Source organism: Adhaeribacter pallidiroseus, from assembly GCF_003340495.1.
GTDB classification, from domain to species: Bacteria; Bacteroidota; Bacteroidia; order Cytophagales; family Hymenobacteraceae; genus Adhaeribacter; species Adhaeribacter pallidiroseus.
In genome coordinates this window covers 1-103,146 of sequence record NZ_QASA01000002.1, presented here as the reverse complement: position 1 = coordinate 103,146, position 103,146 = coordinate 1, and the positions used below count along the sequence as shown (strand labels likewise).

Genomic DNA, 103,146 nt, shown 5'->3' with positions numbered 1-103,146 from the left:
TAAAGGGCCTTGCAAGCTGCATTGGATTTCTTTGCCGAGAAGCTGCAAACATATAATTTGCTTCGAATTAAGCTGCCACCCATTTTAGTAATGCGCGTCTTTCCTCGGATGCTCGTGCCCGAAGTATATTCCCGGGAGAGAGGCCAGCTTTAACAATCAACTGGCGGTAATTATCCATTTTCTGAAAGCTGCCAGCAAATAAAAGCAACATGCCGGCTGTTTTTTTACCAATCCCTGGAATAGAAGAAAGTAATGGATCTCCTTTTTAAAAGTATCCTCCAGAGTGGCTAGTAGCTTTTCTTGGATTTGCTTCACTTGCTTATCGAGCATTTTTAAAGTTTGCTTCAGCTTTTTACGGCTAATGCGCTAACTATCGTTGCCGCTCTAGAGCCGCCAGGGAGTTGATGACCATGGTTCTTTGCCGGATGAGCTGCTCGGTAACCTGTTCTAGCTGCCGACATTCACGATCACTGGCTCTTCCGGTTGCCAGGAAGCTACCTGGTTCTGTTCCCCATAGCGCTTGATCCATTGCGCATCCTTCTTGTCACTTTTTCCTTTGCCCAAGTGCATTTGGATGTAACGCTTAATAACAACCGGGTTCACTACCCCTACTTGCGTGCCGTGTTCATATAAGAAGTAAGCTAGCTGCAAGTAATAAATTCCGGTCGCTTCCATCACATAAAGACTCTCGATACCACACTGTTTCACCAGCTTTTGAAAACAAAACCAGCTTTATTATTACCTACTTCCAGGTGCTGAAGCTTATCCACTAGGGAGAAGCATACCGTTAAGGTATCTTTACTTACATCAATACCAATTACTTTTTGGCGAATAGAATCATAGCTTAAAGTGTTAACCAAAGGTAGACTAAAAAGAAGAAGAGTAATGGTAGCTTTCTCTATCCTCTTGCAAGCTCTTTAGGCTTCATGGAACTGTTCAAAGTACCATAAAAAAGGAAGGGGATTATCATGTAAAACAGGTTCTTAAGACCTAATAAAATTGCGAATCTTACTCCTTCCTTTCTTCTCTTTTATCCCAATATAAGCATCAAAGCAAACATAGGATAAAAGTGGTTATAAGCCAATTTTGCTGAACAGGCTACAGATAATTATTATAAATTAGAGTTTATATATTTTTAATTTAGCTACAATAGTAATGCTTTCAAATTTGCTTTAAACAACATCACAATTGGTATGAAATGGTACGATTGGATTGCTGCTGGTATTTACCAATCTCCACCCGTTGATTTTTATCTTTGCTTCTCCACAATGAGCCCAATTAAATATAAGCAGGATAGATTTTGACCGGATCTTTCTAAAACGCAAAAGAGATTGACTGGTAGAGTCAATCTCTTTTAAAAAAACAAAATTCCGTCTTTATTTACTAAAAGCTTTCTTGAGATCTGCCACGGCTAAAGCCTGCGCTTCTTTAGCTTCCGGTAAGACGGTAGCCATACCGAAAAACTCGTGCGTTACACCGTTATACGTCTTTTGATTCACCGCAACCCCCGCTGCTTTTAACTTCTCGGCTAACATTTCGCCTTCGTTAGTAAAGGATCCAGCTGCGCATTGATAATGGTGGTAGGAGGTATACTTTTTAGGTCCGGTGCTTTAGCTAGAGTAATCAGAGGATTGTTGCCATCTGCGGCACTACGAAGATATTGTTTAAAAAACCATTCCATCATAGGCTTATCTAAGGGTTTAGCGCTGGCATATTGCTGATAGGACTTGGTATTGGTATCGTAGCCAGCGATTGGATAAACGAGCACTTGATAAATGGGAACCATGGCCCCTTTTGCTTGGCCATCATACTCACGCCGCGGCTAAATTGCCCCGGCACTTTCGCCTACCAGGGCCACCCGCTTGGGATCCCCTTTGAGGGAAGTCGCATTTCTAAGTACCCACTCATATGCCGCATAAGAATCATTGTGGGCTGTGGGGAATTTATGTTCGGGCCCCTGCCGGTAAGCTACCGATATTACTACTGCCCCGGCCTGCTCGGCCAATCCTTGAGCGGAAGCGTTGTAGGTATCTAAGTTGGCAATGACCCAGCCTCCCCCGTGGTAATAGACAATCACCGGGAAAGGTCCCGGCCCCGTTTGGGGTGTATACACCCGGGCGTGGATCGAACCTCCCGCTACCGGGATGCTTTTACCCGTAGTATCGACCTGCGCCGGCGGCACGGGATATTATTTTCTTGCATCACGTCCATTACCGCCGTCGTGGGACTCGGCTGCTGCCGGGCTGTGGGGCGGACAAGGTAGGCAGTGGCGGGGCTTTATAACTAGCTAATTTCTCCAGCACTACTTGCATCGGAGCCGTTATTTCGGGCGCCCAGGTCGGTTTCGGTCCTTTGGGCGTTAACGCACCAGTGCTGGCCAGACTATCCGTGGCGTTAGCTACCGAATCAGCTGTCGTGCTGGCTGCATTAGCCGTGGTTTCCTTCTGCGGGGAATTACAACCCGCAACAAATAGACCTATACTAAGCAACAAAATACGGTATCGGACAAAGGAAGTTTGCAGTTTAAGCGTCTGTTTTTGGTTCATCTTTTTATAAGTTAGAAGCGACTTTTATTTAGGAAGTACGTACGTATAAAAACGGGTAAGTTGTTTGCTTTTCTTGGCTGGAAAGAAAAACTTTTTTCACTACGTTGCCTATCCGCAACTCCTTTTGTTTATGGTCTAACTGGTTGTTAGCGTGCTCAAATCATTTAAATTGTTTGCTATAAAATGCTTTAACTGTACATTCCTTGCTACCAGATTCCCTAATCGTGCTACCTGATCTCGAAAAAGACCATTACACTACTGCAGTTGCAATAAAAGAAAGGACGGAACACCAACTTGTTCGAGCACTCCGGCGCAAGAGGAATCTGCCTGGAGGAATTTATATGAGGCGTATGCGCCTGCGCTGTACGGCGTTATTCTCCGGATCGTGAAAGGGGAAGCATTGGCAGAAGAGATTCTGCAGGAGTGTTTCCTGAAGATTTGGCAATCTTTTGGTCAGTATGATCCAGCCAGGGGCAAATTGTTTACTTGGCTAATTAACATTGCCCGGCATTTAGCCATTGATAAAATTCGTTCCCGGAGTTATTTAGAAGATTTAAGAACCCAAAAAATAGAAACAAGCCACTGGCCAGTGGGTACCCTGGTTTCCAGCCGGAACATATGGGGCTGCGGAAACTAGTGGATCAGTTAGCTCCATCCCAGCGGATTGTTATTGATTTGATGTATTTTGAAGGGTATACGCAAAGTGAGATTGCTCAAGAACTGGCGATTCCTTTGGGTACGGTGAAAACCAGGGCTCGGTCTGCTTTGCAACTTCTGCGAAAATTAATGTAGTTTAAGTTAAGGTCCTGATGGCTGAAAGTTTATACTTCCAACTAAGCGAAATATACAAGTTCACTTCTTTTTAGGTTTAAGCTGTAAGATTTCGAGCAGCTAAAGGGTGGTAAGAAAGTTGAGCTAACTCAATAGCTAATACAGGGGTTATTTTAATCTAATGCAAGAAGAGCGGGAAATTAGACTAGAGCTAGTTTGCTAAAAGAAAGCAGTTACTTTACAACGGTTATTATGAGTTTAGCTAACATTGATTTAAACCAATATAGTATTGTGCGCCACCGGGATACGGATAAAGTATATACGTGTACGAAACCGCTAAATACCCGCCTTTCAAAGCGGCAGCGGAGCATCAAGAATTGGGATGTTATGCGTTAGACCGGAATGGCCAAATCAATTTAGATACGCGGTTTACTTTTAAGAAAGAACAGCTTTTCTTGCAACCGATTCGCTGGTCCTAGAATTTAGAGGCAGGAGTAGATTTAATGTTGGGATCATTTTTCGATTAGTAAATAAGTGACCCCATCATAGGCTTCACCGCGACAGGTAAATGAGCCTAAGTGCTGGAGGCGATCTTCCAATTGCAGAATAACGGCATCCGGTATCGCTCTTTTTTTCATTTCCCGGGTATTGCGTACCAAAATATAGGTCTTGGTTTCGGTAACTTCTACTACCTGCTTTAAAAACAGCGGGAAGGAGTAATTAAATACTCGTAGATTGCTTGTTTGGTTCTTCTTAACTCCATGCTCCTGCTGTCCTTTCTTCCGGTTTAAGTAATCCGTATTTGTAACAACGTTGTTTTTTCTACAATGATACTTTACGGTTGCTAAAACTATGCTGTTATTGTGGCCTGTTTAGATAATAAAAGAAAGCCATGGCATTATGAGGTGAGTTAATTATTGTATGACGTAGTAAGCCAACCGTAGCAATCCACTTGATTGCTCGGCTCGTTTCTTTTTTGATATTTTAAGCCACTCTCTTAGTATTAGCCAAATTCTCGCCGATAATGTATACGTCTACTACCCGCCGCTTGTACGAAAATGAAGTTCTTACCATTTACCTGGAGCTGGATTTATCTTTACTACGCCTGGATTGGAAACAGCAACCTAGTAGTCCTGAATACCGAATGGGTTATCATCAGGCCATCCTGTTGGCTTTAGAATACAGAACCTTGTACTGGTTAACGGATTCCCGGCAAGTATTGTACCTGCACCAGGCGGATCAACACTGGATGTACGCTAAAATGCGGCCTTTGCTAAAAGGAGGTAAGTTGCAACGGATGGCGATTGTCTTACAACCTGAGACCTTAATCATGACCGACCAAAAACCCTGCATGACAATACAGGGAATCCTTTCCCCAGCAAGAAGCTTTTTCACCTGGACTTCTTTCTGGATGTAGACTCCGCTTTAGCTTGGCTGCAGGAAAATAATTAAAGTAACAATTCCCTTTTTGTTCTTATTCTTTGGTACCTCGATAAAGAAGGTAGAGCCTTGATTTTCCTGGCTTTCAAACCAAATCCTTCCCTGATGGAGTTCCACGATATTCTTGATGATGGACATACCTAAGCCCACGCTTTTTTCTCCCGAAGTCCCGGTCGGCGAGCCTTGGTGAACTTATCGAATAAGGTAGCTTGCAAGGACTCCGGTATGCCAATACCGTTATCGGCCACCGTAATGAGAATGTAAGGATCCCGGTCTTCTAAAACAAGGGAAATGGTGCCCTTATCGGGTGTAAACTTAATAGCGTTGGAAATAAGATTGTTTAATACCTGCATGAACTTGAGTTCATCCACCTGCATGAAAATGGGTATCTGAGAAGGAATAAACGCGAAGTTTTTGGGGATTAAAGTAGTTCCCGTTTTATAGTTGTTCATCATGTCGGCAATGGCCCGGGCAATATCAACCCGTTCCTTGTTGAGGTTGATTTGGGAGGATTCTAAAAATTCGTTATTAACAAAGTCCCGGATTAAATCAGATCCCCGTTTGGCGTCGGCTTTTAGCATACTCATAATTTGATCCACGTCCAGATTCCCGGCTTTAATTTGATCCTCTAAGGCCCGTACTAGGCCTTGAATATTAGCAAAGGGGCTGGCTAGATCGTGGGAAAGTATTTCTAGAGTCGAGTCCTTCTTGGCGTTAAATTTCTGCAACGTAGTAATATTGGCTTTGCTACTCGTGGTATCATAAGCCCAGCCGCTGATATAATCTTGTTCTTCGTGTTGGACGATGTGCGCGTTTAGGCTGAGCCACTTAATGGTTTGATTGGGAGCAATAATGCGGAATTCTAATTGTACTGGGGTGCGCAATTGTCTTAACTTTTGGTATTCCTGAGCCATATAGGTCTTATCTTCCGGATAGATCAAAGGCAAGAGTAAATCAGGCTCTACCAGAAACCGCTCGGGTGATTCTTGACAGAGCTCCCAAAAAGCGGGACTGATGTAAGAAAACTGGTCTTCGGCTAGGTTATAGGAAAAATAGAGTTGGCCGAATTGGGTGGTAGTCGCTTGAAAATTTGCAATTAAAAGGGCATCGTGGTTTATCTTCATGTTGGGAGGCGCTAGCAAAATAGGTTCGGGTAAATAAAGGGTCGTCTAGGCAAACTCCGTATACTGACTTTTTAGCCAACGGGAATGGCATAAAAACAAGAAGTTTCTCGCACTATAAGAAGTAAGTCGAAAGCCTTTTTTTGGTTTGATAATTACTCAGCAAAGATATGTTGCGACATAGGAACTAACCATCGCCGGTTTTGATTTACTAGAATAAGAAACTTTAAACCCGATGTTATTGCCCAAAAAAGTTCTCGTGATCGATGCCGATCACACGGCTTTTCTTAGCCCACTTAGCTATTAAGGGCATTACCAAGGAAGTTCAGGTGCAGATGGCTCAAAATGGTCAGGATGCTTTAAACCTAGTGCGAACGGATTGTTCCCAGGAGCAATGCCCTACTGTAATTTTTTTAGATATTCAGAGTTACCACCGTGACGAAATTAAGTTCTTAGAGGAACTCCAAAACGCACCTAATCTCAGACACCTGGCTTTGCGAATTGTTTTGTTTGCTTCGACAAAGGCTTGGAAGTGAATTCCTGAACGCCTAAGTCTTTGAATATTTCTATCTGCTGGGGAGTTGTGTTAATGGCTAAAAGCAAAAAGACGACATTATTATTCCTTAGAAGATCTATCTTATTTAAGGCTTCCATCAACTCCATCCCATCCATGACGGACATATGATGATCCAAAATCACAAAAGCCGGACAATTATTTGAGTTAGAACTGCAATTAGTTATCAGATAGTCAAAAGCTAATTTCCCGTTGGTAAGCACAGTTACTTCGTGCTTAATCTCCATTCTCTTTAAAATGTTTTCATTGATATAAATTGAGTGGGATCATCATCCACTAATAAAATTTTATTAAGTTTTTTCATATTAAATGGAGGTCGTTTTATTGGATTCTAATAATGTACAATAACTTAAAGGGATTGTACTTATAAGAAAAGAGCTTAACCTGGGGCTTATTATATTTACTTAAGAAGCTTTTTAATCTTCAAAGTGCTCGTCCAAAATTCTTCTTAAAGCGGCTTCCGTTAAAGGCTTATTCAATAATCCTGTAATCTGGGCGCGTTCTACTTTTTCAACATCATTGGGTTTAAAGAAGTAGTAAGCATGATAATCACCACGGATTGGCGCTGCGCCAGTTCTAGTTGCTCGTAGGCCTTCAGAAACTCAAAGCCATCCATCACGGGCATATTAATATCCAATAAAATGAGCTGGGGACATTCCGGTCCGGGGCAGTTGGCCTGAAGAAGTTGCAAGGCTTCTAAGCCATTCAGTGCCACCAATAGCTTTTCAGCTACGTCTAACTTTTGAAACAAACGTTTGTTCAGAAAGTTAGCAGTAGTGTCATCATCCACCAGCAAGGCGCAAGTAATTTTAGGCATGTTCTATTTTTCTATTAATCTTTATAGTTTCTATTAATCTTTATAGTATTAATAAGCAGCTTTACTAGCTGGCTGGTTGGTCTCGTTTAAAATAAGCCCGGAACGTGGATCCTTGATGGAGAATGCTTTCCACTTCAATTTTCCCACCGGCATTCTCCATGATCTTCTTGACCATGTACAAGCCAATACCGGTTCCTTCCACGTGATTATGCAATCGCTTAAACATGGTAAAAAGCTTGGTACTACCGGAAAGATCCAGGCCTAAGCCATTATCCTGCACCGAAAGTATTTGGTATTCTTCCGTTTCGGCACAATGGATACGAATTAACGGGGCACGTAAAGAGGAGTGGTATTTAATAGCGTTAGACAGTAGGTTATAAATAATGCTGCGTAAGTTCTTGGCGAAAACCGGATCGTGGGGCAGTGAGTTACATCGACTTCTATTTGCGCTTGCGAAGCTTGTATTTTAGTAGCCAAGTCTAACCGCACTTCCTGGATCAAGGCGGTTAAGTCGATGGGGGTGGCTTCGCGGCTATTTTCTTTTTGCAGTTTGGTGATTTCGGTTAAATGTTCAATCGTGCGTTTAAAACGCTGCACCGAATCTAAGATTAAATGCAGCGTGTACTGCACGTCTTCTTCTTGCAGACTAGCGGGAGAAAGCTGATCCTGCAGGGCCTCTATCAAACCTTCAATGTTGAGAATAGGGCTTTTAAGTCGTGCGAAGCAGTGTAGATGAAATTATCCAGGTCCACGTTCACGCGCCGGAGTTGCTCATTAGCCTTCAATAAACTATTTGCTAGAGCCGTTGCTTGTTGTTCACTTTTCTCAATAGCTTCCCGAGCTTCCACCTGATCGGTAATATCTTGTACCAAAGTGTAAAAACCGATTACTTCCCATTCTGACGATCCGGGATATAACTGGTACGAATGTGTTTCGTAAAGTCTTCCCGGAACGGCATGGTAGCTTCAAAATCTACGCGTTCGCCGGCTAAAGCCCGGTCGATATATCCTTGATGTTAGGATAAGCTTTTTCCCCCGCTATCTCGCGGATGGGTTGACCTAATAGATCTGCTGCTTTACGGTTGAACCAATTCTCGTAAGCCCGATTGGCAAACCGGTATTTCTCATCCAGATCCAAGTAGCCAATGAGTACCGGTAAAGCATCCGTAATAAGCGGAGCTGTCGGGCACTGGCTTCACTGGCTTGACGGGCTTTTACCTGCTCACTGACGTCCGTAGCAACGGCCGCTACGCTCATCACCCGCCCTTGATCATCATGTAAAGGTTGATAACAAAGTTGAGATACACCGTTTCCAATTGATCATTACGCTGGAATAAGGCGGCTACTTCATTAGCTACAAAAGGCTCTCCGGTGTGCATTACTTGATCGAGTAATTCTCGAAAACCTTGGTCGCGCACTTCCGGCAACGCTTCAAATATAGCTTTGCCTAATACCTGCTCCGGAGTCCGGCCCACAAGGCCGCTACCCGGGTATTGGCAACTTCAACCACGTATTCCACACCCCGGAAAATGGCTACCGCCACGGGAGCTTGTTCAAAAGGGCTTGCAGCTGTTTTTGCTGCACTTGCTGCTGCGTCGGGCTTGTACTTGCTCGGTAACGTCGTAAGCAAAAGTAGAAATCCCCGCAATCTGGTTGTTTTCGCGGTAAGCCTGGTAGGTAAAAGTAAAATACTTTCTACCGCGGGTTTTCCGTCCGGCTGATCTACCAGTAGGGGTAACTCATGACCAAGTAAGTTTCACCTGTTTGGTAGACCTGATCCAAAAGCGCCACGAAGCCGCCGGGCGCTGCTTCGGGTAAAGCTTGGGCGATGGGTAATCCGAGTAACGGCCGCCGGTGAAAATTTGTTGAAAGGCGGCGTTAAAGTATTCAAACCGGTGTTCCGGGCCGCGATTAATGCTAATAGCGGCGGGCGTGCTCGCAAATACTTGGTAAAACGTTTCGCGTTCCTGAACCATTCTTTGGGCGGTAGCCAGTAATTCGATTTGTAAAGCTTCCGCGCGTTGCCGGGCTAATACCTTCTCCGTAACGTCTACGACAAAGGCCAGAACCCCTTGTATTTGCCCAAACTCATTTTTTAGGGGTTGGTAGATAAAATCGACGTAAAGTAGCTCGGGTTTACCCGTTGCTTGGTCATAAAGCTGGGCCGGCGTTTCCGTTCCTCGAAAAGGAATACAGTGGCATACACCTGGTCTAACAAAGCAATAAAGCCTTGTTCCACTACTTCCGGAAACACTTCCGCCACAGTCCTTCCTAAATTTGTGCGATTACCCGAAAGGGCTTGGTAAGAATCATTGAAGAAATTATAGCGATGCTCCAAACCCACTAAAGTAGCAATAGAAGCAGGCACCTGCCCTAAATTTGCTGGAGTTGATCTTGCTGCTCGCGTAATTGTTCCCGTTGTTGTTGGGTTTCCCGTAAAGCCTGCTGCAAGGCTTCTGTACGAGCCGCAACAAGCGATTCTAAGGATTTATTAAGTTCTTGCAAGGCTTGTTGAGCTTGCTGTAACTCTAGGTTTGTACTTATTAATTCTTCATTGCTAGCCTGTAATTCCTCGTTTATTGCTTGAAGCTCTTCATTGAGTTCTCGGATTTGTTTACTGCTCACCTCTAGCTGCTGGCGGGCTTTTACCTGAAGAGTTACTTCATAGGCAAACACCATAATACCATCTACTTGGCCGGCTAAATTGCGCGTGGCCTGGTAGATAAAGTTATAATAATTGTGCCCTAGTTCGTTGCCGGAGTTCTCATGGTCTAGTTGCACCAACATTTCGTGCGCATAAAAGCTCTCTCCGGTGCGATACACTTTGTCTAATAAACCAAAGATGGGCTGGCCGGCTAGTTCCGGCATGGCTTGTGCAATGGATTTACCTAATAAAGGTCGTTTTCCCACTAACTGCTGATAAGGTGGATTAACCAGTTTAAAAACGTGGTTTGGTCCTTGAAAAATACAGATCAGAGCGGGTGCCTGCATCAAGATACTGTGTAGTTGCCGTTTTTGCAGATTGGCTTCGGCGTAGGCGGCTTGTTCCCGAGTTAGGCTCTGCTGCACTCGTGTTTCAGCCAGTACTTGTTCGGTTATATCCGTAACCGAATGGATAATCTGGGTAACCCGACCCTGTTCATCTACTACAGGCCGGCTATCCAACCGCCAATAGCGTTCTAAGAACTTCCCGGTATGCAGAGGATCTGCTACATCATATCGCTGTTGAAGTATTTGTTGACGTTTACCCGTTCTTAATACTTTTTCCAATAAGGCTCGCAAATTAGCCGTTCCTTTCACCCCCGCTAGCTGGGGATTATCCGGGAATACCTCCCAAATAGAATGACCGATTAATTGCTCCCGGTCAGAAAACGACACAACTAAAAAATCATCACTAACGGCTTCAATTAATAACTCGGCAGAGAGCAGCAAGAAGGCACAGGCAAGGCGTTAAAAATAGCATCATGGCTAGTAGCTGAAGAAAAAGCAGACATCAAATAGGAAAAGTAGTATCTAAAGAAATTCGTTAAGATAAGAAGTGCCACTAGGGCATTTATTACCCCAAATTAGCAAATTTATTCTATACTGTATTTGCTTGTTTTAGTTGATATTATGATTAGTAAAAGGGAAAACTTGCTTGTTTAATGTTTCAATAATTGTCCAGTAAACCTAAAGTTCACCTGATCCATTAGAAAACGGGGTAATAAGCAGAAGAATGCACAAAAAACAGGGAAGCTTTGGAGTTGATGAAAACATTCCATAAAGCCATTCTTTAAATTAATGTGCCTGTTTGATTTTAGAGATGCGTTTAATAGATTGAATGGATACAAGCCACCATCTTCCATAGGCAATCAAAGAGCTAGCTACTGGCTTTATTTTCTAATCGGATCAGTTTTGTTCACTTCTCAACAAATTTCAACTAGCTTTCACCTGCTCGTTGTCGCTTATATAATCTGTAACCCCCATGTATGAAGATTCTACCATGGCAAACGACCCAACGAAATTTATCATTAATTACAGAAGCCATTATAATTGAGAACGTGAGGAGGTGCCTGTTAACCACTCCAAAGCAGCTTCTTTGCTGGTAAAGTTTTAATCAAATAACTGGATGGTGGGGTAGTTAAGACTTGAGCTTGTATCCAGTGCGCCATGGCTTCTAGTTTTGGGATAGAACTCACCAAGCGCGCTACTTTTTTTAAATGCGTTTGCTTGAGTTGGAGGGACACGCGGTAAATAAGGTGATTGTACTGCGTATCTTCTACTTCCACCATTGCCCGGCTAGAATCCAAGAGTATGTTTTGCACCTGGTAATCGTTGACATAATTTACCATAATCCTAAAACATTCTTCGGCTTCACTTAATTTATGCATTCGCATATCAGGTAACGTGACAAATATCGTATCCGAAGCCGAATCATAATCCAGAAGAAAAGATCCATCGTCAAATAATATCATGGAACAAACAAAGGAATGAAGAGGAATATTTATAATAATTTAAAAACCAGTTAAATCAAATTTAGTAAATATAGGCATAAACGTATTTACTTGGTTCTGTGAAGTCTCCGCAAAATGTGAATTTACTTTTAGCTAACTTAAACTAAATTTTGAATAGCGGTTGATATAAGTAATATAGGATATCTAATCCGAAAATGAGCTGACCAAGTTCATCTCGCAAAAGGACGGAATAATGATACTAGAATAAGCTTGGTATCATTAGGTCTTTTCTGGTTTATAGCCATCTTAAAAAAGCATCTCTTAAAATAAAAACCCTGCTGTGTTTTGAGATGCATACTGGAGATAGTAATTATTATCTCTGATGAAAATATATAGACACGTTTTGAAAAAAGTACCCAGCAAGGTGCGCTCAATAAAATATTTAGCAGTACTTCAAAATAAGCGTTGGACTATTTCACAAAAGTTTCATTGACAGCCTAAAATTAAGAAATGCAATGAATTTTGCTTCTAACATAAAAAAGGTTCTTACCCAAACAAATATATAAATATTAATAAATATAACCTTTTATTTATATTGTTTATTAACGATATTGTTTTATATTTAAGGCAAATAATCATCCACTTATACTTATTGGTTTCATGAAAAAATCTATTTTTTTGCCAGGCCTTATGGCATGGTAACTGGAAAAATTATGCTTTTTCCAGCTTACTAGCTTTGGGGTTGTTATTCTTAAATGCCTGTAGCCTCCAACCGGAAAAAGGTTGGCAACCGGAAGTGAAAACTACTACCAGCGCTAATGTTATTAACCCCAATACTGAACAACCCACTGTTTTAGGTAGCCAGTTACCCAATCCTTATCTACTAGCTAATATGCGCCGGGCGTATACCAACGTAAAAGGCGGCACTTGGACCACGTTGGCCGCTACTAATTTGTACGTTCGGTTTAAGCCTACTACTAAAGAGCAATTAATTACCCTCGAAGAAACTCTGGATTTAGATTTATTTGATGAACCATTGGATTATCAGGTAATAACCGAAGGTGATTATTATCAGGACCCGGCTGTGCCTAGCGACCAAATAACTTGGCAATATGCAGTAGTGCCCACCAATTTTACTTTTCCAGCCGGAATCACGTATCAAACCTTAGCTTCGGTGCATATCCCTACTGACATAGCCGTAGAAGTTGAAGCCGAACGGCTAGCTGGTTTAAACGCTGATGGCGATGATTTAGCCGGCAACGCAGCCGCGATAACCCAACGGATACCTGATTGTAACCCAGGTTACCATTTTGACTACGATCTAAATAAGTGTGTGCCGGATGGTTGCCCTACTGGTTACGTCTGGGATGATGTATTAAAGAAATGCGTATCGGCTCCGGTTACTCCGCCATCACCCGCTGTTTCGACCATCGGTAAAATTAATGTGCAGGATACGCAATTAGGAGTGCAGGGACTACAAAAATTGCGGGTAGTGGCTAAGAGGTGGTTCAAGATAGAGCGCATGTATACTAATAGCACCGGTAATTTTACTTCTACTGCAAAATTCCGGAATAAAGTTAAAGTAATTCTCAAGTTTAAAAACGAAAACGCCAGTATCCGGAGCATCCGCGGTGTCCGTTTTTGGCAAGTAATTTCCTCAGTAAAGAAAGTGCTTGGTAAGTTTTCGGGCAGCCAGATTAATAACATACCGGCTTATACGTTCGTTAGAAATAATGATGTTAATTCTTTACAAACCCGGGATTGGGTAGCCGCTACTACGCACAATGCCGTACAACAATACCGATCTTTAATTATTGCGCAGGGAACTAGTGCGCCGCCAGCCGGTTTACGAATTTTAATCAGCAACTGGGGATCTTTAGGTGGAACGGGTGCTGCGCCTCTATTTGGTATTAGATTTTGGGATGGTTTAGAAACCGCTTTTGTCAATAACTTTATTGCTTCCGCTGTCAATCCTGTTGCGGGTGGATTTAACACGATGGTTGGCTACTTAAAACGGCAGATAGATGTAGTGTACAATTATAACGTAAGCGATTATACTAAGATTAACTCCGATTTAGTGGTAGAAACAATTTTTCATGAATTATCGCACACGGCTCTGTATACCCAAGCTGGTAATCTCTGGTACACCGCCGCCGTTGATGCTACGATTAATGAAATTATTAGCGCTACTGTTTCTTCCTCACCTAACCCTTATGGCCGGGGAAACACGAGTAGTTCGCCAATTATTGCTTTAAATGAAGGATGGGCCAGCCACTATGGACAATTTCTAGCTGATGCGAGATACGGTACTAACAGCTCTTGTGTACGGGTGCAAGACTATCAAACCAGTACTTGCTCTAATGGTACTATAAGGCCGCATATAGCCGCATTAGAAGCGTTTAATCCACTTTTACCTGATGATCCTTTCAAATGGATTCCAAGAGGACTTTTTCAGGATTTAATCGACAATACACCAGGTGAAATTACAGTTAATGATCAGGTTTCTTTATATACCAATCTACAATTAATAAATGCCATTGATTCGGAGATAAGATCGCCGCAATTATACCGGGAACGGCTTTTATCCGAAAACAGTAATAATCAAGCAACCCAAGTTAGAGATTTATTTAGACAATATGGTTATCAATAAGAGACATAAATTCATTCATCTAATTGGCTTTATTTGCTTAAGCGTAATGCTAAGCGGCTGCCCTGATCCCGGTTGTTTGAATCCAAACCCCAAGTACAGCTTCGGGGTGACTGCAGCTTTTACGCCAGATAAAGATAAAGTGCAAGTAGGTGATACTATTTATTTAGTATCCGAATTTCCTAGTACCCTAACTCCCATTGGTAGTCAAGCTCCTGTAGATTATACAAATGCAGCAACTATTGGCAGTGCTATTACCATTGTAGAATACTTGCCCAATAAAGAACGTAAGTGGTATGTGTATGACTTTGACTTTATAGCTATGAAGGGCGAAGCATTTAATTCCACAAATATACCCGTTCCGGAAGCAGCTGAAGGAGTTAGGTACGTGGAAACGAATGGTAAATACGAAATGAAGATTGCCATTGTACCGAAGAAGAAAGGTAATTATGCTTTTTTGTTGAGTAATGCATACAGCGATAGTCGTGCGATAAAAGGGAAAGATCGTTGCGACCGGGCTACTTTTAGCATCAGCTTACAAAATGATCATCAGGCAAGTGTTGCTTTAATGGAAAAGTGGTCGGATGGTCCAGTAGGAGAGCAAGGTAATGTTTATGCTTTTACAGTTAATTAGCTAATTTCAAAAAAGCTGTTTCAATATATGCTGAAACAGCTTTTTGAAGCTTATTGTATTGTAGTTTATTAAATATTTGATTGCTGCAATTTTACCGAGAACATCTGTTATAAAAAAAGCAGCAACAATCCAGGCAAGCTGGTTATTAGACAATATGGTTATTAATAAGAAATATAAACTTGCCATTAATATTGATTTCATTACGCAGTCATTGTCCTAATAACTAGTATTATGTTAAATAGAAAGCATATTATATTAATTATTATACAAATAATTGATCAATATTTTTGTTTCAACTGCAAAATCGCTGATAAAAATATAAGATTTTAATTTCTTACTTAATTTATCTCTATTTACATCCTTAGTTTTCGTTATTGTGTACAATAAACTTTGCTCTTTCGTAAAGCTCATCAAAAGTTATTATTTCTGGATTTGTAGTATTCTTTCTATATAGTTCAAAAGAACGATATTTGTCTTTGTTTATACCATGTTCGCTTGAAAATTCGCTTAAATTCCCTATTACTAGATATGATTTTGGTTGATAATTAAAAACTTCTTCTCCAGTTGGATTTCCTTCCTGATCTTCAGTAATTATTTTTTCTGATAAAGACTTTATTGCTGAAGCAACAGTACCTTAAATTTGAGCTACGGCTCCAGCTAATTCTCTTGAAGGAGCCCAACAGCCTGAACGATAAGGTTTGTTATCAAGTAAAGGTGTAGTATTTGTTTTAATTTCAACAAAACATAAATTTGATATAATACCATTTGTCTTCATTAAAGCATCGACACGTTTTCCATAATTATTAACATTATGGCCTTGAACAACTTGTTCTAATTTCTTATCATCAAGACTCGACAAGAATATATAACCTAACCCATATCCAAAAACCCATTGATTCTTCTCAAAGAATTTTTGCCAAAGAGATTCATCCGTTAAATTGTTTTTGGTCTTTGCATTTTCAAAAAAAATTCTATCTGATAATAAATTTTGGTAATTTCCAAGTTGCTTTTTACGATATCCTATTGCAACAATATCTTCTTTCGTAATTTCTGACCTTATTATTTGAGTAAAAATTTCTTGATTATCATGTAATAAGCTTCTAGCTTGATTATCTGAAATTATCAATTTTTTAAGCTCTTCATCACTTATATTGATTGGCTTACTATCTGCAAGCTTTACATGTTGAATATTCTTTAAAAATTCAAAAAGTTTATTTATTTCATCTCCGATAAAAGCAAAACTTGCATTACGCGGTTTGTCCGTTCCAACTGAATAGCCTTGAATATTCAAAACAAAAATTCTTCTGTCATCTTCAATGAATTTTGCACTTATATAGGATTGTGCATTTATTCCATGTCTAAGCACAACTTCATCTTTTATTATACCAAAAGCATACGTATCGGGTGAGTTAATCACCTTCGAAGCAATTCGTATTTTCCTATTTAAATTGCCAAAACTCTTTAAACTAGGACTTATATAGGTTTTACCTTCCTTTGGATTTTCGTAATTATCCATTTCTTAATTTTTTCTGTGAACGGTAGCTTAATTTATAATGTAAAATGAACCTCTTGCTAACAGTGGTATTTTTTATTGAACTCTAGTTTAATCTTGTTCAGTTCCACTCCAACTTCATCATTTTCTGGATATATAACTTCATTCGGCATAGGTAGAAAAAATGTATCCCAAAATTTTCCATCAGAATTATCAACAAAAAATTTTGCTACCATTCGGTTTGCCAAGTCGTCCCCTTGGGTCTTTATAGGTCTAAAAGGATATTTGCCAACTAAGTACCCTTCCTGATATCTTGGTCTAAGTGCTTTTATTGGCATTATGTTTTGAAGCTTTATCAAAACTATTTCTGAATCAGAATAATATGAAATACTTTAATTGGGGTTCACCCATAGCAGGTTGAAGTACCAGACCCCCATTTTATTAGGATCAATCTGTAAGTATTCACTAAATTGGATAGTTTCATTAATTTTGCTGCATTCTTTGGGTTAAAGCCTGAATCCAGTTATTAAACCGAATACAGCGTTGCATAATAATGGAAAGTGATATTTCAGTAGCGATAACTGGACCGTGTAAGGTCTTCTTGTACCCTGGGATAAGTTTTTCCAATCGTTTAGATGGGGCTGTTTCAGCTCCATCGTTCAACATTTCCGGATTATCATGTTCCTGTACAGCGCTGTACAATTGTTGCTTGTTTGCGTCCGATAAATCAGGCAAATAATCAAACCCAGCCGTATGGGAAAATAATAATCCTTCAAACTCATGCAATTGAATATAAGGCAAAAAACGGTGGCTATTAATATCGTTAGCTACAGCATTTTCCAAAAAATCAACTCGTTTATATTTGTCAATTATAGTTTGGGCTTGAGCATATTCCGGAAAATCTGTTCGTAATCGGAAATAATCAATTAAAGAAGTTACAATTATATCTTGTTCCCGTTTTAATAGGTTTTCGGCATTTAGCTTATAACGTTGGTAAGTAACATCTCCTCCTTTAAAACCAGGGCTAGTGCTCATTAAAATTGCCCTTACATCATATATGCCTTTATCATAAAAATAATGACTGAGCACTTCATTGATAAACTCTTCTTCGGTAGGTCCTTCGGCTAAAATGTATAGTCCTCTCATCTGGGCCGACCTCCCAATACATTCTTCTCCCAAAGCTCCCCTAAGGTGTAATCCTTAAGCCATTCACGAAGACTTTCCTCCGACTGACGGGTAAATACTGTTTGGTTGTCCCTTCGGTCTACTACAATAATATCATCAGCAGAGAATTCATCTACCAGGTTTACCGATTGAGTAGAAACGATTATTTGTGATTTAGAAGAAGCACTTTTTATCATAGCGGCTAGTTTCTGAATGGCAAAAGGGTGCAATCCTAATTCTGGCTCGTCTATTATAATGGTTTTTGGAATATCTGGTTGTAGTAATAAAGTAGTTAAAGCAATAAAGCGCAGAGTACCATCAGATAGATTATGTGCATTAAAATATTCGTCGGACCCTTTTTCTAACCAGTTTAAGAAAATTACGTTTTCGTTTTTAGCATCAGGCTTTAAATTAAACCGATCAAAAAACGGCGCCACTGAACGAATGGTGTGCTCAATCATTCTAAAATGTTTGGGATGAGTATCTTTGATTTTAAACAGATAGGCAGCTAAGTTACTGCCATCTTCTCGCAAATAAGCGTAATCCTGCGTTTTTGCTACTTGCTTCAAAGAGGAATTTGCACTCGTATCGTGAAAGTGAAATACTTTAAAGTCCTCAAAATAATTACTTAGGTAAAAACTGCGATCTGCCCCGTGGTCTTTTAAGTTGCTTTCAGGTTTACCAATAGTATCTAAATCCATGTAATGCCATTTTTCACCGTAATGATAAGCGAAGACATTATAACCAGCTGTTTCTTCCTCAAAATAGAATCCGCTGTCTTGAGCTTGTGGTACTAACTTAAAATCATATCGGTTATTAACATTATTATCATTTGGTTTAAAAACAATGCCCCCTGCTAGATATTCAGATACTTTACGGCCAAAATATAAAATACGATCTTCATACCCATTATCTGCTACATATTTACGAAGTCTTTGTTGGTAAATGCTGTTAAGTAATTTAAAAAAACTGATGAAATTACTTTTCCCCACTCCGTTAGGCCCAATTAAAATATTAATCGGCTTAATTGATATTCTCTCACTATCACGAATGGATTTAAAATTTTCTATGTAAACACTTTCTATTGGCATTCTTTTAACTCTTCTAGAGCTTTTACATAATTAGTAATAAATATCTTAGAATGGTAAAGACTTCTCACCTTGACTTTCAAAATCTTCAATAAGCTTTAAAAAAGCCTCACCTGAATTATTAAAAAAACGATTAAAGAATTCTTTTGTACCCATTCTTAAATAATATAAAGCTTCGGATGGAACTTGTTTGATGTTGAATTCAGGCAATTCTGAATAAAAAGCATTCCGTTGTATATCTTCTATGTAATTAGTTAGGATTTTCTTTGCTTCTGAGTTATTTTCATTAAGATGGCAACCATACAGATCATGATCTATAAAATGATCTACCTTTAAGGGTGGATTAAATGCAAAAGATGGATTTACTATGATGATCTTTTTGTTTTTATAACCACCATCTTTTACAGCTTGAATAAGTAAATTATTTATATATGGATCAAAAAAACTATAGCCAATAATAAAAAAGTAATTTCTTTCTTTTAATTTATTGCTAAAATTTTGAATTAGGCTGAAAAAAGGTTCTACAGAAAAAAACTTTGTGCCATGCCCAAATATTATAACTGGATCATGTTCAATTCTATTTTCTCCTTCGATATCTTCGTAATATTCATCAATATCAGATTTTTCTAAAACAGTTCCATCTATAAGCCTGGTCCAATCTAATGACCCATGTAATTTGTATAAATTAATAATATTAAATTCATCAATACTATCAGACACATTAAATCCTCTCCATTCGCCACTATAGAATCCTCTATATGGCTTCGCTTTTTGTTCAGAAAAATGTTGTTCAATTACCTTGTCATAATTCATAGAAAAAATATCAAAGGTTATTCTTTTATCTGTATTTCTTTGAAAGAAATCATCAAGTGGCTTTAAGAAATCTGTTTGTTTAACTTCAAGCCATTGGGGAATAAGCTTATTTTTAATTGTATCTTCAATTTTATGATAAAGGCCAAACTTATTTTGCTCTTTGAATTGAGCTTCTAATCTAAGAAGTTTATCAGCCCAATTACCAGTTACAGGATAAGGTAAAAAATTATCTCGGTTCTTTATTCTTCTGATTAAAAGTGCTAATTCTTCAATATTAGGCTGCAATGAATATTCTCTATTTACTTCCCAAGTTTTCCATTCTGAATGATAATTTAAACAAGTAAGTAAAAACTTTATGGTTTCTCTTTCGATTTCTGTAAAAGGATCCTCCTGATTCAAGCAGATAATTTCAGTCAACGCTTTCAGCATATCTCCTGACATTTTGCAACCAGCATCATAGGAAGCACCAGCTCCAAATATAAATAGGCTTTTATCTATAGCTTGTTTAATATCCATATTAAATAAACCAAGCTGTTTTTTGTGAAATTCGGTTTTCAGGAATCCTACCATTTTCAAAATGTACTGCAAACTCAGCAATCATCTTTGAATACTGAGTTGTCACAGGTTGACTTTTTTGTTTAAGTCCTTTCCAATACAATCTAGAAAACTCATAAACTTGACTCAGTAGCTCTTTATGGCTAAAACCCCCAGTTTCAGTATTATACAATTTAACTTTGATAGGATACTCCTCTGCACTAATTGGTTTAAGTGGATTTTTCCAGTATCTTTGATTATTGAATAACAGATACTCGTTACTAGTTTTTCTTAATCTAACAAAAGTTCCACTAATGGGCATCCCGTAATTAAACTTTACATCAAAACATATATCTGTACTTACTTTTGTATCATTTACTTCTATCAATGCAAAAGGAAGATTAAACCTGAATTCATCTCTAATCAACTTATCAATCCTATCTACATCTTCTTTGCGAGGTGGTTTATAGTAATGTATGACTAGTCGATCCGGAGGATTATTTTGGTTAGCTTCTAAAAAATTTTGAATCGAGTTCTTTAAAGCAATTATTAAGTCATTTCTATTATTGCCATTAAAGGATTTAACATGCCTAAGCTTTCCACTATTATCAAAATAGACAGCAGTTCCTAGAACAAGATTTTCTTCAAAATATTCTTCATTAAAACCAACAACTAATTCATTATATGGTTTTCTTTTAAGTTTCCAAGGTATGCCACCAACTTTAGCTAAAATGGCAACAGAAATATTAGGAAGATGATAATGAAAATTTGCTCCGTTTATTTTTGTACTATCTATTGATTGCGAAGCAATACTTTTTTTTAAAAGTTTTTCTTTTATTAAATAATATAATTTGTTATCTGATAAATCTGCAGATTCTTTTGAGAAAGGTAAAATTACCAATGCAAAGTAATCCGCATATGATTCATTTGTCAGTACGCCATTTATAAAATTATTGAATTCATTTAATAAAGATTCTTTGTTTGAATATTGCAATCTTTCATTAGCAATGTTCACAGAAATACCAGCATAGCTCAATAATCCTGGATAATGTTTATAACCTTGCTTTATATATGAAAAAAGATTGTTAGCTTGTTCTCTATTTTGATAAATAAATAAAATTTTTAAATTGTCTGCTATTCCATTTGGCACCTCGTAAGGCCCACCATCTCGCATTCCACTTGCCGCATTAACGTCAGTCAAGCCCTTACCAAATAGTATTTGGTTTTTATCAAAATCCACTTGATCAACATCAGCTGGATGCACTGTTTTGAATCCTCCACTCTCAAATCGTAATCCATTCTCATTATCAGATTCATTTAATAGTATAGAATAGATGTCATTAATAGTTTTAAAATGATTTTGATAAAAATATTTTTGAGGTTTATTTCTAATATTTAATTGTTTTCTTTTGTCTGCATTTGCTATAATTAATCCATTTTGATTTCCAATGTTGAATTTTGCTCTTTTTATGAATCCATCTTCTGAATCTACTATTTTTAAATGATCAACTTCACTATTAAAGTCATGTTTAATATTACTTATTAGAGTATCAGTACTTCCGATACTTAATGATATTTCATTTTCATATGGAAATATTACAACATCAAATCTAGTATAAATAGCCCATTCTGAGTTATAATTATTTGTTTTTTGAAAAATTGCAAGATCTACACCTGTAGGAAAAGGCTCTATTAAGAAATTTTTTAACGAAAAAATCTCTATTAATTTTTTTTAATGTAAGCTCTCCTTAAAAATGGTAATTCTAAATACTTTATGTCTAATTTTTTAAAGTAAGTATCAGGAGTATGTGAGTTATTGAAATCAAAATATACTTTAGACTTTGCATTATCATGAACTTCTGGTAGTTGTTGCTTTAAATGAAAGATAATGTTCTCAAAGTCATTATTGGCAATTTTACTGAACAGAAAATCTGCATTTTTAGAGAACAATAATGGTTGCTTAACACTTAGTGCCAAAATAAACTGTTCTATTGAAATCTTATATTTTAACCTATTTATGATTAAGCTACTCATGTCTTTTATTAATCGTTTAAATTCAACCTTCTATATTTGCATAATCGTGTTAGTCATGTAGTACTGGTCAACAATGATGAACTTTATTTAACCGCACAACGCTTTCAAGATTATTTCAATTGATTTCAGGTTTTTCCAATTCTATTAAAGATACTGTTTAAATCCTATTTAAATATATTTCCTTTTGATTCTTCAGGCCTTCTCCCCCTTCTGTAAACTAATTATTAAAACTTGGAACTGAAATCTTTTAAAAATATTCAACTATGCTTTTTCAAATATCTCTTTTTCACTTTTGGATTCAATTACAAAACTGAATAGATATGAATTATTGACTTTTTCTCTTTTTTACAAATCCCTTTACATCCACACCTGCAAATTCTAATATTTTATAAAGTGTAGGTTGGCTTTTAATATGGAACATGCTACGAATTTCCTCGGTACTCCTATTATTCTTCTCGTACACTTCTTTCACTTCTGGTGCTATTCTTTTATAACGTTCGTTTAAACCTGAAGGCCTCCCTCCTGTTCTTCCTCGTGCCCGAGCGGAGTTTAAACCAGCTTGGGTTCTTTCCCTAATGATGTTGCGTTCATGTTCTGCTAGAATGCACATAAATTGAAAGAACAAATTACCCATAGCAGTGGTTGTATCAATGGCTTCGCTCAAGGATTTTAGATTTACTTCTCTTTTCTTCAGCTCTTCAACTAATTGTATTAGTTGCACAGTATTTCGTCCCAAACGATCCAGCTTCCAAACTACTATCGTATCCCCCGGTCGGGCATAGTCGAGCAGCTTTTCAAATTGTGGCTTGCTGGCTTTCACACCCGAGATTTTATCGGTGAATATTTGTTTGCAGCCTTCGCTCTTTAATGCGTCAAGTTGTAAGTCTAAGTTTTGGTCAAGGGTGGAAACCCGGGCATAGCCAATCTTGGTCATCTATGTAAGAAACTCAATGGAAGAAAGTAAAATACATTTAGAAATAATACATAGCAATATAAACAAAATTTTAGTAAACGCTTCAGTTATTTGGCACTGTGTAGAAAAACCCTCGTTTTTTTACACAGTGCCAAAATCGTCTATTCTTCTCTTTTGGGTTATATCGGTTAAAAATTATAATTAATGTTTTGGATACTTACCCAAGTATAGCAATTGTTTTTATCTCACGAATACCGTCTAATAAATGCAAAAATGGTTTTGATTTGTGAGATGATCCTTTGAGATTGGATATACAGCAAAAAAGACCTAGTGTAACCAGGTCTTTTCAATATCTTTTTTCCGTCGTTTCGTGAGACGAGTTTGGTCAACGCATTTCTATACAACTCAATTTTAAGTAGCTAAAATAGAGGTCCTAGAGAAAAGCTTTTCAAGTTCATGCTGACTTACGTTTAAGCGCCATATTTCGTCTTTCCATCTGCCTTGTTGTCTTTCTTATTCAACGGGGCTTGCACCGTCAATTGATTTTCGGATGAGACATAAGTAAAATATATCTTTAATTCAGGATAAAACCAGTTCTGCAATCGGCCAAGTAAAATGAAAAACGGTGCCATTCCTACCCGTTGATTCGACCCAAATAGCGGTGCCCTTTAACTGCATAATTCTATTAACAATAGACAACCCTAATCCGGTGCTGGAATTGCGGTGCCGGCTACCTGTTTGGTAAGCTTCAAAGATCCTATTTTGATCCTCCAAAGGAATGCCTTGCCCATTATCAGCAACAGATATTTGCAGAAAGGAATCTACCCGCTGGCAGCTTACTTGAATCAACCCGTCCGGTTTGTCATTGTACTTAATGGCATTACTAAGTAAGTTGGTAAAAATCTGTTGCAGGTAAATTTCTTCGGTAAACAGAACGGGTAAGTTTTCAGTTACTTCGATTTTAATGTGAGCTGGCCCGTTTAAAAAGCTAATAATTTGCGGTAACAACTCTCCTAAATCTACTCTATTTTTATTAATGGTATGCCGTCCCATGCTGGAATAAGCTAATACATCCGTAATAAATTTATCCATGGTTTTGGCTTGGCCCAGTACCATCCCGATGGACTTCTTTACATTTGTAAAGTTATTTTCCTCTAAATCCTCGCTTATAATACTCGTTAAGGATAAAATATTAAATAAGGGAGATTTTAAATCATGCGAGATGATGTAAGCAAATTTATCAAGCTCTTGATTAATAGCCGTAAGTTGCTCGTTAGCTAAATTTCGTTCCTGTAATAGTTGGGTTATCTCGTGATTAGAAGCTTGTAACTGCGTATTTAAATTTTGAATTTCGGTTAACTGATGCTCCACTTCCATATTCTTTAATCGTAGCTGGTCGAGTAGTTCTAGCAGCTGCATGTTTTGATTTTTTATCTCTACGTAGGGAGAAACGCTTGCTTCGCTGGCAAAATGTTGAATCCAGCCTTGTATGATAGCATTATTGATGGGCGGATGGTTATGAGGGATGGCTTTATGCAGCTTCACCTGGGTTCCTTTTTCACTATCACTTTCAATAAACAATTGTTCTACCAGTTTCTTAGAATTATAGATACCCCAGCCTTTACTAGAGTATGGCCGGTAATGGTTCGCTAACAATTCTTCGACGTTGGCAATGCCCCGGCCCCGATCACTGATCAACGCCTCTAAAAATAATCGTCCTTTATTTTCTATAAGGTTAAACCCAATCTGACCGTGACCCACGTGTTCTAATACATTGCGGCAAATTTCCGATACAGCAGTAGCAAATTTCGTCTGCCCAGCCATCGGTAAGCCACAAAATCCCGCTAATTGCATGGATCGTTTGTAGGCTAAAACCACGTCTAGCTCGTTTTCTATCTTTATTTTAATAACTTCCTTTTTCATTTTCATTAGGGACGGGTTCGGCCCACCAGCACTAAGGTGTCATCCGTTTTTCGGGTAAATTCTTTATAAATTACCGCCGCAATGATGCTGGTATCGTGTTGCAGCAAGTCCGGGTATTTGGTCAAATCCCACCGGCTTTTTAAACCATCGGAATGCAAGATCAAAATCTGCGTATTGTTCCAGACTATTTGATGATCATTAATGGTATTAGGCAGATTATGCCCCACGATGCCATTGTAAGACATCACACTTTTTGCTCCATCCGACGCCAAGACTCGGCCCGCGATATTACCTACTCCGCAATAAGTGAGCGTATTACTTTTCAGGTCAATACTGGCAACGTTCATCACTGCGCCCCGGGTTTTGAGCATATCGCTGTGTATTTTCCGAAGCAGCATACCGGGAGGAGAGGGCGTTTGCTTTTGAAAAGAAGCTACGGCGGCACTAGCAGCGATGTGCGCATTCTCCCCATGACCTAAACCATCAACCGCTAGAATTTGACAAACCCCGTTTTGTTGCACCATGGTCCAGCCATCACCGCATTCGGATTCACCCGGTTTGGCTACCATGACCGCGTGGAAGTCAAATTTACTGCGTTGACTCGCTTTGGGTTTCTGACCTTTCTTATACAAACGGGCCAAAAGCACCGTCCCCGACTCCCGGCGAGAGTAAAGATCAAATTCGTCGGCTACGCGTTTAATCGCGCCTAAGCCTTCTCCCCGGGAACCATAAGTAGAAGTGCCATCCTCCAGCATTCGCTTGGGATCCGACATCCCAGGCCCTAAGTCCAAGCAAAGTATTTCAATGCCTATAATTTGATTTTCATTGGTTATCGGTTTGGCCAGAATCTCCCCCCCCTTTGGCGTATGCTTAATCAAGTTACTGGCCATTTCGGCAATGACAATATTAACTTTGCCGATTTCTACTTCCGAAAGCCCAAAACTGCTAGCCAGTTTAGTAATATCCCTTTTTACGATATTTACAAAACTTCGATCTACCAATTCAAACCGCACGTGCAAGTTATAATCCATTCTTCCAGCGTATGATCGTTACCGTGGTTCCTTTTCCGGGTTCGCTTTTAATATCAAATTCGTTGGATAAGCGCTTTGCTCCGGGCAAGCCTAAGCCTAAACTGCGCCCCGTTGAGAATCCATCCTGCATGGCTAATTTTAAGTCTTTGATGCCAGGTCCTTTATCCGCAAAGGTTAGCCGGATACCTTTAATGTTATTTCTAACAACTACTTCTATGGTACCCGTTCCCCCCTCGGCATAGCGGAGCATGTTGCGCACCAGTTCACTAGCGGCGGTAATAAGCTTCGTTTGCCCCACTAGACTCATGCCAATTTTGGCCGCTAATTCTTTCGCTCGGTTCCGGTACAAAATGACATCGGGCTCCCGCTTTATCTCGAAGTTTTCCTTAGATAATGTCATCATAGAGATCTTCCTCGTCGGTTGGTGTAGGGCCAATTTTTTTACGAAGAAGTTCCATCCCCATCTCTACGTCTAAAGCCGTATGTACCCCGGACAAGGTTAAACCTAATTCTACTAAGGTTATAGCTACTGCCGGTTGCATGCCTACTACTACTGTTTCGGCATCCATTATTTTAGACATAGAAGCAATATTGCCCAGTATGCGCCCCATAAAAGAATCAACGATACTTACCGCCGAAATATCAATCAGTACGCCCCGGGCTTCCGTGCGACTGACCATATTCATTAAATCACTTTCCAAGGTTAAAGCCAGGCGATCGTATAAATCGACCTGGATGGTTACGAGTAAAAACTCGCCCATTTTCAGAATGGGTATTCTATCCATGACAATATCTAACCTTGAAATTTCTTTTCGCCCCGACGTACTTCTATATTCAGCATGCTATAAGCTAATTTAAGTGCACTGGCTAAGGAGGCTTTGGTATGGATATTAGAAAGATCAATACCTAAGTGCACTATGGTTTGGGCAATCTCGGCGCGGATACCGCTGATAATGCACTCTGCCCCCATCAGGCGGGTGGCACTTACCGTTTTGATTAAATGTTGCGCAACCAAGGAGTCAACCGCGGGTACGCCTGAAATATCCAGAATAGCAATCCGGCTACCGGTCTCCACAATTTTCTCCAGCAAGTTTTCCATTACAACCTGGGTGCGGGCGCTATCCAGGGTACCAATAATGGGTAGAGCTAGAATGCCTTCCCACACCCGAATCACCGGGGTAGAAATTTCACTGATCTCATCGGTTTGCCTTAAAATAACCTCTTCTCTTCCTTTGATAAAAGTTTCCGTGGTGACAATACTCAAACTATCAAGCATATTGCTTATCTCAATAGTCTCCTGATAAAGTAGTTGAAAATTATCCTTTAGCTCTTGTTGTAAAATCTGGTTAAAGGTTTTTTTGAGACTAAATACAAAGAGGCTAGTTTCCCGAGGCGTAAAGCCTTGGCGCGCCCGAGTAATGGACAAGTCACTTAATATATCAATAACTGGTTGTAAAGATTCTGCTTCTAAATCTGTGGTACCCATATTTAATGCCTTTAAAAGGGCATTTAGTAAGTCCTCGGATTGGGTTTGGAGATCGTCATTCGAAATTAAATCTTCCCGAAGGGTAGCGTCCGCCAGCTGATTGTTCATCCAGGCTTCCAAAATTTGTTTTTTCTTTTTCTTCAAGAAAGAAATGGTTGAAGATTGCATAAGTTAGTTGAGTGAGAGTAAAAGGTATATATGAAGCAGATCCAAAACTTAATTTTGTTATCAGCTGACTCTAAAAATGTGATCTTCAAATTTAGCTATTAAGTTATCAATACATATTAATTTATATAGATTCTTTTGCTATTAACAAGTAATTAAGTGCCGTTATGTAGTTAGCGGTTTTTCAATACAATCAATTACCGGGTAATTATTAGCCCGGACCAGATCCATGTGATGTCTGAAACTACTAACAATAACGATCTTGATATCCGCACTACTTAAATCGGCCGATGTTTGAAGTTCGTCTAGAAATTCAAAACCATCCATAACGGGCATATTCAGGTCCAGTAGAATTAATTCCGGACATTCTTCCTCTTGACATACGCGCTTTACAATTTGTAGGGCTTCTAATCCGTGAGCAGCCGTTAAAACATCTACTCCAATCCCGGATTTCTTCAGCGTTCTTTGGGTTAAGAAAGTAGCAGTAGCATCATCATCTACCAACAATATTTTAATGCTATTAAATTTACGCCTGATCAGGGTACCATTGCCCTTACCCTAGAGGAGCGGGAATCTACGATCTTTATCACCGTAGCCGATAATGGCATTGGTATCCCGGAATCTGTACAAGCTACCTTATTTGATAAATTCACCAAAGCCCGTCGTCCCGGTATTCGGGGAGAAAAAAGTGTCGGCTTAGGTATGTCCATCATCAAGAATATCGTGGAATTACACGATGGCCGTATTTAGTTTGAAAGCCAGGAAAATAAAGGCACTACTTTTTACATTGAAATACCTAAGGAATAAATTACCTGTCCGATAAGTACCGTTATGTTAAGTGAGAAAAGTTTGATCTGGCTCTGTTATTAGCATTGATTAACAGAGCAACCTTTTCGTACTTATTTCTCCTACCATAATTGGTAGACCAGGTACACGTTGAGGGTCGGTAACCAGCCGTGTTGCTGGTAAGCCGCTCCCACTTCCCGGTCAAGTACCTGGTACAAGCCTTTAGCCAAAACCGTCCGATCTATCCCCGGGCGATTGGACGAAAAAGAACTACTCGACGTGATGACTTTAGCCAGGCTAAGCTCTCCATCAATGCGCCACCGGGGATTAGGTAATGGAAATTGCCGGCCGTACAAAGCCCCCAGTAGATACAGGTTCGACTGCATGGCAAAGGCAAAAGCTGGTAAACCTTGGGGATCAAACCCGGAGAAATCCCGTTTAAAATAAATGCCTAGGGCATCCGCCGGCGTTACCCCACCGCTTTGCAGGTGAATATACTGCCCGTATAACCCGGTGTAACTTTTCGGAAAGTGGTAGTTAGCGCTTAGGCTCAGCAGAGTGCCTCCCCGAAAGGATTTCGCAATCACTCTACCTAATTCCTTATCCAAACCAAAAGCTTCCATCGAGCTCCGGATAAAGCGGTCATAAGGCTTGGTAAGGACGCCTACCTGTAGTCGGGCAGCAAAACGATGGGGGAAGCGGTAGCTGTAGCCTACGTTATATTGCAAGGGAATTTGGGTGCCAATAAAGAAAGAATGAACCGGGTATCCCAACGGATCTGCCTTCATCCCGGATGGCTGCTCCTGAGCCTGTAAGCGGAAGGATAAAACCAGCGCCCAAATCAAGCAACCTATTATTTTCATACTTCTAAATGGATTAAAGAAAGAGCGACTGACAGAAGCCTCAGCGATGCTATTATTCAGGAAAGTAGACCAGATGGTTACTCCAGGCTTTTAAACTATATACTGGTAGAAGCGTTTATCGTTACACGCAAGTCGAAAGGTCTTATAACGTCGAAGAAAAAATAACGAATGCGGCACTAACCTTTCGGAATGCTTGCAGTATAAATACTTTATTGTATAAATACGGATACTTTAAACCAAGCGGCAGCCGGAAAGAGGGATGGAGAAATTGAAAACCAAGCAAGCCATATACGAGTATTTGATTGCCCCTTCGCCCTTGTTTCTCAAACAAGTGGTCGATATTGCCGAAACCAAAACTTATATCCTGGTGATGGACTCCCGAGAAATGAAGAAGCGAGCTATTCCGGATACGGTGATTGAACGCTTTGAAAACCGCTTGCAGGATTTATGCCAACATAGTTGCAACTGCCAAGACTACGATGGGGTCAACTATTTACTGATCCCTAAAATCTAGCGTTTAACGATTTACCCGCGTGGATGGCACCTGGCTAGCCAGCAAGGTTACTATTTTAGCGCGTACTTCTTCCAGGGTACTTCCCCGGGTAATAATATGGGGCAATTCGACGATCTTACCAATGATGGTACCTCTGCGGCCTTTTTGAAAGGCAATGGTTAATTTAGAATAATGCCTGTTTTTACCCGTACTTACGGGGACTATTAAAAAGGATAATGCTTGTTTTGGATGGCGTACGCTTAAGCTCATAACTTCGTTATTACTTGCGCTAGATTCTGAAGCAGGCCTTAAATTTTTACCGGAAAAGCCCGGGGAATTGGTACCTTTACCCCCGTAAATTTGGCTTGCTGGTAAATAGTTTCGTAGTCGGTTTTACCTCAGGAGAGTAACTAATCCGGAAAGCGCAGCACTCTCTATCCAACCAGGTTAGACCACGCCATCTCGTTCATCCATTTAAACCCGACTCTGCTTGAAAATAGAACTACCCAATGCCTTTGGCAACATTTTTATTTCCATTAGTTATGATGCTCCGAATGGCTGGGTATACAACAACTGGCAAGGATACCAGACCCTGGAGAGCGTCATGCAGGGCGCGAATGCTTGTTTGGAGATTATTCAAAAGTATAACTGCTCCCGACTTTTTATATTTATTTGTCAGATAACCCCTATTATGATAAATAGGAGAATTATTGTGATAACCACAATTTATACTTTACACTAAATTTTTCCTTTAATACCATTACTGAATGTATGCCAGCGGTACGATTTAGCTTTAGATGCATTTTATCTACAATTATATCATTGTTTAGTTTATAGAGTACCTTATTTAACTCAACAATAGGTACTTTCTCTATCACAACTTTGGCTTGTTGCTCAGTTAAGCCATACTCTACTAAACGCTCAAAAGGTCGTCTTAATTTATCTGGTAATAAGATGCTTATTTCCGGCTCTGATCTTAGAAGGGTATTGGTAGTTGTGGAACCATGCTCTAATTTATCAAATAAACTTAATTGAGCTTGTTTGGAGAAATCAAACCGTATATGAGTGACAATTCTCCCTTTTCTTTCTAAAGTATAACGAACCGTTGGTTCACCATTAAAATCTTTGAAGGCATTGGATCTAACTACTTCTTTAAAAGAAGGTTCTAAAACAAACCTTCTAAAATCGGAATTTTGATATGACGTTTCTGGAGTTTCTCCCAACATTATATTTTTAAATTCTTCAAAAGGCTCTCTCCGGTACTTGGATTTAATGTTTTCATATGATTTGAGATACCAAAATAAACGGTGAGAATAGCCAGATTTTAATTTTAGTAATTCTTCTATTTCACTAATTGTATAGTTTTTCTTTAGATCTATGAGATATTTTTCAACATCAGGGTGGAATTGGCCGGAAATAATACCTTTTCCTAAATCTAATCCGCAGTCAATTACTACTTGGTAATAATGAAAGCCTTTTTTCCTTTTGGAATCTTCCGGATGGGCATTAATTTTTTTAGCCATAAGCTGCATACAAGCTTCATGAATAGCTTCATAGGCACTTCCACCTTTATAATTAGTAATCAATGACATAGGAAATTCAATTCTTTTTAGATTCTTATCTTCTTTGTCAATTCCAGCTAGCAGTAATGTAAATATTTTAGCTTCTATTGCTCCAAACGTTAAATATGATCGAACAAGAAAATTACCTTGTGCAATAGTCCCTGAACTCTTTACTTTTTTAGTTGACTTTAAAGCAGTTGAATGTTCCATTGTCATATTACTGAAGTTATTTGCAAAATAACATTTTTCTAGGAACAGAGAAATAAAATTTTTATTCTGCTTCTTTTAAGACGTCATTTTTCTCTGTTCTTATTTTCTTTATTTTACTATTTATTCGAATTTAATTATTGTAGTCTTTTATTTGAAATCGTCAAAAAACTCTGTTCAAAAATGAAAATGGTTTTAAAGTATTTAACTTTTTTATTTTAAAGTGTTTAAAGGTATTTATAAATGCATAAATATTTGATTAATAAATAGTTATATTTAGTTCCACAGAGAATAATGACGTTTCCACAGAGTTTTTTGACGATTAAACAGAGAATAATGACGATTTCCACAGAGTTTTTTGACGATTAAACAGAGAATAATGACGAAGTTGAGGTTTGAAGAAGGAGTTTTACTTTGATGAACAGAGAAAACTGACGAAATTATACTCTTATTGTTCCTAATTAATACTGTTATTATAAAGTTTCGTCAGTTTTCTCTGTTCATGCTCAATCACGCGTTTAAAGTTAGATTATTAGTGTGCAAACTTTTCTTATGCGTATACCACAAATTTTAATTATTTTTTACTGCCTTTTTTCTTCTTTCTAGAAAGATCTTCCAATCTTTTAAGCTCCTTTTCAGGAAGAGGTCTTATAGCCGATTCTTTATCTTCTAGGAATCTAATTAAAGCCAGTTCTACGATTTCAGTGATAGTTGCCCTCTCCCAATACTCATACTGTCTTACTTTCGCATATGTGCCTTTAGAAATACGAGTCGAAAAAGGTGTTAATTCATTTTCTACTTTCATTTCATGAATATCATTTTTTTCGTGAGTTACATTTGCTTCATCCATTCCAACCATTTCTTTATCAAAATTAGATAAAGCATGGGTTGGCTTAACTAATCCAGCGAAACTCTTACTTTTCTTTCCTTCAGCCATATTAATTTATCCGTTTTAATATTTCACTTGTTAATTCATCATAATCTTTAGCACCATTACTTTGAGGAGCATAGTTATAAATAGATTCTTTTAGGGCTTGGCTTTCTGCAATACTTACATTATCTCTTATTGTAGTATTCATTATTAGATTACCATAGTTTTCTTTTAAACCATCTACTAAATCATGATGAATTCGTTTACGGTAAGATTTAGCATATTTTGTAAAGAATATTCCTCCAATTCTCAAATTTTTGTTACTCCTTTTCTTTAATCTCTCCACTGTATCCAAGATGGTAGTAAGTCCTTCAACGCCAAATATTTCTGGCTGTGCTGGTATAAATAAGTAATCGGTAGCTACAAGTGAAGCAAAAGTGAAGGAATTTAGAGCTGGAGGTGTATCAATTATTAAATAATCAAAGCTGCTTATATCTTCTAATCTCTCTTTTAGAAAATATTGATATTCATTTTCAGCCGAAAGCATTTTTTCATATACCTGTACCTTCAAGGAAGAAGGTATAATTTGTAACAAAGAATTAATTTTTTTTGCTACTTGGTCAAAAGACTTCTCTCCCAGTATAAAATTTCCTATATGCAAATCACTGTTTTTATCCAAACCTAAGGATAAAGAAAGATTAGCCTGTGAATCTGCGTCAATTAGCAGAACCCTATAACCTCTATTTACAAGACTATAAGCAACACATAAACTTGAACTGCTTTTCCCAACACCACCTTTAAAATTTGAAAATGAAATAACTTTCATAAATGATTTTCATGAAGTATATGAAATATATTAGTAATATTAAACATAAAAGTAGACATTATCATGAAATAAAATAATCTTATGTACTTCCATAGTGTAATTTATATCATTAGTTTCATTAATTAATTTTAATTAATATAATGATTGCATTTCACGAATAATAACTAATAAATTTTATTCATATATTTCATGAAAAACCTTACCTTTATATCAGTCATATTAATCACAATAACAGAAAAATAGATGATCACTTTATCTAAATTAAGACTTTATGATTGGTATGCTTTCCACTTGGAAATGCGGCAATATACCCGCCAGAATTTACTCAAAAAGGGGCGAATGCTCAGCCGTACTTATCTCGTTTACTTCATCTTTGAAGGCGATCCCCACTCGCCCGACTTCTCGCCCCGCTACATTGGCTGCACCGGATCCTTCTACGGACGCATGGTGAAACACCGCCGCAAAATCACGCCCCAAACGAAAGTTTATATAAAAGAATTTGCCACCAAAGCCGAAGCTTTACGCTACGAAAAGCGCAGCATTAAAGCCTGGCAACCGGCGCTCAATATCAAGTACAACACCTGGTGGCAATACGATTTAATTGGTTAAAAGCCGGGCTCCCTCAAGATCCGTTCCCGGTGCGGACCCGCCAGTACGAGTGGTTTCCATTACTAAGATTTTTACTTAACTCCGGGATCCCCATCCGGCGTTCGCCTTTATGGGCGAAGCAGCTTTAGAGCCCACTCTACAACCGAAAAAGGGCTATGGGACGTAATCACCCCAACGTTGCAGTCTAAATTCCGGCTAGAAACAGGGTCCCTGGCACCGCCTCCCTAAGCGCCTATCGGCCTAATCCGGGTGGTTCGAAGTAGCTCCCCAGGGGAGCGGCGAATGCCCGAGGCGCCTGTTACCATTACGAAGATTTTTACATCTGGGCGAAGCGTGGCTAAAAGGGGGAGGAGAGGGGGTATTAGCGCGCGAAAAACAACCAGTAGCCATCCAAAATCCGGGGCTATTTTGCCGCCAACGGACCTGATGGCGCGGTAAATCGGGGGCCCTGGTCGCCAAACCATACCAATAGGGATGATTTTACGAGCGGTATTTCCAAGTGCAAAGCAGTAAATGGTTGATAAACAGTGTATTAAAGAGAATAGCAAAAAATGCGGAATGCTTCCCGCTCCAGACCCCGTCCCGCGCTAAGTTAGGGGTACAATTGCACTCACCCAAACAAGGGATATCTGAGCAGCCCTGACCGTTCGCCGTCGTCTTTAATGGTGGGCGAAGGAATGCCGCAAAGCTGGTTACAATTTCCAAGATTTACGGATGCGAGTCCGCAGACAAAGCGCGGCGAAATGGGGCAGGAGAGAAGGTATTGTCTCGCGAAAAATAACCACCAAAGATTAGAAATAAGGAGCAATTTAGCCTCAAATGGACCCAATGGCGCAGTAAAAAGCTAGCAATTATCGCCAATGTCAACGGAAATGTTGACATTTAAGGGGTGTATTTCCGGGGGTAAACATGTAAGTTGCTGATAATGAGCATAATAAAGAAAGAGTATGCAAAAAAGCGGGATTCTTCCCGCTAAACACCACGTCCCGCGCTACGCTCGGGGCACAATTGCGCCTACCCGAAAGCGGCTATCTGAGGCGCCTGATCCAAGAAAAGGCGGCCAGAACCGTTCGGCCTCCGCGGTAATTTACCTGGTTTGGCCTAGGTTCCTTCCGCCCCCCGGTTGTTACCATTGCGAAGATTTTTACCAGGGTAAGGGCGGCGAGGGCGGCCGATTAGGGGCTGGCTGGGGGCCTGCTGGTACGGTAAGAGCCCGGGGCAGAAAGGGTTTCTCGGGCCAAAGCGCTACTTTTTAAGAGCAATTAGCGGCTCGTAGCGCCAGAACAATCGGATAGCAGTAGTATTCAGCAGTCCTCTTTCCGGGAGTAAACAGGTAAGTACTTGATAATGCCATCGTTGCAGATAGAATACTAATAAAATCAGCCGAAATCCCCTTTAAACCCCCGACACGCGCGGCGGAGCGGGCACAAGGGCCCGCTTAAAAAAAGCGGATATCCGAAAGGGGAGGAGGGGGAGGAGTTCGCCGAAACAAACCGGATCCTACGAACTCCTCTCCCTGGTTGTCCTGGCGGAAGCGGGAACTAGCTTTCGCGTCGCGGGACGCCCGGGGGCCAGTTATGCGCGGCCATGAACGCGTAAAAGTGTTCTTCGTCCACTAAATCCGTTAAGGAGAAAGTATCTTTGGTTTCAATGGTGAGATCATAATAGACCCGGTTCCAGGGACCCACTTGGCTGGCTTCTAAAACCCGGGAAACATACTCGGTCCAGGAGCCATTCTCCAAGCCTAATTCCTGCACGGCCTGGTATTCGCGCTTATCCAGTAAGAAGACTTGTTCAAACTCCTGGAGCATACTCACCGCATCTTCGGGCAGTAGTAAACTCGGGGCAGTAGCAAAGCGACTGCTTTGTTGATTGCCCCCTGATCCAGCACCACGGGTACCAAGCCGAGCCGTTGGCTCTCCCAGTAAAAGCCGACGGTTAACGCGTAGGGTTTGCCCTCGTGGCGAAACTTGACGCCCGAAAGATGCTGTAACGCTTTAAAGCGGTACTGCCCAAAGGGCGGAGACTCCGAGCCATCGGGGGCTTCATCCGTGGCGTGGACGGTGGCGAGTACCAAGAGTAAATGGGCGGCGGGGGTGGTGTATTCAACGGTGACTTCCAGGGCGATCTCCTGGCCTTTGTGAGTATCTAGTAAGGTAAGGAACATAAAGGTTTAACTTTGGAGTGAATAAGATAAAAGCCGGTTTCGCCTGGTGAGAAGGCAACTAATTGCTTCGCCGGACCAGGAGCCTTGTTCCGGAGTTAAAAAGCAAAGATAAGAAATACTACACAGCATGTATGCTGTGTAGTAAAATTATTTTGTGCGGATTTTCGGGGAGTGGAGCAGCAGGAAGCCAGTGCCTATTTACGTGCCTTTGGCCAGCATCTAAAACAGTTGCGGGAAACGCGTCAATTGACGCAAGCCAATGTGGCCTTTGAAGCCGGCTTATCCGTGTCGCAAGTGCAGCGGATTGAATACGGGCAGCATAACTTTACGGTCTTGACCTTAGTGGCCTTAGCCCGCGCTTTAGAGATACCGGTGGCACAGTTACTAGCGTTTCCGGGTTCCATTATCCGTCAAGAGAGGACCGGCTCCCATTAATACGACCCTTGCCGATTAACAGTAGTCTCAAAACAACCAAAACCTTCTTATTTATCATAATAGGGGTTATAGGAAATAATATCAGTTACCTCTTTTATGTAGTGTAGTCACTTTTCATCAGAATTTCGCAAGAGAAATCTATACAAACTGCATAATATAATATTATATATATAACATGTATTAATATTTGTAGATTGATATTGCATTCTATTCTACCTAAAACACCAATACGTCACAATTTCCATTTAATTTAATACTTACTTAAGTGCTACACCAAGTAATAATTACTTTTGGATGAGATAAATGTTGGATAAAACTTAGAGCGCGATACCATGCTAGGCGCATATAGTAAAGTGAGTTATTCTTTGGTGTCTGCTTCAAAGATGGAGTTTTGTTTAGTTGCGTTAGCTGCGGCACTTACTAGTCTTTCTCTTATTTACATAAGCTATATTTTTGCGTGGTTTGCCTTTTCAATTTTATTTTTTGCCTTGTTTAGGCTCCAAAAAGGACGACAAGTATTTTGTAGTGGATTCATCTTTGGCGCTGTTTCATCCACTCTCCTGAATTTTTGGATGGTACCGGCGGTACAATATTATGCTAAGGGTGGTATACTGTTGGGCATAGCTTGTTGGTGGGTTTCCGCATTAATTTTAGCCCTGGTTTATGGCTGGCAATTTGTTCTTTTTGCCAAACTCCAATTTGCTTCTTCATCCAAGTATGCTTTGGTAGCTAATGCCTTTTTAATGGCTTCTTTGTGGGCGCTAGTAGAATGGTTACGAGCCGAAATCTTTAGTGGAATGCCCTGGCTCAATTACAGTATTGGCGTTTCTCAGGCGAGTAATCTCTTTTTACTCCAACCGGCTGCTATCGGCAGTGTCTATCTGCTTTCCTTTATGGTCATTCTGACTGCTTACTTATTGGCCTATGTAATCTCTAAGAAACAATGGAAATGGCTACTTGTCCCCTTTACTATCTTTCTTAGTTATTTTTTAGCTGGTATTTTAATGTATCGGAATGTCACAGAGTCAATAAGCAATCAGCAATTTTCTAAAATAAGGACTGCTTTAGTGCTAGCTTCTTTACCTCCCGAAACAGTTTGGGACGAGAACAACGGGAATGCCCTCGTGCATAATCTGCTAAACTTGAACCAAGAAGCGGTGCAAACTAATCCGGATCTGATTTTATGGTCGGAAACTATTATTCCTTGGACATACACTCCTCATGATGATTTTTTAAAGGCTCTAGCAAAAACTACTTCTGGTAAAAAAATTACTCCCTAGTTGGGATGAATACGACCGTTGATCCAAGCACGACAACCATCCACAATTCCGCTTATTTATTCAATCCGAGTGGTTCTCTATTAGATCGATACGATAAACGGGAACTGCTGACTCTCGTGGAGAAACCATTGTGGACTAACAATATTATCTTACCTTTTTTAGCTAGTAGCGGCTTACAGATTAAACCCGGCAAAAATCACCCGGGTCTGCAAACCCCGTGGGGGAAAGCTGGCATTTTGCTTTGCAATGAATCTGCTGATCCGGCTTTAACCAGTAGTTATAGCGATAACGGCGCTTCTTTCCTGGTTAATCTGGGTAACGATGGTTGGTTTGCCAATTATTTTATTACACGGCAACACTTTTACAATAACCGGTTACGAGCAGTTGAAGCCCGGAAAGATATTGTTATTAACAACAATCGGGGCATCTCAGGCATTATTCGGGCTAACGGAGAGGTAGCCGCTCAGTTTCAGTTAAACGAAAGCAGTGTGCAGCAGGTCGATATTTACCCCAACCAAATCTTAGCTACTGATTACCATTTCTTTATTTACCTATTGCTATTTACAACCGCTATTCTGGGAAGCATTCGGCTGTATGCTTACTTAAAACTTAAATCGCATAATACTTACTAAATAAAGGAAAGGAGAACGGATATGAAGTAAAAATAACAATAGTTTATCGCAAAATTGAATATCAAAGGAATATTACTCAGAACACAAACTTATTGGTTGAAATGAAAAAAATCATAATACTCTTTTTTCTCAGTATCCTGCTTTATGATGCTGCTGCTCATACTGTGGTAACGCAAAAACGATGGCGATGGCGCAACGATAACGGATCGGAAGCTACCGCCACCTGGAAAGCTGATCAAAATCAGGTTATCAAAGTTACTGCCAATGATCAAAACATACGCCTTCGCGTGGAGTTTAGTTTAACAGTAGATAACATTTCAGGCTCAGTGGGGTACCAAACTGTGGATTCCCGGCTAAGTTATGCCACAAATTCGTCTGGACCCTTTACAAGAATATCGGCCGCAAATGCCGGACAAGAGCATTTTATATTAGCACCCAGTAATTTTATTTCTAACGGAGTTGCTACTACTCAGCAAATGCCGCCAGCAACTTCCACGGGGTATGTGGCAGGCGCTGCTTTTGATGAGACTGCTTCTAATATCAACTTTCAGGCACAAAGAGGGCAAATCCTTTCTACAGAATACGAATGGTCGATCAAACCAACTCAATACGCGCAAAAGGCAACGTATTACTTTAAATTAGAAGAGTCATCGGGGGGAGGGTACTCTTATTATGACACCCCTTTACCTTCATTGGAGTTCGACCCGATAACTGGTCCTAATGCTCCAACAAATGTAAAGGCCACCGCCGGCAACAGTAAAGTTGACTTAACCTGGGCAGCGAACGCCACTACTGACAATGTTACCGGTTATAATATGTACCGTGGTACTAGTGCTACTACAGTAACCGAAAAAATGAATACTACCCTATTGACCAGTACGACTTTCACCGATAATACGGCGGTGAATGGCACTACCTATTACTATGCAGTAACGGCCGTAAGCGCTAATGGGGAAGGCGCTAAATCCACCATTGTTAACGTCCTGCCGGAAGCACCGGCTGTTCCCCAATTTACCTCTACTCCGGTAACAGATGCTATCGAAAACGTGCCATATAGCTATAGTTTATCGGCCGTTGATGGAACAAACACTCAGTTGACTTTTACTACCCCAACTTTACCAGCTTGGCTTAGCTTGACCCAAGGACAAAATTCAGCTACCCAATTTGGAGGAACTATTAACAGTCCTGGGGGAGTAGCTGGTGATGCTAGTGGGAATATTTATGTAACTAGTTTGAGCGGTAATATCATTTATAAAATACACCAAGATGGTACTACTTCCTCTTGGTTTACCCGCAGCACAGGATTGGTATATGCGATGCAGGTCTACCAAGATTACTTGTATATTTCTAATTTTTCTCAAAATAAAATAACTCGAGTAAGCTTAGTCAATCCTAGTTCCGGAGAAACCGATGTTATTACAGGCATTTCATCCCCGCTCTCTATAGGAATTAAAGATGATTTTTTATATGCGGCTTTATACAATGGCGGCAAAATTATTAAAATAAATCCGACCACTAAAACCTTTACAGATTACGTTAGTGTTAATCGGGCCTTCGGGGTGGGTTTTGATAAGAATGGCTCCTTATATATAGCTTCTTGGGACAATCAAAAAGTTTATAAATATAATGGAGCAAACTTGTTGGATGTACTGACCGGAATTGCTCAGGCTAGTGATATAAAAATAGATGAAAATGATAATATATATGTAAGTTCTTCTAGCGGTGGGGTGCGTAAATATAAACCGGATTTATCTTCTTATATTCAGGTGAGTGCTAATACCAGTGTGTGGGGAATGTCATTAACTCCATCAGGCAGCCTTGTTTTTGGTGATAATGGAGGAAACAAAATATTAAAATTAGAAACAGGTGCGGTTTTAAGCGGCACCCCGAAACACTCTGATGTTGGAGCCTACCAGGTAAGTTTGGGGGTATCGAATGGAAAGGAAACCACTGATCAAAACTTTACCATTATCGTAAAAGATGTTACCGCTCCGACTGTCACCATTTCCTCCGGTCAAGCATCTCCGGCTAAAGAAGCTTTTGATGTTACCTTTACTTTCAGTGAAGCAGTCAAAGATTTTGCCTTAGAAGATATAACAACTGCCAATGCCACGGTTTCTAATCTACAAACACAGGATAACATCACTTTTACGGCTACAATTACTCCTGCTGCGGATGGCGAAGTAAGTCTGCAAGTAAAAGCTGGCACCTTAATCGATGTGAATGGTAATGCAAATACGGTTTCCAATGAGTTTAAAATTCTTTATGATGCTACCGCTCCAGCCGTTGTAATAAGTAGCACGGCCCCTACGGTTTTGAACAAAGCTTTTACGGTAGCCTTTACTTTTTCGGAAGATGTGGTTGGTTTTGCTCCGGAAGATGTAACCTTAACAAATGCTACGATTAGTGCCTTTGCTAAGGCTGATAACAAAACGTACACGGCTACTATTTCCCCGACCAACAATGGAAGTGTTACGGTGGCACTAGCGGCGGCTATAGCACAAGATCAGGTTGGCAATGATAATTTGGCTTCTGCTGCACTAACCCGCGAATACAATATTATTCGTCCGACAGCAGAACTGACTACCACCGCGTCTGATCCGACCAATGCTTCCTTCGCTGTAAACATCCAGTTTAGCGAAAAAGTAACGGGCTTTACGGGCGAAGATATTACGGTAACTAATGCTGAGGTAAGTGAATTTACTTCAGTTAGCGCGACAACCTATACTGCTACCATTACCCCTAAAGCACAGGGCCAGGTTCAGATAAATTTAGCCGCTAACGTAGCGGAAGATGCTGCTACTAATGGAAACGAAGCCTCAGTAGTTTTAACCCGTCTGTTTGACAATGTGGCTCCAGCTGGATACACAGTAGCTTTTAATCAACAGAAAATAGACTTTGATAACCAGACTACTGTTTCATTTAAAGTTTCCGGCGCAGAAGTAGGATCCACTTATTTCTATAGTATCACCTCTATGTCAGGCACCCCACTCACGGGTACGGCCCAGGTAACCAATGCCCAATTTGAAGTTATCGGCTTAGATGTAACTGGTTTAGCTGACGGTCAAATAACCCTGACTTTCTATCAACAAGATGCCGTTGGGAATAAAGGCCAAGAGGTAACAGATCAGGTAGAAAAGCTCACCCGTAATATTATTTCGGTTACGCCACTAGCCATTGTCCAGGTACCTATCCGTACCACGTTCCTGCAAGTTTCATTGCCCCAAACGGTAGAAGTAATATACTCAGATAATACCAAACAACAGCTTGCCGTAACCTGGCAACCGGGTAATTACAACGCTTACATGGCGGGGCAATACGAGATAGCCGGTATACTTACCTTAGCTCCGGGTACCAGCAACCAAAATAATCTGCAAGCCCGCATAATCGTAGAAGTACAACCGAATAAAGTACCTACTGGTTTGGCATTGAGTGCCACCAATTTCAACCCGAGTATAACGTCGAATGAGGCCATGGGTAGCTTCTCCACCGTAGATCCGGATGACCAGGAGTTTACTTATGCTTTAGTGAGTGGGGCAGGTGACACGAATAATAGCTTGTTTGAAATCCGCCAGGACCAGTTGTTTTTAAAATCGAATCAAGGTTTGTCGGGTCAAACGCAGTTTACCATTCGGGTAAGAACTACTGATACTTACAATAATAGCTTTGAACAAAGCTTTACTTTAACCAAAGCCGCTTACGCTAAAGCCGTAGATCAGCTCAAAATAGTGAATGCCTTTTCGCCCAATGGTGACGGCGTGAACGATGAGTGGACCGTACCCGAGCTGAAGTTTTACAACAAAGTGAACATTGAAGTATTCGACCGTTCCGGGGTAAGACTGTTTCAAACTACAAACCCCGAAAATGGCTGGAATGGCCAAAATTCAAACGGAAAAGTTCTGCCGGGGGCTTACTTATACCTCATCCAGGTAGAAGATATCAAGCTGACCAAGAAAGGCGTGGTTACGGTTTTAAAGAAATAAGTAAAGCAACTTAGCAAGGATTTTAAAGATGAAAAAATTTATCGTATTATCAATATTGGTTCTATCGGTATTGGGCGTAAAAGCTCAAAGCCGCAAGCACCTGGCCAGTTTTTCTCAGTTTGGGCAGTATTTTAACCCATCTATGACCGGTATGGAAGGTTCGCAGTTAAAAGCTTTATACCGGGACCAATGGACCGGCTTTCAGGATGCCCCAAAAACGCTGTTTATATCAGGCGAATTTGATTTAGTTGGCTTAAAACAATCCAGCAGTCAATCGGAAACGGGAACCTTGGGCGCTAAAAATGCTTTTGGCTTATCGTTGTTGCACGATTCGTTTGGACCTTACCGCGAGAATCAGTTGTTCTTAAGTTATAGTTCGCAGGTACGCTTATCGGAGAAGTTAAGCTTGCGGGCTGGTGCGGCGGCAACTTACAACAACATCTATCTAGATTATATGGACCTAACGCTTGATCAAAGTAATGATCCAGAATTCCAAGAATTGATGAACAGCGATAATAACAAGATTAATAAAGTAGATATAAATGTGGGCTTAACGCTAGTAGCAGAAAACTACTATGTGGGTTATGCTTTGCAGGATGCGGCGGAAGGAAAACTGACAGCCAAAGGCGATTACCTGAACAATGCTTTTTCGCGGCAGCACGTGGTACAAGCCGGTTTCCGGAAAGGATTGTCGGAGCAATTTGGTCTGGTGGTAAACGGCCTTTATCGCTACGACGCTAAACTAAAAGAAACTCTGGAAGGGCAGGTAAAAGGTGTTTTTAATAATACTTTTTGGGCTGGCGCAGGTTATCGCAAAGATTTAGCTTATACCTTAACGGCTGGCGTTCGGTTAAACCAAGTTAAGCTTGGGTATAATTACGAATCCGTAACAGGTGATGCGAAACAAATGCGAAATGGAAACAGCAATGAGCTGGTACTTACCTACAACCTGGTACCCCTAAACTATAATGGATCAGGTAAAAAAGTTGCCATTTGGTAGTTGACTTACTGGCTGTTTTAAAAAGGCTTACTCGTATGAGTAAGCCTTTTGTTTTTAAAGGCTATTTTACATAATGTCTACTTATAGGACCCAGTTAGTCGAGTAAGAGTAGCAGCCATATAGTTCGAAACTTTTGTTTAAATTTTCCTTCACAAGATAACTGCTTGGTGTAAATAACCGCATATATCTGAGTTAGCCATCCGGTCCTTTGCCCTATATACCTGGAATATGCCGATAAAAGGAGCGTCTTTTTTACGGGTATATGTGGCTTGTATTAGTAATTAAGGCGAACGTTATTTTTCTAGGGTGTTTGCAACTAGGGTGTTTGCAACTTTTATCCGTATGAGAAGCTATCACAATATTTCAGATAAGGAAATATACCCGCTGATTCTTTATAATAGAGGGTTTTCCTATCTTACCAAAAAGTTAATCATTCTTAGCTTGTTACTTAAATTAAGGACGGAGATTACCCGGCATGACGAACCAAACTGACGATGTATACCGATTGGTAGTCGAAAATCCGCCCGCGGCTATTAGCCGTTGGGACCGGAATCTCCAATTACTTTTTGCCAACCCGGCCTTTGTGGGTAAGACCGGGTTCGATCTGGGCCAGTTGGGGGGTAAAACCATCCGGGAAATGGAGCAGCCCGATGCCATTACGGCTCCCTGGATGGAGAAGCTGCAACAGGTATGGGATACGGGGCAACCGGCGGAGCATCACCATTTGTTTCCTACCCCCACCGAGCAAGTATTCTGGCACATCTACTTTTTGCCCGAACTCGGACCTGATGGTCAAGTGGCGAGTGTGCTGGCCATTGGCTGGGACCTGACCGACCTCAAAAAAGCCGAGTGGAACCTGCCTGATGCCAACCAACAGGCTACCGAAAGATACCGGGCGTTGTTTAACTCCCTGGATGCCGGCTTTTGCATCATCGAAGTACTCTTTGATGCCAGCGGTCAGGCGTTTGATTACCGTTTCCTGGAAACCAATTATTCTTTTGAAAAACAAACGGGCTTAGCGCAGGCGGTGGGCAAAACGATGAAGGAGATGGCACCCGCCCACGAGCAGCATTGGTTTGATCTTTATGGGAATATTGCAAGAACCGGGGAACCGGCCCGGTTTGAAAATGCGGCCCGCGCCCTGGGGCACTATTACGAGGGGTATGCCTTTCGCATAGATGCCCCGGCAGAACAGCACGTGGCCATTCTGTTTAACGATGTTACGGAACGCAAGCGAACGGAAGAAGCGTTGCGGGTAGCCGATGCCCGCTTTCGCCTGTTTGTCACGGCTACTTCCGAGATCGTCTACCGCATGAGTCCGGATTGGCAACAGATGTACTCTCTGGAAGGCAAGCAGTTTTTGGCGGACACCCGGGACCCGAGTTTGACCTGGCTGGCAGAATACATTCCGAACAGCGATATGGCTCTCGTACAAGCAGCTATTACCGCCGCTATCCAGAGTAAATCCACGTTCGAGCTGGAACATCACGTGATTCGCGTGGACGGCAGTTTGGGTTGGGTGTTTTCGCGGGCCGTGCCGTTTTTAAACGAACACGGCGACATTATAGAGTGGTTTGGCACTGCCAGCGACATCACCGAGCGCAAACGGGCGGAAGAAGCCTTGCAAATTACCAAAGACCGGCTGCAAGCCCTGATTGAAAATTTACCGGGAGGAGCGGTGTTCGTAGTTAACCGCGAAATGCGTTACCTGGTTGCCGCCGGCGAGGCCCTAATCACAGCCGGCTTTACCCCGCAGGATTTAGTGGGACACACCGTTGCTGAGGCCATGCCCCCCGAAATGGCGACCGTCTACGAGCAAAAATACCAGCAGGCACTGGCCGGTAAGCCGTTTGAACACGAACATATGGCGCACGGGCGGGTATTCATATCACGCGGGGTACCGCTCTCAGACTCAACGGGGGTAAATTCCTCCGTAATTACTATTTCCTATGATATTACGGAGCGAAAACAAGCCGAAGAAAAACTTAAACAGTTTAGTGAGTTGTTGGAGCAACAGGTGGTCGAACGTACGCAAGCTTTAAGTGAAAGTCGGGACCTGCTGCAATCTGTTTTCGATACTACCCTACTCAGTTTTTCGGTTCTCAAGGCCGTACGGGATGAAAAGGGAGCCCTGACTGATTTTAAGATCGTGCTGGTAAACAAAGAACTAGCGCGGGAAACCGGACGGCCAGACCTAGTGGGTAAGCTGTATTCCGTAGAATTTCCGGGCATTAAACCAGCCGGCTTATATGATCTGATGCTTCGGGTGGTAGAAACGGGCGAGCCGGACCAGGTAGAATATTATTACCCCCACGAAGGGTTTAACAAGTGGTACGCGGCCATGTTCGTGAAAATGGACGATGGACTGGTGGCCAGTAACCTGGATATTACGGAACGGAAGCTGGCGGAAGCCGAACTTACCCGCAATTTGACCATTCTCAAACAAGCCGAAGAAGTAGCTGGCATGGGCAGTTGGGAATATGATTATATCACCGGGCAGTTCTACTGGTCGGAAGGCATGTACCATTTGTTTGGCTTACCAGTAGACCGGGAGAAGAGTCCGGAAATTTACCTGGAGTACGTGCTAGCGGAAGATCGTGCCATCGCCGAGAAGCTGGTTGATACCATCAAAAATCACCCGCAAGCGCTGGAAGAAACCCTGCGTATCCGGGTAAAGGAGCAGGTAATTACCTTACAGGTAAAAACGATTGTGTTGCGGGATGATTTAGAACGCCCCTACAAAATGATGGGGGTAGACTTAGATGTATCTCAGTTAAAGAATCTGGAACAAGAGAATCTAGTGATGCGTTTAGAACAGCAGAAAGCCTTGTTGTTAGCTATTATGGACGTGCAGCAAGAAGAAAGAAAAAGAATCTCGGAGGCCCTGCACAACGGAGTAGGTCAGATCTTGTACGCGACTAAATTAAACCTGGACCAGATAGCCGAACAAGTATCCAAAGAGATGATCGCGCCCACGGCAAAACTCTTATCGGCCGCTATTCAGGAAACCCGGCGGGTGTCGCACGAACTAGTACCGATGGTGCTGCAAGATTTTGGTCTGACCCGGGCCATGGAGGAGTTATGCCGGAACTATATACCCAGTACGCTGACGGTGAACTGTGAAGTAGATCTGGAAGAGCGCTTAGCGTCTTACCTGGAACTAGCCATTTACCGCATAGCCCAAGAACTACTAACGAATGTGGCCAAGCACGCCCAAGCGACGGAAGTGGATTTGCTGCTCATGCAGGAAGACGGACAGATTACTTTGAAGGTGCGGGATAATGGCCAAGGTCTTAGCTCGGAAAATGGTAAAAAGAAAGGTCTGGGTTTGCGTACTATTGCCGACCGGGTCAAACTACTTAATGGTACCTTTATCCTGACCGCATCCCCTTCCGGCAAGGGTATCTTAGTGGTAATTCAGCTGCCCGTTCCTGCTTAAAACAGCTTAATGAGTTAGAGTAGTAGACAGGAATAAAAAATAGGAAGGAAGAGAAGCTCCTACCACTTTGGCGAAAGCCGCTCTACCATCCTAACTCCGAAAAAAACTATAAGCCATTATATTACGCGAAAAGCGATTTGCTAGTTTAAAGAAGAAGAGCTATTTAGAGGCATAATCTTATAAAGGCACCAGGAAAAATATAAAGACAGATTCGATTTGTTGTGTTTGGCATAATAAAAAGGAAGTGTTTGTATTATTTTAATGCTAATCCTCGTTTTTTGGTGTTATAGGAGCGGCTAAATCCGATTTATTAGGCTTCTTGTTTGTATTTACTATCTTACCGTAACTAGCTAACTGACAGGAGATTTTACCAGTATGGTTTATACCGCTACTACCCGTCAGGTCTATGAAGATGAAGCCCTCATTATTTATGTAGACCTTCCTTTATCCTTACTGCGCCTAGTCTGGCAACAACAACCCACTAGTACGCAGTACCGGCAAGGTTACCGGCAGGGTATTATGCTGGCGCTGGAACATAAAACCAGGTTCTGGTTAACCGATTCTCGGCAGGTCCTGTATTTGCACCAGGCGGATCAGCATTGGATGTATGCCAAAATGCGTCCCTTGCTCAAAGGTGGCAAACTGCAGCGGATGGCCATCGTCTTACAACCCGAGACCTTGATCATGACCGATCAACAGCCGCTGCGGGAAAAGGGCATAAATCCTTTCCAAGAAAAAAGGCTTTTTCCCCTGGAGTTCTTTTTGGATGTAGGTTCGGCTTTCGTTTGGCTCCAAGAGGAAAAATAAGAGCCGGTTCTCTTTCGTGCTCTAACCTTATAGTAGCGTACAATGGCTAATAGCGGCTAGCTTTTCTGGGTGAAAAGGGATAAGAACAAGGGGTTTAATCTTAGCTCGTTTTCCTCTTTTCCAATTGCGTTAGATGATCGAGTAGTTTGCTTTTTAAGTGGAAGAGATGGATTACCTCCGAGATATCGCCATCTTGATCCAAGTGCAAGTCAATGTAAAACAAGGCTTCATCCACTTCCCCTAAGGTTAATTGATCCACCTCTATGCTTTCTACAATATAATCGATTAACCCCGTCATAGCTTATTAATTTTCAAGTAAATGTAAATGAACAAGTTAGCTCCTGGTAGTAGTATAAACCCGGAATTGCGAGTGTATAAAGTGGTATATTTTTCCTTCTTAAGTTAAATTTATTATTTATTTGTTTATACAAGTCTAAATTAGTAAATTACTCTAAATAAAAGGAGGTTAAACATCTGTATCGGATAATTCCTTAAACGAATAAATAGTACAGGTAGTTAGAACAGCCCAACGCGGAACTTTGACTATAAGATGCATAATGGCTAGCGGTTTTTTCCAGACGCGTATTATTACGAACTAAAGCAGGTAAACACTTAAAAATCAGTGATTAGTACGGAAAATAGAACTTGGAAAGAACCAGTTGCTTTTCTTTTTTGTAACTTCTTTATCGCACTAAAACCACCACTGGTCCATGGGTTTGTTAGATAAAGGAATTCTTTCGAGTATTTTGTTTTACTATCAGCATGAGCCCGAGCTAAAGCAAGCGTGTGTGGGCCGGTACTTGCTTTTTCGGGAAGAAGTCCTGCTGGGTAATTTTGCTAGCTGCTCGGATGCTTACCGACATGGCTACCAGGTACTACAACATCCGCATTTTTTTGTTAAATACTGCCAGTAGCATTATTCGGTACTTCTAGCCTCATAAGTGATGCAATTTAAAATAGATTTTGACCAGTATGTTCCGGTCCAACATGAGCCCACCCAGGGGTACTTGGCTTTTCGGGTGGCGGAGAATAAAGATTTTGATACGGCGGCTGATACCGATCTTTATAAATGTTATCCCGTCATGGCCAACGGTAAAATGAACCCCCAGAAATCATTTCTCGTGCCCAAAGCCGAGCTTCAGATGATTTTACTTTTACTCTAGTACCTTCCTTCTACCCATTCCACTAAACGAATCTTAAAAGGTAGAAGCTAGTTAAGGAAGGAATAATCGGTCAAGTACGAAAATAGGTTGGTCAACGTTTTTTAGGATGGGTCAATTGATCAAACGTCTCGCGAAACGACAGAATTTTGGGATAAAGAAAAGCCTAGTAGCTACTAACCTTTTTTACAGGATATCCATCTCAAAAGCGCATCTCATTTATTAAGTTAAATTTATAATCTATGAGATGCGTTTGCTGTCCCTGTTTTCTAGTCTTCTAGCCATATATTTGGTTCTGGATAAACTCTACCTCAATGGCCAAAGAAGCAAACATTAACGAGATCGTACAAACCCTGCAGGAAGCGCAGCAAAACAAAGAACTTTTAGAAGCCCTAACCACTAGTCTGGAGCGTTACGTGGCTGGTCAAAAAAGCGGTTTAGCCGAACTAAAAAATTTGGTAAATCAAGCTCGTTCCGGTCAACTGAAGATTAAAAAAAGAGGCGGGTACCGCGGCCGGAGAAAAAAAGAAGATACTGCAGCCAACGACCAGGTGCAATAACGAACGCTTGCCTCTAGCATCACCCCAGAATTTAGAAGCATTCTGGGGTTACTGCTGAGTAATGGCCTACTTCGAGGCCGAGGAACCATTTACTTCATACGTTCCGGTTTTAAGCCCAGAGAGGCTTGACCATCCTGAGGGTTGAAAGGCACGGAGCTATGGGCGTGGGTTATTTGCCATTTACCATTCATCTTCCGGTAACAAGTTGTTTCTCGCCACCACATATTTAGTTGATTGCCGTTCGTATTGACCGCATCAATATGATTAAAGCTAATAACGAACGCAATATCGTCGGCCGCTTGGATCTGGCTATTTTGGATTTCAAAATTCTTGATCTCGGCCAAAGAAGCCAACCATTCTTGTAAACGGCTTTTAACCGCTTCTATTCCTTGCCTTTCTAAAGGATCCACGATATCAAACAAGATCACCTCTGGACTGTAATCTCGGGTAGCTTGATTCACATCTTTGTTTTTAACGCCTTGGACCCGGTTATCGATAATCGCTTGGATTTCGTGACGCATTTTTGATTAAAATTTAGGAGAAAGTACTTTTATTTTTCGGCAATCACCAACATTTCAAAATTCTGCGTAGTTAAACGATCTTGGCGAGAAAAGGCGCCTAATTTAGCGGCAAAAATTTCGATACTCCGATAGCCTAAGGATTTTAGCAGCCAGGTTATCTCACTGGGTACGTAGTAGCGTTCATTGACCTCTAGCACTTTCTTTTGGCCTAAATCATCTTCTACTTCCGTAATGCTCTGCTCCCGGAAGGTCATCAGGTCAAAAGTATTATCCCGGTAAGTAGCGTTGCCTTCGGCCGGGTTAGCTAAGAATTCTTCAATCGAATGAAATAAAGGAAATAAACCGTTAAGCGTGGTAAAGATGAACTTTCCCGGGCTTTTGAGTGCGGTGGTGACATTCTGTAGAATAGCAAAGTTCATCTCGTCAGTTTCCATCAACGGAAATCCGCCCTCGCAGAGCATGATCGTTGCTTCAAATTCTTGCTTAAAAGTTAAATGACGGGCATCCTGCCGTAAGAAATCAACTTGCACCTGATTATCCTCTGCTTTTTGGCGGGCTTTGGTGAGCAAAGATTCGGATAGATCAATTCCGGTAACGGAATACCCTCGCTTAGCTAGTTCGATAGCATGGCGACCCGTACCACAGCCAACGTCTAAGATGCGCAAGCTTTTATTAAACTGCAGTTCCTGCTCTAGGAAGTCACATTCTCCCAGCGTTCCTTGCGTAAATCCTTCTTGATCGTACTTTTGACCATAATTCTCAAACAACTCTTCGTACCACTGTTTTTTACTCATTTTGTTTGCCTTTAGGATAAAGGATGTTGCTAGTTCTTTGCAACTCATTTGTAATACTTAAATCTTAAACGGACGGCTGGGGTATCTCATTGGTAGCAGCTTGGGAAAAAAGTTGCTGTGCGTGTTTTATTTCAATTTTATATTCTGGTGCCAGTACCCGCAAGTGGCGTCCCTCTTCTCCCGGACTATAATCCCAGAGACCGCTGTTGTGCCAATGATCATCATTTTCCCAATCCGAACGATCCAGGATAGGATACAGGCAAACGCCTAACAAGGGAATTTTCCGGCTAAGCACTTGTTGTACTTCGCGGGTAATCATGCGCATCCAGGCCGGCCGGTTGCCGCCGTAGTGGCTGGTCTCGCTGATGATAATCGGTCGTTGGTAACGTAGGTAGATCTGCTGGATCAACCGATGTAGCGGCACCCAATCGGGATCCGAGATTTCTTCCTGCCAGGGAACGTAAGCCCCACGACAAAACCATTGGTTATCATGATAGAAGTTGCAACCAATAATATCCAAGTATTTGACGTTACCCCCCATTTCCGGATGCCGAAGTCCCGCCATGATATCGTAGGCTTCAAATTGGGTGGCGTGATCCGCATAAGCGGTTTCTCTTAGATCAGGACGATCTGGTGGAACCGCCACGTGAATGAGGGGCTCGACGTGCACGAAACGAGCTTCGGGACTAATTTTCCAGATAGCATCCATGCAGGCCAAAGCTGCGCGCACTAATTGCAACTTCATTTCGTAACCCCGGCTTTTAGCATAGGGATGAACAGTGCCCACTTCGCCGCCGACCCAACAGAAGTAAGAGATTTCATTAACGGGCGTGAACAAAGGCAAACCGTCACTGTAGGGGTTTAGAAAAGTAGCCACCGCTTGGCTGAAAGCGGAGAAGCGGGTGACGAAAGCGGGGCTAAAAATATCTAGGTCATCGGGCCATCCGTAGTGCCACAAGGTCCAGATCACTTGCACGCCTTGTTTCTGGGCAGCGGCCGCCATCGGTTCTAGAGAGGAAAAGTCGTACACACCCGGCTCTTTTTCAATTAACGGCCAGCGCACGCCATCTCGCACCGTGTGGATGCCTTGACTTTTTACCAAAGCATAGTCCTGCTGCACCTGCAGATCGTGCTGGGTCTGCCGAATCATATCTAACCGCCGGCCTTGCCCATTCACGTGACAAGCGCCTTCAAATCCGCCCATTAGGAAGGATTGGAAAAGTGGTTCCTTAATAGTCTTCATTTTTACTTTAAAAAATAGAACCAAGTCTGCTTCACAGAACTAGTGGAAAGTAGCTAAGATCTGGATTGTTGTAGGGGTAAAGGGCAGACGAATCTGATCTGTTTTACTAGCAGGAACAACTGCGCTGGAATGGATTATAATTCTTTGATTTTGATGTGCCGGTAAGTGACTTTGCCGGCATTCTGCAAACCAATATGCCCGGATTTAGCTACCCCGTATTGCGGCACCTGCGCCCATTTGTCGGCCGCTTTGCGGGCCTGCCAATCTTTGCTACCAATCTCATACGCCACTACCTTCTTGCCGTTTAACCAATGCTCCACGTAGGGGTAGTTCACGAGGATGCGGGTGGTGTTCCATTCTCCCACCGGTTTCACTTCCGCTCCCTCGGGCGCGTACATAGCGTAACTGCCGCCGGTATACTGATTAGGCTGCATTTTCTTCGGCCAGCCTTTATCATCCAAGATCTGATACTCCGGCGCGAGATCATAGATGGGCTGGTCACTGCCTTTGGGAACATAAAAAAAGATGCCGGAGCTGTTAGCCGGCGCAATTTTCCATTCTAAAGATAATTCAAAGTTGTCATAGGCTTGTTTGGTGATCAAATCTTGGTTGGCGTCCCAGCCGGCACCGGAACCATGCAATTCACCGTTAATGAGCTCCCAACCTTTTATTTCGCCTTGGTTATACATTTCCCAGTGCTCCAGGTTATTGCCTTCAGCAAGTAACACCCAGTCCGCTGCTGGCTGCTCTTGGGCTTGCTTTTCCGGCTTGCTGGTGGTCTTGCCGGAACAGGAATACAACAGAAAGGCTCCTACGAGGAAAAATAAAGTTTTAGGATGAATCATGGTTAGATCGTTTGCTTGACAACCTCTAAGATAAGGAATAAATCTCTGACCATAGGACAATCCTTCCTGCCAGGAGAGATAGAGCTGTTAAAACAGGTGTTCTTTCCAATTACGAAGCAGTGTCAGGAAGAAGAGGAAACCCACCATTGTTTTTAGGTAGTTTTGGCCCCTGGATCTATAACCGGGCTAAAGCAAGAAGTTATATCTGCGAACAAACATTATTAGCATGCCGAACCTGTAATTTCCATTTTGTATCCTTCCTCATCCAAATATTAGTATATCTTCGATTTAATTGCTTTCCGGCATTGGGAGCTCCTGTCGCGGGAATCACTTCTTCTCTGCCCATTACCACCACCATGTCGGGAAAGAAGAGAAACTTTTCCGGCACTCTTTTAAAAGAAGTATACCGGATGACTCCTTTTTGAATTAATTGCAGCAGTTCTTTCTTTTCATTGACAATTCGGTTCGTGGGATGATTAACCGTCACCTCCTCCGCCATTAACTGATTAAGTGCTACTGCATCCCCTTTCAAGATAGCGGCCGCATGAGCCAGATCCAGTTTTTCGATTTCCTGCTGCAAAGCCGTGTTTTCTTGAGCGAAACCCAGAGTAGAGAATAGAAGAGTAGCTAATAATAATAGATATTTCATAATTCAAGTGTTTAGTTTTCAACAGCTTAAATTATAGAATTCACTAACTAAATAAAAGTTTTAAAGAATGCCATCTATATGAAATAAAAGAAGATCTGCCAAAGAAAAATTTGTCCTGATAACTACTATTATGTTAAATAGGAACTTAAATTTTATAAAAGTAATTTGTTTAGAATTATTTTTAGGTATCTAAGCAGTAGTTAAGAGCCTAATATTTAAATATTGGAATGATTAATTTTCTAACTCTGTTATATTACTGTTAATATTTACGTAAATTAGGAAAACGGAAGATTTTATTACCTTTGCCCAAAATGTATGTCATACAGAAGAGCACAGGCTGCTTAAGAAGTTTATCTCAAATTTTTACACCTTCTATCTTCAATAAAATTGTAAGGGAGAAGGATCATAAATTTATTCGTTACAGTATTAAAAAGCACATCAATGCTGATTTTTCTGAATCGTATAATTATATCCTTCAATTCTTATATAAAGAATTACATGATACATACCGCTGCGAATACTTTTATAAAAATGCTCTTCTTAATAATCAACTGTTAGGCAAATACAGTCTAAATACCACTTCTGTATTAAATGAATTTAAGATTGGCGGCTCCATTGCTGACTTTGTCTTATTGAATGGTGAGGCTCGTGTATTTGAAATTAAAACAGATTTAGATAGTCTAGCAAAATTAGAAAAACAAGTATTTGATTATACCCAATTCGCCGATAAAGTATATATAGTTTCCTGCTCAAAACATACAGATAAGCTTTTAGATAAGTATAATAGTACAGCCATTGGTATTATTGAATTCACACATAATCAAAATTTAAATACACTTAAGGAGGCAGAGGTAAATAGGGAAAATTTTGATCATGCTATTATTTTTAAAACTCTTCGCAAAGCAGAATACCTAGAAATCATAAAAGATTATTTTGGTGAAGTTCCGGAGGTCCCAAGTACTAAGATATTTAGAGAGTGTTTTTCTTTGGCAAAAGAGATAAATGTTGTAGATTTTCAAGAAATGGCATTCAATCAATTAAAAGGCAGAAAAATTAGGTGCCCTGAATTGCTAATGTCAGACCATACTCCTTATGAACTAAAGCATATCTGTTACACAATGGACTTTTCAGAAAAGGAATATTCAGACCTATACAACTTCTTAAATGAAATAATCTAGCATGTATTTTCCTTATATCCGGGGTAAACAGTTTGAACTAATTGCTCTCCGAGAAATCCGAGATATTTTGGCTGGGAATAATACCAAAGTTTCTCCAATTATTGAGCCAGTAAAAAATTCTCCTACTTTAAAAAAAGTATTGTCGGAATTAAGTCGCGAAGAAATCAACTTTAATGTTATTATCAACCCCGTTGTTGGTGACTTGATTGGTTCTTCTGCAGGCATAATGGAATTACTGGACAAGGAGCTTAATGGATATTCTAATTACCAAATGGCAATTATTATTGATGAAAGCAAAGATGTTAGATTTTACAGAGATTTGGTCCGGGACCATAAATTATCTTGTTCGGGAGTAACCTTAATACATAACTCTGTTAATGACAACATAAAAAATATTTTAACCATAATTGAAGATAAAAGTGAATTACCAATTATTAATAATATAATTAATTCTGGAAAAACAAATCGACGTTATTATAGAAATTTTGACTCTGCTACATTAGTTACTCTGGATGATTTTTTCTGCTGCCAGCAAAAGAATTCTGATTATTTGCCGATTGGGGAAAGTCAATTTTCTGAGGAACATTTATTTTATAAAAATGATGGATACAAGGGTTTCTCCGATTTTTTAACGATTGGTGATAATTATTCTGATGGTGGATTCCTTCCTTTTGCAATTGCAATTCACTTATCTTATGCTGATTCGACAAAAAAAATCAGGGTTAAACATTTTGTATCAGATTCTAATATGGACACTTCTGATATCGGTGGGAAATTTGAGGAGGCACTAAATAAATTAATATACTGGAGCAAAACTAGTTCTCTTAATACTAGAGCAATAGAAGAATTCAAGGAACTTCATAGTAACGGTCATTTCCCTGGATTAGGAAGCGTTAAAAAACTTTCTGTAATGAATCATATCGAATTAGTTATTGGTTTGATTTAGAATGAATTGTTGTTCGGAGTGCTTTTCCAATCCATATTTGAAGGATATTATTCACCGTAATACTTCTACTACCGGTAATTGCGATTATTGCAAATCTCAAGAGGTTTTAATATACAACCCTCGTGAACTAAACTTCTTCTTTCAAAACATTCTAAATTTATACGAGATCAATGAAAAGGGGTCTCCTATTGATTTTCAAATTGAGAAAGACTTTACTAATAAGATATTCTCTAGTAAGGTCAATAAAAATATAAAAGAATTACTACAGGAAATAATTGCGGATGATTTTACTAGTTACCAAGAAATATTTAATAATCCAGTAATTTTAAGCTGTATTAATAATCCCAGCAATGATGAAACGGTTAAACCCCTTCAAATTACTTGGGAAAGATTTGCTGACGAGATAAAATCTGTAAATAGATTTCATTTACAGAATGTAATGGACTTAGAGAAGCTTAAAGTTCTATTAAGCCGCTATGAAAATCCTATAACTAAAGGACGCAAATTTTATCGAGCCCGCATATCCTCCAAAGATGGGTTTTCTATTTCAGAAATGGGCCACCCTCCTGCTGATAGAACTAAATCAGGTCGAGCTAATCCTTTAGGGATATCATATCTTTATTTAGCGGATCAGGTTACCACTACCTTATATGAAGCACGAGCCTCCTTATTTGACTATGTAGCAATTGGAGATTTTAGACTTAAGGAGGATATTAAGGTAATAAATTTAAGAGGTAATTCCTACGACCCAATTGTTTTAGCGGAAAAAGAAGATTTAGAAGATTTTTTGATTCATCTTCCTTTTATTTCTAAACTGGAATCAACTCTATCCAAACCAAAACGTCGGGATGATAATGAATTAGATTATTTACCTACTCAATATTTATCAGAATATATAAAGTCTATTGGCTATGATGGTGTTATGTTCCAAAGTTCTTTATATTCTCAAGGATATAATTTAGCCATTTTTAATCCGGAAAAATTTGAATGTATAAAAGTAGGTGTCTACGAAATTGATAATATCAATTTCAATTTTACTCTCTTAACATAGCTAAAGAAACATTAAAGCCTGTGGGAATACGAATTCACGGATGTTTTACAAATCATAAACGCTCGTTTAAGTTTTGTAAAATTGGAAAATACCCTATCTTTACTGTTAGATCCAGGTGTCATTTTATACTAATTGACACTTTACCGATCAAAGCGAATCTAACATGTCTGAACAGATTACTCCTTACATCGAGCAGTTTTACGACGATGCGGAAATATGGCCGATCATTCACCAAGCCTCTTACCTGGAGCAGCAGTTCCAAGACCCAGCTATTTCCCAGAATACCGTTTGTGTGGTCCTGCCCTTTGTGCGCCGGTATTCCGGGTATGGGGCGCACCAATTTGACTTAGATTTGTTTATCAAGCACCACGAAGTAACCGAACTTGGAGAACTGGAGCTTTACCGGGTTCGGGATTTCATTCGTCAAAAAGTTGATTTGGGTCCTTTAATGCAAGGAGTTCACCAGATTACTGGTGTTGATATTACTCAAGTGCTGGAAAGAATTAAGCACCAGATTAAGTTTCTTCAACGGCCAGAAAACCATGATTTACCAGTGGCACCCGCTCAGCTCATTCACACATTTTAAGATGGTTCAGGAAGAAATGAAAAGATACGTCGCTTATTATCGGGTCTCCACCGCCAAACAAGGTATTTCGGGTTTGGGCCTCGAAGCGCAGCAGTACGCCGTCAGCGCTTTTGTGAAAGGCGCCGCTCAAATTGTCGCGGAGTACACGGAGGTGGAATCGGGCAAAAAGAACAATCGCACCCAGCTGCTATTGGCTATTTCAGAAGCGAAAAAACAAAAGGCAACATTACTCATTGCCAAGCTTGACCGGCTCAGTCGTAATGCTGCCTTTATTTTTACCTTACGAGATAGTGGGGTAGACTTCGTGTGTGCCGATATGCCCGATGCTAACACCTTAACTATTGGCATCTTTGCTGTTCTTGCTCAACACGAACGGGAGCTGATCAGTAGCCGCACTAAGGCAGCTCTGCAAGCTAAGATTGCCCAAGGTGCTAGATTAGGTAAGCCAGAAAATTTAACCTACCAGGACCGGGTAACTGGGGCCCAAGTGATGCGACAAAAAGCAGTAACTAATGAAAATAACAAGCGTGCTGCTGCCATGGTAAACCTCTACCGGGCACAGGGACTAACCTGGATGGCTATTGCGGAGAAGTTGAACGAAGCAGGATTTAAAGCTAGCCGCGGCGGACAATTTCAAGCAAATCAGGTCCAGCGTATACATATTCGTAATAGTAATTAAATTTCCCTTTTACCAGCAATTATATCTATATGCCCAAGCATTTAGTTACACAAAATGTAACTAAATGCTTGCTAATTCGTTACATTTTGTGTAACTTTATTGCATATTGTATTAGCATGAGAATTATATCTACTTCGCGTATAATTGAATTTTATACTAAACACGCAAATTCTAAAACTGGCTTACAACTGTTTATATCAAGAATCAAAGCTCTTAAAATTACAAACCTGAATGAGTTAAGAAATGTAGCTAACTCCGTGGATGTGATAGGAAACAATAGAGTGATTTTTAATATTCAAGGGAATAACTATCGTTTAATTGCAGTAGTTCTAGTAGCAAACCAAACAGTATACATAAGGTGGATAGGCACCCATGCCGAATACGATAAAATCAATGCCAATACAATTTAGTAATAAAAGCCCTACTTTAACATCAGAGCCCCCCGACTATGTTAACATTAATAATTCATAAAGTTAAAACAGAAATGGAGTATACAGAGGCCATGAGCCGCATAGATACCATTTTAGAGCAAAATCCTGAACCTGGAACTGACCTTTTCGATGAACTAGAGTTGCTGTCTACGCTAGTACATGCATACGAAGAAATTCATTACTCTATTGATACCCCCGACCCGATAGAAGCAATAAAATACGTGATGGAAGAAAAAGGATTGAAAAACAAAGATTTAGAGCCATTTATAGGACCTAAGTCTCGAGTTTCGGAAATATTAAACCGAAAACGTTACTTTACACTAGAGCAAATCAATAAGCTTCATAAAGCATTAAATATTCCTTTGGAAGTTTTTATTAATGACAAAATATTAGAAGCTACTTCGCTCTAAATTTGCTATATACCTATTCGTAAGTTTCCAATAGTTAGGAAGAGCAATACTTTAAAGTCTCAGGTATAAATAATCCTATAGCGCAAATTGGTATACAAAAATCGTATACCAATTTCATTAATTCCATCTCATAAATCAAATTGTATCCTTGATTCATGAGATGGATATTTGAGATATTTTTTCAATAAAAAAACCAGGTAAATAATACCAATTTTTTCATCGCTTTTTTCTGTCGTTTCCAGAGATGATTTTGGTCAACCTATATCTGGACAAGACAGACAAAGCATGGCTACTTACCATCAAGCTAGTTAATAAACTAACATTGTAACTTTAAAGGAGAATAATGACTTAATAGGACCATCGTTTATCGACTGCAATAAAAAGACCCTTCCTAGTAATGGTCCTTCCCTGCGCTAATCAACGGCTACACCAACTTGACTGTCCCTAACTCCGTAAATAGTCCTAAGCTATTACGCCATAGCTCCTGATTCCAATATCTTATGGATATGCACTGCATTCGCCGCGGCACCGGTAAGCCGCTATTACTTATTCACGGAATTGGCGGTAGCTCGCGTTCTTGGCATCTGATCCTGGATGCCCTAGTTGAAGCGGGTCGGCAAGTTATTGCCGTTGACTTACCGGGCCACGGGGCTACCCCGGCCTTGCGAGGGGAAGTATCTATCCGTACGCTGGCGGATGCCGTTACAGATTTTCTGCAAAAACAGGATTTAATGGGTATTGATGCGGTAGGTAGTTCCATGGGTGCTCGCCTGGTACTAGAGCTAGCTCGACGCGGGGGAATAGTAGGCGCCGTTGTTTCATTGGACCCCGGCGGATTTTGGCGGGGCTGGGAAGTACCTTTTTTTTATTATTCAGTGGCTACTTCCGTGCGCCTAGTGCGGTTATTGCAACCGATAATGCCAACCCTCTTGGGAAACCCCATTGGCCGTACGGCCCTATTAGCTCAGTTTTCTGCTCGTCCCTGGCAATTACCGGCTACCTTAGTAGGCGACGAAATGCGCACTTTTGCCAGCTCCCCTTCTTTTGATGAACTCTTAGACCAATTAGCTCACGGAGAGCGACAACAAGGGGTTCCTCCGGGAACCATTAAGCAACCATTGGTCATTGGCTGGGGCCGGCAGGACCGGGTTTGTCTTCCCCGGCAAGCAACGCGGGCTTTAGCTGCTTTTCCCGACGCTCACCTGCATTGGTTTAATGATTGCGGCCACTTTCCCCAGTGGGATGCCCCTACCCAAACAGTGCGCCTAGTGCTAGCAGTAATTAATGGTGAATTGCTATTGGGTGGTTTACCGGCCCAAAGCACTCAACGAACTTCTCCCCGTAAAGTATTCTTTAAGCTGGCAATTGGCCTGGTGTTAATCGCCAGCGTTATCGGGCTTTTCCGGCGAAAAACATAAGGATTTTTTTGTACAAGAACAAACGAGCAGTCCGTAGCTTTTCCGGCTTTAAATATCTTCCTTTAAGAATATACTTAGCCGAATACGAGGTAAGGACGCCGATTATCTACTTTTATTTTATACCGATTATAACTGCTGAAAATAGAAGGAGATTACTATACTTCTTAATTTTACATAATCAAGTTTCGCGGACTGCTTTACAAAAAGGTATACCCACTATTATATTCAATAAAGGTCGTTTTCTGTCTTTCGTTATATGTAAGGGAAAGGAAAACAAAGTAAAGGTCTGGCACTAGCAGTAGTTAAAACACCCGGAATAGCCCGGAGCTCCCGCTGGCCGCTGGAATTAAAAAAGCATTCACTAAATTGGCCAAAGAAGGAGCAAGAGAGCCGCCACTACTCCAGTAAAAAATTGGTTCGCAGAATAGGCCTTCGGCAACTCTCCATCCATAATGCAAGTAACCGGAATTACTTTAGCTATCTGCTAGTATTCATATTGGTATTCTAATAAAACAAAATGCGGAAACTGCCTTTTCAATAAATAGTTTAAGCTGACCGACCAGTGAAAAAAAGCCTGATAATCTTAGTCATCTTAGTAGTGTTGAATTCTTGTAACAACCAAATCCAACTAACAATGGACACTAAAAACATGGATGTAGTAAAGCAGTACTTTGAACATTTTAACAACCACGATTGGGAGAAGATGGCGGAAATGTATTCAGAAACAACTGCGTTTAAAGACCCTTCCCTTGGACAAGGAATTGTAAAACAGACGCGTGAACAGATTGCTCAAAAGTATAGTGAATTAAATGAAGCTTTTCCTGATTTGAAAGATGATGTTATCCAGGTATACCCATCAGGCGAAAACCATATTATTGTGGAATTTGTATCGAGCGGAACCGCGCCAGATGATTCTAAATTGGAACTTCCAATATGCACAATTTTTACAATTGAAAATGGAAAAATCGTTAAAGACTTTACCTATTACGATAATTTTGAAGAATAAAAAGCCGGCACATGATATCTAGGTAGGCCTATACGTAAGAATATGTAAAATGGCTTTATCCAATCTCAAGAAAACGGTCGTTTCGTGAGATAAAATCTGCTTATAAAAAGATCAAAGCCGGATAGTTCAATTAATGCTATCCGGCTTTCTTTGCAAACAAAGAGAGATACTACTTACTCAAAAGCAGTTTCTGGGTGTTTTGCTGAGTAGGGGTTTGCAGTTGCAGCAAGTACAAACCATCTACTTGGTTTTGGGCTTGCCATTCTACCTGGTAGGTCTGGTTCGCTTGTGCTTCCTGCTGGAACAGCGTAATAACTTCCCGGCCTTGACCATCGAGTACCCGCACGGTCGCAGGCTGGGTTTCGGGTATAGTAAAGTTTATAGTTACTCTGTCCTGAAAAGGATTAGGATAAGCCATTAAGTTTTTTACTAAAGTTGCTGGAGCAGCAGTTGTTGTTGCTCGCTCGGCAATTAGAGTGGCGGCTTTTTCAGTTGCTAGGGGTTCGGCACCCAGAGTAGTATGAATAAGCCAGTAGTCACTCTGTCCCTGGTTGGCTTGGGTACGATCCCCACTGATCCCCGACTCGGAACGACCTGCTAATAAGAATTGATTCTCATCGGTTTGAATCACACTACGTAGTTCATCTAATTCGCTGCCGCCCAAACGTTGGTCGTTGAGCATTTTGCCGTAACGATTCGTTCGTACTACCCAATAATCGCCACTACCTTGACTTTCCTGGCTTTTGTCGCCGCTTTGACCGGAGTACGAGGTGCCGCTTAATATGAAACCATCTTGGTCGTAATCCGAGTCATATACAGATAACAGGGAACGCAGCTCTTCTGGGCCGCTGCTGCCATAAGTATAATCCGCTTCTTTCCGACCATCTCTATTAATTCTTACTAACCAGTAATCGGTTTGTCCTTTACCCGGTTGTCTTTTCTCCCCGCTTACGGGCGAATCACTGTTTCCGGCTAAGTAAAATCGAATGCCAGAATCAGTGGTTAGAGCCACAAATTCATCCTGTCCTTTGCCGCCATAAGTTCTATCCCACTCATTCTGCCCCGTACTATCCACGCAAATAATCCAAAAGTCTAGTCCACCCCGGCTGTCTTGGGTTTTGTTGCCGCTTTTATTGGAGTTAGAACTACCCGCTAAGAGAAATCCTCCGTCCAGATAATGACCAGAATTAGGTAGGTAGCTACTGGTGAGTACCACGTCTTGCAAGAAATCATTACCGGAACCACCGTAAGTCTTATCCCATTGTTTCTCGCCATTGGCACTAATCTGCACAACCCAATAGTCCATGCCACCTTTGCTGGGTTGGCTCTTGTCGCCGCTGACGGACGAGTTGCTGTAACCAGCTAAAAGGTAACCACCGGAAGGCAGTTGCTTGATTTGCCGGAGTTCATCGTAACCCGAGCCCCCATAGCGTTTATCCCAAAGCTTGTTGCCGTTCTTATCCAGCCTGATTACCCAGTAATCTCTTCCTCCCAGGCTGTTCTGGCTTTTATCGCCGCCGCTATTCGAATCTGAGCTACCCCCTAGTAAATAGCCTCCATCTGTGGTTTGAATAATTCGGTTGAGAAAATCGTGGCGCGGACCGCCGAAGCGTTTGTCCCAGAGCTTTTTGCCTTGTTGATCCGTTTTCACGAGCCAATAATCTTCCAGACCAATGCGCGACTGGGTTTTGTCGCCGTTCTTGGGCGAGCGGGAGTAACCAGCCGCTACATACCCGCCATCATAAGTACGGATGGTGGTTGTCAGTTTATCGTGCCAGCTGCCCCCGTAGCGTTGGTTCCAGGCGATGTCTGCCACTGGTGGCGTATCGGCTTCTTTAATCTTCAATACCCAGTAGTCAAAATCACCTTTGCTGTCTTCGCTTTTATTGGCACTTTGGTTCGAATCAGAAGCCCCACCTAACAAGTAACCACCATCCGGTGTTGGCAGCAAAGCTTCTAAGTAACTATCAGGACTAGAATATTTATCCGTTCTGTTGTAAGAGTTGGTATAAATTTTATGGCCATCGGCATCTAGTTTAACAATAAAGTAGTATTTCTCGCCATTTCCTTGTGATCCTCCTAACAGATAACCACCATCGGGTGTATTTATCATCGCACTTCCCGATTGGTTAACACCATATTCATAAGCCCAAATTTTTTCGCCTGCTTTGGTAATTTTTAAGACGGAAAAAACGCTATAATCATCATTGTAAGCGCTGCCCCCTACTAAATAATTCCCATCGGTGGTAGCAATAATGTTGGCTTCGTAGTATTGTAATAATCCTCCTCCGGAAAAGCTTTTGTCCCAGAGAACCTGCCCGGTGGTAGAAATTTTAAATACCCGCATATCAATCCGGATATCGAAATTATCCGGATCTGCATTTCTGGCGTAGGAATTAGATCTGCCTGCCAGTAAATAGCCATCATCGGTTACTTCTAAGCTGGTTAACTCGTCTTGGTATTTGCCCCCAACTGTTTTATCCCACTCTTTCTCGCCCTTATTATCGATTTTCACCACCCAATAATCGTTGCTGTTCAGCCTGTCGGTATATACATCCATGGCATCCAAGCTGAGTTCGGTTTTATCGCCGCTCTTACCACCAGCGGTGTAACCACCCAGCAAGTAACCGCCATCCGGGGTAGCGATGAGCGAAGTAAAATTATCTGCCACATCGCTGCCAAAAGTTTTATCCCAGAGTTTGTTACCAGTGCTGTCTATCTTTACTACCCAGTAATCTTCTTTGCCACGGGTAGCCTGGCTTTTGTCTCCACTTTTGCCCGAAGCGGAGGTACCGCCCAGTAGGTAGCCGCCATCCGGAGTAGCAACCAGAGCTTTCAGATCATCAATAGCAGAACCCCCATAGGATCTATCCCAGAGTTTACTGCCGCTGCTGTCTATTTTTATGATCCAGTAATCAGTACCACCTTTACTGGGCTGGCTCTTATCCCAGATTTTACCCGATTCTGAAGTTCCCCCCAGCAGGTATCCGCCATCCGGGGTAGGAACCATGGCGCGGAGAAAATCGTTGTGGCTTCCCCCCAAGGTCCGATCCCAGAGTTGGCTTATCTCGAAGTTTACGTAAAAGGAACGGGTAACTACCGGCGCTGGTTTGTAAATGTTATTACCTGGTTGCGTAGCTTCGATGGTTACCCGGCCGCCGCCAGTAATGATTACTTGGTTGCCTTTAATCGTGGCGGGTCCAAATACTTTGAAGCTAACCGGTAAGCCTGAACTAGAGGAAGCCTTGATTGGAAAGGAAGGATTGCCAATGATTTTATCCGGGATAGAATCAAAAGCAATCGTTTGGGCCTGGGTAGGCCCTGGTTTTACTTTGACCACCCAATAATCATAATTTCCACGGCTATTTTCTGTTTTATCGCCACTTTTATTAGAATCAGAATAACCAGCCAGAATGTATTGACCTGGACCAGTGACTTGCGCGGAGGTTAGAAAGTTGCCTTCTTTACCACCAATGGTTTTATCCCATAACTTTTCTCCGGTAGAACTTAATTTTACCAGCCAATAGTCACTATAGCCTATTCTCGGATCGGTTTTCTCTCCGCTAATATCGGAGCCGGAGCTTCCCGCCAAAAGTAATCCCTCATCGTTGGTTAACAGTAAAGAAGTTAATCGATCCTCCCTATTGCCGCCAAGGGTTTTATCCCATTGTTTATTACCCTGAGCATCCAGTTTTACGACCCAATAATCATCACTACCTCTTCTATTTTCTGTTTTATCGCCACTCTTATTAGATTGAGAATCTCCTCCCACCAAGTAACCGCCATCTGGGGTTTGCTGTACCACTTTTAAGTAATCTGCATCTTTACCGCCTAAGGTTTTATCCCATACTTTATTGCCCAAAGCGTCCAGCTTGACGATCCAGTAATCCCATTCACCTCTGCTTGCTTCAGTTTTATCGCCACCTTGAACAAACCCTGACCAGCCACCCAGTATGTAACCGCCATCCTGGGTTAGCTGCAGGTTAAGGAATTGTTCATCTCCTGCACTACCCAAGGCTTTATCCCAGCGTTTTATCCCTGCGGCATCCACTTTAATAATCCAGTAGTCTCTACCTCCTTTCCCATCATCGGATTTGTCGCCCCCTTTAGTAGAGTAAGAAGTCCCTCCTAAAATGTACCCCCCATCGGCTGTGGGCTTCACGGCAGAAAGAAGATCATCGCCTGTTCCGCCATAGGTTTTTTCCCACAGCTTGTTGCCCGAAGCATCTATTTTTACAATCCAGTAATCGACATTATCGTTTTTACCGGTTCCCGTTTTACTACCTCCCAAAATATATCCACCATCACTGGTTTTTTCCATCGCTTCCACCCCGGCATCAATAATTTTATCCCATTCTTTTTGGCCGCGAGCATTCAGCTTCACAAACCAGTAGCCGGGCTTTTCATTTGATTTATCTCCACTTTTGCCCGAAGCAGAGCGTCCACCCAGCAAATAGCCCCTGTCGCTAGTAAGTTGTACCAGCGGTCTTTCATCCCAACTATCACCCCCAAGGTTTTATCCCACTCTACCGTTTGCGCTTGCAAGTATGAGAGGTTAAAACTCAATATTAATACAAGGCTAATAAACTTCTGCCACTTAGAGCGCAGCGGAAATTTACAATGTAGGCGATGATAGTAAGTAAAAAGTATTTTCATAAATCTGTAAATAAGAAGTTATTTTCGAGTAGAACAACCAAATGAGCAACTTAGAGAAAAGTACAACAGCAGTTTATAACCTATTGTGAGAGATCTTACAATATTATGGTTATATGCTACTGCAAGCAATACCTAAGTTTTGGTATTTTTCAAGCTCGTCTAGCCATTTGCGTACATGGGCACAGTTGTATTACCTCGTACTATTTCATAATAGTACAAAATCCAGAAAACCGTTCCTGTTTAACATAATGTTCGTTATCGAAGAAAGGGGATTATCAGCGTTCTAGATAGGCCTGTTTTTTGGCATTTTATAAAGACCCTTCTTCTCTAAAACCTTTCTGGTTCTTTCGGCTTATAACCAAGAGTATTCTTCCTCCTCGATCGGTGTCGGAAACAAAAATTGAAACATGAAAATAGCAGTAATGAGAAACCGTCCGCTTGCTATCAGCCTAGTCGCTTTTATTTTCATCCTAGCGGGTGGCGTAGGCATCCTCTATCACGCCACCGATTACTGGAAACCAAATTCTAATCCATACGAATTAGTGGGAGTTCTTTTTATTCGGATCCTGGCCATCGTTTGCGGTGTATTACTGCTTCGAAGAGTCCCGGCGGCGCGCTGGTTAGCCATCCTTTGGCTGGCCTACCACTGCGTTCTCAGTTTCTATCATTCTACCGCCGAAATGATGACCCACTTTGTTTTTTTAGCCATCGTTTCGCTTCTTCTCTTTATACCCAAGTCTTCCGCTTATTTCAAAGATGCTTACTAGCAGACAGACCATAACAGACCATAAATAAAGGAGCGGGAAGCTGATACTTGGACGATTAAGAACGAACGCCTAACATCCGTTTGCCGTAAACCTGCATGCTGCTGACAGCGGTACTCAGGGAATAATACCTAGCGGGCGTTGCTGTAGCGTTCATTCCCTAAACCATCTGGCTAGGGGCAAACCATAATCCCTTAACTCTCCCCTCCTACTCGATCGGCCAGTCCTATAAGTTGAATTATGTAAAATGGCTTAATTCAACTACTGGGAAATGGTCATTTTGTAAAACGATTTTAATCAACGTATTCCAGGACTAGGCAATATCAATAGGCTTGGCCAAAATCTGATGTACCCCAATTGATATAGTATCACCACATTCTTACTAAATTAGAAACTCGTAAGCGATAATTTTTAGATGTCATAACGTGCGTTGATGTTGAGTAAATACGCATAGATCAGACATAAATAAAAAATGTTAAAGTGTACAAATAGGTGCGTAAATAAACCTTTATATAGGTTTATTTAAAGGTGTGTTAATTGGTTTAAATTAGGTCTAGTAATTGGGCGTAAATATTTTTTTAGAGTTGAATAAAATTTTGCATACTTTAGCCTAACAACCTGCCTCATTTTTTCTCGGAACCAGACCTTTCTCCTTAACATGAAGGAATGTTGCAGAAAAGAATGTTTCCGACTAAACTGGCTCTGGCAACAATATCTCAAGGTATTTACCTGGCAGATAAGCCACAATTGTCAGACCTTATCTTGACTATTACAAGTAATACCATCTAAAACGCCGTGAACATCCGCGGCATCTTTCTTGATGGCACTAATGAACTTACCTATTTTTTCATTATGTTGCCCTTTCATATTAATTCAAACTGCGCAACCACCGTTTAAATGGGAATACTCAAGTTTGGATTTGATTGACTCATTGAAGGTAGTATCCAATAATTAGGGTAAAACCAAAGCAAATTCCAAAAACGTTGAAATATTTTAGTTTCTTAGCTTATCAAGAATGTTCTGCCAGTAAATTTAATGTTTTAAATTTTTAATAATCAGGTTGTTTCCTAATTATAAAATACAGCATTTAGGTGCATTTAACATTAATCTTTTCACTTAATTGCAGGTGTATATTTACACCTATATATAAACCTATCTACTAACCTAAAGCTATTTGAATATACATTAAACGCAGCTCTCGCTGGCTCATCTTAATTTTCACCAATTTGTTGATGCAAAATTACCTTATATTTATATCTTATACTTTTTCTTTTCCTTTTCAATTTTCTCTTGGATAGCTTCTTCCATCCAACCCTGAAGCGAAATTCCCAAACGTGATTGCCCTCTGGCCTTGGGCCTCTTCTTCCTTAAATCATTAATAATATTTAATTCGCTTTCCAATAACTTAATGTTGAAGTTTTTGATAACCTCTTCTGGAGGAACAGTATCGAGCTCAGCTTTCTTGGTAGTACTACCTCCTTTATTGATTACATTCAGTATTTTCTTTTCATCAACTTTCGAAATTTCCGGAGTAGGCGCTTCTTTGGGATTCTTTGCTGGTGGTAACTTAATCTTTGCCATAATACTATTTCGTTGTGAGTTCGGTGAAAAGAGCATTCAATTCCGTATTCGCTTTTTCATCTGGAGGATTTAATTCTATAACCGATAATCCTTGTCCAGCTGCATTAGCAAAGGCTTTCCTATTTCCCAACTGCATATTAATAAAATTAATACCTTCTGTTTGGCTGAGCGCTTCTGCAGCATCCCTGTTATCTGCACTACGTACATCAGCGCGATTAAGAAAAACGAATGCTTTCAATTCTACTGGTTTTACAGCCCGAATCTCGCTTAATAAGTTCTGCACCTTAGTAATTGTCCAAAAATCAAAGCTACGAGGCTGGAAAGGTATCAAAACGATATCTGAAGAAACAAGAGCGGCGCGTTGACTCACCGTATCCCGACCACCAGAATCAATAACGATATGATCATATTTACTCTTTAGTTTTGTAATTTGGGTATGAAGACCAGATCCGGTAAGCTTAACGGCTGTATAGCCGATTTCTCCTTGGAGCGTGTCTTCGCGAAAAGTGGTAAAATCGGTAGCTGACTCTTGTTCATCTGCATCAACGAGAAGAACATCTTTTCCCTTTTTAGCTAACCATACCACTAGGTTAGTAGCAACAGTAGTCTTGCCAGTACCACCTTTAATTCCGCCAATTGTGTAGATCATTTATTTATAATTAGGTGTAATTTTAGGTGCTTAATTACACCTGAATAAAGGTGCTAATATACACCAATAAAGGCACCTTTCAATAAAACCAAGTTTGTTTTGCTTAAAAAATATCAAAGCCAATCTAAAAGGAAATAGATATAGGTGACAATACAAACGATTATTTACACTTGTATATACACCTATATTTACACCTAATTAGAAGTGTAAAGTAGATGATATTTCGGTATAATTATATAACAACTAAAAAGTTATAAACTTAATAATGCTAATTATAGCACTATATTTTCTGTATTTTATAAATCAGGAATCAATACTAGCTAAAAATTAATTTTAGCATTTGAATCATGTAAATATTAAAAAAGATTACAACAGCTTGATTTAAGCACTTACCCCTATGAAAAAGCTAAAAGTTTGATAATGTAACTTTTGGTAAAGCTCAAGATTAGTTAGTATGTATGCAGATTGTAATTAGCCGATGCAGCATGCAGAAAACTATTTTAGAAAAATAAAGAGGAATAGTTCCCAAAGTAGTCAATTATAAAATTTGGTTTTTTCTTCGCTTTTATAGTATTTCCTAGAAAGTAGAACTAATTATACTTATAAAAACTCGTTTTTCGCGGACCCGAGTTTACCTTCATTATCTAGATCTTTGTTTTTGTTTGTCTTTGCTTTTTATTTTGGCTTGAACCACAATCCTAAACGCTAATCCATTATAGTAACACAAATTTGTGTATTTTATATTCTTTGTTCTATTTGCAGGGTGGATAACTTATTATCAATCAACCTATAAACTCTATTTACTACGAGTTTATATAAGCTAAGTACGAGTTTTCATAAGTAAGTTACGGGTTATTATAAGCTCAAAGCGAGTTTTTATAAGTGGAAGAGCGAGTTTTTATAAGTAAATAACGTGTATTATAAACGATACTTGTAAATTAAACTCGTTTTTACTTTCTTTAAGGTCTCTATGAAAAGAAAGAAAGACGCTCACCTGGAAATTCGGCAGCATAACGCCATTACCACAGCCAGGTACGATTATTCCGCTTGTCAACTGGATATCTTGTTTTACCTGTTATCCAAGCTTAAAAAGGAAGATACTTCTAGCCACGAATACCAAATATATGTGAGCGAGGTAGAATTTATTACTGGCCGGCAGTGGAACTACCAGCAGCTCCGGGAAGCTACTTCCGATATGGGCTCTCGCATGTTTGAGGTAAACACAGACCAAAGCTATAAGCAAATTTGGATGTTCCAGAAAGTAGAATATATGCACGGTAAAGGTCACTTCAATATAAAGCTATCTGAGGACATAAGGCCGTACTTGTTTGAGCTAAAGGATAATTTCACCTCTTACCAGCTGCATTCGGCTCTGAAACTCTCTAGCAAGTACGCAAAACGCATTTACCAGCTAGCTAGTCAGTGGAAGGACATTGGGGAGACAAAGCAGTACAGCATCGATGAATTCAAAATCATGCTGAAGCTAAAAGATCCAGCTGGAAAGAAGGAAGAGCAATTTGAGCGGGTAAACGACCTGAAGAAGTATGTCTTAGACATTGCTGTACGTCAAATCAATGAACACACTGATTTAAATATCGGCTATAAACTAATCAAGCAGGGCCGGGCATTCCAAAGCGTTCGATTTTATATTATTAAACAGGCACCTCAACAACTACCAATTAATTTTGATGAACCTATAGAAGAAGCCAGAATCCAAACCGCTCGGCAAATCTTAGAAACCTTAGGCATTAAAGATTCTAAAATCATCAATCAGATATTATCCGAAAAGAATCTAATTGATAACTTATTTAAATTTAATTACGACCTAAAAACCGGCCGAACAAAAGCGGATAAAAATGCTGGCGGATTATTGCTAAAAATATTAGGTATCCGGTAATTTTGCTTTACATGATTTAACAACTTTGTTTAAGGTATTTTTTAAGCCATTATAACACACTTTTTAAAATAAAGCTCCTACACCAGAAACAACTAAAGTGGCCACTCTTTTTGTTGCTTTTTTGTTGCTAATCTGTTGCTATTTTGTTGCAACAACCGAGAGAATAGGCGAAACATGGCTTTAAAGGGTGTATTTAGGCCTTTTTGTGCGTTTGTTATTAGGTTGTGCGTTTGTTGCAACAAACGCACAACCACCCGCTAGTTTTGCGTTCTTAAAATTATACCTCTTGAAAGGTATTTTATTAAAATGCTAGTAGCAAACCTCCTTCCATTCTTTGGAAAGAATAACCATTTAACCTATTGCTACTGATAAATCTGGGCTAGGTAGGAGAGGAGCATCGCCTCTCCTTAGGAACGGAGTGATCCGCAGTATTCTTTTCGTTACAACACCCTGTTTTTTGTTGCAACACGCGCTAATTTTATTGCTATTCTGTTGCTTTTTTGTTGCTGACCCCCTGTTTTTTGTTGCTCGCTTCATTTTTTGTTGCCAACGCCCTTATTTTGGTTGCTCGAGCAACCAAAGAGCAACAGGGGCCCCCTTTTTCTCCTTACAATAGGCGCTTAAGACGACTTCCTCTAAATTGCTCGCAACTATTTCTCTCTCATTCCCAAAATTCAATCCCTATTTATCATAATATGATTACACTTTCTAGATTAAGACTTTATGACTGGTATGCTTTCCATTTAGAAATGAGGCAATATACTCGCCAGAATTTACTCAAAAAGGGGAAACTACTCCGGGATACTTTTATCGTCTACTTCATCTTTGAAGGAGATCCCCACTCGTCCGACTTCAAGCCCCGCTACATTGGCTGCACTGGATCGTTCTACTGGCGTATGGTGAAACACCGGCGCAAAATCACGCCCCAGACAAAAATTTACATCAAAGAATTTGCCACTAAAGTCGACGCATTACGCTACGAAAAGCGCTGCATTAAAGCCTGGCAACCGGCGCTCAATGTCAAGTACAACACCTGGTGGCAGTACGATTTAATTGGTTAAAAGCCGGGCTCCCTCAAGATCCGCCACCGTTGCCAACTAGCCGGTACGGGTGGTTTCAATTTCTAAGATTTTTACTAAACTCCTGGATCCCCGTCAGGAGTTTTGCTTTGGTTAAGGAGCAGATTTCAGGCGCGCCCGAAAACCACAAAAAGGGCCATGGGACGTAATCACCCGAACGTTGCAGTCAAAATTCCGAGTAGAACTAGGGGCCATGGCCCCCCTCCCAAAGCCAATATATGCCTAGTTCGGGTGGTCCGCAGTAGTCTACCAGAGGAGCAGCGGAGGACCGAGGCGCTTGTTTCAATTACGAAGATTTTTACCGGCCAGATTATCGGAGCTAAGCAGGGCGGAAGGGAGTAGGAGAGGGGGTATGACCGCGCGAAAACTAGCGAGTAGAAATCCAAAAAACGGGAGTCATTTCGCCTCAAATGGACCAAATTGCAAGGTAATCAGAGCGCAATTTCCGCAAATATCAACATAAATGTTGATATTTGAAGGGTGGTATTTCCGGGGGTAAATAGATAACCAATTGATAATAAGGGAAATAAAAGTGAAACATCAAAAAATGCGGGTTTTCTCCCGCTAAACACCACGTCCCGCGCTAAGTTAAGGGTGCAATTGCACCCACCAAAAAAGGGGATATCTGAGTAGTCCTGCCGTTCGAGGTAGTCCATTATAGTGGGCTAAGGAATACCGAGAAGCTTGTTACAATTTCCAAGATTTACGGAAGAGAGCACACTGGTTAATTGCTACTAAATGGAGCAGTCTTGTCTCGTAAAAAATAACTATTAACGATCAGAAAAGAAGATCTATTCCGACTACAAGGGGCCAAATGGCGCCGTAAAAGTTAGTAATTGCCGCAAATGCCTATATGGATATACACATTTGCGTGGTGTATTTCCGGGGGTAAACAAGTAAGTGATTGATAATAAGAACCATGTAGAAGGAACAGGTAAAAACGCGGGATTTCTCCCGCTCAACACCACGGCCCGCGCTACAGGAGGGGCACAATTGCACTTATCAAAAAGCGGATATCTGAGGATGCAGACCGGAGTAAAGAGGGATAAACGGGTCGGATCTAGGGCTCCTGCAAGCAACCGGCGCCGGCTGTTCTAGCGGCCCTAGCTGTTACAACTTCCAAGATTTACGGATTTCCAAGGGCGGGTAGTGAGCCCGATAAGCGGCTTCGTTAAGAGTCGTAAGGCGCGGAAAATAGGCGATCGGCAAACGGCTTTGGTAGGTTAAAAGGAGAGAAAAGGCGCCGTTTTCCTAGGGAAAAATGCCATCTAAAGTGCCAAAGCAATCATATAACAGGTTTTAACATCCCTCTTTCCAAGGGTAAGCAGGTAAGTGTCTGATAGTAAGTATTCTATAGAAAGATCATCCATAAAACCAGTAGAAATCCCTTTCTATCCCACGACACGCGCTACCTGTAGGGTGCAAGTGCACCGGGTAAAAGAGAGATATCTGAGTAGGAAAGAAAGGCGAAATAGACAGAATCCTACCCGAAAACAACCGGTCGTAGCGTGTTTCAATTGGGCCAGATTTATAAGTCGGGCGGCTTGCTCGCGCACCTTTAAGTTCCGGTGGCGGCATCCAAGGGCGGTTGGTACCGGCTCAGATCCACTTGCATGCGGGCAATCACTTCTTCCGGCCGGATTTCTAAGATGGCCGCGATCTTAAACAAGGTATGGAGCGTGGGAACCCGTAAATCCCGTTCTAACAAGGAAATATACGAACGATCCAGATTGACCTGGAAAGCAAAAGCTTCCTGACTGATCTTTTTGGCTTGGCGGAGCTCCCGTAAAACTGACCCAAAAGAACGCTCCTGCATATGGTGACTATGAGTCACAAAAAAGCAGCGAAAAATACTTGCATTCTACGGACTATAGTCCGAATTTTTGTATCTTTGTGGGCATCACAATCTTGAATAGTATGTCTACTGGAGAAACCATTCTGCAATTATGTAAGCAACACCAGCTCACGCTGCCTTTTGCCGTTCGTAAAAACACCTGGTCGCGCGAGTACTACGTCCTAGTGGAAGGACTGGATCAATTCCGGCGCATTGCTACCGGGGCTCCCACCAAACAAGGACAGCTGGTGCGGATCTTTGAAGGGTACGCCCCCTGGCGAGAGGAACGCACTATTCCCCAGGCCAATCAGCGGGTGTGGGAGTACGTACCCGATGCGGATATAAGCGTTTACCAGCGAGGCCAGCAAGAAGGTCAAGTGTACGAGCTGCACTACCGTCTATTCTGGGGCAAATACAAGGGCTTAAGCGTCGAAGAGATCTGCCAGGAGCACCTGGACTACCTTGAATGGGCGATAGAGCGGATTGAAAAGAATTTTTGTTTAAGTGCCGCGGCCATCGCTAGCTTAACGGCGAGTGGTCTGGAGCTGGACCCATTCATTCTGGAATTAAACCAGGCGAAGTTAATTTGGTACGCACACGGACTGGCCGAGGACCATTTACCGGGTTATTACGGGTATTTGTTACTGCCGGTGGACGATCCGTGGATGAGCGAAGAAGAACGAGCCGTGGCACAAGAGAAGTATGATAAATTTATGGCGGAACAGGAGCGCTTACTCGGCGCAGCACCTGCTCCCATCGATTCACCGGAGGCCAAAAGCTTGTTTAAGTAATTTATTGCAAACCGCAATCAAAGCTAATTTGCCATTCTTACCTTTTGCTACCAAGCGCTCATAAAGGGCCTTGCAAGCTGCATTGGATTTCTTTGCCGAGAAGCTGCAAACATATAATTTGCTTCGAATTAAGCTGCCACCCATTTTAGTAATGCGCGTCTTTCCTCGGATGCTCGTGCCCGAAGTATATTCCCGGGGAGAGAGGCCAGCTTTAACAATCAACTGGCGGTAATTATCCATTTTCTGAAAGCTGCCAGCAAATAAAAGCAACATGCCGGCTGTTTTTTTACCAATCCCTGGAATAGAAGAAAGTAATTGGATCTCCTTTTTAAAAGTATCCTCCAGAGTGGCTAGTAGCTTTTCTTGGATTTGCTTCACTTGCTTATCGAGCATTTTTAAAGTTTGCTTCAGGCTTTTTACGGCTAATGCGCTAACTATCGGTTGCCGCTCTAGAGCCGCCAGGGAGTTGATGACCATGGTTCTTTGCCGGATGAGCTGCTCGGTAACCTGTTCTAGCTGCCGACATTCCACGATCACTGGCTCTTCCGGTTGCCAGGAAGCTACCTGGTTCTGTTCCCCATAGCGCTTGATCCATTGCGCATCCTTCTTGTCACTTTTTCCTTTGCCCAAGTGCATTTGGATGTAACGCTTAATAACAACCGGGTTCACTACCCCTACTTGCGTGCCGTGTTCATATAAGAAGTAAGCTAGCTGCAAGTAATAAATTCCGGTCGCTTCCATCACATAAAGACTCTCGATACCACACTGTTTCACCAGCTTTTGAAAACAAAACCAGCTTTATTATTACCTACTTCCAGGTGCTGAAGCTTATCCACTAGGGAGAAGCATACCGTTAAGGTATCTTTACTTACATCAATACCAATTACTTTTTGTTTGGCGAATAGAATCATAGCTTAAAGTGTTAACCAAAAGGTAGACTAAAAAAGAAAGAAGAGTAATGGTAGCTTTCTCTATCCTCTTGCAAGCTCTTTAGGCTTCATGGAACTGTTCAAAGTACCCATAAAAAAGGAAGGGGATTATCATGTAAAACAGGTTCTTAAGACCTAATAAAATTGCGAATCTTACTCCTTCCTTTCTTCTCTTTTATCCCAATATAAGCATCAAAGCAAACATAGGATAAAAGTGGTTATAAGCCAATTTTGCTGAACAGGCTACAGATAATTATTATAAATTAGAGTTTATATATTTTTAATTTAGCTACAATAGTAATGCTTTCAAATTTGCTTTAAACAACATCACAATTGGTATGAAATGGTACGATTGGATTGCTGCTGGTATTTACCAATCTCCACCCGTTGATTTTTTATCTTTGCTTCTCCACAATGAGCCCAATTAAATATAAGCAGGATAGATTTTGACCGGGATCTTTCTAAAACGCAAAAGAGATTGACTGGTAGAGTCAATCTCTTTTAAAAAAACAAAATTCCGTCTTTATTTACTAAAAGCTTTCTTGAGATCTGCCACGGCTAAAGCCTGCGCTTCTTTAGCTTCCGGTAAGACGGTAGCCATACCGAAAAACTCGTGCGTTACACCGTTATACGTCTTTTGATTCACCGCAACCCCCGCTGCTTTTAACTTCTCGGCTAACATTTCGCCTTCCGTTAGTAAAGGATCCAGCTGCGCATTGATAATGGTGGTAGGAGGTATACTTTTTAGGTCCGGTGCTTTAGCTAGAGTAATCAGAGGATTGTTGCCATCTGCGGCACTACGAAGATATTGTTTAAAAAACCATTCCATCATAGGCTTATCTAAGGGTTTAGCGCTGGCATATTGCTGATAGGACTTGGTATTGGTATCGTAGCCAGCGATTGGATAAACGAGCACTTGATAAATGGGAACCATGGCCCCTTTTTGCTTGGCCATCATACTCACCGCCGCGGCTAAATTGCCCCCGGCACTTTCGCCTACCAGGGCCACCCGCTTGGGATCCCCTTTGAGGGAAGTCGCATTTCTAAGTACCCACTCATATGCCGCATAAGAATCATTGTGGGCTGTGGGGAATTTATGTTCGGGCCCCTGCCGGTAAGCTACCGATATTACTACTGCCCCGGCCTGCTCGGCCAATCCTTGAGCGGAAGCGTTGTAGGTATCTAAGTTGGCAATGACCCAGCCTCCCCCGTGGTAATAGACAATCACCGGGAAAGGTCCCGGCCCCGTTTGGGGTGTATACACCCGGGCGTGGATCGAACCTCCCGCTACCGGGATGCTTTTACCCGTAGTATCGACCTGCGCCGGCGGCACGGGGATATTATTTTCTTGCATCACGTCCATTACCGCCGTCGTGGGACTCGGCTGCTGCCGGGCTTGTGGGGCGGACAAGGTAGGCAGTGGCGGGGCTTTATAACTAGCTAATTTCTCCAGCACTACTTGCATCGGAGCCGTTATTTCGGGCGCCCAGGTCGGTTTCGGTCCTTTGGGCGTTAACGCACCAGTGCTGGCCAGACTATCCGTGGCGTTAGCTACCGAATCAGCTGTCGTGCTGGCTGCATTAGCCGTGGTTTCCTTCTGCGGGGAATTACAACCCGCAACAAATAGACCTATACTAAGCAACAAAATACGGTATCGGACAAAGGAAGTTTGCAGTTTAAGCGTCTGTTTTTGGTTCATCTTTTTATAAGTTAGAAGCGACTTTTATTTAGGAAGTACGTACGTATAAAAACGGGTAAGTTGTTTGCTTTTCTTGGCTGGAAAGAAAAACTTTTTTCACTACCGTTGCCTATCCGCAACTCCTTTTGTTTATGGTCTAACTGGTTGTTAGCGTGCTCAAATCATTTAAATTGTTTGCTATAAAATGCTTTAACTGTACATTCCTTGCTACCAGATTCCCTAATCGTGCTACCTGATCTCGAAAAAGACCATTACACTACTGCAGTTGCAATAAAAGAAAGGACGGAACACCAACTTGTTCGAGCACTCCGGGCGCAAGAGGAATCTGCCTGGAGGAATTTATATGAGGCGTATGCGCCTGCGCTGTACGGCGTTATTCTCCGGATCGTGAAAGGGGAAGCATTGGCAGAAGAGATTCTGCAGGAGTGTTTCCTGAAGATTTGGCAATCTTTTGGTCAGTATGATCCAGCCAGGGGCAAATTGTTTACTTGGCTAATTAACATTGCCCGGCATTTAGCCATTGATAAAATTCGTTCCCGGAGTTATTTAGAAGATTTAAGAACCCAAAAAATAGAAACAAGCCACTGGCCAGTGGGGTACCCTGGTTTCCAGCCGGAACATATGGGGCTGCGGAAACTAGTGGATCAGTTAGCTCCATCCCAGCGGATTGTTATTGATTTGATGTATTTTGAAGGGTATACGCAAAGTGAGATTGCTCAAGAACTGGCGATTCCTTTGGGTACGGTGAAAACCAGGGCTCGGTCTGCTTTGCAACTTCTGCGAAAATTAATGTAGTTTAAGTTAAGGTCCTGATGGCTGAAAGTTTATACTTCCAACTAAGCGAAATATACAAGTTCACTTCTTTTTAGGTTTAAGCTGTAAGATTTCGAGCAGCTAAAGGGTGGTAAGAAAGTTGAGCTAACTCAATAGCTAATACAGGGGTTATTTTAATCTAATGCAAGAAGAGCGGGAAATTAGACTAGAGCTAGTTTGCTAAAAGAAAGCAGTTACTTTACAACGGTTATTATGAGTTTAGCTAACATTGATTTAAACCAATATAGTATTGTGCGCCACCGGGATACGGATAAAGTATACGTGTACGAAACCGCTAAATACCCGCCTTTCAAAGCGGCAGCGGAGCATCAAGAATTGGGATGTTATGCGTTAGACCGGAATGGCCAAATCAATTTAGATACGCGGTTTACTTTTAAGAAAGAACAGCTTTTCTTGCAACCGATTCGCTGGTCCTAGAATTTAGAGGCAGGAGTAGATTTAATGTTGGGATCATTTTTCGATTAGTAAATAAGTGACCCCATCATAGGCTTCACCGCGACAGGTAAATGAGCCTAAGTGCTGGAGGCGATCTTCCAATTGCAGAATAACGGCATCCGGTATCGCTCTTTTTTTCATTTCCCGGGTATTGCGTACCAAAATATAGGTCTTGGTTTCGGTAACTTCTACTACCTGCTTTAAAAACAGCGGGGAAGGAGTAATTAAATACTCGTAGATTGCTTGTTTGGTTCTTCTTAACTCCATGCTCCTGCTGTCCTTTCTTCCGGTTTAAGTAATCCGTATTTGTAACAACGTTGTTTTTTCTACAATGATACTTTACGGTTGCTAAAACTATGCTGTTATTGTGGCCTGTTTAGGATAATAACAAGAAAGCCATGGCATTATGAGGTGAGTTAATTATTGTATGACGTAGTAAGCCAACCGTAGCAATCCACTTGATTGCTCGGCTCGTTTCTTTTTTGATATTTTAAGCCACTCTCTTAGTATTAGCCAAATTCTCGCCGATAATGTATACGTCTACTACCCGCCGCTTGTACGAAAATGAAGTTCTTACCATTTACCTGGAGCTGGATTTATCTTTACTACGCCTGGATTGGAAACAGCAACCTAGTAGTCCTGAATACCGAATGGGTTATCATCAGGCCATCCTGTTGGCTTTAGAATACAGAACCTTGTACTGGTTAACGGATTCCCGGCAAGTATTGTACCTGCACCAGGCGGATCAACACTGGATGTACGCTAAAATGCGGCCTTTGCTAAAAGGAGGTAAGTTGCAACGGATGGCGATTGTCTTACAACCTGAGACCTTAATCATGACCGACCAAAAACCCCTGCATGACAATACAGGGAATCCTTTCCCCAGCAAGAAGCTTTTTCACCTGGACTTCTTTCTGGATGTAGACTCCGCTTTAGCTTGGCTGCAGGAAAATAATTAAAGTAACAATTCCCTTTTTGTTCTTATTCTTTGGGTACCTCGATAAAGAAGGTAGAGCCTTGATTTTCCTGGCTTTCAAACCAAATCCTTCCCTGATGGAGTTCCACGATATTCTTGATGATGGACATACCTAAGCCCACGCTTTTTTCTCCCCGAAGTCCCGGTCGGCGAGCCTTGGTGAACTTATCGAATAAGGTAGCTTGCAAGGACTCCGGTATGCCAATACCGTTATCGGCCACCGTAATGAGAATGTAAGGATCCCGGTCTTCTAAAACAAGGGAAATGGTGCCCTTATCGGGTGTAAACTTAATAGCGTTGGAAATAAGATTGTTTAATACCTGCATGAACTTGAGTTCATCCACCTGCATGAAAATGGGTATCTGAGAAGGAATAAACGCGAAGTTTTTGGGGATTAAAGTAGTTCCCGTTTTATAGTTGTTCATCATGTCGGCAATGGCCCGGGCAATATCAACCCGTTCCTTGTTGAGGTTGATTTGGGAGGATTCTAAAAATTCGTTATTAACAAAGTCCCGGATTAAATCAGATCCCCGTTTGGCGTCGGCTTTTAGCATACTCATAATTTGATCCACGTCCAGATTCCCGGCTTTAATTTGATCCTCTAAGGCCCGTACTAGGCCTTGAATATTAGCAAAGGGGCTGGCTAGATCGTGGGAAAGTATTTCTAGAGTCGAGTCCTTCTTGGCGTTAAATTTCTGCAACGTAGTAATATTGGCTTTGCTACTCGTGGTATCATAAGCCCAGCCGCTGATATAATCTTGTTCTTCGTGTTGGACGATGTGCGCGTTTAGGCTGAGCCACTTAATGGTTTGATTGGGAGCAATAATGCGGAATTCTAATTGTACTGGGGTGCGCAATTGTCTTAACTTTTGGTATTCCTGAGCCATATAGGTCTTATCTTCCGGATAGATCAAAGGCAAGAGTAAATCAGGCTCTACCAGAAACCGCTCGGGTGATTCTTGACAGAGCTCCCAAAAAGCGGGACTGATGTAAGAAAACTGGTCTTCGGCTAGGTTATAGGAAAAATAGAGTTGGCCGAATTGGGTGGTAGTCGCTTGAAAATTTGCAATTAAAAGGGCATCGTGGTTTATCTTCATGTTGGGAGGCGCTAGCAAAAATAGGTTCGGGTAAATAAAGGGTCGTCTAGGCAAACTCCGTATACTGACTTTTTAGCCAACGGGAATGGCATAAAAACAAGAAGTTTCTCGCACTATAAGAAGTAAGTCGAAAGCCTTTTTTTGGTTTGATAATTACTCAGCAAAGATATGTTGCGACATAGGAACTAACCATCCGCCGGTTTTGATTTACTAGAATAAGAAACTTTAAACCCGATGTTATTGCCCAAAAAAGTTCTCGTGATCGATGCCGATCACACGGCTCTTTTCTTAGCCCACTTAGCTATTAAGGGCATTACCAAGGAAGTTCAGGTGCAGATGGCTCAAAATGGTCAGGATGCTTTAAACCTAGTGCGAACGGATTGTTCCCAGGAGCAATGCCCTACTGTAATTTTTTTAGATATTCAGAGTTACCACCGTGACGAAATTAAGTTCTTAGAGGAACTCCAAAACGCACCTAATCTCAGACACCTGGCTTTGCGAATTGTTTTGTTTGCTTCGACAAAGGCTTGGAAGTGAATTCCTGAACGCCTAAGTCTTTGAATATTTCTATCTGCTGGGGAGTTGTGTTAATGGCTAAAAGCAAAAAGACGACATTATTATTCCTTAGAAGATCTATCTTATTTAAGGCTTCCATCAACTCCATCCCATCCATGACGGACATATGATGATCCAAAATCACAAAAGCCGGACAATTATTTGAGTTAGAACTGCAATTAGTTATCAGATAGTCAAAAGCTAATTTCCCGTTGGTAAGCACAGTTACTTCGTGCTTAATCTCCATTCTCTTTAAAATGTTTTCATTGATATAAATTGAGGTGGGATCATCATCCACTAATAAAATTTTATTAAGTTTTTTCATATTAAATGGAGGTCGTTTTATTGGATTCTAATAATGTACAATAACTTAAAGGGATTGTACTTATAAGAAAAGAGCTTAACCTGGGGCTTATTATATTTACTTAAGAAGCTTTTTAATCTTCAAAGTGCTCGTCCAAAATTCTTCTTAAAGCGGCTTCCGTTAAAGGCTTATTCAATAATCCTGTAATCTGGGCGCGTTCTACTTTTTCAACATCATTGGGGTTTAAAGAAGTAGTAAGCATGATAATCACCACGGATTGGCGCTGCGCCAGTTCTAGTTGCTCGTAGGCCTTCAGAAACTCAAAGCCATCCATCACGGGCATATTAATATCCAATAAAATGAGCTGGGGACATTCCGGTCCGGGGCAGTTGGCCTGAAGAAGTTGCAAGGCTTCTAAGCCATTCAGTGCCACCAATAGCTTTTCAGCTACGTCTAACTTTTGAAACAAACGTTTGTTCAGAAAGTTAGCAGTAGTGTCATCATCCACCAGCAAGGCGCAAGTAATTTTAGGCATGTTCTATTTTTCTATTAATCTTTATAGTTTCTATTAATCTTTATAGTATTAATAAGCAGCTTTACTAGCTGGCTGGTTGGTCTCGTTTAAAATAAGCCCGGAACGTGGATCCTTGATGGAGAATGCTTTCCACTTCAATTTTCCCACCGGCATTCTCCATGATCTTCTTGACCATGTACAAGCCAATACCGGTTCCTTCCACGTGATTATGCAATCGCTTAAACATGGTAAAAAGCTTGGTACTACCGGAAAGATCCAGGCCTAAGCCATTATCCTGCACCGAAAGTATTTGGTATTCTTCCGTTTCGGCACAATGGATACGAATTAACGGGGCACGTAAAGAGGAGTGGTATTTAATAGCGTTAGACAGTAGGTTATAAATAATGCTGCGTAAGTTCTTGGGCGAAAACCGGATCGTGGGGCAGTGAGTTACATCGACTTCTATTTGCGCTTGCGAAGCTTGTATTTTAGTAGCCAAGTCTAACCGCACTTCCTGGATCAAGGCGGTTAAGTCGATGGGGGTGGCTTCGCGGCTATTTTCTTTTTGCAGTTTGGTGATTTCGGTTAAATGTTCAATCGTGCGTTTAAAACGCTGCACCGAATCTAAGATTAAATGCAGCGTGTACTGCACGTCTTCTTCTTGCAGACTAGCGGGAGAAAGCTGATCCTGCAGGGCCTCTATCAAACCTTCAATGTTGAGAATAGGGGCTTTTAAGTCGTGCGAAGCAGTGTAGATGAAATTATCCAGGTCCACGTTCACGCGCCGGAGTTGCTCATTAGCCTTCAATAAACTATTTGCTAGAGCCGTTGCTTGTTGTTCACTTTTCTCAATAGCTTCCCGAGCTTCCACCTGATCGGTAATATCTTGTACCAAAGTGTAAAAACCGATTACTTCCCCATTCTGACGATCCGGGATATAACTGGTACGAATGTGTTTCGTAAAGTCTTCCCGGAACGGCATGGTAGCTTCAAAATCTACGCGTTCGCCGGCTAAAGCCCGGTCGATATATCCTTTGATGTTAGGATAAGCTTTTTCCCCCGCTATCTCGCGGATGGGTTGACCTAATAGATCTGCTGCTTTACGGTTGAACCAATTCTCGTAAGCCCGATTGGCAAACCGGTATTTCTCATCCAGATCCAAGTAGCCAATGAGTACCGGTAAAGCATCCGTAATAAGCCGGAGCTGTCGGGCACTGGCTTCACTGGCTTGACGGGCTTTTACCTGCTCACTGACGTCCGTAGCAACGGCCGCTACGCTCATCACCCGCCCTTGATCATCATGTAAAGGTTGATAAACAAAGTTGAGATACACCGTTTCCAATTGATCATTACGCTGGAATAAGGCGGCTACTTCATTAGCTACAAAAGGCTCTCCGGTGTGCATTACTTGATCGAGTAATTCTCGAAAACCTTGGTCGCGCACTTCCGGCAACGCTTCAAATATAGCTTTGCCTAATACCTGCTCCGGAGTCCGGCCCCACAAGGCCGCTACCCGGGTATTGGCAACTTCAACCACGTATTCCACACCCCGGAAAATGGCTACCGCCACGGGAGCTTGTTCAAAAAGGGCTTGCAGCTGTTTTTGCTGCACTTGCTGCTGCCGTCGGGCTTGTACTTGCTCGGTAACGTCGTAAGCAAAAGTAGAAATCCCCGCAATCTGGTTGTTTTCGCGGTAAGCCTGGTAGGTAAAAGTAAAATACTTTTCTACCGCGGGTTTTCCGTCCGGCTGATCTACCAGTAGGGGTAACTCATGACCAAAGTAAGTTTCACCTGTTTGGTAGACCTGATCCAAAAGCGCCACGAAGCCGCCGGGCGCTGCTTCGGGTAAAGCTTGGGCGATGGGTAATCCGAGTAACGGCCGCCCGGTGAAAATTTGTTGAAAGGCGGCGTTAAAGTATTCAAACCGGTGTTCCGGGCCGCGATTAATGCTAATAGCGGCGGGCGTGCTCGCAAATACTTGGTAAAACGTTTCGCGTTCCTGAACCATTCTTTGGGCGGTAGCCAGTAATTCGATTTGTAAAGCTTCCGCGCGTTGCCGGGCTAATACCTTCTCCGTAACGTCTACGACAAAGGCCAGAACCCCTTGTATTTGCCCAAACTCATTTTTTAGGGGTTGGTAGATAAAATCGACGTAAAGTAGCTCGGGTTTACCCGTTGCTTGGTCATAAAGCTGGGCCGGCGTTTCCGTTCCTCGAAAAGGAATACCAGTGGCATACACCTGGTCTAACAAAGCAATAAAGCCTTGTTCCACTACTTCCGGAAACACTTCCGCCACAGTCCTTCCTAAATTTGTGCGATTACCCGAAAGGGCTTGGTAAGAATCATTGAAGAAATTATAGCGATGCTCCAAACCCACTAAAGTAGCAATAGAAGCAGGCACCTGCCCTAAAATTTGCTGGAGTTGATCTTGCTGCTCGCGTAATTGTTCCCGTTGTTGTTGGGTTTCCCGTAAAGCCTGCTGCAAGGCTTCTGTACGAGCCGCAACAAGCGATTCTAAGGATTTATTAAGTTCTTGCAAGGCTTGTTGAGCTTGCTGTAACTCTAGGTTTGTACTTATTAATTCTTCATTGCTAGCCTGTAATTCCTCGTTTATTGCTTGAAGCTCTTCATTGAGTTCTCGGATTTGTTTACTGCTCACCTCTAGCTGCTGGCGGGCTTTTACCTGAAGAGTTACTTCATAGGCAAACACCATAATACCATCTACTTGGCCGGCTAAATTGCGCGTGGCCTGGTAGATAAAGTTATAATAATTGTGCCCTAGTTCGTTGCCGGAGTTCTCATGGTCTAGTTGCACCAACATTTCGTGCGCATAAAAGCTCTCTCCGGTGCGATACACTTTGTCTAATAAACCAAAGATGGGCTGGCCGGCTAGTTCCGGCATGGCTTGTGCAATGGATTTACCTAATAAAGGTCGTTTTCCCACTAACTGCTGATAAGGTGGATTAACCAGTTTAAAAACGTGGTTTGGTCCTTGAAAAATACAGATCAGAGCGGGTGCCTGCATCAAGATACTGTGTAGTTGCCGTTTTTGCAGATTGGCTTCGGCGTAGGCGGCTTGTTCCCGAGTTAGGCTCTGCTGCACTCGTGTTTCAGCCAGTACTTGTTCGGTTATATCCGTAACCGAATGGATAATCTGGGTAACCCGACCCTGTTCATCTACTACAGGCCGGCTATCCAACCGCCAATAGCGTTCTAAGAACTTCCCGGTATGCAGAGGATCTGCTACATCATATCGCTGTTGAAGTATTTGTTGACGTTTACCCGTTCTTAATACTTTTTCCAATAAGGCTCGCAAATTAGCCGTTCCTTTCACCCCCGCTAGCTGGGGATTATCCGGGAATACCTCCCAAATAGAATGACCGATTAATTGCTCCCGGTCAGAAAACGACACAACTAAAAAATCATCACTAACGGCTTCAATTAATAACTCGGCAGAGAGCAGCAAGAAGGCACCAGGCAAGGCGTTAAAAATAGCATCATGGCTAGTAGCTGAAGAAAAAGCAGACATCAAATAGGAAAAGTAGTATCTAAAGAAATTCGTTAAGATAAGAAGTGCCACTAGGGCATTTATTACCCCCAAATTAGCAAATTTATTCTATACTGTATTTGCTTGTTTTAGTTGATATTATGATTAGTAAAAGGGAAAACTTGCTTGTTTAATGTTTCAATAATTGTCCAGTAAACCTAAAGTTCACCTGATCCATTAGAAAACGGGGTAATAAGCAGAAGAATGCACAAAAAACAGGGAAGCTTTGGAGTTGATGAAAACATTCCATAAAGCCATTCTTTAAATTAATGTGCCTGTTTGATTTTAGAGATGCGTTTAATAGATTGAATGGATACAAGCCACCATCTTCCATAGGCAATCAAAGAGCTAGCTACTGGCTTTATTTTCTAATCGGATCAGTTTTGTTCACTTCTCAACAAATTTCAACTAGCTTTCACCTGCTCGTTGTCGCTTATATAATCTGTAACCCCCATGTATGAAGATTCTACCATGGCAAACGACCCAACGAAATTTATCATTAATTTACAGAAGCCATTATAATTGAGAACGTGAGGAGGTGCCTGTTAACCACTCCAAAGCAGCTTCTTTGCTGGTAAAGTTTTTAATCAAATAACTGGATGGTGGGGTAGTTAAGACTTGAGCTTGTATCCAGTGCGCCATGGCTTCTAGTTTTGGGATAGAACTCACCAAGCGCGCTACTTTTTTTAAATGCGTTTGCTTGAGTTGGAGGGACACGCGGTAAATAAGGTGATTGTACTGCGTATCTTCTACTTCCACCATTGCCCGGCTAGAATCCAAGAGTATGTTTTGCACCTGGTAATCGTTGACATAATTTACCATAATCCTAAAACATTCTTCGGCTTCACTTAATTTATGCATTCGCATATCAGGTAACGTGACAAATATCGTATCCGAAGCCGAATCATAATCCAGAAGAAAAGATCCATCGTCAAATAATATCATGGAACAAACAAAGGAATGAAGAGGAATATTTATAATAATTTAAAAACCAGTTAAATCAAATTTAGTAAATATAGGCATAAACGTATTTACTTGGTTCTGTGAAGTCTCCGCAAAATGTGAATTTACTTTTAGCTAACTTAAACTAAATTTTGAATAGCGGTTGATATAAGTAATATAGGATATCTAATCCGAAAATGAGCTGACCAAGTTCATCTCGCAAAAGGACGGAATAATGATACTAGAATAAGCTTGGTATCATTAGGTCTTTTCTGGTTTATAGCCATCTTAAAAAAGCATCTCTTAAAATAAAAACCCTGCTGTGTTTTTGAGATGCATACTGGAGATAGTAATTATTATCTCTGATGAAAATATATAGACACGTTTTGAAAAAAGTACCCAGCAAGGTGCGCTCAATAAAATATTTAGCAGTACTTCAAAATAAGCGTTGGACTATTTCACAAAAGTTTCATTGACAGCCTAAAATTAAGAAATGCAATGAATTTTGCTTCTAACATAAAAAAGGTTCTTACCCAAACAAATATATAAATATTAATAAATATAACCTTTTATTTATATTGTTTATTAACGATATTGTTTTATATTTAAGGCAAATAATCATCCACTTATACTTATTGGTTTCATGAAAAAAATCTATTTTTTTTGCCAGGCCTTATGGCATGGTAACTGGAAAAATTATGCTTTTTCCAGCTTACTAGCTTTGGGGTTGTTATTCTTAAATGCCTGTAGCCTCCAACCGGAAAAAGGTTGGCAACCGGAAGTGAAAACTACTACCAGCGCTAATGTTATTAACCCCAATACTGAACAACCCACTGTTTTAGGTAGCCAGTTACCCAATCCTTATCTACTAGCTAATATGCGCCGGGCGTATACCAACGTAAAAGGCGGCACTTGGACCACGTTGGCCGCTACTAATTTGTACGTTCGGTTTAAGCCTACTACTAAAGAGCAATTAATTACCCTCGAAGAAACTCTGGATTTAGATTTATTTGATGAACCATTGGATTATCAGGTAATAACCGAAGGTGATTATTATCAGGACCCGGCTGTGCCTAGCGACCAAATAACTTGGCAATATGCAGTAGTGCCCACCAATTTTACTTTTCCAGCCGGAATCACGTATCAAACCTTAGCTTCGGTGCATATCCCTACTGACATAGCCGTAGAAGTTGAAGCCGAACGGCTAGCTGGTTTAAACGCTGATGGCGATGATTTAGCCGGCAACGCAGCCGCGATAACCCAACGGATACCTGATTGTAACCCAGGTTACCATTTTGACTACGATCTAAATAAGTGTGTGCCGGATGGTTGCCCTACTGGTTACGTCTGGGATGATGTATTAAAGAAATGCGTATCGGCTCCGGTTACTCCGCCATCACCCGCTGTTTCGACCATCGGTAAAATTAATGTGCAGGATACGCAATTAGGAGTGCAGGGACTACAAAAATTGCGGGTAGTGGCTAAGAGGTGGTTCAAGATAGAGCGCATGTATACTAATAGCACCGGTAATTTTACTTCTACTGCAAAATTCCGGAATAAAGTTAAAGTAATTCTCAAGTTTAAAAACGAAAACGCCAGTATCCGGAGCATCCGCGGTGTCCGTTTTTGGCAAGTAATTTCCTCAGTAAAGAAAGTGCTTGGTAAGTTTTCGGGCAGCCAGATTAATAACATACCGGCTTATACGTTCGTTAGAAATAATGATGTTAATTCTTTACAAACCCGGGATTGGGTAGCCGCTACTACGCACAATGCCGTACAACAATACCGATCTTTAATTATTGCGCAGGGAACTAGTGCGCCGCCAGCCGGTTTACGAATTTTAATCAGCAACTGGGGATCTTTAGGTGGAACGGGTGCTGCGCCTCTATTTGGTATTAGATTTTGGGATGGTTTAGAAACCGCTTTTGTCAATAACTTTATTGCTTCCGCTGTCAATCCTGTTGCGGGTGGATTTAACACGATGGTTGGCTACTTAAAACGGCAGATAGATGTAGTGTACAATTATAACGTAAGCGATTATACTAAGATTAACTCCGATTTAGTGGTAGAAACAATTTTTCATGAATTATCGCACACGGCTCTGTATACCCAAGCTGGTAATCTCTGGTACACCGCCGCCGTTGATGCTACGATTAATGAAATTATTAGCGCTACTGTTTCTTCCTCACCTAACCCTTATGGCCGGGGAAACACGAGTAGTTCGCCAATTATTGCTTTAAATGAAGGATGGGCCAGCCACTATGGACAATTTCTAGCTGATGCGAGATACGGTACTAACAGCTCTTGTGTACGGGTGCAAGACTATCAAACCAGTACTTGCTCTAATGGTACTATAAGGCCGCATATAGCCGCATTAGAAGCGTTTAATCCACTTTTACCTGATGATCCTTTCAAATGGATTCCAAGAGGACTTTTTCAGGATTTAATCGACAATACACCAGGTGAAATTACAGTTAATGATCAGGTTTCTTTATATACCAATCTACAATTAATAAATGCCATTGATTCGGAGATAAGATCGCCGCAATTATACCGGGAACGGCTTTTATCCGAAAACAGTAATAATCAAGCAACCCAAGTTAGAGATTTATTTAGACAATATGGTTATCAATAAGAGACATAAATTCATTCATCTAATTGGCTTTATTTGCTTAAGCGTAATGCTAAGCGGCTGCCCTGATCCCGGTTGTTTGAATCCAAACCCCAAGTACAGCTTCGGGGTGACTGCAGCTTTTACGCCAGATAAAGATAAAGTGCAAGTAGGTGATACTATTTATTTAGTATCCGAATTTCCTAGTACCCTAACTCCCATTGGTAGTCAAGCTCCTGTAGATTATACAAATGCAGCAACTATTGGCAGTGCTATTACCATTGTAGAATACTTGCCCAATAAAGAACGTAAGTGGTATGTGTATGACTTTGACTTTATAGCTATGAAGGGCGAAGCATTTAATTCCACAAATATACCCGTTCCGGAAGCAGCTGAAGGAGTTAGGTACGTGGAAACGAATGGTAAATACGAAATGAAGATTGCCATTGTACCGAAGAAGAAAGGTAATTATGCTTTTTTGTTGAGTAATGCATACAGCGATAGTCGTGCGATAAAAGGGAAAGATCGTTGCGACCGGGCTACTTTTAGCATCAGCTTACAAAATGATCATCAGGCAAGTGTTGCTTTAATGGAAAAGTGGTCGGATGGTCCAGTAGGAGAGCAAGGTAATGTTTATGCTTTTACAGTTAATTAGCTAATTTCAAAAAAGCTGTTTCAATATATGCTGAAACAGCTTTTTTGAAGCTTATTGTATTGTAGTTTATTAAATATTTGATTGCTGCAATTTTACCGAGAACATCTGTTATAAAAAAAGCAGCAACAATCCAGGCAAGCTGGTTATTAGACAATATGGTTATTAATAAGAAATATAAACTTGCCATTAATATTGATTTCATTACGCAGTCATTGTCCTAATAACTAGTATTATGTTAAATAGAAAGCATATTATATTAATTATTATACAAATAATTGATCAATATTTTTGTTTCAACTGCAAAATCGCTGATAAAAATATAAGATTTTAATTTCTTACTTAATTTATCTCTATTTACATCCTTAGTTTTCGTTATTGTGTACAATAAACTTTGCTCTTTCGTAAAGCTCATCAAAAGTTATTATTTCTGGATTTGTAGTATTCTTTCTATATAGTTCAAAAGAACGATATTTGTCTTTGTTTATACCATGTTCGCTTGAAAATTCGCTTAAATTCCCTATTACTAGATATGATTTTGGTTGATAATTAAAAACTTCTTCTCCAGTTGGATTTCCTTCCTGATCTTCAGTAATTATTTTTTCTGATAAAGACTTTATTGCTGAAGCAACAGTACCTTAAATTTGAGCTACGGCTCCAGCTAATTCTCTTGAAGGAGCCCAACAGCCTGAACGATAAGGTTTGTTATCAAGTAAAGGTGTAGTATTTGTTTTAATTTCAACAAAACATAAATTTGATATAATACCATTTGTCTTCATTAAAGCATCGACACGTTTTCCATAATTATTAACATTATGGCCTTGAACAACTTGTTCTAATTTCTTATCATCAAGACTCGACAAGAATATATAACCTAACCCATATCCAAAAACCCATTGATTCTTCTCAAAGAATTTTTGCCAAAGAGATTCATCCGTTAAATTGTTTTTGGTCTTTGCATTTTCAAAAAAAATTCTATCTGATAATAAATTTTGGTAATTTCCAAGTTGCTTTTTACGATATCCTATTGCAACAATATCTTCTTTCGTAATTTCTGACCTTATTATTTGAGTAAAAATTTCTTGATTATCATGTAATAAGCTTCTAGCTTGATTATCTGAAATTATCAATTTTTTAAGCTCTTCATCACTTATATTGATTGGCTTACTATCTGCAAGCTTTACATGTTGAATATTCTTTAAAAATTCAAAAAGTTTATTTATTTCATCTCCGATAAAAGCAAAACTTGCATTACGCGGTTTGTCCGTTCCAACTGAATAGCCTTGAATATTCAAAACAAAAATTCTTCTGTCATCTTCAATGAATTTTGCACTTATATAGGATTGTGCATTTATTCCATGTCTAAGCACAACTTCATCTTTTATTATACCAAAAGCATACGTATCGGGTGAGTTAATCACCTTCGAAGCAATTCGTATTTTCCTATTTAAATTGCCAAAACTCTTTAAACTAGGACTTATATAGGTTTTACCTTCCTTTGGATTTTCGTAATTATCCATTTCTTAATTTTTTCTGTGAACGGTAGCTTAATTTATAATGTAAAATGAACCTCTTGCTAACAGTGGTATTTTTTATTGAACTCTAGTTTAATCTTGTTCAGTTCCACTCCAACTTCATCATTTTCTGGATATATAACTTCATTCGGCATAGGTAGAAAAAATGTATCCCAAAATTTTCCATCAGAATTATCAACAAAAAATTTTGCTACCATTCGGTTTGCCAAGTCGTCCCCTTGGGTCTTTATAGGTCTAAAAGGATATTTGCCAACTAAGTACCCTTCCTGATATCTTGGTCTAAGTGCTTTTATTGGCATTATGTTTTGAAGCTTTATCAAAACTATTTCTGAATCAGAATAATATGAAATACTTTAATTGGGGTTCACCCATAGCAGGTTGAAGTACCAGACCCCCATTTTATTAGGATCAATCTGTAAGTATTCACTAAATTGGATAGTTTCATTAATTTTGCTGCATTCTTTGGGTTAAAGCCTGAATCCAGTTATTAAACCGAATACAGCGTTGCATAATAATGGAAAGTGATATTTCAGTAGCGATAACTGGACCGTGTAAGGTCTTCTTGTACCCTGGGATAAGTTTTTCCAATCGTTTAGATGGGGCTGTTTCAGCTCCATCGTTCAACATTTCCGGATTATCATGTTCCTGTACAGCGCTGTACAATTGTTGCTTGTTTGCGTCCGATAAATCAGGCAAATAATCAAACCCAGCCGTATGGGAAAATAATAATCCTTCAAACTCATGCAATTGAATATAAGGCAAAAAACGGTGGCTATTAATATCGTTAGCTACAGCATTTTCCAAAAAATCAACTCGTTTATATTTGTCAATTATAGTTTGGGCTTGAGCATATTCCGGAAAATCTGTTCGTAATCGGAAATAATCAATTAAAGAAGTTACAATTATATCTTGTTCCCGTTTTAATAGGTTTTCGGCATTTAGCTTATAACGTTGGTAAGTAACATCTCCTCCTTTAAAACCAGGGCTAGTGCTCATTAAAATTGCCCTTACATCATATATGCCTTTATCATAAAAATAATGACTGAGCACTTCATTGATAAACTCTTCTTCGGTAGGTCCTTCGGCTAAAATGTATAGTCCTCTCATCTGGGCCGACCTCCCAATACATTCTTCTCCCAAAGCTCCCCTAAGGTGTAATCCTTAAGCCATTCACGAAGACTTTCCTCCGACTGACGGGTAAATACTGTTTGGTTGTCCCTTCGGTCTACTACAATAATATCATCAGCAGAGAATTCATCTACCAGGTTTACCGATTGAGTAGAAACGATTATTTGTGATTTAGAAGAAGCACTTTTTATCATAGCGGCTAGTTTCTGAATGGCAAAAGGGTGCAATCCTAATTCTGGCTCGTCTATTATAATGGTTTTTGGAATATCTGGTTGTAGTAATAAAGTAGTTAAAGCAATAAAGCGCAGAGTACCATCAGATAGATTATGTGCATTAAAATATTCGTCGGACCCTTTTTCTAACCAGTTTAAGAAAATTACGTTTTCGTTTTTAGCATCAGGCTTTAAATTAAACCGATCAAAAAACGGCGCCACTGAACGAATGGTGTGCTCAATCATTCTAAAATGTTTGGGATGAGTATCTTTGATTTTAAACAGATAGGCAGCTAAGTTACTGCCATCTTCTCGCAAATAAGCGTAATCCTGCGTTTTTGCTACTTGCTTCAAAGAGGAATTTGCACTCGTATCGTGAAAGTGAAATACTTTAAAGTCCTCAAAATAATTACTTAGGTAAAAACTGCGATCTGCCCCGTGGTCTTTTAAGTTGCTTTCAGGTTTACCAATAGTATCTAAATCCATGTAATGCCATTTTTCACCGTAATGATAAGCGAAGACATTATAACCAGCTGTTTCTTCCTCAAAATAGAATCCGCTGTCTTGAGCTTGTGGTACTAACTTAAAATCATATCGGTTATTAACATTATTATCATTTGGTTTAAAAACAATGCCCCCTGCTAGATATTCAGATACTTTACGGCCAAAATATAAAATACGATCTTCATACCCATTATCTGCTACATATTTACGAAGTCTTTGTTGGTAAATGCTGTTAAGTAATTTAAAAAAACTGATGAAATTACTTTTCCCCACTCCGTTAGGCCCAATTAAAATATTAATCGGCTTAATTGATATTCTCTCACTATCACGAATGGATTTAAAATTTTCTATGTAAACACTTTCTATTGGCATTCTTTTAACTCTTCTAGAGCTTTTACATAATTAGTAATAAATATCTTAGAATGGTAAAGACTTCTCACCTTGACTTTCAAAATCTTCAATAAGCTTTAAAAAAGCCTCACCTGAATTATTAAAAAAACGATTAAAGAATTCTTTTGTACCCATTCTTAAATAATATAAAGCTTCGGATGGAACTTGTTTGATGTTGAATTCAGGCAATTCTGAATAAAAAGCATTCCGTTGTATATCTTCTATGTAATTAGTTAGGATTTTCTTTGCTTCTGAGTTATTTTCATTAAGATGGCAACCATACAGATCATGATCTATAAAATGATCTACCTTTAAGGGTGGATTAAATGCAAAAGATGGATTTACTATGATGATCTTTTTGTTTTTATAACCACCATCTTTTACAGCTTGAATAAGTAAATTATTTATATATGGATCAAAAAAACTATAGCCAATAATAAAAAAGTAATTTCTTTCTTTTAATTTATTGCTAAAATTTTGAATTAGGCTGAAAAAAGGTTCTACAGAAAAAACTTTGTGCCATGCCCAAATATTATAACTGGATCATGTTCAATTCTATTTTCTCCTTCGATATCTTCGTAATATTCATCAATATCAGATTTTTCTAAAACAGTTCCATCTATAAGCCTGGTCCAATCTAATGACCCATGTAATTTGTATAAATTAATAATATTAAATTCATCAATACTATCAGACACATTAAATCCTCTCCATTCGCCACTATAGAATCCTCTATATGGCTTCGCTTTTTGTTCAGAAAAATGTTGTTCAATTACCTTGTCATAATTCATAGAAAAAATATCAAAGGTTATTCTTTTATCTGTATTTCTTTGAAAGAAATCATCAAGTGGCTTTAAGAAATCTGTTTGTTTAACTTCAAGCCATTGGGGAATAAGCTTATTTTTAATTGTATCTTCAATTTTATGATAAAGGCCAAACTTATTTTGCTCTTTGAATTGAGCTTCTAATCTAAGAAGTTTATCAGCCCAATTACCAGTTACAGGATAAGGTAAAAAATTATCTCGGTTCTTTATTCTTCTGATTAAAAGTGCTAATTCTTCAATATTAGGCTGCAATGAATATTCTCTATTTACTTCCCAAGTTTTCCATTCTGAATGATAATTTAAACAAGTAAGTAAAAACTTTATGGTTTCTCTTTCGATTTCTGTAAAAGGATCCTCCTGATTCAAGCAGATAATTTCAGTCAACGCTTTCAGCATATCTCCTGACATTTTGCAACCAGCATCATAGGAAGCACCAGCTCCAAATATAAATAGGCTTTTATCTATAGCTTGTTTAATATCCATATTAAATAAACCAAGCTGTTTTTTGTGAAATTCGGTTTTCAGGAATCCTACCATTTTCAAAATGTACTGCAAACTCAGCAATCATCTTTGAATACTGAGTTGTCACAGGTTGACTTTTTTGTTTAAGTCCTTTCCAATACAATCTAGAAAACTCATAAACTTGACTCAGTAGCTCTTTATGGCTAAAACCCCCAGTTTCAGTATTATACAATTTAACTTTGATAGGATACTCCTCTGCACTAATTGGTTTAAGTGGATTTTTCCAGTATCTTTGATTATTGAATAACAGATACTCGTTACTAGTTTTTCTTAATCTAACAAAAGTTCCACTAATGGGCATCCCGTAATTAAACTTTACATCAAAACATATATCTGTACTTACTTTTGTATCATTTACTTCTATCAATGCAAAAGGAAGATTAAACCTGAATTCATCTCTAATCAACTTATCAATCCTATCTACATCTTCTTTGCGAGGTGGTTTATAGTAATGTATGACTAGTCGATCCGGAGGATTATTTTGGTTAGCTTCTAAAAAATTTTGAATCGAGTTCTTTAAAGCAATTATTAAGTCATTTCTATTATTGCCATTAAAGGATTTAACATGCCTAAGCTTTCCACTATTATCAAAATAGACAGCAGTTCCTAGAACAAGATTTTCTTCAAAATATTCTTCATTAAAACCAACAACTAATTCATTATATGGTTTTCTTTTAAGTTTCCAAGGTATGCCACCAACTTTAGCTAAAATGGCAACAGAAATATTAGGAAGATGATAATGAAAATTTGCTCCGTTTATTTTTGTACTATCTATTGATTGCGAAGCAATACTTTTTTTTAAAAGTTTTTCTTTTATTAAATAATATAATTTGTTATCTGATAAATCTGCAGATTCTTTTGAGAAAGGTAAAATTACCAATGCAAAGTAATCCGCATATGATTCATTTGTCAGTACGCCATTTATAAAATTATTGAATTCATTTAATAAAGATTCTTTGTTTGAATATTGCAATCTTTCATTAGCAATGTTCACAGAAATACCAGCATAGCTCAATAATCCTGGATAATGTTTATAACCTTGCTTTATATATGAAAAAGATTGTTAGCTTGTTCTCTATTTTGATAAATAAATAAAATTTTTAAATTGTCTGCTATTCCATTTGGCACCTCGTAAGGCCCACCATCTCGCATTCCACTTGCCGCATTAACGTCAGTCAAGCCCTTACCAAATAGTATTTGGTTTTTATCAAAATCCACTTGATCAACATCAGCTGGATGCACTGTTTTGAATCCTCCACTCTCAAATCGTAATCCATTCTCATTATCAGATTCATTTAATAGTATAGAATAGATGTCATTAATAGTTTTAAAATGATTTTGATAAAAATATTTTTGAGGTTTATTTCTAATATTTAATTGTTTTCTTTTGTCTGCATTTGCTATAATTAATCCATTTTGATTTCCAATGTTGAATTTTGCTCTTTTTATGAATCCATCTTCTGAATCTACTATTTTTAAATGATCAACTTCACTATTAAAGTCATGTTTAATATTACTTATTAGAGTATCAGTACTTCCGATACTTAATGATATTTCATTTTCATATGGAAATATTACAACATCAAATCTAGTATAAATAGCCCATTCTGAGTTATAATTATTTGTTTTTTGAAAAATTGCAAGATCTACACCTGTAGGAAAAGGCTCTATTAAGAAATTTTTTAACGAAAAAATCTCTATTAATTTTTTTTTAATGTAAGCTCTCCTTAAAAATGGTAATTCTAAATACTTTATGTCTAATTTTTTAAAGTAAGTATCAGGAGTATGTGAGTTATTGAAATCAAAATATACTTTAGACTTTGCATTATCATGAACTTCTGGTAGTTGTTGCTTTAAATGAAAGATAATGTTCTCAAAGTCATTATTGGCAATTTTACTGAACAGAAAATCTGCATTTTTAGAGAACAATAATGGTTGCTTAACACTTAGTGCCAAAATAAACTGTTCTATTGAAATCTTATATTTTAACCTATTTATGATTAAGCTACTCATGTCTTTTATTAATCGTTTAAATTCAACCTTCTATATTTGCATAATCGTGTTAGTCATGTAGTACTGGTCAACAATGATGAACTTTATTTAACCGCACAACGCTTTCAAGATTATTTCAATTGATTTCAGGTTTTTCCAATTCTATTAAAGATACTGTTTAAATCCTATTTAAATATATTTCCTTTTGATTCTTCAGGCCTTCTCCCCTTCTGTAAACTAATTATTAAAACTTGGAACTGAAATCTTTTAAAAATATTCAACTATGCTTTTTCAAATATCTCTTTTTCACTTTTGGATTCAATTACAAACTGAATAGATATGAATTATTGACTTTTTCTCTTTTTTACAAATCCCTTTACATCCACACCTGCAAATTCTAATATTTTATAAAGTGTAGGTTGGCTTTTAATATGGAACATGCTACGAATTTCCTCGGTACTCCTATTATTCTTCTCGTACACTTCTTTCACTTCTGGTGCTATTCTTTTATAACGTTCGTTTAAACCTGAAGGCCTCCCTCCTGTTCTTCCTCGTGCCCGAGCGGAGTTTAAACCAGCTTGGGTTCTTTCCCTAATGATGTTGCGTTCATGTTCTGCTAGAATGCACATAAATTGAAAGAACAAATTACCCATAGCAGTGGTTGTATCAATGGCTTCGCTCAAGGATTTTAGATTTACTTCTCTTTTCTTCAGCTCTTCAACTAATTGTATTAGTTGCACAGTATTTCGTCCCAAACGATCCAGCTTCCAAACTACTATCGTATCCCCCGGTCGGGCATAGTCGAGCAGCTTTTCAAATTGTGGCTTGCTGGCTTTCACACCCGAGATTTTATCGGTGAATATTTGTTTGCAGCCTTCGCTCTTTAATGCGTCAAGTTGTAAGTCTAAGTTTTGGTCAAGGGTGGAAACCCGGGCATAGCCAATCTTGGTCATCTATGTAAGAAACTCAATGGAAGAAAGTAAAATACATTTAGAAATAATACATAGCAATATAAACAAAATTTTAGTAAACGCTTCAGTTATTTGGCACTGTGTAGAAAAACCCTCGTTTTTTTACACAGTGCCAAAATCGTCTATTCTTCTCTTTTGGGTTATATCGGTTAAAAATTATAATTAATGTTTTGGATACTTACCCAAGTATAGCAATTGTTTTTATCTCACGAATACCGTCTAATAAATGCAAAAATGGTTTTGATTTGTGAGATGATCCTTTGAGATTGGATATACAGCAAAAAAGACCTAGTGTAACCAGGTCTTTTCAATATCTTTTTTCCGTCGTTTCGTGAGACGAGTTTGGTCAACGCATTTCTATACAACTCAATTTTAAGTAGCTAAATAGAGGTCCTAGAGAAAAGCTTTTCAAGTTCATGCTGACTTACGTTTAAGCGCCATATTTCGTCTTTCCATCTGCCTTGTTGTCTTTCTTATTCAACGGGGCTTGCACCGTCAATTGATTTTCGGATGAGACATAAGTAAAATATATCTTTAATTCAGGATAAAACCAGTTCTGCAATCGGCCAAGTAAAATGAAAAACGGTGCCATTCCTACCCGTTGATTCGACCCAAATAGCGGTGCCCTTTAACTGCATAATTCTATTAACAATAGACAACCCTAATCCGGTGCTGGAATTGCGGTGCCGGCTACCTGTTTGGTAAGCTTCAAAGATCCTATTTTGATCCTCCAAAGGAATGCCTTGCCCATTATCAGCAACAGATATTTGCAGAAAGGAATCTACCCGCTGGCAGCTTACTTGAATCAACCCGTCCGGTTTGTCATTGTACTTAATGGCATTACTAAGTAAGTTGGTAAAAATCTGTTGCAGGTAAATTTCTTCGGTAAACAGAACGGGTAAGTTTTCAGTTACTTCGATTTTAATGTGAGCTGGCCCGTTTAAAAAGCTAATAATTTGCGGTAACAACTCTCCTAAATCTACTCTATTTTTATTAATGGTATGCCGTCCCATGCTGGAATAAGCTAATACATCCGTAATAAATTTATCCATGGTTTTGGCTTGGCCCAGTACCATCCCGATGGACTTCTTTACATTTGTAAAGTTATTTTCCTCTAAATCCTCGCTTATAATACTCGTTAAGGATAAAATATTAAATAAGGGAGATTTTAAATCATGCGAGATGATGTAAGCAAATTTATCAAGCTCTTGATTAATAGCCGTAAGTTGCTCGTTAGCTAAATTTCGTTCCTGTAATAGTTGGGTTATCTCGTGATTAGAAGCTTGTAACTGCGTATTTAAATTTTGAATTTCGGTTAACTGATGCTCCACTTCCATATTCTTTAATCGTAGCTGGTCGAGTAGTTCTAGCAGCTGCATGTTTTGATTTTTTATCTCTACGTAGGGAGAAACGCTTGCTTCGCTGGCAAAATGTTGAATCCAGCCTTGTATGATAGCATTATTGATGGGCGGATGGTTATGAGGGATGGCTTTATGCAGCTTCACCTGGGTTCCTTTTTCACTATCACTTTCAATAAACAATTGTTCTACCAGTTTCTTAGAATTATAGATACCCAGCCTTTACTAGAGTATGGCCGGTAATGGTTCGCTAACAATTCTTCGACGTTGGCAATGCCCCGGCCCCGATCACTGATCAACGCCTCTAAAAATAATCGTCCTTTATTTTCTATAAGGTTAAACCCAATCTGACCGTGACCCACGTGTTCTAATACATTGCGGCAAATTTCCGATACAGCAGTAGCAAATTTCGTCTGCCCAGCCATCGGTAAGCCACAAAATCCCGCTAATTGCATGGATCGTTTGTAGGCTAAAACCACGTCTAGCTCGTTTTCTATCTTTATTTTAATAACTTCCTTTTTCATTTTCATTAGGGACGGGTTCGGCCCACCAGCACTAAGGTGTCATCCGTTTTTCGGGTAAATTCTTTATAAATTACCGCCGCAATGATGCTGGTATCGTGTTGCAGCAAGTCCGGGTATTTGGTCAAATCCCACCGGCTTTTTAAACCATCGGAATGCAAGATCAAAATCTGCGTATTGTTCCAGACTATTTGATGATCATTAATGGTATTAGGCAGATTATGCCCCACGATGCCATTGTAAGACATCACACTTTTTGCTCCATCCGACGCCAAGACTCGGCCCGCGATATTACCTACTCCGCAATAAGTGAGCGTATTACTTTTCAGGTCAATACTGGCAACGTTCATCACTGCGCCCCGGGTTTTGAGCATATCGCTGTGTATTTTCCGAAGCAGCATACCGGGAGGAGAGGGCGTTTGCTTTTGAAAAGAAGCTACGGCGGCACTAGCAGCGATGTGCGCATTCTCCCCATGACCTAAACCATCAACCGCTAGAATTTGACAAACCCCGTTTTGTTGCACCATGGTCCAGCCATCACCGCATTCGGATTCACCCGGTTTGGCTACCATGACCGCGTGGAAGTCAAATTTACTGCGTTGACTCGCTTTGGGTTTCTGACCTTTCTTATACAAACGGGCCAAAAGCACCGTCCCCGACTCCCGGCGAGAGTAAAGATCAAATTCGTCGGCTACGCGTTTAATCGCGCCTAAGCCTTCTCCCCGGGAACCATAAGTAGAAGTGCCATCCTCCAGCATTCGCTTGGGATCCGACATCCCAGGCCCTAAGTCCAAGCAAAGTATTTCAATGCCTATAATTTGATTTTCATTGGTTATCGGTTTGGCCAGAATCTCCCCCCCTTTGGCGTATGCTTAATCAAGTTACTGGCCATTTCGGCAATGACAATATTAACTTTGCCGATTTCTACTTCCGAAAGCCCAAAACTGCTAGCCAGTTTAGTAATATCCCTTTTTACGATATTTACAAAACTTCGATCTACCAATTCAAACCGCACGTGCAAGTTATAATCCATTCTTCCAGCGTATGATCGTTACCGTGGTTCCTTTTCCGGGTTCGCTTTTAATATCAAATTCGTTGGATAAGCGCTTTGCTCCGGGCAAGCCTAAGCCTAAACTGCGCCCCGTTGAGAATCCATCCTGCATGGCTAATTTTAAGTCTTTGATGCCAGGTCCTTTATCCGCAAAGGTTAGCCGGATACCTTTAATGTTATTTCTAACAACTACTTCTATGGTACCGTTCCCCCCTCGGCATAGCGGAGCATGTTGCGCACCAGTTCACTAGCGGCGGTAATAAGCTTCGTTTGCCCCACTAGACTCATGCCAATTTTGGCCGCTAATTCTTTCGCTCGGTTCCGGTACAAAATGACATCGGGCTCCCGCTTTATCTCGAAGTTTTCCTTAGATAATGTCATCATAGAGATCTTCCTCGTCGGTTGGTGTAGGGCCAATTTTTTTACGAAGAAGTTCCATCCCCATCTCTACGTCTAAAGCCGTATGTACCCCGGACAAGGTTAAACCTAATTCTACTAAGGTTATAGCTACTGCCGGTTGCATGCCTACTACTACTGTTTCGGCATCCATTATTTAGACATAGAAGCAATATTGCCCAGTATGCGCCCCATAAAAGAATCAACGATACTTACCGCCGAAATATCAATCAGTACGCCCCGGGCTTCCGTGCGACTGACCATATTCATTAAATCACTTTCCAAGGTTAAAGCCAGGCGATCGTATAAATCGACCTGGATGGTTACGAGTAAAAACTCGCCATTTTCAGAATGGGTATTCTATCCATGACAATATCTAACCTTGAAATTTCTTTTCGCCCCGACGTACTTCTATATTCAGCATGCTATAAGCTAATTTAAGTGCACTGGCTAAGGAGGCTTTGGTATGGATATTAGAAAGATCAATACCTAAGTGCACTATGGTTTGGGCAATCTCGGCGCGGATACCGCTGATAATGCACTCTGCCCCCATCAGGCGGGTGGCACTTACCGTTTTGATTAAATGTTGCGCAACCAAGGAGTCAACCGCGGGTACGCCTGAAATATCCAGAATAGCAATCCGGCTACCGGTCTCCACAATTTTCTCCAGCAAGTTTTCCATTACAACCTGGGTGCGGGCGCTATCCAGGGTACCAATAATGGGTAGAGCTAGAATGCCTTCCCACACCCGAATCACCGGGTAGAAATTTCACTGATCTCATCGGTTTGCCTTAAAATAACCTCTTCTCTTCCTTTGATAAAAGTTTCCGTGGTGACAATACTCAAACTATCAAGCATATTGCTTATCTCAATAGTCTCCTGATAAAGTAGTTGAAAATTATCCTTTAGCTCTTGTTGTAAAATCTGGTTAAAGGTTTTTTTGAGACTAAATACAAAGAGGCTAGTTTCCCGAGGCGTAAAGCCTTGGCGCGCCCGAGTAATGGACAAGTCACTTAATATATCAATAACTGGTTGTAAAGATTCTGCTTCTAAATCTGTGGTACCCATATTTAATGCCTTTAAAGGGCATTTAGTAAGTCCTCGGATTGGGGTTTGGAGATCGTCATTCGAAATTAAATCTTCCCGAAGGTAGCGTCCGCCAGCTGATTGTTCATCCAGGCTTCCAAAATTTGTTTTTTCTTTTTCTTCAAGAAGAAATGGTTGAAGATTGCATAAGTTAGTTGAGTGAGAGTAAAAGGTATATATGAAGCAGATCCAAAACTTAATTTTGTTATCAGCTGACTCTAAAAATGTGATCTTCAAATTTAGCTATTAAGTTATCAATACATATTAATTTATATAGATTCTTTTGCTATTAACAAGTAATTAAGTGCCGTTATGTAGTTAGCGGTTTTTCAATACAATCAATTACCGGGTAATTATTAGCCCGGACCAGATCCATGTGATGTCTGAAACTACTAACAATACGATCTTGATATCCGCACTACTTAAATCGGCCGATGTTTGAAGTTCGTCTAGAAATTCAAAACCATCCATAACGGGCATATTCAGGTCCAGTAGAATTAATTCCGGACATTCTTCCTCTTGACATACGCGCTTTACAATTTGTAGGGCTTCTAATCCTGAGCAGCCGTTAAAACATCTACTCCAATCCCGGATTTCTTCAGCGTTCTTTGGGTTAAGAAAGTAGCAGTAGCATCATCATCTACCAACAATATTTTAATGCTATTAAATTTACGCCTGATCAGGGTACCATTGCCCTTACCCTAGAGGAGCGGGAATCTACGATCTTTATCACCGTAGCCGATAATGGCATTGGTATCCGGAATCTGTACAAGCTACCTTATTTGATAAATTCACCAAAGCCCGTCGTCCCGGTATTCGGGGAGAAAAAAGTGTCGGCTTAGGTATGTCCATCATCAAGAATATCGTGGAATTACACGATGGCCGTATTTAGTTTGAAAGCCAGGAAAATAAAGGCACTACTTTTTACATTGAAATACCTAAGGAATAAATTACCTGTCCGATAAGTACGTTATGTTAAGTGAGAAAAGTTTGATCTGGCTCTGTTATTAGCATTGATTAACAGAGCAACCTTTTCGTACTTATTTCTCCTACATAATTGGTAGACCAGGTACACGTTGAGGGTCGGTAACCAGCCGTGTTGCTGGTAAGCCGCTCCCACTTCCCGGTCAAGTACCTGGTACAAGCCTTTAGCCAAAACCGTCCGATCTATCCCCGGGCGATTGGACGAAAAAGAACTACTCGACGTGATGACTTTAGCCAGGCTAAGCTCTCCATCAATGCGCCACC

Annotated in this window: 113 protein-coding genes and 7 pseudogenes; 39 read left to right on the top strand and 81 right to left on the bottom strand. The window is 40.5% G+C overall.

The window, feature by feature from the left end:
* The 6 genes and pseudogenes from AHMF7616_RS28000 to AHMF7616_RS27365 form a co-directional block, all read right to left on the bottom strand.
* Positions 1–241 (bottom strand): annotated as a pseudogene (locus tag AHMF7616_RS28000) (transposase); the annotation flags it as partial.
* Positions 242–447: 206 nt separating this feature from the next.
* Positions 448–678, bottom strand: a complete 231-nt coding sequence (locus AHMF7616_RS25700) for an IS110 family transposase (protein WP_262511758.1) — start codon at positions 676–678, stop codon at positions 448–450.
* 26 nt (positions 679–704) lie between these two features.
* On the bottom strand, positions 705–860 hold the full coding sequence (locus AHMF7616_RS26605; protein ID WP_158546267.1) for a hypothetical protein: 156 nt from the start codon (positions 858–860) through the stop codon (positions 705–707).
* Positions 861–1,376: 516 nt separating this feature from the next.
* Positions 1,377–1,535 (bottom strand): alpha/beta hydrolase family protein, encoded by a 159-nt coding sequence (locus tag AHMF7616_RS27885; RefSeq protein ID WP_317047649.1) that lies wholly within the window; start codon positions 1,533–1,535, stop codon positions 1,377–1,379.
* Positions 1,529–2,077, bottom strand: a pseudogene (locus AHMF7616_RS27370) (alpha/beta hydrolase). The gene AHMF7616_RS27885 and the pseudogene AHMF7616_RS27370 overlap by 7 nt, the downstream one beginning before the upstream one ends.
* 133 nt (positions 2,078–2,210) lie before the next feature.
* Positions 2,211–2,546, bottom strand: a complete 336-nt coding sequence (locus tag AHMF7616_RS27365; RefSeq protein WP_233507805.1) for a hypothetical protein — start codon at positions 2,544–2,546, stop codon at positions 2,211–2,213.
* Between the two features lie 385 nt (positions 2,547–2,931).
* On the opposite strand from AHMF7616_RS27365, the gene AHMF7616_RS27360 reads away from it, so the two are divergent.
* The 3 genes from AHMF7616_RS27360 (at position 2,932) to AHMF7616_RS26600 (ending at position 3,713) form a co-directional block, all read left to right on the top strand.
* On the top strand, positions 2,932–3,183 hold the full coding sequence (locus AHMF7616_RS27360) for an RNA polymerase sigma factor (protein ID WP_233507804.1): 252 nt from the start codon (positions 2,932–2,934) through the stop codon (positions 3,181–3,183).
* Entirely contained in the window at positions 3,165–3,338 is a 174-nt protein-coding gene (locus AHMF7616_RS27355; protein WP_317047648.1) for a sigma-70 family RNA polymerase sigma factor, read from the top strand. The genes AHMF7616_RS27360 and AHMF7616_RS27355 overlap by 19 nt, the downstream gene beginning before the upstream one ends.
* Positions 3,339–3,569: 231 nt before the next feature.
* Positions 3,570–3,713: a hypothetical protein gene (locus tag AHMF7616_RS26600; protein WP_158546266.1), complete on the top strand. Its 144-nt coding sequence runs from the start codon at positions 3,570–3,572 to the stop codon at positions 3,711–3,713.
* A 116-nt stretch (positions 3,714–3,829) separates the two neighbouring features.
* On the opposite strand, the gene AHMF7616_RS27625 is transcribed toward AHMF7616_RS26600, so the two are convergent.
* Entirely contained in the window at positions 3,830–3,955 is a 126-nt protein-coding gene (locus AHMF7616_RS27625) for a hypothetical protein (protein WP_262511754.1), read from the bottom strand.
* 386 nt (positions 3,956–4,341) lie between these two features.
* On the opposite strand from AHMF7616_RS27625, the gene AHMF7616_RS25685 reads away from it, so the two are divergent.
* Entirely contained in the window at positions 4,342–4,734 is a 393-nt protein-coding gene (locus AHMF7616_RS25685; protein WP_115375862.1) for a hypothetical protein, read from the top strand.
* An 8-nt stretch (positions 4,735–4,742) separates the two neighbouring features.
* On the opposite strand, the gene AHMF7616_RS27995 is transcribed toward AHMF7616_RS25685, so the two are convergent.
* From AHMF7616_RS27995 to AHMF7616_RS25615, 14 genes are all read right to left on the bottom strand, one after another.
* Entirely contained in the window at positions 4,743–4,895 is a 153-nt protein-coding gene (locus tag AHMF7616_RS27995; protein ID WP_115375861.1) for an ATP-binding protein, read from the bottom strand.
* Between the two features lie 2 nt (positions 4,896–4,897).
* Positions 4,898–5,881, bottom strand: coding sequence for a PAS domain-containing sensor histidine kinase (locus AHMF7616_RS25675; protein ID WP_115375860.1), 984 nt, complete (start codon positions 5,879–5,881; stop codon positions 4,898–4,900).
* A 477-nt stretch (positions 5,882–6,358) separates the two neighbouring features.
* The gene (locus AHMF7616_RS25670) at positions 6,359–6,679 is read right to left on the bottom strand and encodes a response regulator (protein ID WP_115375859.1); all 321 of its coding nucleotides are present in this window, start codon (positions 6,677–6,679) and stop codon (positions 6,359–6,361) included.
* Between the two features lie 275 nt (positions 6,680–6,954).
* On the bottom strand, positions 6,955–7,269 hold the full coding sequence (locus AHMF7616_RS25665) for a response regulator (protein WP_199474468.1): 315 nt from the start codon (positions 7,267–7,269) through the stop codon (positions 6,955–6,957).
* 64 nt (positions 7,270–7,333) lie between these two features.
* A complete protein-coding gene (locus AHMF7616_RS25660; RefSeq protein ID WP_233507807.1) occupies positions 7,334–7,627 on the bottom strand; it encodes a sensor histidine kinase in 294 nt (97 codons plus the stop codon).
* Positions 7,594–7,953 (bottom strand): hypothetical protein, encoded by a 360-nt coding sequence (locus AHMF7616_RS25655; RefSeq protein ID WP_115375857.1) that lies wholly within the window; start codon positions 7,951–7,953, stop codon positions 7,594–7,596. Before AHMF7616_RS25655 ends, AHMF7616_RS25660 begins: the two co-directional genes overlap by 34 nt.
* A complete protein-coding gene (locus tag AHMF7616_RS25650; protein ID WP_115375856.1) occupies positions 7,950–8,141 on the bottom strand; it encodes a hypothetical protein in 192 nt (63 codons plus the stop codon). Before AHMF7616_RS25650 ends, AHMF7616_RS25655 begins: the two co-directional genes overlap by 4 nt.
* Positions 8,142–8,256: 115 nt before the next feature.
* Positions 8,257–8,406 carry a PAS domain-containing protein gene (locus AHMF7616_RS27990; RefSeq protein WP_158546265.1) on the bottom strand — a complete coding sequence of 50 codons (150 nt, stop codon included), beginning with the start codon at positions 8,404–8,406 and terminating at the stop codon, positions 8,257–8,259.
* Between the two features lie 118 nt (positions 8,407–8,524).
* Positions 8,525–8,743, bottom strand: coding sequence for a PAS domain-containing protein (locus AHMF7616_RS25640; protein ID WP_115375854.1), 219 nt, complete (start codon positions 8,741–8,743; stop codon positions 8,525–8,527).
* Positions 8,716–8,898, bottom strand: a complete 183-nt coding sequence (locus AHMF7616_RS26260) for a hypothetical protein (protein ID WP_147275799.1) — start codon at positions 8,896–8,898, stop codon at positions 8,716–8,718. The genes AHMF7616_RS25640 and AHMF7616_RS26260 overlap by 28 nt, the downstream gene beginning before the upstream one ends.
* Positions 8,899–9,007: 109 nt before the next feature.
* Positions 9,008–9,244, bottom strand: a complete 237-nt coding sequence (locus AHMF7616_RS25630; protein ID WP_115375852.1) for a hypothetical protein — start codon at positions 9,242–9,244, stop codon at positions 9,008–9,010.
* A 119-nt stretch (positions 9,245–9,363) separates the two neighbouring features.
* Positions 9,364–9,636: a hypothetical protein gene (locus AHMF7616_RS25625; protein WP_115375851.1), complete on the bottom strand. Its 273-nt coding sequence runs from the start codon at positions 9,634–9,636 to the stop codon at positions 9,364–9,366.
* Between the two features lie 5 nt (positions 9,637–9,641).
* The gene (locus tag AHMF7616_RS25620) at positions 9,642–10,700 is read right to left on the bottom strand and encodes a PAS domain-containing protein (protein WP_115375850.1); all 1,059 of its coding nucleotides are present in this window, start codon (positions 10,698–10,700) and stop codon (positions 9,642–9,644) included.
* A 623-nt stretch (positions 10,701–11,323) separates the two neighbouring features.
* Positions 11,324–11,722, bottom strand: a complete 399-nt coding sequence (locus AHMF7616_RS25615) for a hypothetical protein (protein ID WP_115375849.1) — start codon at positions 11,720–11,722, stop codon at positions 11,324–11,326.
* 775 nt (positions 11,723–12,497) lie between these two features.
* On the opposite strand from AHMF7616_RS25615, the gene AHMF7616_RS25610 reads away from it, so the two are divergent.
* Positions 12,498–14,351, top strand: coding sequence for a hypothetical protein (locus AHMF7616_RS25610; protein ID WP_158546264.1), 1,854 nt, complete (start codon positions 12,498–12,500; stop codon positions 14,349–14,351).
* Between the two features lie 106 nt (positions 14,352–14,457).
* Complete coding sequence (locus AHMF7616_RS25605; RefSeq protein ID WP_147275793.1) at positions 14,458–14,982, top strand: hypothetical protein; 525 nt, start codon at positions 14,458–14,460, stop codon at positions 14,980–14,982.
* A 361-nt stretch (positions 14,983–15,343) separates the two neighbouring features.
* On the opposite strand, the pseudogene AHMF7616_RS25595 reads toward AHMF7616_RS25605, so the two are convergent.
* The 14 genes and pseudogenes from AHMF7616_RS25595 to AHMF7616_RS25530 form a co-directional block, all read right to left on the bottom strand.
* A pseudogene (locus tag AHMF7616_RS25595) lies at positions 15,344–16,498 on the bottom strand (Shedu immune nuclease family protein).
* 56 nt (positions 16,499–16,554) lie between these two features.
* Entirely contained in the window at positions 16,555–16,812 is a 258-nt protein-coding gene (locus AHMF7616_RS25590; protein ID WP_115375782.1) for a hypothetical protein, read from the bottom strand.
* A 145-nt stretch (positions 16,813–16,957) separates the two neighbouring features.
* Positions 16,958–17,620: a DUF4276 family protein gene (locus AHMF7616_RS25585; protein WP_115375781.1), complete on the bottom strand. Its 663-nt coding sequence runs from the start codon at positions 17,618–17,620 to the stop codon at positions 16,958–16,960.
* Positions 17,617–18,729: an AAA family ATPase gene (locus tag AHMF7616_RS25580; RefSeq protein WP_115375780.1), complete on the bottom strand. Its 1,113-nt coding sequence runs from the start codon at positions 18,727–18,729 to the stop codon at positions 17,617–17,619. Before AHMF7616_RS25580 ends, AHMF7616_RS25585 begins: the two co-directional genes overlap by 4 nt.
* 45 nt (positions 18,730–18,774) lie before the next feature.
* A complete protein-coding gene (locus AHMF7616_RS25575) occupies positions 18,775–20,055 on the bottom strand; it encodes an SIR2 family protein (RefSeq protein WP_158546263.1) in 1,281 nt (426 codons plus the stop codon).
* Between the two features lies 1 nt (position 20,056).
* A complete protein-coding gene (locus AHMF7616_RS25570) occupies positions 20,057–21,337 on the bottom strand; it encodes an argonaute/piwi family protein (protein WP_115375845.1) in 1,281 nt (426 codons plus the stop codon).
* Between the two features lie 458 nt (positions 21,338–21,795).
* Positions 21,796–22,107 (bottom strand): hypothetical protein, encoded by a 312-nt coding sequence (locus AHMF7616_RS25565; RefSeq protein ID WP_115375844.1) that lies wholly within the window; start codon positions 22,105–22,107, stop codon positions 21,796–21,798.
* 325 nt (positions 22,108–22,432) lie between these two features.
* The gene (locus tag AHMF7616_RS25560) at positions 22,433–23,041 is read right to left on the bottom strand and encodes a recombinase family protein (protein ID WP_115375776.1); all 609 of its coding nucleotides are present in this window, start codon (positions 23,039–23,041) and stop codon (positions 22,433–22,435) included.
* Positions 23,042–23,599: 558 nt separating this feature from the next.
* A complete protein-coding gene (locus AHMF7616_RS25555; RefSeq protein WP_115375843.1) occupies positions 23,600–24,949 on the bottom strand; it encodes a sensor histidine kinase in 1,350 nt (449 codons plus the stop codon).
* Positions 24,949–25,974 (bottom strand): ATP-binding protein, encoded by a 1,026-nt coding sequence (locus tag AHMF7616_RS25550; protein ID WP_115375842.1) that lies wholly within the window; start codon positions 25,972–25,974, stop codon positions 24,949–24,951. The genes AHMF7616_RS25555 and AHMF7616_RS25550 overlap by 1 nt, the downstream gene beginning before the upstream one ends.
* The gene (locus AHMF7616_RS25545) at positions 25,964–26,377 is read right to left on the bottom strand and encodes an anti-sigma regulatory factor (RefSeq protein ID WP_115375841.1); all 414 of its coding nucleotides are present in this window, start codon (positions 26,375–26,377) and stop codon (positions 25,964–25,966) included. The genes AHMF7616_RS25550 and AHMF7616_RS25545 overlap by 11 nt, the downstream gene beginning before the upstream one ends.
* Entirely contained in the window at positions 26,361–26,759 is a 399-nt protein-coding gene (locus tag AHMF7616_RS25540; protein ID WP_115375840.1) for an STAS domain-containing protein, read from the bottom strand. The genes AHMF7616_RS25545 and AHMF7616_RS25540 overlap by 17 nt, the downstream gene beginning before the upstream one ends.
* A gap of 8 nt (positions 26,760–26,767) precedes the next feature.
* Entirely contained in the window at positions 26,768–27,628 is an 861-nt protein-coding gene (locus tag AHMF7616_RS25535) for an STAS domain-containing protein (protein ID WP_115375839.1), read from the bottom strand.
* Positions 27,629–27,790: 162 nt separating this feature from the next.
* Positions 27,791–28,132, bottom strand: coding sequence for a response regulator (locus tag AHMF7616_RS25530; protein WP_158546262.1), 342 nt, complete (start codon positions 28,130–28,132; stop codon positions 27,791–27,793).
* Between AHMF7616_RS25530 and AHMF7616_RS25525 the strand changes: the two genes are divergently transcribed.
* A complete protein-coding gene (locus tag AHMF7616_RS25525) occupies positions 28,115–28,375 on the top strand; it encodes a sensor histidine kinase (protein ID WP_115375869.1) in 261 nt (86 codons plus the stop codon). The two genes, AHMF7616_RS25530 and AHMF7616_RS25525, sit on opposite strands and share 18 nt — an antisense overlap.
* Positions 28,376–28,533: 158 nt before the next feature.
* Here the strand turns inward: AHMF7616_RS25525 and AHMF7616_RS25520 are convergent, their stop codons facing one another.
* Entirely contained in the window at positions 28,534–29,274 is a 741-nt protein-coding gene (locus tag AHMF7616_RS25520) for a hypothetical protein (protein ID WP_115375837.1), read from the bottom strand.
* A gap of 259 nt (positions 29,275–29,533) precedes the next feature.
* Between AHMF7616_RS25520 and AHMF7616_RS25515 the strand changes: the two genes are divergently transcribed.
* Entirely contained in the window at positions 29,534–29,788 is a 255-nt protein-coding gene (locus tag AHMF7616_RS25515; RefSeq protein WP_115375836.1) for a hypothetical protein, read from the top strand.
* 3 nt (positions 29,789–29,791) lie between these two features.
* Here AHMF7616_RS25515 and AHMF7616_RS25510 read toward each other — a convergent pair whose 3' ends face one another.
* The gene (locus AHMF7616_RS25510; protein WP_115375835.1) at positions 29,792–30,037 is read right to left on the bottom strand and encodes a hypothetical protein; all 246 of its coding nucleotides are present in this window, start codon (positions 30,035–30,037) and stop codon (positions 29,792–29,794) included.
* Positions 30,038–30,257: 220 nt separating this feature from the next.
* Here AHMF7616_RS25510 and AHMF7616_RS26255 point away from each other — a divergent pair, with 220 nt between their 5' ends.
* Positions 30,258–30,509 carry a hypothetical protein gene (locus tag AHMF7616_RS26255; RefSeq protein ID WP_147275797.1) on the top strand — a complete coding sequence of 84 codons (252 nt, stop codon included), beginning with the start codon at positions 30,258–30,260 and terminating at the stop codon, positions 30,507–30,509.
* On the opposite strand, the gene AHMF7616_RS25505 is transcribed toward AHMF7616_RS26255, so the two are convergent.
* The 3 genes from AHMF7616_RS25505 to AHMF7616_RS25495 all read right to left on the bottom strand — a co-directional run bounded on the left by AHMF7616_RS25505 (position 30,475) and on the right by AHMF7616_RS25495 (position 33,233).
* Positions 30,475–31,545: a replication initiation protein gene (locus tag AHMF7616_RS25505; RefSeq protein ID WP_115375834.1), complete on the bottom strand. Its 1,071-nt coding sequence runs from the start codon at positions 31,543–31,545 to the stop codon at positions 30,475–30,477. The genes AHMF7616_RS26255 and AHMF7616_RS25505 overlap by 35 nt on opposite strands.
* 565 nt (positions 31,546–32,110) lie before the next feature.
* Complete coding sequence (locus AHMF7616_RS25500) at positions 32,111–32,473, bottom strand: hypothetical protein (RefSeq protein WP_115375833.1); 363 nt, start codon at positions 32,471–32,473, stop codon at positions 32,111–32,113.
* 1 nt (position 32,474) lies between these two features.
* Complete coding sequence (locus AHMF7616_RS25495) at positions 32,475–33,233, bottom strand: ParA family protein (protein ID WP_115375832.1); 759 nt, start codon at positions 33,231–33,233, stop codon at positions 32,475–32,477.
* A 243-nt stretch (positions 33,234–33,476) separates the two neighbouring features.
* On the opposite strand from AHMF7616_RS25495, the gene AHMF7616_RS25490 reads away from it, so the two are divergent.
* Positions 33,477–33,842, top strand: a complete 366-nt coding sequence (locus tag AHMF7616_RS25490) for a GIY-YIG nuclease family protein (RefSeq protein WP_115375831.1) — start codon at positions 33,477–33,479, stop codon at positions 33,840–33,842.
* Positions 33,843–34,082: 240 nt separating this feature from the next.
* On the opposite strand, the gene AHMF7616_RS26250 is transcribed toward AHMF7616_RS25490, so the two are convergent.
* Complete coding sequence (locus AHMF7616_RS26250; RefSeq protein WP_147275796.1) at positions 34,083–34,301, bottom strand: hypothetical protein; 219 nt, start codon at positions 34,299–34,301, stop codon at positions 34,083–34,085.
* A gap of 488 nt (positions 34,302–34,789) precedes the next feature.
* Here AHMF7616_RS26250 and AHMF7616_RS25485 point away from each other — a divergent pair, with 488 nt between their 5' ends.
* The gene (locus AHMF7616_RS25485; RefSeq protein ID WP_115375830.1) at positions 34,790–35,098 is read left to right on the top strand and encodes a hypothetical protein; all 309 of its coding nucleotides are present in this window, start codon (positions 34,790–34,792) and stop codon (positions 35,096–35,098) included.
* A gap of 285 nt (positions 35,099–35,383) precedes the next feature.
* Here AHMF7616_RS25485 and AHMF7616_RS25480 read toward each other — a convergent pair whose 3' ends face one another.
* Together AHMF7616_RS25480 and AHMF7616_RS25475 are read right to left on the bottom strand one after the other, a co-directional pair.
* Positions 35,384–35,653 (bottom strand): hypothetical protein, encoded by a 270-nt coding sequence (locus AHMF7616_RS25480; protein ID WP_115375829.1) that lies wholly within the window; start codon positions 35,651–35,653, stop codon positions 35,384–35,386.
* Positions 35,654–35,655: 2 nt separating this feature from the next.
* Entirely contained in the window at positions 35,656–36,009 is a 354-nt protein-coding gene (locus AHMF7616_RS25475; RefSeq protein WP_115375828.1) for a hypothetical protein, read from the bottom strand.
* 171 nt (positions 36,010–36,180) lie between these two features.
* On the opposite strand from AHMF7616_RS25475, the gene AHMF7616_RS26595 reads away from it, so the two are divergent.
* From AHMF7616_RS26595 to AHMF7616_RS25440, 7 genes are all read left to right on the top strand, one after another.
* Positions 36,181–36,444 carry a helix-turn-helix domain-containing protein gene (locus AHMF7616_RS26595; protein WP_262511753.1) on the top strand — a complete coding sequence of 88 codons (264 nt, stop codon included), beginning with the start codon at positions 36,181–36,183 and terminating at the stop codon, positions 36,442–36,444.
* Positions 36,445–36,776: 332 nt separating this feature from the next.
* A complete protein-coding gene (locus AHMF7616_RS25465; protein ID WP_115375826.1) occupies positions 36,777–37,724 on the top strand; it encodes a hypothetical protein in 948 nt (315 codons plus the stop codon).
* Positions 37,725–37,729: 5 nt separating this feature from the next.
* Positions 37,730–38,356, top strand: a complete 627-nt coding sequence (locus AHMF7616_RS25460) for a nitrilase-related carbon-nitrogen hydrolase (RefSeq protein WP_115375825.1) — start codon at positions 37,730–37,732, stop codon at positions 38,354–38,356.
* A gap of 101 nt (positions 38,357–38,457) precedes the next feature.
* Positions 38,458–42,339, top strand: coding sequence for an Ig-like domain-containing protein (locus AHMF7616_RS25455; protein ID WP_115375824.1), 3,882 nt, complete (start codon positions 38,458–38,460; stop codon positions 42,337–42,339).
* A 28-nt stretch (positions 42,340–42,367) separates the two neighbouring features.
* Entirely contained in the window at positions 42,368–43,339 is a 972-nt protein-coding gene (locus AHMF7616_RS25450; protein WP_115375823.1) for a PorP/SprF family type IX secretion system membrane protein, read from the top strand.
* A 475-nt stretch (positions 43,340–43,814) separates the two neighbouring features.
* Positions 43,815–46,778: a PAS domain-containing sensor histidine kinase gene (locus tag AHMF7616_RS25445; RefSeq protein WP_115375822.1), complete on the top strand. Its 2,964-nt coding sequence runs from the start codon at positions 43,815–43,817 to the stop codon at positions 46,776–46,778.
* Positions 46,779–47,153: 375 nt separating this feature from the next.
* Positions 47,154–47,585 carry a hypothetical protein gene (locus tag AHMF7616_RS25440; RefSeq protein WP_115375821.1) on the top strand — a complete coding sequence of 144 codons (432 nt, stop codon included), beginning with the start codon at positions 47,154–47,156 and terminating at the stop codon, positions 47,583–47,585.
* Positions 47,586–47,685: 100 nt separating this feature from the next.
* Here AHMF7616_RS25440 and AHMF7616_RS25435 read toward each other — a convergent pair whose 3' ends face one another.
* Positions 47,686–47,883 carry a hypothetical protein gene (locus tag AHMF7616_RS25435; protein ID WP_115375820.1) on the bottom strand — a complete coding sequence of 66 codons (198 nt, stop codon included), beginning with the start codon at positions 47,881–47,883 and terminating at the stop codon, positions 47,686–47,688.
* Between the two features lie 412 nt (positions 47,884–48,295).
* Here AHMF7616_RS25435 and AHMF7616_RS25430 point away from each other — a divergent pair, with 412 nt between their 5' ends.
* From AHMF7616_RS25430 to AHMF7616_RS25420, 3 genes are all read left to right on the top strand, one after another.
* Positions 48,296–48,499, top strand: coding sequence for a hypothetical protein (locus AHMF7616_RS25430; RefSeq protein WP_115375819.1), 204 nt, complete (start codon positions 48,296–48,298; stop codon positions 48,497–48,499).
* 30 nt (positions 48,500–48,529) lie between these two features.
* Positions 48,530–48,748 carry a hypothetical protein gene (locus tag AHMF7616_RS25425; RefSeq protein WP_115375818.1) on the top strand — a complete coding sequence of 73 codons (219 nt, stop codon included), beginning with the start codon at positions 48,530–48,532 and terminating at the stop codon, positions 48,746–48,748.
* A gap of 311 nt (positions 48,749–49,059) precedes the next feature.
* On the top strand, positions 49,060–49,305 hold the full coding sequence (locus AHMF7616_RS25420; RefSeq protein WP_115375817.1) for a hypothetical protein: 246 nt from the start codon (positions 49,060–49,062) through the stop codon (positions 49,303–49,305).
* Between the two features lie 89 nt (positions 49,306–49,394).
* Here the strand turns inward: AHMF7616_RS25420 and AHMF7616_RS25415 are convergent, their stop codons facing one another.
* The 5 genes from AHMF7616_RS25415 to AHMF7616_RS25395 form a co-directional block, all read right to left on the bottom strand.
* Positions 49,395–49,826 carry a YybH family protein gene (locus tag AHMF7616_RS25415; protein ID WP_115375816.1) on the bottom strand — a complete coding sequence of 144 codons (432 nt, stop codon included), beginning with the start codon at positions 49,824–49,826 and terminating at the stop codon, positions 49,395–49,397.
* Between the two features lie 29 nt (positions 49,827–49,855).
* Positions 49,856–50,620 (bottom strand): class I SAM-dependent methyltransferase, encoded by a 765-nt coding sequence (locus tag AHMF7616_RS25410; protein WP_115375815.1) that lies wholly within the window; start codon positions 50,618–50,620, stop codon positions 49,856–49,858.
* A gap of 64 nt (positions 50,621–50,684) precedes the next feature.
* Positions 50,685–51,596, bottom strand: a complete 912-nt coding sequence (locus AHMF7616_RS25405) for a hypothetical protein (RefSeq protein WP_147275795.1) — start codon at positions 51,594–51,596, stop codon at positions 50,685–50,687.
* A 401-nt stretch (positions 51,597–51,997) separates the two neighbouring features.
* The gene (locus AHMF7616_RS25400) at positions 51,998–52,708 is read right to left on the bottom strand and encodes a 3-keto-disaccharide hydrolase (protein WP_115375813.1); all 711 of its coding nucleotides are present in this window, start codon (positions 52,706–52,708) and stop codon (positions 51,998–52,000) included.
* A 199-nt stretch (positions 52,709–52,907) separates the two neighbouring features.
* Positions 52,908–53,357: a nuclear transport factor 2 family protein gene (locus tag AHMF7616_RS25395; RefSeq protein WP_115375812.1), complete on the bottom strand. Its 450-nt coding sequence runs from the start codon at positions 53,355–53,357 to the stop codon at positions 52,908–52,910.
* Positions 53,358–53,668: 311 nt separating this feature from the next.
* On the opposite strand from AHMF7616_RS25395, the gene AHMF7616_RS25390 reads away from it, so the two are divergent.
* From AHMF7616_RS25390 to AHMF7616_RS25350, 9 genes are all read left to right on the top strand, one after another.
* Positions 53,669–54,535, top strand: a complete 867-nt coding sequence (locus AHMF7616_RS25390) for a sce7726 family protein (protein WP_115375811.1) — start codon at positions 53,669–53,671, stop codon at positions 54,533–54,535.
* A 1-nt stretch (position 54,536) separates the two neighbouring features.
* The gene (locus AHMF7616_RS25385; RefSeq protein ID WP_115375810.1) at positions 54,537–55,481 is read left to right on the top strand and encodes a sce7725 family protein; all 945 of its coding nucleotides are present in this window, start codon (positions 54,537–54,539) and stop codon (positions 55,479–55,481) included.
* A gap of 37 nt (positions 55,482–55,518) precedes the next feature.
* Positions 55,519–56,532: an RES family NAD+ phosphorylase gene (locus tag AHMF7616_RS25380; protein ID WP_158546260.1), complete on the top strand. Its 1,014-nt coding sequence runs from the start codon at positions 55,519–55,521 to the stop codon at positions 56,530–56,532.
* Positions 56,533–56,695: 163 nt separating this feature from the next.
* On the top strand, positions 56,696–57,118 hold the full coding sequence (locus AHMF7616_RS25375) for a hypothetical protein (protein WP_115375808.1): 423 nt from the start codon (positions 56,696–56,698) through the stop codon (positions 57,116–57,118).
* A gap of 16 nt (positions 57,119–57,134) precedes the next feature.
* On the top strand, positions 57,135–57,797 hold the full coding sequence (locus tag AHMF7616_RS25370; RefSeq protein WP_115375868.1) for a recombinase family protein: 663 nt from the start codon (positions 57,135–57,137) through the stop codon (positions 57,795–57,797).
* A gap of 116 nt (positions 57,798–57,913) precedes the next feature.
* Positions 57,914–58,207 carry a type II toxin-antitoxin system HigB family toxin gene (locus tag AHMF7616_RS25365; protein WP_115375867.1) on the top strand — a complete coding sequence of 98 codons (294 nt, stop codon included), beginning with the start codon at positions 57,914–57,916 and terminating at the stop codon, positions 58,205–58,207.
* Positions 58,208–58,245: 38 nt separating this feature from the next.
* Positions 58,246–58,638 (top strand): helix-turn-helix domain-containing protein, encoded by a 393-nt coding sequence (locus tag AHMF7616_RS25360; protein WP_115375807.1) that lies wholly within the window; start codon positions 58,246–58,248, stop codon positions 58,636–58,638.
* A gap of 500 nt (positions 58,639–59,138) precedes the next feature.
* Positions 59,139–60,056: an alpha/beta fold hydrolase gene (locus AHMF7616_RS25355; RefSeq protein WP_115375806.1), complete on the top strand. Its 918-nt coding sequence runs from the start codon at positions 59,139–59,141 to the stop codon at positions 60,054–60,056.
* A gap of 634 nt (positions 60,057–60,690) precedes the next feature.
* Positions 60,691–61,062, top strand: a complete 372-nt coding sequence (locus AHMF7616_RS25350; protein WP_115375866.1) for a nuclear transport factor 2 family protein — start codon at positions 60,691–60,693, stop codon at positions 61,060–61,062.
* 169 nt (positions 61,063–61,231) lie between these two features.
* Here the strand turns inward: AHMF7616_RS25350 and AHMF7616_RS25345 are convergent, their stop codons facing one another.
* Both AHMF7616_RS25345 and AHMF7616_RS26590 read right to left on the bottom strand, forming a co-directional pair.
* On the bottom strand, positions 61,232–65,446 hold the full coding sequence (locus tag AHMF7616_RS25345; protein WP_115375805.1) for a T9SS type A sorting domain-containing protein: 4,215 nt from the start codon (positions 65,444–65,446) through the stop codon (positions 61,232–61,234).
* Positions 65,443–65,607, bottom strand: coding sequence for a hypothetical protein (locus AHMF7616_RS26590; RefSeq protein WP_158546259.1), 165 nt, complete (start codon positions 65,605–65,607; stop codon positions 65,443–65,445). The genes AHMF7616_RS25345 and AHMF7616_RS26590 overlap by 4 nt, the downstream gene beginning before the upstream one ends.
* Positions 65,608–66,125: 518 nt before the next feature.
* On the opposite strand from AHMF7616_RS26590, the gene AHMF7616_RS25335 reads away from it, so the two are divergent.
* Positions 66,126–66,485 (top strand): hypothetical protein, encoded by a 360-nt coding sequence (locus tag AHMF7616_RS25335; protein ID WP_115375803.1) that lies wholly within the window; start codon positions 66,126–66,128, stop codon positions 66,483–66,485.
* A gap of 1,248 nt (positions 66,486–67,733) precedes the next feature.
* Here the strand turns inward: AHMF7616_RS25335 and AHMF7616_RS25330 are convergent.
* Complete coding sequence (locus AHMF7616_RS25330) at positions 67,734–68,063, bottom strand: P-loop NTPase family protein (protein WP_115375802.1); 330 nt, start codon at positions 68,061–68,063, stop codon at positions 67,734–67,736.
* A gap of 4 nt (positions 68,064–68,067) precedes the next feature.
* Complete coding sequence (locus AHMF7616_RS25325; protein WP_115375801.1) at positions 68,068–68,712, bottom strand: AAA family ATPase; 645 nt, start codon at positions 68,710–68,712, stop codon at positions 68,068–68,070.
* Between the two features lie 970 nt (positions 68,713–69,682).
* On the opposite strand from AHMF7616_RS25325, the gene AHMF7616_RS25320 reads away from it, so the two are divergent.
* The gene (locus tag AHMF7616_RS25320; RefSeq protein WP_115375800.1) at positions 69,683–70,609 is read left to right on the top strand and encodes a replication initiation protein; all 927 of its coding nucleotides are present in this window, start codon (positions 69,683–69,685) and stop codon (positions 70,607–70,609) included.
* A 749-nt stretch (positions 70,610–71,358) separates the two neighbouring features.
* On the top strand, positions 71,359–71,670 hold the full coding sequence (locus AHMF7616_RS26245; RefSeq protein WP_147275794.1) for a hypothetical protein: 312 nt from the start codon (positions 71,359–71,361) through the stop codon (positions 71,668–71,670).
* Positions 71,671–73,246: 1,576 nt separating this feature from the next.
* Here the strand turns inward: AHMF7616_RS26245 and AHMF7616_RS25310 are convergent.
* The gene (locus tag AHMF7616_RS25310) at positions 73,247–73,504 is read right to left on the bottom strand and encodes a helix-turn-helix domain-containing protein (protein ID WP_115375798.1); all 258 of its coding nucleotides are present in this window, start codon (positions 73,502–73,504) and stop codon (positions 73,247–73,249) included.
* A 101-nt stretch (positions 73,505–73,605) separates the two neighbouring features.
* Here AHMF7616_RS25310 and AHMF7616_RS25305 point away from each other — a divergent pair, with 101 nt between their 5' ends.
* A complete protein-coding gene (locus tag AHMF7616_RS25305; protein ID WP_115375797.1) occupies positions 73,606–74,313 on the top strand; it encodes a hypothetical protein in 708 nt (235 codons plus the stop codon).
* Here the strand turns inward: AHMF7616_RS25305 and AHMF7616_RS25300 are convergent.
* From AHMF7616_RS25300 to AHMF7616_RS25295, 3 genes are all read right to left on the bottom strand, one after another.
* Entirely contained in the window at positions 74,284–75,057 is a 774-nt protein-coding gene (locus AHMF7616_RS25300; protein ID WP_262511755.1) for an IS110 family RNA-guided transposase, read from the bottom strand. The genes AHMF7616_RS25305 and AHMF7616_RS25300 overlap by 30 nt on opposite strands.
* 26 nt (positions 75,058–75,083) lie before the next feature.
* A complete protein-coding gene (locus tag AHMF7616_RS26585; RefSeq protein ID WP_158546258.1) occupies positions 75,084–75,224 on the bottom strand; it encodes a hypothetical protein in 141 nt (46 codons plus the stop codon).
* Positions 75,225–75,765: 541 nt separating this feature from the next.
* Positions 75,766–76,941, bottom strand: coding sequence for an alpha/beta hydrolase (locus tag AHMF7616_RS25295; protein ID WP_115375795.1), 1,176 nt, complete (start codon positions 76,939–76,941; stop codon positions 75,766–75,768).
* 225 nt (positions 76,942–77,166) lie between these two features.
* Here AHMF7616_RS25295 and AHMF7616_RS25290 point away from each other — a divergent pair, with 225 nt between their 5' ends.
* Together AHMF7616_RS25290 and AHMF7616_RS25285 are read left to right on the top strand one after the other, a co-directional pair.
* A complete protein-coding gene (locus tag AHMF7616_RS25290) occupies positions 77,167–77,736 on the top strand; it encodes an RNA polymerase sigma factor (protein ID WP_115375865.1) in 570 nt (189 codons plus the stop codon).
* 231 nt (positions 77,737–77,967) lie between these two features.
* Complete coding sequence (locus tag AHMF7616_RS25285) at positions 77,968–78,192, top strand: hypothetical protein (RefSeq protein WP_115375794.1); 225 nt, start codon at positions 77,968–77,970, stop codon at positions 78,190–78,192.
* Between the two features lie 33 nt (positions 78,193–78,225).
* Here the strand turns inward: AHMF7616_RS25285 and AHMF7616_RS25280 are convergent, their stop codons facing one another.
* Positions 78,226–78,477: a hypothetical protein gene (locus tag AHMF7616_RS25280; RefSeq protein WP_115375793.1), complete on the bottom strand. Its 252-nt coding sequence runs from the start codon at positions 78,475–78,477 to the stop codon at positions 78,226–78,228.
* A 263-nt stretch (positions 78,478–78,740) separates the two neighbouring features.
* On the opposite strand from AHMF7616_RS25280, the gene AHMF7616_RS25275 reads away from it, so the two are divergent.
* The gene (locus AHMF7616_RS25275; protein WP_115375792.1) at positions 78,741–79,169 is read left to right on the top strand and encodes a hypothetical protein; all 429 of its coding nucleotides are present in this window, start codon (positions 78,741–78,743) and stop codon (positions 79,167–79,169) included.
* Positions 79,170–79,191: 22 nt separating this feature from the next.
* Here the strand turns inward: AHMF7616_RS25275 and AHMF7616_RS25270 are convergent, their stop codons facing one another.
* The 5 genes from AHMF7616_RS25270 to AHMF7616_RS25245 all read right to left on the bottom strand — a co-directional run bounded on the left by AHMF7616_RS25270 (position 79,192) and on the right by AHMF7616_RS25245 (position 86,148).
* Positions 79,192–80,283: a PAS domain-containing sensor histidine kinase gene (locus tag AHMF7616_RS25270; protein ID WP_115375791.1), complete on the bottom strand. Its 1,092-nt coding sequence runs from the start codon at positions 80,281–80,283 to the stop codon at positions 79,192–79,194.
* A 481-nt stretch (positions 80,284–80,764) separates the two neighbouring features.
* Positions 80,765–81,163 carry a response regulator gene (locus tag AHMF7616_RS25260; RefSeq protein WP_115375789.1) on the bottom strand — a complete coding sequence of 133 codons (399 nt, stop codon included), beginning with the start codon at positions 81,161–81,163 and terminating at the stop codon, positions 80,765–80,767.
* Between the two features lie 112 nt (positions 81,164–81,275).
* On the bottom strand, positions 81,276–81,677 hold the full coding sequence (locus AHMF7616_RS25255; RefSeq protein ID WP_115375788.1) for a response regulator: 402 nt from the start codon (positions 81,675–81,677) through the stop codon (positions 81,276–81,278).
* A 64-nt stretch (positions 81,678–81,741) separates the two neighbouring features.
* Positions 81,742–85,185 (bottom strand): PAS domain-containing protein, encoded by a 3,444-nt coding sequence (locus AHMF7616_RS25250; protein ID WP_115375787.1) that lies wholly within the window; start codon positions 85,183–85,185, stop codon positions 81,742–81,744.
* A 534-nt stretch (positions 85,186–85,719) separates the two neighbouring features.
* Positions 85,720–86,148: a hypothetical protein gene (locus AHMF7616_RS25245; protein WP_115375786.1), complete on the bottom strand. Its 429-nt coding sequence runs from the start codon at positions 86,146–86,148 to the stop codon at positions 85,720–85,722.
* Positions 86,149–86,788: 640 nt separating this feature from the next.
* Here AHMF7616_RS25245 and AHMF7616_RS25240 point away from each other — a divergent pair.
* Together AHMF7616_RS25240 and AHMF7616_RS25235 are read left to right on the top strand one after the other, a co-directional pair.
* Positions 86,789–88,780 carry a hypothetical protein gene (locus tag AHMF7616_RS25240; RefSeq protein WP_115375785.1) on the top strand — a complete coding sequence of 664 codons (1,992 nt, stop codon included), beginning with the start codon at positions 86,789–86,791 and terminating at the stop codon, positions 88,778–88,780.
* A 106-nt stretch (positions 88,781–88,886) separates the two neighbouring features.
* Complete coding sequence (locus AHMF7616_RS25235) at positions 88,887–89,411, top strand: hypothetical protein (protein WP_147275793.1); 525 nt, start codon at positions 88,887–88,889, stop codon at positions 89,409–89,411.
* Here AHMF7616_RS25235 and AHMF7616_RS25230 read toward each other — a convergent pair.
* From AHMF7616_RS25230 to AHMF7616_RS26580, 18 genes and pseudogenes are all read right to left on the bottom strand, one after another.
* Positions 89,404–89,613, bottom strand: a complete 210-nt coding sequence (locus AHMF7616_RS25230) for a hypothetical protein (protein WP_115375783.1) — start codon at positions 89,611–89,613, stop codon at positions 89,404–89,406. The two genes, AHMF7616_RS25235 and AHMF7616_RS25230, sit on opposite strands and share 8 nt — an antisense overlap.
* A 160-nt stretch (positions 89,614–89,773) precedes the next feature.
* A pseudogene (locus AHMF7616_RS25225) lies at positions 89,774–90,928 on the bottom strand (Shedu immune nuclease family protein).
* A gap of 56 nt (positions 90,929–90,984) precedes the next feature.
* Positions 90,985–91,242 (bottom strand): hypothetical protein, encoded by a 258-nt coding sequence (locus tag AHMF7616_RS25220; RefSeq protein WP_115375782.1) that lies wholly within the window; start codon positions 91,240–91,242, stop codon positions 90,985–90,987.
* Between the two features lie 145 nt (positions 91,243–91,387).
* Complete coding sequence (locus tag AHMF7616_RS25215) at positions 91,388–92,050, bottom strand: DUF4276 family protein (protein ID WP_115375781.1); 663 nt, start codon at positions 92,048–92,050, stop codon at positions 91,388–91,390.
* Positions 92,047–93,159: an AAA family ATPase gene (locus AHMF7616_RS25210; protein WP_115375780.1), complete on the bottom strand. Its 1,113-nt coding sequence runs from the start codon at positions 93,157–93,159 to the stop codon at positions 92,047–92,049. Before AHMF7616_RS25210 ends, AHMF7616_RS25215 begins: the two co-directional genes overlap by 4 nt.
* 518 nt (positions 93,160–93,677) lie before the next feature.
* Positions 93,678–94,484 carry an SIR2 family protein gene (locus tag AHMF7616_RS25205; RefSeq protein ID WP_158546256.1) on the bottom strand — a complete coding sequence of 269 codons (807 nt, stop codon included), beginning with the start codon at positions 94,482–94,484 and terminating at the stop codon, positions 93,678–93,680.
* Position 94,485: 1 nt separating this feature from the next.
* Complete coding sequence (locus tag AHMF7616_RS25200; RefSeq protein ID WP_158546255.1) at positions 94,486–95,517, bottom strand: argonaute/piwi family protein; 1,032 nt, start codon at positions 95,515–95,517, stop codon at positions 94,486–94,488.
* A gap of 50 nt (positions 95,518–95,567) precedes the next feature.
* The gene (locus AHMF7616_RS25195) at positions 95,568–96,536 is read right to left on the bottom strand and encodes a hypothetical protein (RefSeq protein ID WP_115375777.1); all 969 of its coding nucleotides are present in this window, start codon (positions 96,534–96,536) and stop codon (positions 95,568–95,570) included.
* A 323-nt stretch (positions 96,537–96,859) separates the two neighbouring features.
* A complete protein-coding gene (locus AHMF7616_RS25190) occupies positions 96,860–97,468 on the bottom strand; it encodes a recombinase family protein (RefSeq protein ID WP_115375776.1) in 609 nt (202 codons plus the stop codon).
* 557 nt (positions 97,469–98,025) lie between these two features.
* A complete protein-coding gene (locus AHMF7616_RS25185; RefSeq protein WP_147275792.1) occupies positions 98,026–98,991 on the bottom strand; it encodes a sensor histidine kinase in 966 nt (321 codons plus the stop codon).
* A gap of 41 nt (positions 98,992–99,032) precedes the next feature.
* Positions 99,033–99,374: an ATP-binding protein gene (locus AHMF7616_RS25180; protein ID WP_115375774.1), complete on the bottom strand. Its 342-nt coding sequence runs from the start codon at positions 99,372–99,374 to the stop codon at positions 99,033–99,035.
* A complete protein-coding gene (locus tag AHMF7616_RS25175) occupies positions 99,374–100,141 on the bottom strand; it encodes a SpoIIE family protein phosphatase (RefSeq protein ID WP_233507802.1) in 768 nt (255 codons plus the stop codon). The genes AHMF7616_RS25180 and AHMF7616_RS25175 overlap by 1 nt, the downstream gene beginning before the upstream one ends.
* Positions 100,142–100,197: 56 nt before the next feature.
* A complete protein-coding gene (locus tag AHMF7616_RS27345) occupies positions 100,198–100,398 on the bottom strand; it encodes an ATP-binding protein (protein ID WP_233507801.1) in 201 nt (66 codons plus the stop codon).
* A pseudogene (locus tag AHMF7616_RS27985) lies at positions 100,388–100,800 on the bottom strand (anti-sigma regulatory factor). The gene AHMF7616_RS27345 and the pseudogene AHMF7616_RS27985 overlap by 11 nt, the downstream one beginning before the upstream one ends.
* A pseudogene (locus AHMF7616_RS25165) lies at positions 100,784–101,180 on the bottom strand (STAS domain-containing protein). Before AHMF7616_RS25165 ends, AHMF7616_RS27985 begins: the two co-directional pseudogenes overlap by 17 nt.
* Before the next feature lie 8 nt (positions 101,181–101,188).
* Positions 101,189–101,987, bottom strand: a pseudogene (locus tag AHMF7616_RS27980) (STAS domain-containing protein).
* A gap of 253 nt (positions 101,988–102,240) precedes the next feature.
* Complete coding sequence (locus tag AHMF7616_RS27975; protein WP_394335790.1) at positions 102,241–102,396, bottom strand: response regulator; 156 nt, start codon at positions 102,394–102,396, stop codon at positions 102,241–102,243.
* 472 nt (positions 102,397–102,868) lie between these two features.
* On the bottom strand, positions 102,869–103,146 hold a 278-nt coding region (locus AHMF7616_RS26580; RefSeq protein WP_158546254.1), incomplete at its 5' end, for a hypothetical protein.

Excerpts from the sequence above, each read along its gene's own strand:
- AHMF7616_RS27885 (WP_317047649.1), bottom strand. The coding sequence starts at position 1,535 with ATGTTAGCCGAGAAGTTAAAAGCAGCGGGGGTTGCGGTGAATCAAAAG.
- AHMF7616_RS27365 (WP_233507805.1), bottom strand. The coding sequence starts at position 2,546 with ATGAACCAAAAACAGACGCTTAAACTGCAAACTTCCTTTGTCCGATAC.
- AHMF7616_RS27355 (WP_317047648.1), top strand. The coding sequence starts at position 3,165 with ATGGGGCTGCGGAAACTAGTGGATCAGTTAGCTCCATCCCAGCGGATT.
- AHMF7616_RS26600 (WP_158546266.1), top strand. The coding sequence starts at position 3,570 with ATGAGTTTAGCTAACATTGATTTAAACCAATATAGTATTGTGCGCCAC.
- AHMF7616_RS27625 (WP_262511754.1), bottom strand. The coding sequence starts at position 3,955 with ATGAAAAAAAGAGCGATACCGGATGCCGTTATTCTGCAATTGGAAGAT.
- AHMF7616_RS25685 (WP_115375862.1), top strand. The coding sequence starts at position 4,342 with ATGTATACGTCTACTACCCGCCGCTTGTACGAAAATGAAGTTCTTACC.
- AHMF7616_RS27995 (WP_115375861.1), bottom strand. The coding sequence starts at position 4,895 with ATGTCCATCATCAAGAATATCGTGGAACTCCATCAGGGAAGGATTTGG.
- AHMF7616_RS25675 (WP_115375860.1), bottom strand. The coding sequence starts at position 5,881 with ATGAAGATAAACCACGATGCCCTTTTAATTGCAAATTTTCAAGCGACT.
- AHMF7616_RS25670 (WP_115375859.1), bottom strand. The coding sequence starts at position 6,679 with ATGGAGATTAAGCACGAAGTAACTGTGCTTACCAACGGGAAATTAGCT.
- AHMF7616_RS25665 (WP_199474468.1), bottom strand. The coding sequence starts at position 7,269 with ATGCCTAAAATTACTTGCGCCTTGCTGGTGGATGATGACACTACTGCT.
- AHMF7616_RS25630 (WP_115375852.1), bottom strand. The coding sequence starts at position 9,244 with ATGGTTCAGGAACGCGAAACGTTTTACCAAGTATTTGCGAGCACGCCC.
- AHMF7616_RS25615 (WP_115375849.1), bottom strand. The coding sequence starts at position 11,722 with ATGATATTATTTGACGATGGATCTTTTCTTCTGGATTATGATTCGGCT.
- AHMF7616_RS25590 (WP_115375782.1), bottom strand. The coding sequence starts at position 16,812 with ATGCCAATAAAAGCACTTAGACCAAGATATCAGGAAGGGTACTTAGTT.
- AHMF7616_RS25585 (WP_115375781.1), bottom strand. The coding sequence starts at position 17,620 with ATGAGAGGACTATACATTTTAGCCGAAGGACCTACCGAAGAAGAGTTT.
- AHMF7616_RS25580 (WP_115375780.1), bottom strand. The coding sequence starts at position 18,729 with ATGCCAATAGAAAGTGTTTACATAGAAAATTTTAAATCCATTCGTGAT.
- AHMF7616_RS25575 (WP_158546263.1), bottom strand. The coding sequence starts at position 20,055 with ATGGATATTAAACAAGCTATAGATAAAAGCCTATTTATATTTGGAGCT.
- AHMF7616_RS25565 (WP_115375844.1), bottom strand. The coding sequence starts at position 22,107 with ATGAGTAGCTTAATCATAAATAGGTTAAAATATAAGATTTCAATAGAA.
- AHMF7616_RS25560 (WP_115375776.1), bottom strand. The coding sequence starts at position 23,041 with ATGACCAAGATTGGCTATGCCCGGGTTTCCACCCTTGACCAAAACTTA.
- AHMF7616_RS25555 (WP_115375843.1), bottom strand. The coding sequence starts at position 24,949 with ATGAAAATGAAAAAGGAAGTTATTAAAATAAAGATAGAAAACGAGCTA.
- AHMF7616_RS25550 (WP_115375842.1), bottom strand. The coding sequence starts at position 25,974 with ATGGATTATAACTTGCACGTGCGGTTTGAATTGGTAGATCGAAGTTTT.
- AHMF7616_RS25545 (WP_115375841.1), bottom strand. The coding sequence starts at position 26,377 with ATGATGACATTATCTAAGGAAAACTTCGAGATAAAGCGGGAGCCCGAT.
- AHMF7616_RS25540 (WP_115375840.1), bottom strand. The coding sequence starts at position 26,759 with ATGGATAGAATACCCATTCTGAAAATGGGCGAGTTTTTACTCGTAACC.
- AHMF7616_RS25535 (WP_115375839.1), bottom strand. The coding sequence starts at position 27,628 with ATGCAATCTTCAACCATTTCTTTCTTGAAGAAAAAGAAAAAACAAATT.
- AHMF7616_RS25520 (WP_115375837.1), bottom strand. The coding sequence starts at position 29,274 with ATGAAAATAATAGGTTGCTTGATTTGGGCGCTGGTTTTATCCTTCCGC.
- AHMF7616_RS25515 (WP_115375836.1), top strand. The coding sequence starts at position 29,534 with ATGGAGAAATTGAAAACCAAGCAAGCCATATACGAGTATTTGATTGCC.
- AHMF7616_RS25510 (WP_115375835.1), bottom strand. The coding sequence starts at position 30,037 with ATGAGCTTAAGCGTACGCCATCCAAAACAAGCATTATCCTTTTTAATA.
- AHMF7616_RS25505 (WP_115375834.1), bottom strand. The coding sequence starts at position 31,545 with ATGACAATGGAACATTCAACTGCTTTAAAGTCAACTAAAAAAGTAAAG.
- AHMF7616_RS25500 (WP_115375833.1), bottom strand. The coding sequence starts at position 32,473 with ATGGCTGAAGGAAAGAAAAGTAAGAGTTTCGCTGGATTAGTTAAGCCA.
- AHMF7616_RS25495 (WP_115375832.1), bottom strand. The coding sequence starts at position 33,233 with ATGAAAGTTATTTCATTTTCAAATTTTAAAGGTGGTGTTGGGAAAAGC.
- AHMF7616_RS25490 (WP_115375831.1), top strand. The coding sequence starts at position 33,477 with ATGATCACTTTATCTAAATTAAGACTTTATGATTGGTATGCTTTCCAC.
- AHMF7616_RS25485 (WP_115375830.1), top strand. The coding sequence starts at position 34,790 with ATGCAAAAAAGCGGGATTCTTCCCGCTAAACACCACGTCCCGCGCTAC.
- AHMF7616_RS25480 (WP_115375829.1), bottom strand. The coding sequence starts at position 35,653 with ATGCTCCAGGAGTTTGAACAAGTCTTCTTACTGGATAAGCGCGAATAC.
- AHMF7616_RS25475 (WP_115375828.1), bottom strand. The coding sequence starts at position 36,009 with ATGTTCCTTACCTTACTAGATACTCACAAAGGCCAGGAGATCGCCCTG.
- AHMF7616_RS25465 (WP_115375826.1), top strand. The coding sequence starts at position 36,777 with ATGCTAGGCGCATATAGTAAAGTGAGTTATTCTTTGGTGTCTGCTTCA.
- AHMF7616_RS25460 (WP_115375825.1), top strand. The coding sequence starts at position 37,730 with ATGAATACGACCGTTGATCCAAGCACGACAACCATCCACAATTCCGCT.
- AHMF7616_RS25455 (WP_115375824.1), top strand. The coding sequence starts at position 38,458 with ATGAAAAAAATCATAATACTCTTTTTTCTCAGTATCCTGCTTTATGAT.
- AHMF7616_RS25450 (WP_115375823.1), top strand. The coding sequence starts at position 42,368 with ATGAAAAAATTTATCGTATTATCAATATTGGTTCTATCGGTATTGGGC.
- AHMF7616_RS25445 (WP_115375822.1), top strand. The coding sequence starts at position 43,815 with ATGACGAACCAAACTGACGATGTATACCGATTGGTAGTCGAAAATCCG.
- AHMF7616_RS25440 (WP_115375821.1), top strand. The coding sequence starts at position 47,154 with ATGGTTTATACCGCTACTACCCGTCAGGTCTATGAAGATGAAGCCCTC.
- AHMF7616_RS25435 (WP_115375820.1), bottom strand. The coding sequence starts at position 47,883 with ATGACGGGGTTAATCGATTATATTGTAGAAAGCATAGAGGTGGATCAA.
- AHMF7616_RS25430 (WP_115375819.1), top strand. The coding sequence starts at position 48,296 with ATGGGTTTGTTAGATAAAGGAATTCTTTCGAGTATTTTGTTTTACTAT.
- AHMF7616_RS25425 (WP_115375818.1), top strand. The coding sequence starts at position 48,530 with ATGCAATTTAAAATAGATTTTGACCAGTATGTTCCGGTCCAACATGAG.
- AHMF7616_RS25420 (WP_115375817.1), top strand. The coding sequence starts at position 49,060 with ATGGCCAAAGAAGCAAACATTAACGAGATCGTACAAACCCTGCAGGAA.
- AHMF7616_RS25415 (WP_115375816.1), bottom strand. The coding sequence starts at position 49,826 with ATGCGTCACGAAATCCAAGCGATTATCGATAACCGGGTCCAAGGCGTT.
- AHMF7616_RS25410 (WP_115375815.1), bottom strand. The coding sequence starts at position 50,620 with ATGAGTAAAAAACAGTGGTACGAAGAGTTGTTTGAGAATTATGGTCAA.
- AHMF7616_RS25400 (WP_115375813.1), bottom strand. The coding sequence starts at position 52,708 with ATGATTCATCCTAAAACTTTATTTTTCCTCGTAGGAGCCTTTCTGTTG.
- AHMF7616_RS25395 (WP_115375812.1), bottom strand. The coding sequence starts at position 53,357 with ATGAAATATCTATTATTATTAGCTACTCTTCTATTCTCTACTCTGGGT.
- AHMF7616_RS25390 (WP_115375811.1), top strand. The coding sequence starts at position 53,669 with ATGTATGTCATACAGAAGAGCACAGGCTGCTTAAGAAGTTTATCTCAA.
- AHMF7616_RS25385 (WP_115375810.1), top strand. The coding sequence starts at position 54,537 with ATGTATTTTCCTTATATCCGGGGTAAACAGTTTGAACTAATTGCTCTC.
- AHMF7616_RS25375 (WP_115375808.1), top strand. The coding sequence starts at position 56,696 with ATGTCTGAACAGATTACTCCTTACATCGAGCAGTTTTACGACGATGCG.
- AHMF7616_RS25370 (WP_115375868.1), top strand. The coding sequence starts at position 57,135 with ATGAAAAGATACGTCGCTTATTATCGGGTCTCCACCGCCAAACAAGGT.
- AHMF7616_RS25365 (WP_115375867.1), top strand. The coding sequence starts at position 57,914 with ATGAGAATTATATCTACTTCGCGTATAATTGAATTTTATACTAAACAC.
- AHMF7616_RS25360 (WP_115375807.1), top strand. The coding sequence starts at position 58,246 with ATGTTAACATTAATAATTCATAAAGTTAAAACAGAAATGGAGTATACA.
- AHMF7616_RS25355 (WP_115375806.1), top strand. The coding sequence starts at position 59,139 with ATGGATATGCACTGCATTCGCCGCGGCACCGGTAAGCCGCTATTACTT.
- AHMF7616_RS25350 (WP_115375866.1), top strand. The coding sequence starts at position 60,691 with ATGGACACTAAAAACATGGATGTAGTAAAGCAGTACTTTGAACATTTT.
- AHMF7616_RS25335 (WP_115375803.1), top strand. The coding sequence starts at position 66,126 with ATGAAAATAGCAGTAATGAGAAACCGTCCGCTTGCTATCAGCCTAGTC.
- AHMF7616_RS25330 (WP_115375802.1), bottom strand. The coding sequence starts at position 68,063 with ATGGCAAAGATTAAGTTACCACCAGCAAAGAATCCCAAAGAAGCGCCT.
- AHMF7616_RS25325 (WP_115375801.1), bottom strand. The coding sequence starts at position 68,712 with ATGATCTACACAATTGGCGGAATTAAAGGTGGTACTGGCAAGACTACT.
- AHMF7616_RS25320 (WP_115375800.1), top strand. The coding sequence starts at position 69,683 with ATGAAAAGAAAGAAAGACGCTCACCTGGAAATTCGGCAGCATAACGCC.
- AHMF7616_RS26245 (WP_147275794.1), top strand. The coding sequence starts at position 71,359 with ATGAGGCAATATACTCGCCAGAATTTACTCAAAAAGGGGAAACTACTC.
- AHMF7616_RS25310 (WP_115375798.1), bottom strand. The coding sequence starts at position 73,504 with ATGCAGGAGCGTTCTTTTGGGTCAGTTTTACGGGAGCTCCGCCAAGCC.
- AHMF7616_RS25305 (WP_115375797.1), top strand. The coding sequence starts at position 73,606 with ATGTCTACTGGAGAAACCATTCTGCAATTATGTAAGCAACACCAGCTC.
- AHMF7616_RS26585 (WP_158546258.1), bottom strand. The coding sequence starts at position 75,224 with ATGATTCTATTCGCCAAACAAAAAGTAATTGGTATTGATGTAAGTAAA.
- AHMF7616_RS25295 (WP_115375795.1), bottom strand. The coding sequence starts at position 76,941 with ATGAACCAAAAACAGACGCTTAAACTGCAAACTTCCTTTGTCCGATAC.
- AHMF7616_RS25285 (WP_115375794.1), top strand. The coding sequence starts at position 77,968 with ATGAGTTTAGCTAACATTGATTTAAACCAATATAGTATTGTGCGCCAC.
- AHMF7616_RS25280 (WP_115375793.1), bottom strand. The coding sequence starts at position 78,477 with ATGGAGTTAAGAAGAACCAAACAAGCAATCTACGAGTATTTAATTACT.
- AHMF7616_RS25275 (WP_115375792.1), top strand. The coding sequence starts at position 78,741 with ATGTATACGTCTACTACCCGCCGCTTGTACGAAAATGAAGTTCTTACC.
- AHMF7616_RS25270 (WP_115375791.1), bottom strand. The coding sequence starts at position 80,283 with ATGAAGATAAACCACGATGCCCTTTTAATTGCAAATTTTCAAGCGACT.
- AHMF7616_RS25260 (WP_115375789.1), bottom strand. The coding sequence starts at position 81,163 with ATGAAAAAACTTAATAAAATTTTATTAGTGGATGATGATCCCACCTCA.
- AHMF7616_RS25255 (WP_115375788.1), bottom strand. The coding sequence starts at position 81,677 with ATGCCTAAAATTACTTGCGCCTTGCTGGTGGATGATGACACTACTGCT.
- AHMF7616_RS25250 (WP_115375787.1), bottom strand. The coding sequence starts at position 85,185 with ATGTCTGCTTTTTCTTCAGCTACTAGCCATGATGCTATTTTTAACGCC.
- AHMF7616_RS25245 (WP_115375786.1), bottom strand. The coding sequence starts at position 86,148 with ATGATATTATTTGACGATGGATCTTTTCTTCTGGATTATGATTCGGCT.
- AHMF7616_RS25240 (WP_115375785.1), top strand. The coding sequence starts at position 86,789 with ATGAAAAAAATCTATTTTTTTTGCCAGGCCTTATGGCATGGTAACTGG.
- AHMF7616_RS25230 (WP_115375783.1), bottom strand. The coding sequence starts at position 89,613 with ATGAAATCAATATTAATGGCAAGTTTATATTTCTTATTAATAACCATA.
- AHMF7616_RS25220 (WP_115375782.1), bottom strand. The coding sequence starts at position 91,242 with ATGCCAATAAAAGCACTTAGACCAAGATATCAGGAAGGGTACTTAGTT.
- AHMF7616_RS25215 (WP_115375781.1), bottom strand. The coding sequence starts at position 92,050 with ATGAGAGGACTATACATTTTAGCCGAAGGACCTACCGAAGAAGAGTTT.
- AHMF7616_RS25210 (WP_115375780.1), bottom strand. The coding sequence starts at position 93,159 with ATGCCAATAGAAAGTGTTTACATAGAAAATTTTAAATCCATTCGTGAT.
- AHMF7616_RS25205 (WP_158546256.1), bottom strand. The coding sequence starts at position 94,484 with ATGGATATTAAACAAGCTATAGATAAAAGCCTATTTATATTTGGAGCT.
- AHMF7616_RS25195 (WP_115375777.1), bottom strand. The coding sequence starts at position 96,536 with ATGAGTAGCTTAATCATAAATAGGTTAAAATATAAGATTTCAATAGAA.
- AHMF7616_RS25190 (WP_115375776.1), bottom strand. The coding sequence starts at position 97,468 with ATGACCAAGATTGGCTATGCCCGGGTTTCCACCCTTGACCAAAACTTA.
- AHMF7616_RS25180 (WP_115375774.1), bottom strand. The coding sequence starts at position 99,374 with ATGAAAATGAAAAAGGAAGTTATTAAAATAAAGATAGAAAACGAGCTA.
- AHMF7616_RS25175 (WP_233507802.1), bottom strand. The coding sequence starts at position 100,141 with ATGTCGGATCCCAAGCGAATGCTGGAGGATGGCACTTCTACTTATGGT.
- AHMF7616_RS27345 (WP_233507801.1), bottom strand. The coding sequence starts at position 100,398 with ATGGATTATAACTTGCACGTGCGGTTTGAATTGGTAGATCGAAGTTTT.